Origin of the sequence: Macrococcus lamae (assembly GCF_004359545.1) — a bacterium.
GTDB lineage: Bacteria > Bacillota > Bacilli > Staphylococcales > Staphylococcaceae > Macrococcus > Macrococcus lamae.
The window spans coordinates 1-92903 of record NZ_SCWB01000010.1 but is presented as its reverse complement, the minus strand read 5'-3'; the positions used below and the strand labels follow the sequence as shown (position 1 = coordinate 92903).

Genomic DNA, 92903 nt, shown 5'->3' with positions numbered 1-92903 from the left:
TTGTCTATTGCTTGAACTTACTCATTAAGTTGAGAACGAATAGTAGAAAGAGCATCCTTCAGATTACCAGGTTACTGAAGGCTTCTGTCTGGAATAGAAGCAATCATCTGATTCGAAGAATCCAAGGGACAGTTCCTTGAGATCCATAAAAAATTGACGCACTGAATTCACGAAATCATATAAGTAAAAAAATGGATGATTACTACCTCTGTTTAGGTATTTTCAAATTTTAAATTTTCGAAGAAAAGTAAATATCAGAAATTTCAGTCTTTATTTATGCAACACTAGTGATCATCATTATATATAACTGAATACCGTTGATAGGAGGTTACACATGATCAAGGAAGTGAGTATTAATCATTTTAAAGTTAATGTATCTTAAATGGAGAGTACTGAAACAGCGGAACATTTTTTTCCTTTTGGATTTTTAAGTTTTGAAGTTAAGAATTTTTCTGGTCTTATTCATCAAGCTTCTTTATCAATTGATAACGAAAGCATTAACTTTAACTCTTCGTCATTAACTGAACTCGTTAATGTTATCAACTAATTATAATAGTTGTTATTTTACTATAAGTAGAAAGTTATTAAATTTATGGACTGACAGCAAATAACTCGAGGCAGCCGCCCCGAGTTATTGTTTAGTTGATGTGAATCCGCCCCATTTTTTCACATGGTGTGTGAACGCATCGTCATCCACCATGATCCGGTTGATGAGGTATGGCGAGTTGTCTTTTGTTACAGCGTAGGGTGCGAGAATAAAGGCATTGTCGAAGTCCGCTTCTTCCAGCGTTTTCACTATCTTATCTGTTGCATCCCCGTATGGGTACGCGAATGTGTCAACAGTGACGCCGAGTTCTTTTTTAATGACTTTCCGGCTGTGCTTCAAGTCCGCTTTGAACTCTGACGGTTTCGCTGTGTTCAACACTGAGTGGTTGTTCTTCAGCTCATGCATGTTATATGTATGTGATCCGAAATCGAACACGCCGCTCTTCTTCATCGCCCGTAACTGACTCCATGTCGCTATTCTGATGTTGTTGAAACTTGGATTCCCGACTTGTCCTGCAATGACGAACACTGTCGCCGGTACGTCGTGTTTCTTTAAGATAGGCATCGCGTTTTTATACGTCGTGACGTCGGCATCATCAAACGACAGCCAGACGCATCCTTTCGGAAACTGCTGTTTGTTGTAGTGCTGCAGAAATTCCTTCTGCGTCAGAAAGGTCGCGCCGTGTTCTTTCATCCAGACGATCTGTTTCTCGAAATCTTTTTCAAATACACTGTATTTACGCAGCTCATTGTTATTCGATATGGTCTTCAGTACTCTGTTATACAGCGTTGCTTCTCTCACACGGTGGTAATTGAGCGCAAGGCAGCTGTTCTCGGTTTCGAGTGTATCGTATTTCAGCTTTACTTGATGCGCACGAATGTTGTGGTTGATCCACCACCCCAGCGTGAATGCCATCCCCGCAAGCAGTATAAACGTGAGTACAGTTTTAAGTTTCATGTTTCTCTACTGTTTTATCGACAATCGGATTACGCGCGAATGTGATGGTTTTCGCGTTCTGCAGGTTCTCATAGATGTCTTCACGGATATAGTCGAGCGCCATCAGTTCATCTTTCGTTGTCGGCCCTGGATAGCTCCGGCGGTTCAGCTTACCGTAACGGAGCTTGTTATACAGTCCCCAGAGATAGAGGAGACCGAAGATGAAGATCGTGTAATAAGCAAGTGAAGCACTGAAGTTGATGATATCACCGTTTTTTAAGTTAAGGACGATTCGTAGTATATTGACGACGTCGATCGGCAGGTTGAAGAATGCTGTGATGAAGAACATGAGGGCGTAGAGTACGTACAGCCAGAGTGCTGCTGATAGAATGAACAATACGGTTTCAAGGATAGGGTTCTTCTTCGTTCTGACGATCAGATCGTTTCTTCTCTGTTTCCTCTGTCCGGACTTGACCATACCGCATAACCTCCTTTGATTCTTGATCTGATTGCTTTAGGGAAGGCGACGATAGCAATCACTGCGTTGACAATCCAGTAGACGAACGGATACCAGGCGATCCAGAAGTACATGGCGGTGATGTTGTCATATCGTGCGTCGATGAGCAGAGATACTGTCAGCTGAATGATAGCGACAAGTGTTAACGTGAATGCTGAGAATGTCAGCAGTACGAGCAGATCCTGGAATGACGTGACGCGGAAGATCAAGTAGTACAGTGTCATAAATAGCAGTGAGTAACTCCAGAAGATACTGATCCACTGTTCGAGATAAATCGGCCATAGTCTACGGTATTTCCAGCTTTTTAAGACCCCCCAGTGGCGGAGTATGACTTCCTGGCCTCCCTGTGCCCAGCGTACGCGCTGTTTCCAGTAGCCGCCGAGTTTCTCCGGGACAAGCATCCAGCATAGTGCCTGCGGTTCATAGCGGATATCCCAGAAGCGTTCATGGAATTTCCATGAGACGGAAATGTCTTCAGTAATCATATCGACATCCCACAATCCGACATCAACGAGCGCTTTCTTACGGAAGGCGACAATAACGCCTGAGACCGTCATAATCTTGCCGACGATACGCTGCGTTCGCTTGATGGCACCGATGATCGAGGCATATTCTACGACCTGCAGTTTGCCGAGCAATGTGTCACGGTTACGGATTCTCGGGTTGCCGGTTACTGCAGCGACCCGTTCCCCTTTATGGAAGAAGTGTTTGATCAGATGATACGGGGCATCGTTATCGATGATCGCGTCAGAGTCGACGCAGAGGAGATATTCACCATGTGACGCGAACAGTCCGAGACGGAGCGCATTGGCTTTTCCTTTGTTCTCCTGATTGTCAATCGCACGGACGATATCATATGTCTCAGCAAGTTCCATGATGATGCCTGCGGTGTTGTCCTTCGATCCATCGTTGATCAGAATAATTTCTTTCTTCGGATAATCAAGTCGGATCAAATTCTCGACTGTTTCTCTTACGGTATCCTGCTCGTTATAGCAGGGGACAAGAATGCTGATCAGTGGCCAGTCGATATCAGTCGGGATATCACCTGTGCCTGACCGTTCGCGTCGGATGAAGTAAATAATAGAGCCCGCCAGCCAGACGATTGCCATTAACAGCGGATAAAGAAATACAAAGTTAGACCAGAATTCTATCAATGTCTTAAGCATTGCCCCACTTCCTTTCAGATTAGTTTTCTATGATGTCCAACTGCTTCTTGCTGTTTTTATTGACGTACATCATATCATCAGCATGTTTAAGCAGCTGGGTGAGTTCTGTACCGTCAAGACCGTATTGACTACTGCCATAGCTGATGTGAATAGATAGCTCACGCCCGCATACATCAAATGGCTTGACGAACATAGCGTTTAGCTTTGTCGTATAGAGACAGTACCTTTCGTCAGATTTAATAGATGACACGAGGACAAATTCATCTCCTCCCAGACGAAATAACCGCTCACCAGGCAGCAGCATATATTTTGAACGCTCACCGATAGTGGTCAGTACGTTATCTCCTGTATCATGTCCGTGCGTGTCATTGATTTCTTTGAAGTCATCAATGTCAAATAGACAGATGTAGTGTAGTAACTCATGGTTTGTCTTAATGGCTGTGTCGAAATGCTGAATCAATGCAGCGCGGTTCGGCAGACCAGTCAGTTCGTCTTCATATATATTGGTCTGAAGAACGTCCAGTGTTTCAACCGTTTCATCGCTGAACTTGAGCAGGCTGTCACTTGCTGATTGAATCGTCTCTTTAGAGAATTCACCGCTTCTCACTTCTTCGAGTACATCGTTCAGTTTGTTACTCATATGCCGGTAGATCAGAGCCCACGCGGAGTAGTTGATCATCGTGATGATGAGTGTTGAGACGAGCAGTAATTCCACTGATCTTCTGCCCTGTGCCTGGAATAATGCATTGAATCCTGTATACAATAGGCTGATGAACAGCCCGATAAATGAACAGATCATAATAACTTTTGGATTATAATAAGTTCTTTTCATTATTATCACCCTTTCAATCACACTAAGGTGTTGTCTGTTCTAACTCATGACTGATTGAAAAAGTCAGAAAGACTTAATAATCATCTTTATACATAAAACGAATTAAATCGTATAATTTTGATTATGGAATTTAGTGGATTAAATTGAAAATTAAATAAGTTATTTTATGTTTGTATAAAAAAACTTTCTTAATATTAATATTAAATACCTTATTCCACTAATCTTAAACAATTATATAGAGAAATTATCATTATTTAAAAATAATTATAAAATCAAATAATATACGTTTTGCGATTAATTAAATATGTATATATATTCGATATATTGTATAGGGACATTCAGCCATATTGGTGAAATAATGTATTGCTGAGAAGATAATTCGTAATGATGTATAAAGTAATAAAAATATACTATGGTCATTTAAAGTATGTTCGTATAAAATGAGATGAAAGCGATATCATTTAAGGGGAGAAACTATTTTGACTGACGAAGTAAAGAGAGAGAAACGTAAAATCGGTATTTGGTCTGCATTAATTCCATTGGTCTTTATGATTGTAAGTATGATTATCACAGTTGTAGTGCTGAAACAGGCACCTCATATACCGCTGATGATTGGTACAGCTCTTGCTGCCATCGTTGCTTATGCTCATGGATTTACATGGGAAGAAATTGAAGAAATGATGTACAAAGGGATTAAACTGGCGTTGCCGGCCATTCTTATCATCATACTGGTCGGGCTCGTCATCGGAGCATGGATTGGCGGCGGTATTGTAGCGACAATGATTTACTATGGTCTGAAGCTTATTACACCTTCTATGTTCCTGTTGACCATCTGTCTTATTTGCGGCATTGTGTCACTTGCTATCGGTTCCTCGTGGTCAACGATGGCAACAGTCGGGGTTGCTGGTATGGGTATCGGAATCAGTATGGATATTCCAGCGGGGATGATTGCCGGAGCAGTGATTTCCGGCAGCTATTTCGGTGATAAGATGAGTCCGTTATCCGACACGACTAACCTCGCAGCTGGACTGACAGGAACGGATTTGTTTGATCATATTAAGCACATGTTCTACACAACCATACCAGGGCTGCTGATTGCGCTGACGGCTTATTTCTTCATCGGACGTCAGTTCAAGTCTGGTCATATGGATACGGGAAAGATTGATGCGATCAATCAGGGGATGCAGGATCACTTCACTATATCACCATGGCTTCTGCTCATTCCGGTCATCGTCATCGTTCTTGTAGCGATGAAAGTCCCGGCAGTCCCGGCACTGGTAGTCGGCATTGTGCTCGGTTTCGGGTCGCAGCTGTTAATTCAGGGCGATTCACTACAGGTGGCAGCGAGTACATTGCAGGAAGGCTACGTGCTTAAATCAGATAACAAGCTGATCAATGAGCTGTTCAATAAAGGCGGGCTTGAGTCGATGTTCTTTACAATTTCGATGACCATCGTGGCGATGACATTCGGCGGTATTCTTGAGTACAGTGGCATGCTGAGTGCCATTATCTCACAAATTCTTAAAGTAGCGAAAGGAACAGCAGGATTGATTGCAGCAACGGTAGTCAGCTGCTTTGCGACGAATGCAACTTGTTCAGAGCAATATATCAGTATTGTCGTGCCGAGTCGGATGTACATTAAAGCATATATCGATCAGAACCTCCATCCGAAGAACTTATCGCGTGCGCTGGAAGATGGCGGCACGTTGACGAGTGTCTTCATCCCATGGAATACGTGCGGTGTATTTATTCTTGCGACATTGAATGTCGGTGTCATGGAATATGCTCCGTATGCGATACTGAACTACGTCATTCCATTCATTTCTATTCTCTATGGCATCACTGGCTTTAAGATCGTAAAGATGACCAAGGAAGAACGCGCTTACTACGAGCAGAAGTCCCTTGCGGCGTAAAGATCATCAGTGTGAACGGAAGTCGGACAAGTCAGTACTCTCCATACCGCATTTAAGGCAGATATAGAGCGTTCCTTCAGGTTCGATAGTGACCACTTTGTCATGCGGGCAGTCTGCTTTGTCGTGCGGAAAATCTCCTTCAGTGAGATGTGCGATTTCGTCAGGCGTCAATTTGTCCATGAGGAATGCCTCCTTTTAATGGACTATACCCATTTCGTTTCATAGTGATACGTTTTCATAATTTTTGACCGGTATCACTGACTGCTGTCGATAGTTATGTCGACAGGAGGTGAAATAAATGGCGCTTGCCAGAAGTTTTGAATGTCTGTTTTGCGGCGTGCTGATTGTACTCTTTCTTATCTATATACTTGGTGCTAACTGGTTGTTTGGCAGTCTGTGCTATGCGGTAATATTTTATGCGCTGTTCAGTCTGACGGTGATTCTGTTTGACGTGGATGGTGTGTTCTGGCAGCAGGCAGTGGAAGCTGCCGGTTTATCGCTGTTGATACTGTATTTATTATTTTTTGTCTGCAGCTGATAATCAGTCTGAAGAATGATGCAGCCGGTCAATAAAAAGTGTACAATATTTTTGAGGTGTAACTATGAAGAAAAGAAAAATAGGATGTTTTTTACCGGCTGTACTCTTAAGTTTACTTGTCATCATCGGTATAGCGGGCTACGCAGGCTATGCCTATTTCAAAGTGAAAGGCACAGCAGATGCCATTCATGAACCGATTAAAGGTCGTTCGAAGTCTGATTTGCGGAATGAAGATGTCAGTATTAAACAGCAGGATGCGATTTCTGTCGCACTGTTCGGTGTCGATTCAAACAAGGACCGCCTAGCGACAGGAGATGCGGGACGCAGTGATTCAATCGTGCTGCTCAGCATCAACCCTGATACTAAGAAAGCAGTCATGGTTTCCATCCCGCGGGATACGTACAGCGAAATGGCAGGGAAGGGCACTTATGAGAAAATCGCTCACGCCTATGCGTACGGTGGTCCGGATATGGCAGTGAAGTCGGTTGAGAAGCTGATGAATGTGCCGGTTGATTACTATGCGACGGTCAATATGGACGGGATGCACGAAATGGTCGATGCGGTCGGCGGCATTGATGTTAAAAGTAACGCGACGTTTACCGTCAAAAACTATTCCTTTGTGGAAGGTGAGACCGCTCATCTTGACGGCGATGCGGCACTTGCCTTCATCAGAAGCCGGAAAGAAGACGGTGCGGGCGGTGACTTCGGTCGTCAGCAGCGCCAGCAGCTGGTGATTCAAGGTCTTGCTAAAAAAGTGCTGAGTGTCGGTTCTGTCACAAAGCTTGACAGCATACTCGGTACAGTAAAAGGAAATGTCGTCACTGATATTACCTTTGACGAGCTGACCGGTCTTAGAAACGGCTATGCCGCAACACTCGATCATGTCGATAAGTATCAGCTGCAGGGAAACGGTCAGATTCTGGATGACGGCTTATGGTATTTCATGCCGGATGATGCCTACAAGCAGCAGGTGACAGAACTTTATATGGACAATCTGAAATAACAAAAGCTCCGGCCGGGATGGTCGGAGCTTTTTTGAGGTGTTACATCATTCGTCTGACGGTCAGCTGATAGATGATATTGATCAGAATCGCACTTGCTGCGATGATGCTGAGCGCAAAGTGCTGCGGATGACCTGTCGCATAGCCGTACAATGTGATGAACAGCATAGCGGCCGGCAGAAGGATATTCGTCATTTTAAATGCATTATAAAGACCGGTAAAGATGACGATCATTTCTTCCTTATTAAGCGAGTCAATCAACTTATCATCAAAGTCTGACTCGAAGTTGTTCGGCAGATCACGTTCCGGATATAATTTGTTAATCATACTGTAACCGTAGTATCGGATGACAGCGGCGAAAATCAGCACGATGATACTTGTGATTCCAAGCCACATCGGTGCACGGTTCAACGTGACGAGCAGAATAGAGCCGAGCGCGAAGTAAAAGGCGATGATCAATGCGATATTCATCAGCGAGAATTTCTTGAATGACTGACGGTCCTGTTCCGCATGTTCAAGAGACGGGTCGTTATCTACTTTGTAGGCAATGCGGCTGTAGATGAGTCCGATGATGCCAGCGATAATCGCAGTAGCAATGATAGCGATGATGTAGTTATCTGTTCTGAGCAGATCCGCGACCGGACTTTTCCATAAGTCAATCGTAAACAGCAGAACAGCCATGATGATGACGAGTAAGACGGGGATAACGTATTTATTTAACATAAGACACTCCTTTTTTTTATGTATTATACCCCGAATTTCCGGGTAAAGACATGCTCTATATGAAAAACATGTCATGCGTTACATGAGGATACCAGTTTTTTAAAGGGGTCGACTGCTAAAAAATATAAATATTGTACGATTTAAGGTATAATTGAAGCGAGAATAAAGGAGGAGTTACAAGTGGAATTAGCTAAATATATTGATCATACATTATTGAAGGCGGATGCAACAACAAGTCAGATTGATACGCTGGTCGCTGAAGCGAAGGAACACGGGTTTATGAGCGTATGTGTCAATCCGACACATGTCAAACGCTGCGCGGCGGCACTTGCAGGAACTGATGTGCTCGTATGTACAGTCATCGGGTTTCCGCTCGGCGCAACGACATCAGCAGTTAAAGCGTTCGAGACTAAGGACGCGATTCACAACGGTGCGGGTGAAGTGGACATGGTTATCAATATCGGTGCGCTGAAAGAAGGAAATGACGATTTAGTGCTTGAAGATATTAAAGCAGTCGTCGAGGCAGCAGCAGGTGTGACGACGAAAGTCATCATCGAGACTAGTCTTTTGAACGACGACGAAAAGCGCCGTGCATCAAGTCTTGCGAAGCAGGCAGGTGCAACCTTTGTTAAGACATCAACTGGATTCTCAACAGGAGGTGCGACTGTAGAAGACGTCAAGCTGATGCGCGAGACAGTCGGTCCTGATATGGGCGTCAAAGCGTCAGGCGGCGTGCGCTCGACTGAAGATGTCGATGCGATGATTGCAGCGGGTGCAACGCGTATCGGTGCAAGTGCAGGCGTGCAGATTCTACAAGGAAAGACTACAGACGGCAATTACTAGTAGTCTGATTTTTTTAACTGGAAGTGCGGGTTGTGGCGTGTAAATAAGGTTTACACGCCATAACTTTCACTATTACAAACATTCAAGGGGGTCAAGTCATGAGAATGGTAGATATTATAGCGAAAAAACGTGATGGCGGCGAACTGTCAAAAGAAGAGATTGAGTTCTTCATTACAGGATATACGAATGGAGATATCCCCGATTATCAGGCATCGAGTCTCGCGATGGCGATTTACTTTCAGGATATGAATGATGATGAGCGGGCGAATTTGACGATGGTGATGGTAGAAAGTGGCGATCAGATCGATCTGTCAGCCATTGATGGCATTAAAGTCGATAAGCACTCAACAGGCGGCGTCGGTGATACGACGACGCTCGTGCTTGCACCGCTTGTAGCAGCACTGGATATACCAGTTGCGAAGATGAGTGGCCGAGGCCTCGGTCATACTGGCGGCACGATTGATAAGCTGGAAGCAGTGGACGGGTTCCACGTGGAAATTTCAGAAGAAGAATTTACGCGTCTCGTCAATGAACATAAAATCGCAGTCATCGGGCAGTCAGGCAACTTGACGCCGGCGGACAAGAAATTGTACGCGCTGCGTGACGTGACAGGGACGGTTAACAGTATTCCTCTGATTGCGTCCAGTATTATGAGTAAGAAGATTGCAGCCGGTGCTGATGCTATTGTTCTTGACGTCAAGACAGGTGCCGGTGCATTTATGAAGACAGACGAAGATGCAGAACGTCTGGCACGCGCTATGGTGAAGATCGGCAACAATGTCGGCCGCCGTACGATGGCGATTATTTCTGACATGAGCCAGCCGCTTGGGTTTGCTATCGGTAATGCGCTGGAAGTTCAGGAAGCGATAGAAACGCTACGCGGCGAAGGACCGGAAGACTTGACAGAACTCGTAATGACGCTCGGCAGCCAGATGGTTGTATTAGGCGGGAAGGCGGAAGACCTGGACGACGCACGCCGGAAACTGCAGGAAGTCATCGATAACGGTGCAGCACTTGAGAAGTTCCGGGAGTTTCTAGAAAACCAGGGCGGCGACGGCAGCGTCGTTGATGACGTTACGAAGTTACCGCAGGCAGCATATACGATTGAAGTGCCCGCGAAATCAAGCGGTGTTGTCAGCCGCATGGTCGCTGACGAGATCGGTATCGCGTCTATGCTGCTCGGTGCAGGCCGCGCGACGAAGGAAGACACAATTGATCTTGCGGTCGGGCTGATGCTTAGAAAAAAAGTCGGTGACACGGTCGAAGAAGGCGAGTCACTCGTAACAATTTATGCGAACCGTGAAGATGTGGAAGACGTCAAACAGAAGATTTATGACAACATTGAAATCAGCGCGCAAGCTGATAAACCTGCGTTGATTCATACAATTATTACAGAGTAGGAGCGTGGTCTTGTGACTAAAGCATTTAAAAGAATTCATCTGATCGTCATGGACTCTGTCGGCATCGGTGAGGCACCGGATGCTGCTGACTTCGGCGATACAGGAAGCCATACACTTAAGAATACACTGGAAGGATTCGGTGAAAAACTGCCGAATCTGGAACGTCTCGGACTCGGTAATATCGAAGACTTACCGGGGCTGGAAGCGGTAGCTGAGCCCCAAGCGTTCTATACAAAGCTGAGCGAGGCGTCAGTCGGCAAAGACACGATGACAGGGCACTGGGAGATTATGGGTCTGAATATCGATCAGCCGTTCAATGTTTATCCTGACGGGTTTCCGAATGAACTTGTAGCAGAGATTGAAAAGTTATCAGGTCGTAAAGTCGTTGCGAACAAGCCGGCGTCAGGCACGGAGATTATTGAGGAGTATGGTCGTCATCAGATGGAGACCGGCGACTTGATCGTCTATACGTCTGCTGATCCGGTACTGCAGATTGCAGCACATGAAGATATTATTCCGCTTGATGAACTTTACGACATCTGCGAGAAAGTGCGTGAACTGACGAAAGACCCGAAATATTTGATCGGCCGTATCATTGCGCGCCCTTATGTCGGTGAACCGGGCAGCTTCAAGCGCACGTCGAACCGTCATGACTATGCGTTGAAACCATTTGACCGGACAGTCATGAATGCACTGAAAGACGGCGGATTGGATGTCATCGCAATCGGTAAAATCAATGACATTTATGACGGTGAAGGTGTGACAGAAGCCATCCGCACGAAGGATAATATGGACGGCATGGACAAACTGCTCGAAGTCGTAGGCCGGGATTTTGAAGGTATGAGCTTCCTGAACCTTGTGGACTTTGACGCATTGTATGGACATCGCCGTGATAAAGCGGGTTACGCAAACGCCATCAAAGCATTTGATGACCGGTTAGGCGAACTGATCCTGAAACTGCGTGCCGATGACCTTGTCATTATTACCGCAGACCATGGTAATGACCCGACCGCACCAGGTACGGACCATACGCGTGAATATGTGCCGCTGTTAATGTTCAGCCCAAAAATAACGGATTACCATGCGCTGGATGGACAGAACACTTTTGCGGCAATCGGTGCTACTGTCGCTGACAACTTTGAAGTAGATCTGCCGAAATTCGGGCGCAGCTATTTGAGGAATATGGATGTTTAGACGACTATTATACGGCACAGTGTATACGGTTGCCGGCATTCTGCATTTCACGAACGAGGAAGGATTTCGCAAGATTGTGCCGAAGATGCTGCCGTACCGCAAGCTGATCGTGCAGGTGTCGGGCGTAGTGGAAGTGCTGTTCGGGTTGAGTTTGCTTGTGCGTCAACCGGGTCCCGCGACAAAGCGACTATTGAAGCTGTTTTTAATCGCCGTATTTCCTGCGAATGTCTATATGGCAGTGAACAATATTGAGTTCAAAGGCAGACAGCTGCCGTGGTGGGCGCTGTGGGGCCGGCTGCCGCTGCAATGGCTGTTAGTGAAGGAAATGGATAAATTATAATAGACTGACGAGACTGAATTTTGGTCTCGTTTTTTAATGAAATTATTTTTTTTATCAAAATCTGTATAGGTTACAGGATGTTTTCGTCATGAAAATATGGCAGAATTTCAATTTCTGCAGTGACTGGCGGAAACGCGACTCGGCACATCGTGCTATTATAATGGCGGAGGTGAGCCGTTGTTACTGAAGAGCTATGCGAAACATCAGGAATTTCTCTATCTTGAGGCACTGGACACGCGTGTTGTACTGGATGATGACGACTATAGACAGCTGAAAAAATATCAGAGCGGCTATGACGGCGAATGTCAGTTTTATCAGTTGATTGAAACGCTGGATGCCGTAGTGCTCTGGGATATAATGCTGAAAGACAGTGAATTCGTGCAGTATGATTTTATTGTCATTGCAGGAGGGCAGCTATTCGTCTTTGACATTAAGAATCATCGCGGTGTGTATCAAAATGATGCTGGGAATCTGGTCAGAGGCACGCACTGCATCAAAGACCCGAGATCTCAGCTGAAGCGAGCGATTCATCTGCTGCGCACGACACTTGCTGGAGCAGGTATTGACCGGAAAATTACCGGAAGAATTATTTTTATCAATGACACCTTCAGACTGATCGGCTTTGACGGAGATCCCGACATTGTCTTTGCCGCGCAGCTGAATCATGTCATCAGTCATCTGAAGACGTTGCGACCGACTGAGGCAGATATAGCAGTCGGTCAGATGCTTGTCGGGCAGCACTTCGGAGAATATCCATATAAAAAACGCGAGAAGTTATATGACGCGGAGATTGATGCGCGGTTGAGATGTATGAAGTGCCGCAAACTACTGGATGGAACAAATCACAACAAGAAATATATTATATGCCGATGCGGTCACCTGATGAAGCGGGAGGCAGTGATGCTCGCCAATTTACAGGAGATGATGGCAATTAAGCAGGAAACATTCACTATTCAGGATGCGATGGAATGGACAAGCGCTTCCAGAAGTACAGTGAAGAGGTTTTTAAGGAAATATGCAATTAAAACAGGCAATAATCATTCCACCAAGTACGAATTAAAAGATGAATTTCAAGTGGGAGGGGAAATTTTAAGGTCTGAAGGTCAGAACATGATCAGAATTTGAAAAACTGCAGAAAAGTGGCCTTCAGGAGCCGTCTGAAGGCCAGAACATGATCAGAATTTGAAAAATTGCAGAAACGTGGCCTTCAGGAGCCGTCTGAAGGTCAGAACATGACCAGAATTTGAAAAACTGCAGAAACGTGGCCTTCAGGAGTCTTATATTATCAGATAACAAAAAAACAACCAGCCCCCATCATATCGCGAGGGCTGGCTATCCTTCTATTTGACGCTGGATGGCTCTTAAAGTGTGGAGCCAGTCGACAATGTCATCGAAGTTTTCTTGATGGTTGGTGTAGCAGTAGTCTACGAAACAGATGGCATCAGTCAGACGTGTTTTGTCAGCTGTGTTCATCTCTGCTTGATAACGCTGCAATTCTTCTGAAGTGATCAGAGCAGCTTCTGCTTTGTAGCGGGCAAGGGCGTCTTCCCTGCCATAAGTTTCAATGAGCTGCAGGCGTTCTTCTCTATTGAACATGATATCATCTCCGTAATGACATCATACTAGGAAACGGCTGTACGTGCGATTAATTTTCAGTTAATTAATTGTAAATAATGTTAATGCTAAACATCCAGCTATTTTTTCATCGCTTCTGATTTGATAAAATCACTAAGCGCAGCATAGTCATTCACGTGTTTTGACACAAAGAAATTTTTGCGCTTTTTGACGAGCAGGTTGCGCCGGTTTGTCACTGCTTCGGCTGAAAACTTCAGTCCTCTGAAACCATCACGCTTCACGATAATATCTTTCAGATAGAACACTTCATCAAGTGGCAGGCTGTACAAGGCAGAATGCATGAACTGATAGCGTTCAGCTGCTGATGCATCTGACTGCATGTCGGCACGTGTTCCTTTGTTGTCGCGCATAAAGTCACCGGTAAAAAGCGGCAGCTGAGTATATTTTACTTGCGGACGGGTCATGATGGCTTTATAGAGTGCGTGATCGACAGTGTCAGCGATATATAGTTCTTCCTGCATTTCATTATAGCGGGCGAGCAGTTCAATGACCCAGAAAATCAGTGCGGTCAGAATGCCGATGATGATGAGTGTGATGACCCATGACGGGATGCCGGTCATAAGAGACAGCTGTTCCGTAAAGAAAATATCCAGTGTGAAAGGCAGGACACTATAAATATCTGGAAACAACTGTGCCACAAGCAGCTGGACGAACTGTTCAAAAATCAGTCCGATCAATAAGACGAAAAGCACTAAATATAACCAAGGGCGCCAAGCAGTCTTTGGCGTACGTGAAAAAATCATGAATTACCTCCAGGCGTTGACGTTACAAATTATAGATTACCATGTTTCAAATTTTTTTTGTATTGTTTATGCATTAGAACACTTTAAAAGGGTATAGAAGTAATAATTTTAAAAGTGAAAGGAGTTCAACAATGGGCTGCCCATATCATTACGAGAAACCGATCCGACGTTCCGGCAAAGCTAAAGGTACATTTGGCGTACTGCTTGGAGCACTGGCAATCGGAGCTACAGCATTTGTATTATTGAAAGATAAGAAATCTGATCAGGAGGTTAAAGGGAATCAGAATATGCAGCTGTTCAAAAAACGTGAAACGCCGAACAAGTATATCGGTCAGGAGTTTTACATGCCGCACTTTATGCTGAAGAACTTTCACGTGAACCCTGATGAATCAGGTGTGGCGGTACGTATCGACTATACGATCGACGACGTGCTCTACAATCATTTAATGCATAACACACCGCATTATACTTTCCGTTTCACAATGCCTGAAGAACATCAAGCGTTGTTTGAAGGAGACGGCACAGTGAAAGTCATCGGTGACTTAGTCTATGGCACCGGCGATCAGAAAGACTATGCAGTGACATTTAACTTCAAGAAACAGGATGCGGCAAGCGCAGCAGACATTGCAAAGCTTGACGAAACTACAGGTAAATACAAATTAGACATCGTTGATGAACAGCTGAAAGTACTTAATAATTTTGATGACGTGTACGGTGCAGTAAACATTATTCGATTCTAATAGTAAAGAAGCAGTAGAACTGCTTTTTTATTTAGGGTCAATTTTGCATACAAAAATAGGGGGAAAATGTATGAAACGTTTGTTAGGTCTATTAATGGTATTTGTCTTGATGCTTGCAGGATGCGGTGGATTAGTGCCGAAGAGTGACAATAATGCTAAAGATACAAAGGCAAGTAAGGATGGCAAGACAGAAATCCGATTCTGGACATTCTGGGGTTCTGACCCGCGTAAAGCGACACTGAATAAAATTATTGATGACTACAACAAATCTCAGGACAAAGTCGTAGTGAAACATACATACTTGCCTTGGGGTGACATCTGGACGAAAAACTTAGCGGCGATTGCTGCCGGTAATCCAGCTGATGTCGTGATCAATGATATTAACGCAACAGCACTTCGTGGGATGAAAAATCAGGCAGAAGATCTGACGTCGTTCGTCGAAAAAGACAACTTAGCTGACCAGTTCTCAAAAGAGATGTGGGATGCAACGCAGCATGAAGGTAAAACATATGGTATTCCTTATAACACAGATACACGCGTTTTGTTCTATAACAAAGATGCCTTCAAAGAAGCGGGACTTGATCCTAACAAACCGCCGACAACTTGGGAGGAGTTAGAGAAATATTCAGCTATGCTCGATAAGAAAAATGGTTCGACTTATGAAAAAATCGGCTTCTATCCGTTGTTCGGAGTCGGTCCTGATATTTGGCTGACTAATGCCAACCATAAAAACTACATTGATATGGATGGTAATGTTTCTATCGATACTCAGAAGAACATCGACACGATGAACTGGCTGAAAAAATGGCAGGATAAATACGGCAGCGATACATTACAGAAATTCCAGGCTAAATTCGATAGTCAGCAAGGTAACCCGTTCTTCGCAGGAAATGTCGGCATGATTATTAAAGACCAGAGTTTTGCGACACAGATGGATGATTACGCGAAAGACATCGATTACGGTGTAGCACCACTGCCGGCTCCTAAAGCAGGCGAAGAGCCAACAAGCTGGGGCGGCGGATTCGTCGCTGAAATTCCTAAAGGCTCTAAACATAAAGAAGAAGCTTATGACTTCATCAAATTCCTGACCAACGAGAAAAATCAGCAGTACTGGGCTGAACAAACATTTGACTTAGTGGCAAATGAAAAAGCAGCCGAAGCCGCTGGTAAAAATTTAACAGGTAATAAGAAAGTAGCGTATCAGCAGGCAGTTGATAATATGGAACATACGATTCTCACACCAGTACCAGTATCAGCACCTGATTACTTCAACTTAGTCAATCCGCAGTTTGATAATATTATGCAAGGTAAAAAATCTACTGAAGATGGACTGCAAAAAGCACAAGCTGATGTGGAGAAATTAGTCGAACAGAACAAGAAGTAGGTGTCAGCATGAAAAAAAATAAAGATAATCTGGCCGGTTACTTGTTCATATCGCCATGGATATTTGGGTTCCTAGTGTTTACACTAGGCCCGATTCTTTTTTCACTCTATGCAAGTTTTACGAATTATAATATCACGTCACAGATGGATTTTGTCGGACTGTCCAACTATTCAAGATTATTCAAGGAAGATGAACTGTTTTATACGTCTATGATGAACACGTTATTCTTCGTTATCTTTTCTGTGCCGCTGACAACAGTAGGCGCAATTCTGTTGTCACTCATGATGAATCAGGATGTTCCCGGCATGAGGATTTTCAGAACGATCTATTATTTGCCGGCTGTACTGTCAGGCGTCGGCGTGTATTTATTATGGATGCAGCTGCTTGATCCATCAACCGGACTAGTCAACACGGTGCTCGGCTATATCGGCATCGATGGTCCGAACTGGCTGCTGGATCCTGAATGGACGAAACCATCGCTGATTTTCATGAAGTTGTGGAGTGTCGGTGGCAGTATGCTGCTTTATCTCGCGAGTCTGCAAGGAGTCTCAAAGTCACTTTATGAGGCCGCGGATATGGACGGGGCGAATAGCTTTCAGAAGTTTTTCAATATTACACTGCCGATGATTACACCGATTATCTTCTTTGATATTGTGACGAGTACAATCGGTGCGTTCCAGATATTCCAGGAAGCGTACGTCATGAGTAGCGATGGCGCGGGTTCACCGTCGAACTCACTGCTATTCTACAATCTGTATATGTGGCTGAAGGCGTTCAAGGCGTTTGACATGGGCTACGCGATGGCGATGAGCTGGATTTTATTTGTACTCGTCCTCATTCTGACGGTAGTCAATTTAAAACTCGCGCCGCGCTGGGTGCATTATGAGGGAGGCGAGGATAACTGATGAGAAACCAAGTCAGTCCGTTCTGGCGGTGGTTCAACTTTATTCTTCTAGTAGCCGGGTCTCTCGTCATCTTGAGCCCGATCTGGTGGATGATTGCAACCTCACTCAAAACAATGGAAGAAATTATGGGCGGGACACCGACCTTTATACCGAAAGAATGGCATTTCGAGAATTACATGAACACATGGAAAGCAGCACCGTTTACGACTTATGCGGTGAACTCGGTCGTGATCACATTGATCAGTGTCGTCGCTAATGTCTTTGTGAATGCGTTTATTGCATACGGCTTTGCGAAGCTCGACTTTAAGGGCAAGAAGATATGGTTTTTGATTGTGCTCGGCACGATGATGATACCGGGATTTGTCACACTCATTCCGCAGTATGTACTGTTTGCAAAACTGCATCTGTTGAATACGTACTATCCGCTCATTCTGCCGGCATTTTTCGGCAGTGCGTTCAACATCTTCCTGCTGCGTCAGTTCTTTATGGGCATTCCGAAGTCCTATATTGAAGCCGCGCGTATGGAAGGAGCGAGTCATTTTTACATCTTCAGAAAAATCGGTCTGCCACTTGTGCTGCCGGCGCTTGCAACTGTTGCGATATTTACGTTTAACGGTGTATGGAATGACTTCCTGGGACCACTGCTTTATATTAATGACGAAAATCTTTATACTTTGCAGATCGGTCTGCAAGTCTTCAAAGAACGAAGTACAACGCAATGGAATTATTTGATGGCAGGCTCACTGATGGTCTTGTTGCCGGTCATCGTCCTGTTCTTCATATTCCAGAAATACTTCATTCAAGGCTCCAATATTACAGGACAAAGTTCTGTCGATAAATAAAATCCCGCTGATGCGGGATTTTTTAGTGCTTGTTTGTTTGAAGGCCAGATCATGAGCAGAATTTGAGAAACTGCAGAAACGTGGCCTTCAGGAGCCGTTTGAAGGCCAGAAAAAGAGGCCCGCATAAAAATGCAGACCTCAATCATCATGTTAATCCTGATAAATGACGTTCCATTCATCTTTCTTAGCTAACATGTCACTTGCGAGTGCCTTGGCGCCGTCCAGGCTGTGGCTTGCTGCCCAGCCGCACTGTACTTCGTTGCACGCTGGGACTTCCGTCGCTGCCAGTACGTCGTTCAATGTGTTTTCCAGAATGACTAGGACATCATTATAGTCAGCGTGGTTGATCAGTGACAGATAAAAACCGGTCTGACAGCCCATCGGCGAAATATCGATGACTTTGTCTGTATGGTTACGGATATTTTCTGCCATTAAATGTTCCAGTGAATGGAGCGCAGGCATGTCCATATGTTCTTTGTTCGGCTGTTTGAAACGGATATCATATTTATGAATGACATCGCCGTTCTGACCTTCTTTAACTCCGGCGATACGGACAAATGGTGCTTTAACTTTCGTATGGTCTAGGTTAAAACTTTCTACGTTCATTTTCTGCATCATCAACACTCCTTAATGAATAGCTTCAAAGCCTTGTTTTAAGTCTTCCAGCAGGTCTTCGCTGTCTTCGATACCGACAGAAATTCTGACGAGCCCGTCGGTAATGCCGAGTTCTAGTCGGCGTTCGCGTGGAATAGAGGCATGGGTCATCTGACTAGGCACTGAAATCAGGCTTTCTACTGCGCCCAGTGATTCTGCAAGCGTAAAGTAATGAAGAGATTTAACGAGCAGTTCCGCTTTTTCCTTCGAACCGACGTCAAAGGAAATCATGCCGCCGAATCCTGATGCCTGGCGTTTCTGAACCGCTAATTGCTTGTCACTCAACTGGCTAGGGTGGAAGACCGCTGTCACTTGAGGATTATTGTTCAAATAGTCGACAATCTCAAGCGTCGTTTTTTCTGTCTGTTCCATGCGCAGCGCAAGTGTCTTAATACCGCGGACTAACAAAAAGCTATCCTGTGGTCCGAGTACGCCGCCGACTGAATTCTGGATAAAGCCTAAATCTTCAGCAATCTTTTCATTTTTCGTCACGAGCAGCCCTGCTACAACATCGCTATGTCCGCCGATGTATTTTGTTGCTGAGTGCAGCACGATATCAGCGCCGAGGTCTAGCGGATTCTGGAAATACGGTGTCATAAATGTATTGTCAACGACTGTGATCAGTCCGTGTTCTTTCGCGACCTTCGACATGCGTTCGATATCAGTGACGTTCAGCAGCGGATTAGTCGGTGTTTCTATATATAACATTTTAGTGTCTTCTGTAATAGCAGCTTTGACCGCTTCTTCGTCTGTCGTATCCACGAAAGTCGACTTGACGCCGATGCGGTCGAACACTTTTGTGAAGACGCGGTACGTGCCGCCGTACACATCTGAACCGACGACGATATGGTCGCCGGCATTAAGCAGCATGACAGCCGCTGATACAGCCGCCATGCCTGAAGCGAAAGCGAAACCATCAGTGCCGTGCTCGAGATCTGCAATCAATGACTCAAGTGCTGAACGCGTCGGATTTTTTGTTCTTGAATACTCATAGCCCTGTCTTAAATTACCGATACCGTCCTGTTGATAAGTGCTTGTCTGGTAAATAGGAGTAGATACTGCTCCTGTGAATTCATCTGTTGTCTGACCCCCGTGGATCATCATTGTTTTCTTTTTCATCATTTTTCTCCTCATTCATATATATGCTGTGATAAATAACGGTCGCTTGCATCCGGAAAGATGACGACGACATTTCCTTTGACGTTTTGTGCCTGGTTCAGCGCGGCAGTGAGGGAAGCACCGGACGAGCTGCCGACGAGCAGACCTTCCTGCACTGCCAGCTGTTTTACTGCAGCGAATGCAGCATCGTCGCTAATGGTCTCGACTGCGTCTATTAAGTTATGCTCTAAAAATTCCGGCCATACTTCCACGCCGATACCTTCAGTACGATGTGATCCACTCGCACCGCCGTTTAAGATGGAGCCGACTGGTTCGACGATGACTGTACGTGTACCTGTTGGTTTCAGACGTTCAGCAAGCCCTGTAAATGTTCCGCCGCTGCCTGCACCTGCCACTATCATATCGACTGTGCCGACAGCGTCCGTGATTTCACGTGCAAGTTTATCATAACTTGCCGGATTATCTAACGTTTCAAACTGGTTAGTATAAAATGCACCGGTCGCATCAGCATAGCTTTTTGCCGCTGCTCTCGCACCAAGCATGCCGTCTGCTGTCGCTGTGTGAACAAGCTCGGCACCAAGCGCGCGCATAATATCCTGCTTCTCAACGCTGAATTTCTGAGGAACATAGACGCGAAGTTTGAGTCCATGCGCCTGGCACGCAAGCGCAAGACCGATTCCTGTGTTGCCGGCAGTCGCTTCTACGACTTCTCCTGTCTTGATGTCACCGCGAAATAGCGCCTGTTCTATAATGTTCTGTCCTAGTCGGTCCTTTATTGAGCCGCCAAGATTATACATTTCGAGCTTTGCAAACAACCGGACACCAGCAGGGAGTTTAAATGTCGTCAGTTCGACAAGTGGTGTATCGCCGATTAAATCAGCCGGTCGCTTGAAATTCTTTTTTGTCAGCACTTGCAGATGTGCAAATTTATTCAGCTGAACAGCCTCGTAGTTATAGCCGCTCCGCTCTGCCAGCATATGCATGTGTTGTTTGAGCGGATAATACTCACGGTTCAGATCATCGACCAGATTATGATAGCCGAGGCTGCGATAATAGTCGATAATCTCCTGCTTCTCTTCTATGCTGTTAAATACTGTATCCAGAATGATGATGCGGCCGTCTTCGCTCAACAATGAATGGTAATCTTTAATAGCTGTTTCTTTTTCGCTATCAGTTAGATGATGGAACGCAAACGAACTGATGATTGTATCAGCCGGCTGCTTGTCAAAATGCAGGAAATCTCCGTGCTGAAACACGAGACCTGTCTTATGCTCACCGATTGCTGCCATCTCACGGCTTGGTTCCACTGCGGTTATTTCGAGTCCTTTATTCTGCAGCAGCAGCGTCAAGTTGCCAGTACCTGGTCCGAATTCAATCGTCCGGCCATGCGCGCGTTTCGCCGCTTCTCCGAGCATAAAAGGATAGTTTTCGAAGACATCCTTATACTCAGGATTATGACCCGTTACAGCCTCGTCGTAATTGTCAGCCCATTCTTCAAAAATATCCATAAAAGATAAAGACATTAATACACCTCTTTTTCCTACTGCTTAACTCGGAATTAATAATAACACGTCAAAAAGACATTGGCAACGAAATGATTTGTTTCAAAGAGATGGACGTACTATAATGGCTAAAAGGTTAAGATATCTGATTATTTTGTTAATTGTCCGAAAGAGGTGAGCGTGATGAGGAGAGTCGTCGTACAGCCATATGATAGCATATGGCAGCATCTATATATCGAAGAAGCACGCAAGCTGCGGGAGATCTTCAAAGACCAGTTGATGGCAATTTATCATATTGGATCGACTGCTGTGCCGGGTTTAGCCGCGAAACCGATTATTGATATCATGCCGGTCGTCAAAGATATCGAAGCGATCGACCAATTGACTGAGCGTATGATGGCACTCGGTTACGAGGCAAAAGGTGAAAACGGGATATCAGGACGGCGCTATTTCCAAAAAGGAGGAGACGACCGGACCCACCACGTTCATGTCTATCAGCAGGGGAACCCGGAAGTGACACGGCATCTGGCGTTTAGAGATTACCTTAGGACGTTCCGCGGCGAGATGGAGCGCTATCAGCATCTGAAAGTAGAGCTTGCAAAACTATATCCGTTCGATATTGATTCCTATGTAGAAGGTAAAAATGTCTTTATATTAGTGATGGAGCAAAAAGCACTATCGTGGTATAACAGTTCGCTGAAGCAGACAGATGAGATGATTTCTTCTTAAACTTTCCTTAAAAATCCTCTTACACTATTGAATAAAGAGTTCGTAAATGCTATAAAAAGGCAAAGAGGTGAGATGATGACAAGTGTGCTGATTGTAGAAGATGAGATTGAAATTGCTGAAATGATCCGTTTTATTCTGCTGAAGGAAGGATTCAGTCCCGTTAATATCGCAACATGTTACAGCGATGCTGAAAGTCAGCTTAGGATTCATCACGATACATATATACTCGATATCAACCTGCCGGACGGGTCAGGCTATATGCTGGCAGAGAAAATCAGGACATTCTCGAAGGCACCGATTCTCTATGTTTCAGCGAATGTCACTGATGAAGATAAGTTGAAAGGATTTGCGACGGGTGCAGATGATTATATTACAAAACCTTTCAATCCGCTGATTCTTGCTGCCCGTGTCAAAGCCAATGCTGAGCGCTATGTGCGTGATTACCGCAACGTCGCGTTTTTCTTTGACGAGCAGAAGGCTGAGCTGATTATCAAGGGAGAGACCTATCATCTGTCAGGCAAGCAGTACCTTCTGATGCAGTTTCTCTATGAGAATCAGAACAGAGTGCTGACGAAAGAAGAGATCTACGAAGCGGTATGGGAGAACCGCTTTATCGACGACAACACGGTCATGGTCCATATTAGAAAACTGAGAGAGAAGCTTGAGGACAACCCGAGTGTGCCGAAACGCCTGCTGACTGTGCGCAGCGTCGGCTATATCCTAAAAGTAGGAATAGAAGAATGAGCATCGAACGGAAGTTCACGTGGCGATTCATCAATTACTTTTTGCTGCTCTATGTGCTGATCAATATTGCGATTATCGCATTGTTCATCTATTTGATAATACGGTGGAATGGTACGCTTCTCACCGGCGATCTGTCGACTGAATCGACATCAACAATGCAATCACTGATTAACGTGGAGGATGAAAAAATCTCTATTACGGAGCCGCTCGCCGTGGCACTGAAGAAAAATAAAAGCATGCTCGTCATAAGAGACAGTGACGGCACCATCTTGAAGATTTTTAATCAGAACGGTGAAAAACTGCACGGCCTGTACTGGTACTATATTCAGGACGTGACCTCGTGGTCGCTTACACCTGACCGGCAGGCTGTACTGATCAACCGGAAACCGATTGTCAAGGCCGCCGAAATGTTTGATTTGAGACAGGACGCAGCATTGAAGCGTTATATGGATATGCACGAAATCGGTCTGTTCGTTCAAAGCTCGAGAGCAGCTGAACTGAAGAAAGTTCATGGCAGTTTCTCGACGAATCTTGTAGAGAAAGCATGGTTTCAGGATTTAAACGGTGATAACTTCAATGAATATAACATCCGTGAAACGATGCGGGACGGTAATTATTACTTATTAGTCGAAAAGAATCCGAGAGTACTGGATAAGCAGATTATCTTCGATGACAATGGTGCGTTTAAAGACGAAGCGTTTATTAATGGCTTGAAAAACTTCTTCATCGGCTATTTGTTGTTCTCGGTTGTCATATTTGGTATTATCCTTGCACTTGCGCTGCTGGTCGGACACCGGCTGACCAGACCGCTCGTGCACTTTGTCGACTGGGTGAAAATGCTGCAGAACGGGAATTACGCGGTGCCATATAATGATAAGATTTACCGCCGTGATCGGTTGCGTCGAAAATACCGGGTGTATACTTCTGTTGATGATTCCATCAAGGATCTGACGACAAAGCTTCGGCAGGACGAGCAGTATCAGGAGCGAATCGGTAAGCTGCGTGAAGAATGGATTGCAGGCATCAGTCATGACTTGAAGACGCCGCTTAGTTCCATATATGGCTACAGCAAGCTTTTGACAAGTGATATAGAGATTTCTGCTGAAGAACGGCAGCAGTTTGCACAGATCATAGAAGACAAGGCGCTGTATATCGATACATTGATCAAAGATCTGAATATGACCTATCAGCTGAAAAGTGAAGTGCTGGATTTCAATAAGGAAGAAACACGTATCGTCCCGTACATCAATGATTTTGTTGTCCATTATAACCAGCCAGGTCTCCGCTATGTCAATCAGACGGATGCGGTCGTTCATATTGACCGGGAAAGAATGAAGCGAGTGCTGCTTAATATCATCTCGAATGCCTTTGTGCATAACGATTCTGTTGAAGTCTGGATCAATACAACTGTAGCAGATCATCAGCTCATTATTTCAATCGCAGATAACGGCAGTGGCATTAAGAAAGAAGATCTCCCTTATATATTCGATCACTATTACAGAGGAACGAATACAACGTCCGACCATAACGGCTCGGGTCTCGGTCTTGCCATTGCCCGGCAGATTGTCAAAGGACACGGGGGTCATATAGAAGTGGAAAGTTCAGTGGCAGGGACACGGTTCAGAATCTACCTGCCTGCTATTAAAAAATTCCGGGCATCAGAGTGAAATGAAATGGTTGACGGATCTTCTCAGAAATTATATAGTAATCAATAACAATTAAATCACTTATCAAGACGGATCGAGGGAAAGGCCCTATGACGTCCAGCAACCTGCCCTTTGGTAAGGTGCTAACTCCTACAGCAGTCATGCTGGAAGATAAGAAGAAGAGACATTCCTTATCTTTTAGGAATGTCTCTTTTGCTTTCTTGATAGTAGTGGGACAGGAAGGAAATCACTTATGACAACAAAATATAACATAGCAGCAGAACACACGCAGCAGATTACAGACTTTATTACGGCACATCAGGAGGAAATCATCAATATCAGCCATGCGATTCATGCGCGGCCGGAGCTCGGCAATGAGGAATTCTTCGCGCAGCAGGAATTGTCAGAACTGCTGGAGAAAGGCGGGTTCAATGTCGTGCGCGATATTGCAGGACATCACACAGGATTTATTGCAACTTACGAAGCAGAGAAGGAAGGACCGGTCATCGCATTCCTCGCAGAATATGATGCGCTGCCGGACCTGGGTCACGCATGCGGTCATAATATTATCGGGACGAGCAGCGTGCTGGCAGCGCTGAGCTTGAAGACAGTGATCGATGATATCGGCGGAGTGATCAAAGTGTTCGGCACACCGGCAGAAGAAGGCGGGGTCAACGGCAGTGCGAAGGCAACATACGTCAAAGCAGGGCTGTTTGATGACTGTGACGTCGCACTCATGGTTCACCCGGGACACGAATCATATCGTACTGTACCCACGCTCGCAGTCGACGTATTTGAAGTAGAATTTTTCGGAAAAAGCGCGCATGCTTCTGAGAATGCGTTCAACGGAGTCAATGCGCTCGATATGATGATCAGCTTCTTCAACGGGGTCGCGCAGCTGCGGCAACATATTAAACCAAAAGATAAAGTTCATGGTATTATATTAAATGGTGGCGCAAGTGCCAACATTGTTCCTGATTATACTAAAGCAAGATTTTACACGCGCGCGCTTAGCCGCCGTGATCTGGATGTCCTGACACAGAAAGTGGAGCGCATTGCGGCAGGAGCAGCGGACATGGCAGGTGGACAGTACAGACTGAAGCCGATTCAAAATGGCGTCGACGAGTTTATATTGAATGACCGGCTTGACGACTTATTCGAGCGTCACGCTGCGCTTCACGGAGAAGTGATTCAGCACGATGATTTTGGTTTCGGGTCAACAGATACAGGGAATGTGAGCCATGTCATTCCGACCATTCATCCGCATCTGAAAATCGGTCCGTCAACGCTTATCGGTCACACATATGAATTTGAGCAGGCGGCAGCAAGCGCTGAAGGAGACCGTGCATTGCTGCAGGGTGCACGTATAATGGCGACAATGGCAGTTGAGCTTATCACACAACCAGCTGTACTTGAGGAAATCAAACAGCTGCATCAACGTCTGAAGGGGTAAATTAATGAACAACTTTACGGCTAAACTACCGCTGACACTACACCGATTATATGGTGATCATGTAGTTTTCACATCTCGTCCGTCATTCGGTAAAAATCCATGGCTGACAGCAGAACTTCACCAATCCAACATGCTGACAGCACGTGAACTGCTGATTGCGGATATGCCGGTCATTCTTCACGAGGCGACTGTCGGTGAGAAAACTAATAAGCTGTTTGAAGCTGCGGGACTTGAACTTCCTGAAAATTACCGCGTTTATACAGACGAGCAGTCTTATAACGCAAGGTTAAGAGAAGCAGAGCAGAAGGGTGAGAAAATCTTCTTTCAATATGCTCATGAAACAGAATATGTGAATCCGGAAGCATCTTATCTCGACCGTCAGACATTCATCGCGCTGAACAATAAAATGCGCCTGGAAGAATGGACGAAGGGTAAGTTTCTGCCGAAGCGTGAAATCGTACATGCAGAACAGCTTGCAGAACGGCTTCAAGACTGGCAGTTTCCTTATGTGCTGAAGCCTGCTGATGACCATCCGACAGCAGGAGGATACGGCGTTATGATCTGTTATCACGATGAAGATCTGAAGAATGCATTGAAGCGTATCGGTGCAGTAGAAAGTGCCAGTGACTTTGTCATCGAAGACTTCATCAAGACAGAAGCCAATTACTGCGTGCAGTATGCTTACAGCGATGAATTAGGACTCAGCTATATCGGTGCTTCTATTCAGGAAACGAACGAGTATGGTAAATATAAAGGTAACATCACAGCCGATCACGTACCTGACAGCGTCATTGAAGCAGGAAAAGAAATTATGCAGAACGGCGTTGACGCAGGATACAGAGGAATTGCAGGATTCGATCTGCTGGTGGACGATAAAGGTGACGTCTATGCCATCGACTTGAACTTCCGTCAGAACGGTTCAACGTCACTGCTGCTTATCAATGATCTTCTGGCAGGAGAATATAAGAAATTTCTCGGCTATTATTCTGAGATTGAGAACAGCAGATTTTTTGAACGCGTGCTCGAAGAAGTGCAGGCAGGACAACTGTTCCCGCTCGCTTATTACGATGGTGATTTCTACAAGAAAGATGAAACGCCTTCACGTTTCGTCGGCATATGGCACGGCACTAAAGAAGAAGTTGAAGCGAAAAATAAGGCATTCACCACTTTTAATACAGCTGAATAAAAAAATTAATTCCCGCAGACTTGTGTAGACTGCGGGAATTTTTGTGTTTATAAGCAAAATTGAAAAACGTGGCCTTCAGGAGCTGTTTGAAGGCCAGAACATGATCAGAATTTGAAAAACTGTAAAAATGTGGCCTTCAGGAGCCGTTTGAAGGCCAGAACTTAACCCGAATTTAAGAAACTGCAAAAATGTGGCCTTCAGGAGATAATTATTGCAATAACTAGCATTCATTCATCAATCAGTCACTTCAATTCCAAATAAGGAGATGATATCTGCCGCCTGATAACGATTCACTTTAATGCCGACTAGGTCTCCAGCTTGAATTGTAATGCCTTCTATTTCGGAGGTGCTGAGGTTAAGTCCGCTGAGAGGCGTTTCAATAAATGTCGTACGAGTTAGCCGGCAAGTATGCATTAGCCACTTTTTCGGGTCAACATGATAGAAATAACTTTCTGTCTTATCACAATCAGTGAATTTTACACCATCCAGCTGACTGTCGACAAGGTTTAATAGATTGAGCTTACAGCCTTCAAAACTGACATCTTTCATACGAACGTTATGACAGCTGAAGCCGGTCATCTGACAATGGGCGAAACGAGCGCGGCGGAAGCTGATATTCTCAAAATTCAGATTCATCAGCTGGCATTTCTCAAACACTGTATCCGTCACATGGACCGCCGAGAAATCTCCTTCAAACTGACATGCCGTAAAAATCATTTCATCTAATTCCCGCAAATCCGCATCTATTGTGATGACGCAGTTTTTATAATGACAACGACCGCCGTCATGAGTTAGTACGACATGCTGATTTTCTATCACTTCACTGCTGGACTTGTGGTTCTTTAACTTTCATCCATCAGCCTCATCGTTCCGACGGCCCCTGAGTATTCACCGTTCTCTATGAAGTAGGGCTTGAAGCCGCGCAGTACAGTGTAATCCATGACGACTTCACGGAGCAGTGCATTATTCAGAAATGATGAGCCGATATAGACGACGTGTTCTGTCTTGAACTCGCGCGCCGCATGAATTGAGATGGTCGTCACTGTTTCACCGACGATGCCCATGACGGCTGCCAGTTTATCATCCGCAGTAAATGTCATGTCGTGCATGTTGTGCAGCACGTTGCCGAAGTTCGCTGCAGTCAGGTCTCCTGGTATCGGCGTTTTATCGCCTTTATAAATGTGCTTGACTTTAAGGTCGATCTTATCGCGGTCGCCTGATAATGCCCGTTCTGTCACTTCATTGAAATCAGTCAGTTCTGTCAAAAGATAGCTGAGCCCTTGAATCATCCCGCCGCCTGCGCCTGTTCCACCAGCACGCAGCTGGTTGTCGCCATCTGCAAAGTGGATGGATGTGCCAGTCCCGACGTTCGCGAAGACATAATGATCAAGAGAGATGTTAAGTTGTTCAAGAAAGCTTTGGATGCCTCTGAACGTCGCATCGAACTCGATTGACTGGAATGCATCATGCGGAATCAATGACTGGAGAAAAGTCGCTTTGCCACCGGTCAGTGCAACGCGAGCTTCCGGCAGTGTAGTCAGCCATGCTGCGACTTCTTCTATTTCAGCGGACGGCTGTTTCTTGAAAGTCAGCTGTCCGTCTTCCTCGATAGCAATTTTAATCAATGTACCGCCTGCATCTATCCCTATTTTCATGTCGTTACCTCGCTCAAGTTTTTGTTTTTATTCTACCTCTTATTATATGTTTCTGTACATAAAAAAAGGAACGGGTGCAGTCCCGTTCCTTTTTTGAGTTGCCTAGGTAAATTAATTATAGCAGTAAACTAAAATAATTAGAATGACTTTTCAAATGTTTTTATAATTTTTATGAAATTACTCATTATAATGAAGATATAAGAATTTTCAGATTTCCATTGACTGAATGTTCATTCATTATGTAGAATGGTGACAAAGGGTCAAGGGGGTAGGGAATGGATAAGTTGATTTACTTGAACTGGATCATGTTCTTGGCTGTTACAGGCTATGCAATTTATTTGTTTATTTATTTAGTAAGAACACGTTATGAGTTTATTAAGCTCGGCAGGAAACATGAGTTCAATGCAAGACGTGACAAGCGTATCAATAAAGTACTTGTCAATGTGTTCGGTCAGAAGAAACTGCTGAAGGATAAGAAATCTGGAACGATTCACGTGATATTTTTCTATGGATTTCTACTCGTGCAGTTTGGCGCAATCGATCTGATCATTAAAGGATTATTACCCGGGAAACATCTGCCGTTCGGACCGGTCTATCCGTTCTTCACGTTTTTCCAGGAACTTGTCACACTGATGATTTTAGTGGCTGTTGCCTGGGCATTTTACCGGCGCTACGTCGAAAAACTGCCGCGTCTGAAAAGAGGATGGAAAGCGGGACTTGTGCTGATTTTTATCGGGGGATTAATGATATCAGTGCTGCTTGCTAACGCGATGCAGCTCATCTGGCACGGCGAAACAGCTGTTCACTTTGCGGAACCGATCGCATCAACGATTGCTGCTGCTTTAAGTTTTGTTCCGCAGTCAGCTGCAGCAGCACTGTTTTTTGTGTTCTGGTGGCTGCACTTACTGTTTTTACTGTCATTCCTCGTCTACGTGCCGCAATCAAAGCATGCACATTTAATTGCCGGACCGGCCAATGTCTATTTGAATCGGACACGGCCGACGGGAAAACTTGATAAGCTGGATTTTGACATTGAAGAAGAGACCGCGGATGAGGCAGAAGAACCAGCGTTCGGCGTGTCGAAGATCGATCAGTTCACCGATAAGCAGCTGCTGGATCTCTATGCTTGTGTAGAATGCGGGCGCTGTACCAATATGTGTCCTGCATCAATTACAGGGAAGGCACTGTCGCCGATGCATATCATCACGAAGCTGCGCGATCACCTGACGATGACCGGCGCTGCAGTTACGAGAAAATCTCCATGGGTACCAGCGCCGATGTTTTCAAATACGCTCGGTAACCAGCTGGCAGTAAGTTCAGCGCCGAGCGAGCTGTACAATCCGCAGATGGTCGGAGAAGTGGTCACAGAAGATGAGTTATGGGCGTGCACGACGTGCCGAAACTGTGAGGACCAATGCCCGGTGATGAATGAACATGTCGACAAAATCATCGATATGCGCCGCTATTTAGTGATGACGGAAGGCCGGATGAAGCCGGATGCACAGCGGGCCATGCAGAATATTGAGCGTCAGGGCAATCCGTGGGGGCTGAACAAGAAGGACAAGGAAAAATGGCGCGATGATTATCCTGACATTCATATTCCGACTGTCAAAGAGATGGGCGACACGAGTTTTGAGTATTTGTTCTGGGTGTCATCCATGGGCGCGTTTGATAAACGCTCACAGAAAATCGCGGCAAGTTTCTGTGAGCTGCTGAATAAAGCAGGTGTCACGTTTGCGATACTCGGTAATAAGGAGCGGAACTCAGGAGACACCGTGCGCAGGCTCGGCAATGAGTTCCTGTTCCAGGAGCTCGCGGAGAAGAACGTCAAAGATATTGAGAAAACAGGCGCGACTAAGCTCGTCACCATTGACCCACATGCTTATCATACGTTTAAAAATGAATATCCTGACTTCGGACTGAATATAGAAGTCAGACATCATACCGAGTTGCTTGCGGAGCTGATAGCAGACGGGCGTCTTCAGCCGGGAGAATCGCTTGACGAGACCATCACTTATCACGACTCGTGCTATCTCGGCCGCTACAATGATATTTACAGCGCGCCGCGTCAATTGCTTGAATCCATCGGGGCGAATGTCGTCGAGATTAAGCGTAACCGCCAGGATGCAATGTGCTGCGGTGCGGGCGGCGGTATGATGTGGACAGAAGAAGAAGGGGAACGCGTCAACGTCAACCGTACAGAGCAGGCGCTCAGAACGAATGCGACGACAATCGCCACAGCCTGCCCGTTCTGTCTGACGATGATTTCTGACGGTACGAAAGCATTGGAAGTGAGTGACCATGTTCAGACGAAAGATTTAGCGGAATTACTGAATGAATCCATCAAAAAAGGGGTAGTGTAAAGATGACTGAGGTAGTAATTGTTGCTGGTAAGAGAACACCATTTGGTAAACTGGGCGGCAGTCTGAAGACAAAGTCGGCGAGTGAACTAGGTGGAATTGCGATTCGAGGAGCGCTGGACAGTATTAATCTGGCACCGGACAAAGTCGATGCTGTTATTATGGGTAACGTGCTGCAGGCGGGTCAGGGTCAGCTGCCGTCACGGCAGGCGCAGAGCCACGCAGGTATTCCGTTTAATGTGCATACAGAGACAATCAACAAAGTGTGTGCATCAGGCATGCGGTCTGTCTCTCATGCAATGGATCAGATTAAACTGGGTCATTACGAGACTGTCGTCGCAGGTGGTATGGAGTCGATGTCGAACGCTGTATTTTTCTCAAAGGATATGAGATACGGTAAGATGATGGGCAACGTCGAACTGATTGATGGTTTGATCTATGACGGGCTGACCTGCAGTTTCACGGGCGGACATATGGGCGTATACGGTGACCAGACCGCTGCGAAATTCAACTTGACACGTGAGGCACAGGATCAGTTCAGCTATGATTCTCATCAGAAGGCGATTGCAGCCATTGATGCCGGATTGTTTGACGATGAGATCACGCCCGTTGAAGTAAAAGGGCGGAGGGAAACAGTGATTGTCGATACAGACGAAGCGCCGCGCCGCGATACGACTGTCGATAAGCTCAGTACATTGAAACCTGCATTCGTTAAAGAAGGCGGTACAGTGACAGCCGGTAATGCACCGGGCATTAACGACGGAGCATGTGCCCTTGTTCTGATGTCTAGAGAGCACGCAGAGCAGGAAGGTTATGACGTCCTTGCGACATTGCTTGCCCATAGTGAAATCGGGGTTGCTCCTGAATGTTTCCCGGAAACGCCGGGTCTTGTCATCAATAAGATGCTTGAAGAACAAGGACTGACGTCAGACGACATCGCTCTATTTGAAATGAACGAAGCATTCAGCGCAGTCGCCCTTGCCAGCCAGCAGATTGCACAGCTGCCATCAGAAAAAATAAATAAAAATGGAGGGGCAGTCGCTCTTGGCCATCCGATTGGTGCGAGCGGTGCCCGGATTATTCTGACGCTGATTCACAGCTTAAAACGCGCAGGCGGAGGAAAAGGTATTGCCGCAATATGCAGCGGCGGTGGTCAGGGGGACGCTATTCTCCTGGAGGTATAACAGTGGAATATAAAGGATCTCAGATTGATATCGTACAGTATAACGAGAAGTATAGAGCACAGCTTGAATCATTTGAACTGGAAGAACGTCAGCTCATCTATTCCTCGCTGCCGAAAGAAGTGCTTGACGAAGGATTGATGGACGCGAACAGACGACCATGCATCGTGCTTAACAAAGAAGGCGAAGTCGTAGGATTTTTTGTGCTGCATCAATTTTATCAGCACGAAGGTTACGATACACCGATTAATGCGGTTTATGTCAGAAGTCTGTCTATCAACGCGAAACTGCAGGGGTCAGGCTACGGCACGGAAATCATGATGAATATTCCGACGTTTGTCCAGACTGTGTTTCCTGATTTCGAAAACCTATATTTAGTTGTTGATGCTGAAAACCAGGCAGCGTGGAATTTATACGAACGCGCAGGATTTCTGCATCTCGCGACAAATCCGGAAGGGCCGCTCGGCAAGGAGCGTCTCTATTATCTCGATCTTGAAGGGAAGTATGTATCGAAACTGCGCCTAGTGCAGCAGGGAAATGTCATTATCCTTGAAAAAGACGGCGAGGCAACTGGACATATCAAACTGGAGATTGAAGGAAAGACCGCATATATCACTGCATTTGAAACAGCAGATGCTGCAGTCAGAGAAAGCGCGCTGCGTCAACTCGCGACCTTTGTCCGAAAAACAGCAGCTGAAGTCGAACAGCTTGTCGTCAGGACCGATGAGCCGGAAGACTATTTGAATGCCAATTTTGTCCATATGGATCAGCAGGAACCAGACGTCTTGACTAAACTAATCAGATATTAGCATGTGACACAGCTGAATCATAAAGCGATTTGTGGTTTGGCTGTTTTCATGCAGCAAAGGGGTATGAAGATGGACTTCAAATTAACAGATGAGCAGCAGATGCTGAAGAAAATGGTGCGAGAATTTGCGCTCGAGAGAATCGCACCGAGTGTCAAAGAACGGGACAAAAAAGCCCGATTTGACCGGGAACTGTTCAACCAGATGGGGGAACTAGGACTGACAGGAATCGTCATTCCAGAAGAATACGGCGGCGCGGGGATGGATTACTTGAGCTACTCCATCTGTCTTGAGGAACTGTCACGAGTCGATCCGTCGCTCGGAGTCACGCTATCTGTGCATGTGTCGCTCGGCTGCGTACCTATTTATCGCTTCGGCTCCGAGGCGCAGAAGCAGCAATATTTGACGAAGCTTACGAGCGGGGAATATCTCGCAGCTTATGCACTCAGTGAACCGAACGCAGGAAGTGATGTCAACGCCATGACGCTCGCGGCGCGGCGAGTTGACGATGGATTCGTATTGAACGGAACGAAGATCTGGATTACGTCAGGCGGTTACGCTGATATTTATATTGTATTTGCACGCACAGAGCAGGGGATGACGTGCTTTATGATAGAAAAGGATGCTGCTGGATTCTCGGTTGGTAAGAAAGAAGACAAGATGGGACTCAGGTCTTCTGCGACGACGGAAATTATTTTTGATGACGTTTTTGTGCATCTGGACAATGTTTTAGGGTCAGTTGGGGATGGCTTTAAAATTGCGATGGCGGCTTTAGACGGCGGGCGGATGGGCATTGCCTCGCAGGCAGTTGGAATCGCTCAGAGCGCGCTCGACCACGCGACAGAATACGCTGGTACCCGCGAGACATTCGGCAGGAAGATCATTCAGCATCAAGGGGTCGGATTTATGCTTGCTGATATGGCGACGGAAATAGAAGCGGCGAGACTGCTGACGCGTCAGGCAGCGTGGTATTTATCAGCTGGACGGCCGCATACTATGTTCAGCAGTATGGCGAAACTGTTTGCTGGTGACACCGCGATGAAAGCAGCAGTTGACGCGGTGCAGATATTTGGTGGTTACGGCTACACGACAGATTATCCTGTTGAACGTATTATGCGCGATGCAAAGATTACGCAGATTTATGAAGGGACGCAGCAGATTCAGAGACTGGTGATTTCAAGGCAGCTTGCACAGTAGCAGAATTTACTGGAAAAACAGCTGTGTTCTTGATATGATGAACTGTGAATAAAAATCGACTGAACGAGCTGAAAGGACGAACTTTAATGAAAATCCGTGAATATACTAAAGAAATGATGAACGAAAACTCATTTATTGACCTTGCCTACCTTTATTTAAGTGAGCAGGGCAAAGATACTGGTCTTTATGACATGATCGATGAATTCAAGAAAATCGGTGGCTATAAGGACGAAGAAATCGAAACACGTGTACTGCAATTTTACACGGATTTAAATACAGATGGTCGCTTCCTGTCTACAGGTGAAAACCTGTGGGGACTTCGTGACTGGTACTCTGTCGATGATATCGAAGAGAAAATTGCACCTACTGTTCAGAAGTTTGATGTACTTGATGAAGATGAAGATGATGCGAACATCGTTCTGCTTGGAGAAGAAGAGGTAGAAGATGAGCTTGATGTTGTCGTTCAAGGAGGTTCTGATGAAGAGAACCTTGAAGACCCGGAAGATGAAGAAGTAGAAGACGAAATCGGTACAGCCGGTCTTGTTGTAGAAGAAGACGGATTCGAAGATGAAGACGAAGAAGATTACGAAGATGAAGAAGAAGACTTCGAGAAAGAAGAATAAGTTTTTCCTTGATGTTGACATTCGACCTAAAAGTGATTATTATTTTACTTGGGCTCCTTTAATTAGGACAAACGTATAAACCAATACGCTCCCTTTGCGATTTGCAAAAGGAGCGTTTTTTATTTTTTAATCAGGAGGAAAGCAATGACTAAATTTATATTTGTGACTGGCGGCGTTGTTTCGTCACTAGGTAAAGGGATAACGGCAGCAAGCTTAGGCAGATTATTAAAAGACCGTGGATTGAACGTAACGATTCAGAAGTTTGACCCGTATTTGAACGTTGACCCAGGTACGATGAGTCCGTATCAGCACGGAGAGGTGTTCGTGACAGATGACGGCGCAGAGACAGACTTGGACCTTGGGCACTACGAGCGTTTCATCGATATCAACTTGAATCAGTATTCCAACGTGACAGCGGGGAAAGTATACTCACACGTATTGAAAAAGGAACGCCGAGGTGATTATTTAGGCGGTACAGTGCAGGTCATCCCTCATATCACCAATGAAATCAAATCACGTCTGCTGCTTGCAGGTGAGAGCACGAAAGCGGACGTTGTCATCACTGAAATCGGTGGAACAACAGGGGACATCGAGTCACTGCCGTTTTTAGAATCCATCCGTCAGATCAAGAGCGATCTCGGTCGTGAGAACGTGATGTATATCCACTGTACACTGCTGCCGTATATTAAAGCTGCGGGAGAAATGAAGACGAAACCGACACAGCACAGCGTGAAAGAACTGCGTGGACTGGGCATTCAGCCGGATATGATTGTCGTCCGTACAGAATATGAGATGACTCAGGATTTGCGCGATAAGATTGCATTATTCTGTGACATCGACAAAAAATCTGTGATTGAATGCCGCGATGCGGATACATTATACCAAGTGCCGCTTGCACTAAAAGAACAGAAGATGGATGATATCGTTATCAACCGTCTAGGGCTTGAAGCGACAGAAGAAGCTGAGCTGACTGAGTGGACAAAATTACTTGAGACCGTGCGTAATTTAAACGGAAAAACGCGTATTGCTTTAGTCGGAAAATATGTAGCACTGCAGGATGCTTATTTATCAGTGGCAGAAGCGTTGAAGCATGCAGGCTACGAGTTCGGCAAAGAAGTGGAAATCAAATGGATTCATTCTGAAAGTCTTGATGTAACCAACTTTAAAGAAGAATTAAGTGACGTCGACGGTATTCTAATTCCAGGAGGATTCGGTGAACGCGGTATTGAAGGCAAAATTTTAGCGACCCAGTATGCGCGTGAAAACAATATTCCGTTCCTCGGCATCTGTCTCGGCATGCAGCTCGCGACTGTTGAATTCGCACGTAACGTCGTCGGATTGGAAGGCGCGCATTCAGCAGAACTTGATCCGAATACACCGTATCCAGTCATCGCCTTACTGCCTGATCAGAAAGATGTCGTCGATCTTGGCGGCACACTGCGTCTTGGATTATATCCATGTCAGCTTGTCGAAGGTACGAAAGCACACGAAGCTTACGGCGAAGAATTAGTGCAGGAACGTCATCGTCACCGTTATGAATTTAACAACGAATTCAGAGCACACCTGGAAGAAAAAGGCCTCGTGTTCTCAGGCACTTCTCCCGATGGTCGCCTCGTTGAAATCGTCGAAATCCCGGAACATAAATGGTTCGTCGCATGTCAGTTCCACCCAGAATTCTTGTCACGTCCGACAAGACCGCAGAAATTATTCAGAGGATTCATCGAAGCAACCCTTCAATAGTCAAAAGCCGCTCAAAATTTGAGCGGCTTTTGTTATGGGGTGAGATTGCAGGATTGGAACTCGGCAAAGTGGCGCGTAAATTCCGTTTACACGCCATAACTCGACTGGAATCATCGGAAACATGGCAAAGTGGCGCGCAAACCCCGTTTGCACGCCACAACAACAACATCACCATCAGTCACTGTCTTCTTCCAGCAGTTCTTTCATTCCTGCATAGATAGCATAATATATATAGTTCATTGCCATCATATGCGGCTTGATGATGCGGCTGAAATCTTCCATCGGTACGAGCGCACGCGGGGTCGATAAGTCGATGAAGTTCATGCTCTTGATTCTGTCATCTTTGTTGCATACAAGGACATAATCAATATCGAACTGTTCCAGGTCTTTAATGTATTCAATAACAGCTTCATCATATACGTCTGCCATCAGCAGCACTCTATCTGTCCGGTCAAGGACCGATTCTGTGATCATTTTCTCAGCGCCGAATAGACTTTCGTCGCTGTCGACGATGAAATCTTCAAAATAGCGGAGGTCTCCGAATCCTTTGACGAATATCTTTCCTTCACCAGCAACTGCTTGTGCCAACAGGCGTGCAGCAATATCAAGTTCTGTTTCCTGGGCATCGATTTTCTTGAATATACCGTTCAGCTGGGTGTTGAATATCTTTAACATTTAAATCCTTCTTTCTGTTATTTATAGTACAATTCTATTATAAAAAGGAGGTTGAAGACAATGTTACGCATTTTAGTGATAGATGATGAGGACAATATCAGACTGCTCCTTAAGGAAATATTCACGCTTTACGGCATGACGACTGACGAAGCGGAAAATGGCAGAGTGGCTCTTGATATGATGGCGACAGAACGCTATGACCTTGTCTTCATGGATAAACGGATGCCGGTCATGAGCGGCTGCGAAACACTCGAACAGATTCGCAAGGTCAGCGATGTACCTGTTTATCTCATTTCTGCCTATCAGACGAGCGAAGAGATTGAGAAGATTAAAAAGCTCGGTATAGACGGCATTCTAATGAAGCCGTTTTCAATTGCTGAAGTCGCTGAAATCGCTAAAAAATATAAGGAAAACGGGGTCTAAAGTTATGCAAACAACCATGTTGTCTGCTATACTTATGACATAAATTTGTGCACCAGCACACAAGGAGGATATTTTCATGCCATTAGTTTCTATGAAAGAAATGTTAATTCAGGCTAAAGAAGGCGGTTATGCGGTAGGTCAGTATAACATTAATAATTTAGAGTTCACTCAAGCCATTCTTGGAGCTTCTCAAGAGGAGAACGCACCAGTTATTCTTGGTGTATCTGAAGGCGCTGGAAAATATATGGGCGGTTTCTACACTGTTGTAAAAATGGTTGAAGGTTTGATGAAAGACATGAACATTACAGTTCCTGTAGCGATTCATTTAGACCATGGTTCAAGCTTCGATAAATGTAAAGAAGCGATTGACGCAGGTTTCACATCTGTTATGATCGACGCTTCACACCATTCATTTGAAGAGAACGTTGAAATCACGAAAAAAGTTGTAGATTATGCGCATTCAAAAGGAGTTTCAGTAGAAGCAGAACTTGGTCGTGTCGGTGGTCAGGAAGACGATGTTGTTTCTGACGGTGTGGTCTATGCTGACGCTCGTGAATGTCAGGAACTTGTTGAAAAAACAGGTATCGACTGCTTAGCTCCTGCTCTTGGTTCAGTTCACGGTCCTTATAAAGGTGAACCGAACTTAGGATTCAAGGAAATGGAAGAAATCGGTGCAGCTACTGGTCTGCCGCTCGTATTGCACGGTGGAACAGGTATCCCGACTAAAGACATCACTCGCTCAATTTCTTTAGGAACTGCAAAAATCAATGTTAACACTGAAAATCAGATTGCCTCTGCTAAAGCAGTACGCGACACATTGAACAACGATGCTGACGTATACGACCCACGTAAATATCTTGGACCTGCACGCGAAGCTATCAAAGCAACTGTTCAAGGTAAAATTCGTGAATTCGGTACATCTGGCAAAGCTTAGTCTGACAAGATATCTATAAAGCACATCAGCGCTGCTGATGTGCTTTTTTTCTTGACTTTACGTTCTGAATTGAATATATTTAAGGTCGCAAATTCTATATTCAGCAAGGAATTATTCATATGGTTTACAATGATTAATAATGAGATATATATAACTAGACGATTAAAAAGTATTTTACAGGAATAGAAAAGGAGTACGGACATGTCAGAAGAAGTGATTAAGATAAGAGGTGGAAATCCTCTTCGTGGTAAAGTGCAGATCAGCGGTGCCAAAAACAGTGCAGTCGCATTGATTCCGGCGACGTTAATGGCTGACGGTGCTGTAAAACTGGAAGGACTGCCTGAAATTTCAGATGTCGTCACGTTAATGAGCCTGCTCGAGGACCTGAATATTAAGACGGAACTTGACGGAGACGTACTGAATGTCGACTCAAGTGAAGCAGTCAATCTGCCTTTACCTAACGACAAAGTACAGTCATTACGTGCTTCATATTATATGATGGGTGCGATGCTTGGACGTTTCAAAAAATGTACGATCGGTCTTCCTGGCGGCTGCCCGCTCGGTCCACGACCGATCGATCAGCATATTAAAGGGTTCGAGGCACTCGGTGCCACTGTGACCAATGAAATGGGTGCGATGCATCTAGAGGCCGAGGAACTGATCGGTGCCAAGATCTTCCTCGATGTGGTCAGCGTAGGCGCAACGATTAATATTATGCTCGCAGCAAGTATGGCAAAGGGCAAGACAGTCATCGAAAATGCCGCGAAAGAACCTGAAATTGTTGATGTAGCGACATTGCTTAACAACATGGGTGCTAAAATTCGCGGAGCGGGTACAGATACATTGAAAATCGAAGGTGTGGAAAGTCTGCATGGAACGACGCACACAATTATACCTGACCGTATTGAAGCGGGTACATATATGTGTGCAGCTGCCGCGATGGGCGAAGAAGTAGTGATTGAAAATATTATTCCGCTGCATATGGAACCGCTCACGGCAAAGCTTATTGAAATGGGTGTTGACATCGAAGTCGGTGAAGACAAAGCAATCATACGTAAATCAGAACCGCTTGCACCGCTGACGATTACGACGAACGTCTACCCTGGATTTGCAACTGATCTCCAGCAGCCGTATACACCGCTATTATTTATGGCCGGCGGACAAAGTACAGTGACTGACACGATATATCCCGCGCGTTTCAATCATGTGGCAGAACTTAAAAGAATGTCTGCTGACATCAATGAAAAAGGCGGAACAGCGACGATCAATCCTTCCAGACTGACTGGAGCAGAAGTGGCAGCCAGCGACTTACGTGCAGGCGCGTGTCTAGTCATTGCCGGTCTGACAGCAGAAGGCGTGACAACAGTATATAACGTCAAGCACATCGACCGAGGTTACAGTGGCATTGTTGAAAAACTGAAGGCGCTCGGTGCAGATATCTGGCGTGAGCCAATCGAAGCATAACACAACCTCCTGTTGCAGGAGGTTTCTTCTTTTATATAAAATATATATTTGATATATTTTTTATACCATGATATAATAAGTTAGTGAGGTGATAGTTATGGAAATATGTCCTTATTTAGAAGAAACATTTAAAATTCTTGGACGCAGCTGGAATGGGTTATTGATCAATTATCTGTCGCGCTGTGAAGACCATGCTGCCCATTTTTCAGATATTAAACGCGATCTGAAGTCCATTACACCTAGAGCACTCAGTCTGAAACTTGCTGAACTTGCAGAATGGGACTTAGTAGAAAAGACAGTCGTGACGACTACACCGTTATCAATCAAATACGTTCTGACACCGAAAGGCTATGCTTTAAGTCAGGCGATGATCCCTATAGAACAATGGGCACAGGAAAATCTGGAGCTGACAGAAGAAGCAGGCAGTCATTCATAATGACTGTTTTTTTCTTTATAAATTGAGTTCTTACAGTCTTCTTTACAATCTTTGGATAGGACTCATTCATAAATGTGTTATACTATTTCTGAAAGTTATATTACGTTGGACAAAGGAGAATGACGATGGAACGTAGTTTATCGATGGAGTTAGTGCGTGTGACTGAGGCGGCTGCGCTGCAGAGTGCACGCTGGGTTGGTAAAGGTTTGAAAAATGAGGCGGATGACGCGGCGACGACAGCAATGCGTGAAGTATTCGATACGATTCCGATGGAAGGAATCGTCGTGATCGGTGAAGGTGAGATGGACGAAGCACCGATGCTTTATATCGGTGAGGAACTCGGCACGAATGACGGTCCAAAAATCGATATCGCAGTTGATCCGCTTGAAGGGACGACGCTTGTCGCTGAAGGCAGCTGGAATGCGATGACAGTACTTGCGGTAGGTGACCGCGGAACACTGCTTCACGCACCAGATATGTATATGGATAAGATAGCGGTCGGTCCTGAGTGTGTCGGAGTCGTCGATATTTCTAAAAGCGTCACTGAAAACCTGCAGGCTGTTGCGAAGGCAAAAAACAAAGATATTACGAACGTTACAGCAACACTTCTCAACCGTGAACGACATGCTCATATTATCGAGGAAATACGTGCGGCCGGCGCTCGCATCAAGCTGATTGAACACGGTGACGTGGCAGCAGCAATCAATACAGCGTTTGATTTCACAGGCGTCGATATTCTCTTTGGTTCCGGCGGTGCACCTGAAGGAGTCATCGCAGCAGTCGGCATTAAAGCCCTCGGTGGTGATTTCCAGGGAATTCTTCTGCCGGAAGATAAAGAACAGGAAGAGCGCTGCCGCAATATGGGCATTGAACCTAATACAGTGCTGAAACTGGATGACATGGTCAAAGGTGACGATGCGATTTTCGCAGCAACTGCTGTGACTGACGGCGAACTGCTTAAAGGGGTGCAGTTCAAAGGTGGATTTGCAGAGACGCATTCTCTCGTCATGCGCGCTAAATCAGGCACAGTCCGTTTCATTCAAGGCCGTCACAGCCTTGAGAAAAAACCTGGTCTTACCATATCTGGAAACGATAATATTTAATCATCAGTCAGCATGTATCCGCATGCTGACTTTCACTTTGACATTCCTATAATTCATGATAAACTATGGAAGTTATCCACGCACAACCTCGTCTTACTCTGCCTTTTTCTTTTCTCAACAATATATTATTTAATAGAAGGTGCTATATGATTGAAAAACAACGGACAAGCCCTCAGTATGAATCTTTTGATGCGCTTTACAAGAACAGTACGACAAAAGAATTAACAGCGCGCGCTAAAGAACTGGGCCTTACCAATTACAGCAAACTGAATAAAAAAGAACTGGTGCTGGCCATCATGGAGAAACAGATGGAACAGGACGGTAACTACTATATGGAAGGTATCCTTGATGACATTCAGGCGGATGGGTACGGTTTCCTGCGGACGGTCAACTACTCAAAAGGTGAAAAAGATATCTATATCTCTGCCAGTCAGATCCGCCGCTTTGAGATTAAGCAGGGCGATAAGGTGACCGGTAAAGTCCGCAAGCCGAAAGAGAACGAAAAATATTACGGACTGCTGCAGGTCGACTTCGTCAATGACCAGAATGCGGAAGAAGTAAAGAAACGGCCTCATTTCCAGGCGCTGACACCGCTCTATCCGGACCGTAGAATTAAACTTGAGACATCTAAAAAAGCATACTCCACCCGTATTATGGACCTTGTGACACCGATTGGTTTCGGTCAGCGCGGAATGATAGTCGCGCCGCCGAAAGCAGGTAAGACGTCACTGTTGAAGGAAATCGCCAATGCAATCTGCACGAATCATCCTGAAGCGAAGCTCTTTATTCTGCTTGTCGGAGAGCGTCCGGAAGAAGTGACGGATCTTGAGCGTTCAGTTGCTCAGGCAGAGGTCGTGCACTCAACATTTGACGAGCCGCCGGAACATCACGTCAAAGTAGCAGAACTGCTGCTGGAACGCGCGAAGCGGCTCGTTGAGCTCGGTGAAGACGTCATCATACTGATGGATTCCATCACCCGTCTCGCTCGTGCCTATAATCTGGTCGTGCCACCGAGTGGTCGTACATTGTCAGGTGGTCTCGACCCCGCCAGTCTTCACCGCCCGAAAGCCTTTTTCGGAGCTGCCCGCAACATTGAAGCAGGCGGCAGCCTGACGATTCTCGCGACAGCGCTCGTTGAAACAGGATCCCGCATGGATGACATGATCTATGAGGAATTCAAAGGGACAGGCAACATGGAGCTGACGCTTGACCGTAAGCTCGCTGAGAAACGTGTATATCCGGCGATTGATATACGTCGCAGCTCTACCCGGAAAGAAGAGCTGCTGCTTGAACAGAAGGAACTGGAGATGGTATGGCAGCTCAGAAATTTGTTTACAGAACAGCAGGACTTTACAGAACGCTTCCTGCGCCGTCTGAAACAGAGCGACAGCAATGCGGATTTCTTCAATCAGCTAGGTGACCGTATAGAAATGAGTGCCAAAACCGGCAAGCCGATCATTTAATTAACAGTTGCAATTTGATGTTCAACCCTATATAATATGTAAGTATTGACGTGAAATATCACGAATAACTCTGTGCCAGATGGTTCAGGGCAAAGGAGCTGAAAACAATGAAACAAGGAATTCACCCGGAATACCGTAAAGTAATCTTCTTAGATTCTACGACTGACTACAAATTCTTAAGCGGTTCTACACGTTCTTCAAACGAAACGATGACTTGGGAAGATGGTAACGAATATCCAGTGATCCGTCTGGATATCTCTTCTGATTCTCACCCGTTCTACACAGGTCGTCAGAAATTCGCTTCGGCCGATGGTCGTGTTGAGCGTTTCAACAAAAAATTCGGTCTTAAAAGCAGCAACGAATAATTTAAAGAAAGAAGTTCCACATTCAGCCTTGCTGAGTGATGGGACTTTTTTTGTACATAAGATTGAGCCGAAATTGTGATATAATAAAGCGATTATGTGAAAAAAAGGTGGCCGTAAGTATGTATGAAAGTTATCCCGCAGGTTGGATAGAGTGTATCGCAGGTAGTATGTTCAGTGGTAAAAGTGAAGAGCTCATCAGAAGATTGAGACGCGGACTGTACGCGAAGCAGAAAGTCGTGGTCTTTAAGCCTGAAATAGACAACCGGTACAGCCATGATTCAGTTGTCTCTCATAATGGTTCTACTATAGAAGCTCATAACGTTGCGCAGTCTGAAGATATTTTCAAGTTCGTGACGCATGATGTGGACATTGTGGCAATCGATGAAGTTCAGTTCTTCGATCCTGGTGTCGTGGATGTCGCGACACAGCTTGCTGAAGCAGGTCACCGCGTCATTGTTGCAGGGCTCGACATGGATTTTAAAGGCGTTCCCTTTGAGCCCGTGCCGGAACTGATGGCGATCAGTGAGCACGTGACGAAGCTGCAGGCCGTATGTGCCGTCTGCGGAGCACCATCATCAAGAACGCAGCGGCTGATCAACGGAGAACCCGCGCATATCAACGATCCGATTATTATGATCGGAGCTAAGGAAAGCTATGAACCAAGATGCCGTCTGCATCATATTGTGAAGGAGGATTAATATGTTTGATCAATTAGAAATCGTAGAAGACCGTTATGAACAATTAAACGAACTTCTCAGCGACCCGGATGTCGTGTCAGATACTGATAAGTTACGCCAGTATTCAAAGGAGCAGTCCGATCTGCATAAGACTGTAGAGGTCTATAGAAACTATAAATCTGTGAAAGAACAGCTCGACGAAGCGCTTGAAATGATGGGGGAAACATCTGACCCTGAAGAAGAAGCGATGATCAAAGAAGAAATCAATGAACTGAAGCCGCAGATTCCGGCGCTGGAAGAAGAACTGAAAGTGCTGCTGATTCCTAAAGACCCGAATGATGATAAAAACGTTGTTATGGAAATCCGCGGTGCAGCGGGCGGGGACGAAGCGGCGATATTTGCAGGAGATCTATTCCGCATGTACTCCCGATTCGCTGAAGAGCAGAACTGGAGAATTGAGGTCATGGAAACGAATGAGTCAGATCACGGCGGTTACAAAGAAATCAGTTTCACGATTATTGGTAATGGTGCTTACTCAAAGCTGAAATTTGAGAACGGCGCACACCGCGTTCAGCGTATACCTGCGACAGAAAGCGGCGGCAGAATTCATACATCGACTGCGACAGTCGCGGTCCTTCCTGAAGTAGAAGACGTGGAAGTGGAGATCCGAAATGAAGACCTGCGCATTGAAACGTATCGTTCAAGCGGCTCAGGTGGTCAGCACGTCAACACGACTGACTCTGCTGTACGTATTACCCATATCCCGACCGGCCTTGTCGCGACAAGTTCTGAGAAATCCCAGATCAAAAACCGCGAGAAAGCACTGAAACTTCTGAAAACACGTGTCTACGACAAAATGCTGCAGGAAGAGCAGTCAAAATATGCAGAACAGCGTAAATCCGCTGTTGGGACAGGAGATCGTTCTGAACGTATTCGCACGTATAACTATCCGCAGAACCGTGTGACTGATCATCGGATCGGTCTGACGATTCAGAAGCTCGACCAGATCATGGAGGGCAAAGTGAGTGAAGTGATTGAAGCGCTGACCATTGCAGAGCAGACAAGTAAGCTTGAAGCATTGAATGATGGCGTCCTATAAACCGTCCATACTTGTTGCAGCCGGCAGAGTGGCATTGCAGCAAGAAAACCAGCCTGAAGTCGGCGCAATGTTTCTGATGATGGATCTGTTCGATATATCGCAGCTGGATATCACGCTTGACAACCGTCTGCTGAGTGCTGAAGAAGCGGGACGCTATGAGAAGGGTATCGCGCTGCTATGTGACGATGTGCCGCTTGCTCATATTACAGGATTTCAGGAATTTTACGGGCGTAAGTTCAAGGTGACGCCTGACACGCTCGTGCCGCGCCCAGAAACAGAGGAACTTGTCCATCATGTGCTGTCCACCATCAGGTCAGGCGTTGCAGCAGATATCGGTACAGGAACCGGCTGCATTGCAATTTCACTTGACCTGGAGGCAGATTTTAAAGTGTTCTGCACGGATATCAGTTCAGCCGTGCTGGAAGTCGCTCGTGAAAATGCCGAAGTGCTGGACAGTGATGTTATCTTCCGCCAGGGAGACTTACTGGATCCGCTTGTGACGGAAGGAGTCAAGCTCGATGTACTGGTGTCTAATCCGCCGTATATCGCTGAATCAGAGAGAGCATTAATGTCGCGTTCCGTGCTTGACCATGATCCGCATCTCGCGCTCTTCGCAGACGACGATGGACTGCTGTTATATAAGCGGATGATTGATGATCTGCCGCTCGTCATGAAAGACGACAGCTATGTCTTTTTTGAGATCGGTCACGCACAAGGTGCAGCTCTTACAGACTATATCGTGAAAAAATATGATGTAACAGTTCATATTGAACAAGATATCAACCAGCTCGACCGGATACTATGGTTCCGCTGGTGTGAATAAGTTATACACAATAGTAAAAAGTTATCCACAATTTGTGCATAACTTTTTATTTTGTAATAAAATAGACGTTGAGAGGGGAATTGAAGAGATGGAAACGTATGTTTGGGATGTTCGTAACTATGTGGATGACTTATCCACATATCCACAAATTGATAGTATCAACGCTGCTTTTCACTCAGATGAACTCATAGCCATTCCGACAGAGACCGTCTATGGACTTGCAGCAAATGCGTTCAGTCCGGAAGCAGTGGGAAAAGTCTATACCGCTAAAGGGCGGCCGAGCGATAATCCACTGATTGTCCATATTCATCAGATGGATCAGCTCGAGTTTGCTGATTATATTCATCCGGCAGCGCGTCAGTTGATGGATGTCTTCTGGCCGGGAGCGATTTCTTTTATCCTGCCGGTTAAGCCGGACCGACTTGCACCGCAAGTGACAGCAGGACTGTCATCTGTCGCTGTCAGAATGCCGGAAGATAAAGTCGCGCGTCAGCTGCTCCGGATAGTCGGATTACCGCTCGCTGCACCGAGTGCTAACTTAAGTGGTCGACCTTCACCTACTCAGTTTCAGCATGTGCAGGAAGATCTTGAAGGTAGAATATTTGGTATTATCCAGGGACCTGACAGTGAAATCGGCATAGAGAGTACAGTGCTTGACTGTACGAGCTATCCCTTTAAGATTGCGCGGCCGGGCAGTATAACGGAATCCATGCTTCTGCAGATCGTGCCGGGCTGTCTGACTGAAGCGCATTATGAGCCGGATACACCGATTGCACCGGGCATGAAATACCGGCACTATGCCCCGAACAGTCCGATGACGTTGATAGAAGGCGGGATTCAAGAACCGCTGACAATCGATTCACAGACAGCGGTCATCGCTCCTGAAAGCAGCCGCCACCTTATTGAAGGCGGTCATTTCTACCCGCTTTGTGCTACAGAGACAGCCTACAAGGAAGCAGCCGGCAATCTATATGATGTGCTGAGAATGATCGATCACAATCACGCGGTCAAACGTATCATCTTAAGCGGATTTACACGGACTGAAGAAACACGTGCACTGATGAACCGCATCGATAAAGCGTCAGCTGGCGAGTAGAGGAGGAAGATGATGAAAGTCATTTTTGTATGTACAGGTAATACGTGCCGCAGCCCGCTTGCTGAAAGCATTGCCAAATCCTTGACGGAGAATCATGAATTCACATCGCGCGGTCTGTCGGCATACAGCGGAGCCCCTGTATCGCAGCATTCAGCAGCACTAATCCGTCAGCATCAGCTGCCTGAGCCATCCACCGCTGAGCAGTTTACTGATGAAGATGCCACAGCCGATCTGATTGTCACGATGTCTTCCAGTCATAAGCAATATATAGAAGTAATGTATCCAGGGGCAAACGTCTATAGGCTCAGTGAATACGCGGCGGGGGACATGCAGGATATTAATGATCCATACGGGGGAAATATGACAGCATATGAACGCGCTTACGAACAAATAGAAATGTATGTCAGACAGTTGATAGAAACATTGGACAATACTAAATAAATACTCGAGGAAAAAAATTATATAAGCTATAATAAAGGGGAACTTCTAAAGGAGGTCATTCATATGAAAGTTGCTATTGCGAGCGATCATGGCGGTTTCGAATATAAAGAAGCCATCAAACAGCTGCTTGATGAACTGAATATTGCTTATGAAGATTTCGGAACGCATTCGCCGGATTCTGTTGATTATCCTGATTATGCGCGTCCGGTCGGTGAAGCAGTCACAAGCGGTAAGGCAGACCGCGGCATTCTGGTGTGCGGGACAGGTATTGGTATGAGCATTGCTGCAAATAAAGTGAGAGGTGTACGCTGTGCACTGGTGCATGACGTTTTTACAGCAAAGCTGACGCGTCAGCATAACGATTCAAATGTCATCGCCCTCGGTCAGCGGGTCATCGGAGAAGGACTGGCACTGATGATTGTCGAAACATGGCTGAAAGAATCTTTCGAAGGTGGTCGTCATCAGAAGCGTCTGGACAAACTAAGCGCGCTGGAAGCGGATTATGGCAGACATTAAACAGCTGCTGTCCGACCTGAAGGCAATTAATTTTTTCAAGCAAGGTGAGCTATGCGTGATCGGCTGTTCGACGTCAGAAGTCATCGGTCAGAGAATTGGCACTGATAGTTCTGATGATGTAGCCTGCGAACTGCTGGCTGCTTTTAAGACGATTGAAAGAGAAACAGGGGTCACTTTCTGCTTTCAAGGCTGTGAGCATATTAACCGGGCATTGACGATGGAGCGGGAGACAGCAGCACGCTATCAGCTGACACCTGTCTCTGTCGTGCCGGTAAAAGAAGCGGGCGGCAGCATGAGTGCTGCTGCCTATAGAAGTATGACTAATCCTGTAGTCGTTGAACATGTTCAGGCGGACTGCGGGATTGATATCGGTCAGACTTTGATCGGCATGCACATCAGACATGTGCAGATACCGGTCCGTGTTCCGACGAAGATGGTCGGTGCAGCAGTCGTGACGATCGCTGCGCACCGTCCGAAACTGATCGGCGGACCGCGCGCGAAATATCAATAAGTTTCATAAAACAAAGAAAAGAGGGAATCATATTGTCTACTTTAAAAGCACAGGATCAACAGTTATGGGAAGCGATGGAACAGGAAAAAGCAAGACAGAATAACAATATCGAACTAATTGCATCTGAAAACTTTGTGTCACAGGCAGTGATGGAAGCGCAAGGATCCGTACTCACGAACAAATACGCGGAAGGTTATCCAGGTCGACGCTATTATGGCGGTTGTGAGTTTGTCGATGTCGTTGAAAACCTCGCGCGTGATCGTGCGAAGGAATTGTTCGGTGCTGAGCATGCAAACGTTCAGCCGCATTCTGGATCACAGGCTAATATGGCTGTTTATCGTGTAGCTTTGGAAGCAGGAGATACGGTTCTTGGGATGGACTTGAATCACGGCGGACATTTAACGCATGGTTCAAAGGTCAACTTCAGCGGGATTGACTATAAGTTTGCAGCGTATGAAGTGGATAAAGAAACAGAAACGATCGATTACGCTGAAGTCAGACGTCTTGCAAAAGAACATCAGCCGAAATTAATCATTGCAGGAGCTTCAGCATATGCCCGCCAAATTGATTTTGCTGAATTCAGATCGATCGCTGATGAAGTCGGAGCAAAATTGATGGTCGATATGGCACATATCGCGGGACTTGTTGCAGCAGGACTTCACCCAAGTCCAGTGCCTCATGCAGATTTTGTGACGACAACAACGCACAAAACATTGCGCGGACCACGCGGCGGTATGATTCTCTGTAAAGAACAATACGCGAAAGCAATCGACAAAGCAATCTTCCCAGGTATTCAAGGGGGCCCCTTGATGCATATCATCGCAGCGAAAGCCGTAGCGTTCGGTGAAGCGCAGCAGCCGGAGTTTAAGGAGTACCAGCAGCAGGTCATCAACAACGCTAAAGCATTGAGCGAAAGCTTAAAAGAACGCGGTCTGCGAATCGTTTCTCAGCAGACAGAAAACCATGTCTTCTTAATTGATGTAACGACAGTGAACTTAACTGGTAAAGTCGCAGAGCACGCGCTTGATGCAGTCGGCATTACAACGAACAAAAATACGATTCCGTTCGATCAGCAAAGTCCGTTTGTGACAAGCGGTATCCGTATCGGGACACCTGCTGTAACAACCCGCGGTTTCAAAGAAGAAGAAATGAAAGAAATAGCAGCGATCATTGCGGATGTACTGCAGGATCCGGAAAACACAGAAGTACTGGAACAGGCAGCGACAAGAGTGACAGCGCTGACTGACCGTTTCCCGCTGTACAGCAACTGATAGATAAAAAATTAAGACATAAGAGATAACAAGAATCGAGGTAGATTATGGGGAAAGTACATGTTTTTGATCATCCGCTGATTCAGCATAAATTGAGCTATATTCGTGACGTCAACACTGGCACAAAGGAATTCCGGGAGCTGGTAGATGAAGTGGGGATGCTGATGGCCTATGAAGTGTCACGCGACCTTGAACTGCAGGATGTAACGATCGATACACCGGTCACGACGATGACAGCGAAGCGTCTGTCAGGGAAAAAAGTAGCAGTAGTACCGATTTTACGTGCGGGTCTTGGTATGACTGACAGCGTACTGAAGTTAATTCCAGCAGCACGTGTCGGTCACATCGGACTGTACCGTGATCCAGAGACGCTGCAGCCGGTCGAATACTTCGCCAAACTTCCGCAGGATATCGAAGAGCGCGACTTTATCGTTGTAGATCCGATGCTTGCGACAGGCGGTTCTGCTATCGAAGCTATCCATTCACTGAAAAAGCGCGGTGCAACTAAAATCCGTTTCATGTGTCTGATAGCTGCACCAGAAGGCGTTAAGTTGCTTGAAGAAGCTCATCCGGACGTCGATATCTACATCGCTGCACTGGACGAGAAGTTAAATGATCACGGTTATATTGTTCCTGGTCTTGGAGATGCAGGCGACAGATTGTTCGGCACGAAATAATTTTTAGGAGTTTAGACGATGAAAAAGATTATGACGATTTTCGGCACGAGACCGGAAGCGATTAAAATGGCACCGCTTGTCCTTCAACTACAGCAGGATCCTGATCTTGAACCTATTGTCGTAGTAACAGCCCAGCACCGCGAAATGCTGGACCAGGTCCTTGAGATCTTCAATATCACACCTGACTATGACCTTGATATCATGAAAGCGGGACAGACATTGACAGAAGTGACTGCCCGAGTGCTGACCGGTCTCGAGTCGGTCATTAAAGAAGCGCAGCCTGATATGATTTTAGTTCACGGTGACACAACCACAACATTCGCTGGCAGTCTCGCTGCCCTGTACAATGAAGTTGCTATCGGTCACGTGGAAGCCGGACTCAGAACATGGCAGAAGTATTCACCGTTCCCTGAAGAGATGAATCGCCAGATGACCGGCGTGTTAGCTGATCTGCACTTTGCACCGACGACTGACGCGGCAGCTAACTTGCTCCGTGAGAACAAGCCTGAAGAGCGAGTCGTTATTACTGGCAACACAGCGATTGATGCACTGAAAACAACAGTTCAGGATGATTACGAGAGTGACATTATTGGAAATACTGATAAGAAGATAATTCTGCTTACGGCTCATAGAAGAGAAAACATCGGTCAGCCGATGCACAATATCTTTAAAGCAGTTCGTCGTATTGTCGATGAGCATGAAGACGTCAAAGTTGTCTACCCGATGCACAAAAACCCGAAAGTCCGTGAAATTGCGGGACAGTATTTGACTGGACACGCGCGCATCGAGCTGATTGAACCGCTTGATGTCATTGATTTTCATAACTTTGCGGCAAGAAGTCACTTTATTCTGACGGATTCAGGCGGCGTGCAGGAAGAAGCACCGTCACTCGGTAAACCGGTCATTGTTCTTCGTGATACGACGGAACGTCCAGAAGGGGTACAGGCGGGCACATTGAAACTAGCAGGTACCGAAGAAGAAGATATTTACCGTCTGACAAAAGAACTGCTGACAGATGAAGAAATCTTCAATGCCATGAGTCAGGCAAGCAATCCTTACGGTGATGGCCGAACTTCAGAACGTATTTGCGGACATATAAAGTATTATTTTAACTTGACAGATAAAAAACCAGAACCATTCAAGGTCGAGCACAAATAAATTTTACTGTTTTAAAAAACACTTTACTCTCATCATTATATGTGGCAGAAATGTGAACAATTTGTAAAAGATTATTTTTGTGAGTTTTTCACATACCATTGACACATATTTTGCCCTATATTATTATAAACTTTGGAATGAAACGGTTTTCATCTCCATGAAAGCTATTTCTAAGGAGACATAATTCTATGTCCGAATTCAAAATCTTTTTCAAGCTTTATCTGCAATATTTTCTCTATTTAATCCTCGCTCTTCTTGTCATTTATTTGATAACAAGAAGCAGCTTTGCATTGGGATTAATCATCGGTACGATAGCATCTGCTATCAGTGCTTTTGTGTGGCACTATCACCTTAATCGAGCGATTAACAGTGATTCGCTGCACATCTCAAGTGGCTCAGGTCTCCGCTTTTTAACAGCAGTGATGGCCTGTCTCTTCTGGGTGAGATTTCCTGATGCCATCAGCATCTATGGAATCGCACTTGGCCTCGCTTTAACGTATGTGATGATCCTCATACATACATTTATCAGTTTGAAACACTAATACATAATAGGAAGAGGTGAAGAAATGGAACACGGATCACCGCTTTATACCTGGCATTTCATGGGTCAGAACATCGTTTTCAATTTAAGTTCTATCTTAATGGTCATCATCACTGCGCTTATTGTCCTGTTGATTGCGATATTCTGTACAAGACGCCTGAGTGTCAGACCGACAGGAGCCCAGAATTTCATAGAATGGGTATTTGATTTTACTCGCGGGATTATCAACAGTAATATGGACTGGGGCAGAGGCGCACGTTTCCACTTTTTAGCTGTCACATTACTTCTGTTCATCTTTGTAGCTAATATGCTTGGATTACCGTTCTCAATCGTCTCGGGTCATAACCTGTGGTGGAAATCACCAACAGCGGATGCAACAGTAACGTTGACATTGTCTACGTTAATCATCTTATTGACACATTATTACGGTATTAAGATGCGCGGTGCAGGCAATTACTTCAAGAGTTTTGCTCAGCCGGTCTGGTTTATGGTGCCATTCAAGATTATTGAAGAATTCTCTTCAACGTTGACACTTGGTCTCCGACTTTACGGTAACATCTTTGCAGGTGAGGTTTTACTTGGTTTATTATCAGGTATCGCAGCAGGTGGTGTACTCGGATTCTTCGGGGCAGCTATCCCAATGATCATCTGGCAAGGTTTCTCAATTTTCGTCGGCTCTATTCAGGCCTACATTTTCGTTATGTTATCAATGGTATATATGTCACACAAAGTGTCGGAAGACCATTAATATAAAATAAAAAAAACTATTTATTTTCTTAGGAGGAAATTATTAATGAATTTATTAGCAGCAGCAATCGCAATCGGTTTAGCAGCACTTGGCGCAGGTATTGGTAACGGTCTGATCGTATCACGTACAGTTGAAGGTGTAGCACGTCAACCTGAAGCACGTGGTCCATTAATGACAATCATGTTCATCGGTGTCGGTTTAGTTGAGGCCCTTCCAATCATCGCGGTAGTAGTAGCGTTCATGGTAATGAACGGCGCATCTAACTAATATATAGAATCGTTACGGCGAAGTCTTCAATAGATTTCGCCATTCATTTATGAACATAACTGCGGTGAAAGGAGCGTTAAGAAGTGAATTACTTTATTTTAGGTCATGCTGCACCAGCAGCACCAACAGGCGTTCAATGGGGAACAATCGTTGTTACTTTACTGACATTTTTAATCTTACTGGCATTGCTTCGTAAATTTGCATGGGGTCCTCTGAAAAAAATTATGGACGACCGTCAACATGCGATCAACTCAGACATCGACAATGCAGCAGCGCAGAACAAAGAAGCGAAGCGCTATGCAGAAGAAAATAAAGCGTTATTACAGCGCACACAGACAGAAGTACAGACAATCCTTGAAAATTCTAAAACACAGGCAAAACGTGAACACGAAGAAATTCTTCATGCGGCAAACAGCAGAGCGAATAAGCTTGTTGAAGATGCCCAAGTTGAAATCGAAAACGAAAAACAGCGCGCAATTGCTGATATTAATGACCGTGTAGCAGAGCTTTCTGTATTGATTGCTTCTAAAGTCATCAATAAGGAAATCAATGAAGCTGACCAGCAGAACCTTGTTCGCCAGTTCATTCAAGAGGCAGGCGATAAATAATGGCACATGTTGCTAAAAAATACGCTGAAAGCTTATTTGAAGTCAGCCGCGAGAATGGCGTACAGGAAAATGTCCACGCTGATCTGCAGGAAATAAACACGGCAGTCGCTGATAGCAAAGCTTTTCAGCTCTTTGCAGAAGACCCTAAAGTTTCAGAAGACACGCGTATCAGTTTCGTCAAAAAAACATTCGGTGGTGCAGAACAGCCGCTTTTAAACTTGCTGCAGATCCTTGCAGAACGTAAACAACTGAACCTGCTGCCGGAAATCGCAAGAAACTTTGAATTTTATTACAATGAATACAATGAACAACAATATATGAAGGTTGAATCTGTCTATGCGCTCTCAAGTGATGAACTTGACGCTATCGGTCAATCTTTCATTAACCGTACCGGCTACAAAAAATTAATACTGGATAATGTCATCAATCCGGAATTGATCGGCGGCATCCGTGCAACTATCGGTACGACTGTCTATGACGGTTCAATCAAAAACGATCTGTTACAGTTAGAAAAATCTTTTCACCAACAATAATTATTTAAGGAGTGACATCAATGGCCATCAAAGCTGAAGAAATCAGTGCGTTACTTAAATCCCAGATCGCAAACTATGAGTCTGGCATGACTGTAACGGATGTAGGTACTGTAATCCAGGTCGGTGACGGTATCGCGTTAGTCCATGGTCTGGACAACGTTATGGCAGGAGAACTTATTGAATTCCATAACGGTGTGTTAGGTCTTGCGCAGAATCTAGAAGAAAACAACGTAGGTGTCGTTATTTTAGGCCCTTACACTGAAATCAAAGAAGGCGACGAAGTTAGACGTACAGGACGTATCATGGAAGTTCCTGTCGGTGAAGAACTGATTGGTCGTGTCGTTAACCCACTTGGACAACCTATTGATGGTAAAGGTCCATTAAACACAACTAAAACCCGTCCGATTGAATCACCAGCAACAGGCGTCATGGACCGTAAATCGGTTGATGAACCGCTGCAGACAGGTATTAAAGCTATCGATGCGTTAGTACCGATCGGTCGTGGTCAGCGTGAGTTGATCATCGGTGACCGTCAGACAGGTAAAACAACAGTTGCCATCGACACAATCCTTAACCAGAAGGATGAAGACATGATCTGTGTCTATGTCGCTATCGGTCAAAAAGAATCTACTGTACGTACAGCAGTTGAAACATTGCGCCAGCACGGTGCACTTGACTACACAATCGTTGTCTCAGCATCAGCTGCACAGCCGGCACCTCTATTATTCCTTGCACCGTATTCAGGTGTTGCGATGGCTGAGGAGTTCATGTTCAACGGCAAGCACGTATTAATCGTCTATGATGATTTAACGAAGCAGGCAGCTGCTTACCGTGAGCTTTCATTACTATTACGTCGTCCGCCAGGTCGTGAAGCATATCCAGGGGATGTCTTCTACTTGCACAGCCGTCTGTTAGAGCGTGCTGCAAAGTTAAATGATACGTTAGGCGGCGGTTCTATTACAGCACTACCGTTCGTTGAAACGCAGGCCGGAGATATCTCAGCATACGTTCCGACTAACGTTATCTCAATTACTGACGGGCAGATCTTCTTACAGTCTGACCTTTTCTTCTCAGGTGTACGTCCAGCGATTAACGCCGGACTATCAGTGTCTCGTGTCGGTGGTTCCGCACAGATCAAAGCGATGAAAAAAGTAGCAGGGACACTTCGTCTTGACTTAGCATCATACCGTGAGCTTGAGTCATTCGCTCAGTTCGGATCTGACTTAGACCCGGCAACTAAAGCGAAGCTTGAGCGTGGTAAGCGTACAGTTGAAGTACTGAAGCAAGATCAGAACAAACCATTAACAGTAGATAAGCAGGTTGTTATCCTTTATGCATTGACTAAAGGCCACCTTGATGATATTCCAGTTGAAGATATCACTCGTTTTGAAGATGAGTTCCTAGGATGGGTAGGCAACAATGCGCCTCATCTTTACCAGGAAATCCGTGAGACTAAAGGTCTGCCGGCAGATGAAAAATTCATTGAAGCGATCAATGCCTTCAAGAAAGTCTTCAAAAAATCTGTTTAATACTAGCGATATATCATGTAAATAAGGTGGTGACACAATGAGTTCACTTAGAGAGATTAAGACGCGTATTACTTCGACTAAAAAGACAAGTCAGATCACTAAAGCGATGCACATGGTATCTAACTCAAAGCTGCGCCGTGCAGAAGAAAACGCGAAGAGCTTCTATCCTTACATGGATAAAATGCAGGACACGATTGCGAGCATCGGCAGCGGTAATGACAGTTCTCACCCGATGTTGACAAAACGTCCGGTGAAGAAAACAGGATACCTTGTCGTCACAAGTGATAAAGGACTTGCAGGTCCGTATAATGCGAACGTCCTTAAAAGTGTAACGCAGCAGATTAAAGAGCGTCACAATGATAATCAGGAGGCTTATGCCATCTTAGTTATTGGTCGTGTCGGTCGTGATTTCCTTAAATCACGTGGCTATAATGTTATCGGTGAAGTCACTGGACTGCCTGAACAGCCGTCGTTCAAAAACATCAAGGAAATAGCTTACAACGCAGTCAACCGTTTTGAAATTGGTGAATTCGATGAGCTGTATGTTCATTTCAGTCATTTCATCACTGTGCTTGAGCAGGTTGTTCAGGAGCGCCGCGTCTTACCAGTCAGCCAGGATAATTTGTCTGGCAGCGGTGCTACTGCAAGCTATGAGTTTGAGCCCGATAAAGAGGCTATCCTTGAAGTCATCCTGCCGCAATATGCTGAAAGCTTGATTTACGGGGCTCTGCTCGATGCGAAAGCCAGTGAACATGCTTCTCGTATGACAGCGATGAAGAACGCGACAGACAATGCAAAAGAATTAATCGATGACTTATCATTACAATATAACCGTGCACGTCAGGCGGCAATCACTCAGCAGATCACTGAGATTGTCGGCGGGGCAGCCGCACTGGAATAATCTTTAGGAGGAAATCATAATGGCACTAGGTCACGTAATTCAAGTTATGGGTCCAGTCATTGACGTTAAATTCGAAAATGGCCAGTTACCAGCGTTAAACAACGCCTTAACTTTAGAGATAGCGCGTGAAGACGGCACAACTAAACTCGCTTTAGAAGTTGCCCTTCATTTAGGTGATGATGCAGTACGTACAATCGCGATGAGTTCTACTGATGGCGTTCAACGTGGTGCAGTTGTCACTGATACAGGAGCACCGATTTCAGTACCAGTTGGAGATGTGACTTTAGGTCGCGTGTTCAATGTACTTGGAGAAAAAATCGACTTGGAAGAGGAACTCGGCCCTGAAGTACGCCGTGATCCGATTCACCGTTCAGCACCAAAGTTTGAAGAACTATCAACTAAAGTTGAAATTCTTGAGACAGGTATTAAAGTAGTAGACTTACTTGCACCGTATATCAAAGGTGGTAAAATCGGTCTATTCGGTGGTGCGGGTGTCGGTAAAACAGTTCTTATCCAGGAACTGATCAACAATATCGCACAGGAACATGGTGGTATTTCTGTATTCGCGGGTGTCGGTGAACGTACACGTGAAGGGAATGACTTATTCCATGAGATGAGCGATTCAGGTGTTATCAAGAAAACTGCCATGGTATTCGGACAGATGAACGAGCCGCCAGGTGCGCGTATGCGTGTAGCATTATCAGGACTGACAATGGCGGAATACTTCCGTGATGAACAAGGTCAGGACGTACTGTTATTCATCGATAATATCTTCCGTTTCACTCAAGCAGGTTCTGAAGTATCAGCACTGCTTGGTCGTATGCCATCTGCCGTAGGTTACCAGCCAACACTGGCAACAGAGATGGGGCAGTTACAGGAACGTATTACATCAACTAATGTCGGATCTGTTACATCTATCCAGGCTGTTTTCGTACCAGCCGATGACTATACTGACCCGGCTCCGGCGACAGCGTTCGCTCACTTAGATGCGACGACTAACTTAGAGCGTAAATTAACTGAGATGGGTATTTATCCAGCAGTTGATCCACTGGCTTCTACTTCTCGTGCATTGACGCCGGCTGTTGTTGGTGAAGAGCACTATGCAGTAGCACGTGGTGTACAGGAAACACTTCAGAAATACCGTGAGCTGCAGGATATCATTGCTATTTTAGGTATGGATGAATTATCTGATGAAGATAAAAAGACTGTTAACCGTGCACGTCGTATTCAGTTCTTCTTATCTCAGAACTTCCACGTTGCTGAGCAGTTTACCGGACAGAAAGGTTCTTATGTACCAGTTGCACAAACTGTACAGGACTTCAAAGCTATTCTTGAAGGTAAATATGACCACATCCCTGAAGATGCATTCCGTCTAGTCGGCGGCATTGAAGCAGTGCTTGAGCAGGCTAAAGGAATGGGCGTTCAAGTTTAAACTACTTAGGAGGAACAAATGATGAACACACTTGCATTAAATATAGTCACTCCTAATGGCTCAGTTTATACGACTGATCAGGCTGAACTGATCGTACTGCAAACTGAAACAGGTGAAATGGGTGTCATGGCCGGACATATTCCAACTGTTGCACCACTTAAAATCGGAGCAGTACGCGCGACGGTTTCAGGCAAACAGCACTATGTTGCGGTGTCTGAAGGATTCGCTGAAATCAGACCGACAGGTGTATCAGTGCTTGTGCAGTCTGCTGAGCAATCCGACGAAATTGATATCGAACGTGCGAAAGCATCGCTCAGCCGTGCAGAAGAGCGTATGTCTGCCGATAAGCAGGAAAACGTTGACTACCATCGTGCTGAAAAAGCATTGCACCGTGCTATGAATCGAATTGATGTGGCAAAGTTCCGCTAAAGTGATAAGGATAGGACATGACGTCTTATCCTTTTTTTTATTGAACAAAGGAGGGATAACCATGCAGGATGTCGGAATTTATGCTTTAATTCATATCATTGTTCATGTCATTTGCGTGTGCATCAGTTTCTGGGCGCTGAAATCGCTTAGAACGGATCAGTGGTTCAAAGGAAATCATACACAGCAAATACAAGTGCTGCTTATTTTTATGAGCTTAGCGCTCGGTAGTCTGGTCAGCAACTTCATTATGGACATCATCTATTTCTCGCAGCAGCTGACATGGATGTAAAATTATTTGTGCGAATTGAGAGTTTTTTACTGACGGCAGCATACCTTCTGTTATAGTATATTATGTATATATAGGTTTTGGAGGATGCTTTAGATGGATACAATATTAATAAAAGGTGGACGCCGCTTGACTGGCACTGTCACTGTTGACGGCGCTAAAAATGCGGTGCTGCCTATTTTAACAGCCTCGATACTTGGCTCAGAAGGTGTCAGTGTATTTCGTAATGTCCCGGCTTTATCAGATGTAGAAACTATCAGCCACGTGCTTGCAGGATTGAATGTTCAAGTAGCGGCACAAGGTGATCATACATATGTAGTCAATGCAGCAGATGAACTGAATCATATCGCAAGCTATGAATATGTCAGTAAAATGCGTGCCAGTATTTTAGTGATGGGACCGCTTCTTGCGCGTCTTGGCCATGCGAGAGTAGCAATGCCAGGCGGCTGTGCAATCGGCTCACGCCCGATAGAGCAGCATTTAAAAGGATTGACGGCACTTGGAGCAGAGATCATTCAGGAGAATGGCTATTTAGTAGGAACGGTGAACGGTAGATTAAAAGGGGCTCATATTTATCTTGATTTCCCGAGCGTTGGAGCTACACAGAACATATTGATGGCGGCAGTGCTCGCTGATGGTACAACAGTACTTGATAACGTGGCGAAAGAACCTGAAATTGTCGACCTTGCGGATTACTTGAACGCGATGGGTGCGAATGTGACAGGTGCCGGAACTGACCGTATTACAGTGAGAGGTGTCGAATCTCTCCATGGAGCAGAGCATACGATTATTGCGGACCGCATTGAAGCGGGGACGTTCATGGTGGCAGCAGCAATTACTCGCGGAGATGTCTTTATAGAAGGCGCGCGTGCTGATCATATGTCATCTTTGATTTCCAAGCTTGAAGAAATGGGAGTTCATGTGACGGTTAAAGATAACGGCATTCAAGTAACAGCGCCTTCTTCTTTAGCTGGAGTGGAAGTAAAGACAATGCCACATCCTGGATTTCCGACAGATATGCAGGCGCAGATGATGGCTTTGATGCTGACAGCTGATACAGCAAGCAGTATGACAGAGACTGTATTTGAGAATCGATTCATGCATGTAGATGAGTTTATTAAGATGAACGGTAATATTAAAGTCAATAACCGTACAGCTCTTATTCAGAAGCAGCAGCTTCACGGTGCTGCTGTCCAGTCCACTGATCTACGTGCATCAGCTGCATTGATTCTTGCAGGACTGGTCGCTGAAGGCTATACAAGAGTGACACAGTTATCGCATCTGGACCGTGGGTATGTGAATTTCCATGGTAAGCTGCAACAAATAGGTGCTGATATCAAACGGACAGGAGACCGCAAAGTATTAGCAGAAATGAGGTAATACCTATGCAGGTAGAAGGGACAGAAATCGTCCGTAGAAAAATACCGATGATGATGATAGTAGTCGTTGTAGCGCTATTATCGTTATTGTTGTTTATTGCAGGGCTGATGCTAGGTTACGGCATATTGCATTCACCGCTGGAAGTATTCAACCCAAAAACATGGACTCATATTTTAAAATTGACTGGAGCTGCTTAAATGGAGACAATTATGACATTTGATGAAATTAAAAAGGTGATTCCGCATCGTTATCCGTTCCTGCTGATTGACCGAATTGTAGAGCTGGAAGACGGCAAACGCTGTGTCGGTATGAAGCAGGTCAGTGGAAATGAGCCTTTTTTCCAGGGACATTTTCCTGAATATGCAGTCATGCCTGGTGTATTAATTGTTGAAGCACTCGCTCAAGTGGGAGCAGTCGCTATGCTTCGAATGGAAGACAATCAAGGAAAACTTGCATTGTTCGCGGGAATTGACAAATGCCGCTTTAAGAAACAAGTCACTCCTGGCGATACATTGATGCTTGAAGTTGAAATCGTCAAGATCAAAGGACCGATCGGCAAAGGTACAGCAAAAGCAACAGTGAACGGTGAAGTAGCTTGCAGCTGTGAAATCACATTCGCTATTTCCGATAATAAGTAATAATGATGAACAGTCGTGATCGGCTGTTTTTTTGTTGAAAAAATCAAAACATGGCCTTCAAGCTGCTCCTGAGGGCCAGAACTCACGGAAATTTGCAGATATCGCCAAAACCTGGCCTTCAAGCTGCTCCTGAAGGCCAGGACGTAGCAGCTGTTCCAATATAATATAATTAAAGAGATTATTCTCTTTCTTTTAATTTTGGTTTAGAGACCATCATCCGATTGAACACGGTGATGAGTTCACTGCCACTTAAGCCGTCTTCGACTAATTGTTCAAGCAGTTGTTCTGCATAGGCTTGACGTGGTGTATAGATATGACATTCGAAAATGACGGAAATCTTATCCTGCAGCTGCTGGATATCGCGGATCGTTGCTTCAAATAAGGCAGGGTCATTAGATGTTCTTGTGATGACCACCCGTGTGTCAAGCAATGTAGCAGCCTTTTGGTAATCTTCCATCTTCTCACGGTGGATATCGTCAATCAGTATTTCAAGCAGCCAGCCTGTACCGCTGTTTTCTTTGTTGATGATAATACCGTCGTGTAATGTATATTCATTAGTCGCCCCGTCTTCTACTATCTGGAAGCGCACTGCTTTAAATGTTTTCATTCCCATCCCTCCATCTTCTTTATAATTTACACCTATAATGTTTCAAATTTATCATAACATGCGTTTTTTCTGAAATTATACTTATTTCCTGCAGAATTTGAAGAAAACTTATTTTTTTATCAATTTCTACATGAGTTCTGATCATTTTCATCATTTTCAGTGATTTTTCAAATGATTGACTCCCTATTATATTGGTGGTAGAAGGGAGGTGACTTATGATTAACAAAGTAGTGCTGGTAGGCCGGCTTGCTAATATGCCGAAGTCCAATCAATCGAATCAGAAGACGAGCAATATTTGTGTAACGTTTCCACTTGCGATTGAGCGAGGATACAAACCGAAAGACGAAAATGCTCAGACTGTCGATTTTCTTCATTGTAAGGCATTCAATAAAACAGCCTCAAATATTCTTCAGTACTGTAAAAAAGGTTCAACGGTCTGTATCACCGGTCAGATCCACAGTAATCGTTATCAGAAGCAAGGCGAGGAGAAAGCACAGTATTTTACGGAGATTGTCGTTGAGAATATCAAATTTCTGCCGAATTTCGGTGTCATCAAAACTGGCGATGTTCTCCCGCAGACACCAGATGAAATCTGGAATGAGCTATCTGATGCTGAAAAAACACATGCTATTATGATTGCAAAAGAAACAGCAGTGAAACAGTTTATCAGTGAACATACCGATTCACCGCTCAATACAGAACCTGTTAAATCTGTTGACCATCCGGTGGTCAGTGAAGAAGAAAGCAGGAAATTTATCGAACAGCTCGACAGTATTAAAGAAGACAACGAAGTAGAAGAAACATCCCCGGAAGAACCAGTCACGGCTTAAATGCACACCTTCATTACTCACACCCACATATACCTCTTCAGTCGTGCTGTCTGGAGAGGTATTTATATTGATATCATTCTGTAATATTCACGTAATTTAAATCTATTACTTAACATATTGCTGTAACCATAGCCTTTCTGTTCCGTGGTAAAGTATTCTTAACATGAGAAACAAAGGCGGAGGAACATCATGAGAAAGTTAGCGTTAGTTATAAGTGCAGTTGTATTCTCAAGCGTTATTGCAGTGACACAGGCAGAAGCTGAAATAAAGAGCAATGCACAAAGTGAATCATTATGGGTCATTGCAGAGAAGTATGAGACGACTATCACTAACATGAATGCAGTAAAATCTGAAGTGATTCATCACGATAAAAAAATGGATCAGCTTTTAGTGGAAGCTCGTGCTTTCAAAAAGGTTGATGAATAGCGCATACATACACGTAGTCAAGTAATCATCAACGTATAAATTGGTATTATTTTCTAATCACATTACAGAATGATAACGCTATTTAATTCATATCGATTGTCTAAAAAGCAGACTAAACGTTGACATACAGCATATCAATTAACTTTTTTATAGGAATAGGTTAAATATACCAATTGTAATAAGGCTGTAATAAAAGCCTATATCTTTTATTTTGTCTGTAACCTATGAAATATTTTTATCTGTTATATTATTAGCAGAGTTATAAAAGCCTAGGAGGAAAACTAAACTATGAAAAAATTATTAGCCGTTACAACAGCAGTAGCTGTTTCAGGAACTTTCGCTGCAACTGCAGATGCAGCTGAACACACAGTACAATCTGGTGATACTTTATGGGGCATTTCTAAAAACTATGGTACATCAGTAGAAGCAATTAAAGCTGAAAATGGTTTGAAATCAAACCTGATCGTTCCTAATCAAGTATTAAAAGTTAATGAAGAAACTAAATCAGAAGCTACAAAAACATATAAAATCGTTTACGGTGATACTTTAGGTAAAATCGCTGCTAAATTCAATGTATCAGTTGCACAATTAAAAGCGTGGAATAACTTGTCATCTGACTTGATTATTGCAGGCAAAACATTAAACGTAACAGGTTCAGTACAACAAGCTGCACCAGCTGTTCAATCAGCTCCAGCAACAGTAGCAGCACCTAAAAAAGTTTACACTGCACCAAAAGCAGTTGAAACAACTGAATATAAAGCACCAGTACAACAAACAACTTATCAAGCACCAAAACAGCAAGTAACTTACCAAGCACCAGTACAACAACAAACTTATCAGGCGCCAAAACAACAAGTGACTTACCAGGCACCTAAAGCAGTTCAAACGCAACCAGCAGCGACAACACAAACATCTACAGCAGGCAGCGGTTTAAACTGGGCAGCTATGGCAGCTTGTGAATCAGGTGGTAATCCATCTACAAACACAGGTAATGGTTTCTATGGTCTATATCAATTTGATGTACAAACTTGGCAATCAGTAGGTGGTTCAGGACTTCCATCAAATGCTTCAGCAGCTGAACAAACTAAACGTGCTCAAATTCTTTACAGCCAACGTGGTTCTCAACCTTGGCCAGTATGTGGCGCTCGCTTATAATAACACTTTAAAGTCATCCTTAATGGATGACTTTTTTCATTTGCAATTTAACCCGCCGTTCGTTATCCTAAAACTAACAAAATAACCTATTGACTGCTAGGGGTGCCATTATGGCTGAGATGACTTCGTCAAACCCTTTTACCTGATCTAGATAATACTAGCGTAGGAAAGCGTCCTTCTTTTTAAGGCCTTTTTCTGCGGAAATAGGTTTTTTTAATTTTAAGGAGGAATTTCAATGTTTACAGATGAACTGAAACAACAGGCAGGTCCAATCATCGAATCCATTTATCACGATGATTTTATTCAAGGAATCATACGAGGCGATATTGATAAAGAGGCGATACGTCATTATTTGAAGGCCGACCATCTATATTTAAATGAATTTGCTAAAATCTACAGTTTGCTGATTGCGAAGCTGGATGACCGCGATGGAATCAATTTTCTGCTCGGTCAGATTGATTTTGTGTTGAACGGCGAAATTGAAGCGCACCAGACGATGGCTGCTTATGTCGGTGAAGACTATGAGAAGATTATTAGAGACGGCGAGTGGTACCCATCAAGTGATCATTACATCAAGCACATGTATTATAATGCTCTCCGTTATGATGATGCGAGTTTTACTATTTGTGCCATGGCACCCTGTCCTTATGTATATCAGCAGCTAGCGCTTAAAATAACAGAACGTCATGACCTGACTGGAAATCCACTTAAGCCGTGGGTCGATTTCTATACCGTCAACATGGACGAACTGATGGTTCACCTGGACGGCTGGGTAAATTCATTTGCAGAACAGGCGACTGAGTCAGAACTGGATATATTGCGTCGAAATTTCCTGGAGAGCTGTGTTCATGAAAGACGTTTCTTCAATATGGCAGTAAGGCAGGAGGTATGGGAATTCCATGTTAAAGACAGCATTATCAATAGCCGGAACTGATCCGACAGGAGGAGCAGGTACAACTGTCGACCTTAAAGTATTTCAATCACGCGGTGTTTACGGAATGAGTGTTGTGACAAGTATTGTCGCGCAGAACACAACAGGTGTACAGCAAGTCTTCGACCAGCCGGCACATATTATTGAAGCCCAGCTCAGCAGTGTCTATAGCGATATTGTGCCTGATGCGGTAAAGACTGGCATGCTTGCTTCGAGCAGTGTCATGGATGTCGTCAGACCTTATATTCAGAAATATGATATTCCATACGTCATCGACCCGGTGATGGTCGCAAAAAGCGGTGATGACCTGCTTGATGAAGCCGGTAAGTCAGCTGTACGCTATAAGCTGCTCGATCTCGCAACTGTTGCGACCCCGAATCTCCCGGAGCTTGAACGCATTCTGCAGATGACCATTGAGACGAAAGAAGATATCTTTAAGGCAGGGAAGATCTTTATCAATGAAATCGGTGCACAGTCTGTTGTCATAAAAGGTGGTCATATGAAAGGTGATGCGACTGATTACTTGTTTACGAAGGACGGCTCTATAGAACTCACAGCAGAACGGGTATCAACGCATCATACGCACGGTACAGGCTGCACGTTTGGTGCAGTCATCACAGCGGAACTCGGGAAAGGACGATCGATTGAGTACAGCGTCCGTACAGCAAAAGAATATATAACTCGTGCGATTAAACATTCGCCGGGTCTCGGGATTGGTAACGGTCCGGTCAATCATTTCAGCTATCCATTGGAGGGATTATAAATGAGAATCAATGAAGTAAGAAGATCGAATCCCCTTGTGCTTTGTATTACGAATGATGTCGTAAAAAATTTCACAGCGAATGGTCTGCTGGCCCTGGGTGCAAGTCCGATTATGGCAATCGACGAGGCAGAGCTTGAAGATTTGATTCAGCACTGCGGGGCAGTGCTGATCAATATCGGTACATTATCAGAAGACATCATGCCTGCCATTGAAACGGCTATTCAGGCTGCCAACAAATACGCTGTTCCTGTTGTACTCGATCCTGTCGCATGCGGTGCGACAAATTTTAGAAAGACGTTCTGTCTGAAACTGCTCGAGCATTATCATATCAGTGTCATCCGGGGTAACGCGTCAGAAATCAGCAGCTTGTCGGCCGAATCGTCGATGAAAGGAACAGATAGCGATACGTCGCTTGATACAGTGGCTGTTGCCCGTGCGGCAGGAGATCGTTTTAATACGGCAGTCGTTGTAACAGGAGCGATTGATGCGGTCTATGTCGACGGTAAAGTGATGAAACTCCAAAATGGAACACCTATGCTCACGAAAGTAACAGGAGGCGGCTGCTTATTAGGGGCAATTGTCAGCGCTTTTATATATAATGAAGTCAAACCGACATTGTCTATGCTGACAGAAGCAGTGAGCTGGTATAACATCGCGGCTGAGCGTGCAGAACAGCGTGATAATGGTACTCTGCCCGGACATTTTCAAATTAATCTGCTGGATATGCTGCAGGAGACAGTTGAAAATGACATAGCAGAGAATATGCGAGCGGAAGAAGTGAAATAAAATGTTTGATCGACGGATGCTTCAACTTTATTTTATTTGCGGGACGACCGACGTTCCAGAAGGAAATCTGGAACAAGTGCTGAAGTCAGCCCTTGATGCAGGGATTACAATGTTTCAGTTCAGAGAAAAAGGTAATGGTGCATTGACCGGGGAAGCTAAAAAAGAATTAGCACTTAAGCTGAAAGAACTGTGTATGTATTACCAGGTGCCGTTCATCATTAATGATGACTGGGAGCTTGCGGTGCAGATTGATGCGGACGGTGTACATCTTGGACAGGATGATCAGGATATTAAGGAAATCATCAATTATTTTCCGAATAAAATCATTGGGTTGTCAGTGAGCAACTTCCAGGAATATGATTTCTCTGATCTTACTTATGTCGACTATATCGGCGTCGGACCTGTGTATGAAACCAGTTCAAAGAGCGATGCGAAAAAGCCGGGCGGTATTGAACTGATCCGTAAGATGAGATTGTACGACGAAGAGATACCGATAGTCGCGATTGGTGGTATTACGAACAAGAACTGCGAACCGATATTAAAAGCAGGTGCAGACGGCGTTTCTACGATTTCATCGATTGCCCGCAGCCGAAATATTGAACAAGATGTGAAGGCGTACTTGAATTATTACCAGAAAAACTGATAAACGTAGAAGGAATAGTGTTATAGATTATTGAAATATGGTAAAATAACCTCTATGTGAAAGAATACTATGAGGTGAAGAAATGAAGAAAAAGGCACTATTGCCATTATTGTTCGGTATTATGATTTTTCTTGCGGGGTGTGACTACTCGAAGGAATCAAACCGAAACGGCTTTTTTTATGATACATTCGTATTACCACTTGACCATCTGATTCACTGGTTAGGTGCCAGCATGGGACATAACTACGGACTTGCAATCATCGCTATTACGTTGATCGTACGTCTTGCATTGTTCCCATTCATGATGAGAACTTATAAGAATCAAAGTGTCATGAAAGAGAAAATGAACTTGATTCAACCTCAGATGAAGGCCATTCAGGAAAAAGTAAAACGTGCACGTACGCAGGAAGAAAAAATGGCAGCGAACCAGGAAATGATGGCGCTCTATAAAGAAAATAACATCAATCCACTCAATATGGGTTGTCTGCCGTTATTAATTCAGCTGCCGATCGTTACAGGACTATTCTATGTGCTGAAATATCCATCAACTGGTGGTATTACTGAATATCCGCACTTCTTATGGTTTGATCTGACTAAGACTGACATCGCCATGACTGTCATTGCAGGTCTTGTCTATGCACTTCAGGCTTATGTATCAATGCAGAATATCCCTGATGAGCAGAAAGCACAGATGCGTATGATGATGTTCATTTCACCGATTATGATCGTGTGGATGTCATTTATCTCACCAGCAGCATTACCACTCTACTGGGCTGTCGGCGGATTATTCCTTGTCTTCCAGACATGGCTCGGCAACAAGTTCTATAAAAATAAAGTTCATGAAGAAATGAAACCGCTTGTGGAAGCTCATGAACAGAATCAGGCAAAAGCACAGGCACAGGCTGTAAAAAATACGACAGTTGCGCCGAAGAAAAAGAAAAGAAAATAATTGAAATAAGTTTAAATACCGGATGTCCTTTTATGGCATTCGGTATTTTTTTACCCATCTGCTTTACCGTTTTAAATTATAAAAATTTTTGGTTTAATTATCTGATTATTATGTTAATATTATAAAGGTGATGAAAGGGGTTACAGTGATGGAAATCATTTTTACTAATGAAAATACTATTTCATGTATCTTTGATGATGTGATCAGCGAAACTGTCAATAGTCAGGTCATTCGGCTGAAACAAGCTCTTGAAGAACTTGATTTACCTGAAGTGAACGAAGTAGTCGTCTCTTATAATACAGTGACGATTTATTTCGATGATTACAAGACAACGCATGCTGAATTGAAGGACAAGCTCACTCGTCTGTCAGTGCAGTCGTCAACAGCACAGAAACGCCGTATATTCGTCGTTCCAGTGTGCTACGACAAAGACTATGCATTAGACCTGGAAGAGCTGGCGATGCAGACACATTTATCTGAAGAAGAAGTAGTGAAGCGCCATACAGGCAGACCGTATTTAGTATATATGCTTGGTTTCATGCCAGGCTTTCCCTTCCTCGGCGGTCTGGACAAATCAATTGCAATGCCGAGAAGAAAGCAGCCGAGAAAACGTATACCAGCAGGATCTGTCGGTATTGCCGGTGAGCAGACCGGAATGTATCCGCTCGAATCTCCCGGCGGCTGGAATATTATTGGCAGAACTCCTGTAAAGCTGTTTGAGGCTGACCGGCAGCCTGAAGTTTACTATGAAGCAGGCGACTATATACAGTTCAAGGCAATTACTGAACAAGAATTTCTGGCGATTGAAGAAGACGCGGCATATCAGCTGGAAGTACGGGAGGCGGAGTAATGAGCATCAAAGTGATCAAACCTGGATTGCTGACTACCGTCCAGGACGTCGGACGCTTCGGTCTGCAGCATATCGGCTTGAGTCCAGGTGGAGCGATGGACTACGACAGTCTGATGATGGGTAATCAGCTGCTTGAAAATGTTGAGCCGATGAGTCTTGAGATGACGATGCAGGGCGGTGTATTTCAGTTTACAACAGCTGCAGCCTTTGTAGTGACCGGTGCTGATATGCAGGCACAGTTAAATAATGAAGAAATTACAAACAACACCATCTATAATGCCCGGACGAATGATGTGCTGTCGTTTAAAGGGGCGATCGATGGTATGAGAACTTACCTGTCCGTCAAAGGCGGATTTGACATTCCGACAGTCAACGGCAGTGTGTCGACTCAGACAAAAGTAGGCATCGGCGGAATCGACGGGCGCCCACTCAAATCAGGTGATGTACTGCATTTTAAAGCTCCGGCTGTCATGCCTGTAAAAAAAGTGATGAAGCAGCACGCATGTGACAATGTCATCAGATTTATTCCTGGCAGGCAGTACGAGCGGTTTGAGCTGCTGCCGGACATTTATATTGTATCTACAGTTTCTGACCGGATGGGTATAAGGCTTGAAGGAGATGTTATCAAGGCATCCTCATATGACATCATCTCAGAGCCGGTCCAGCTTGGCTCAGTGCAAGTGACCTCAGAAGGGCTGCCGATTATTCTGCTCAACGACCGCCAGACAGTTGGCGGCTATGCCAAGCTCGGCACAGTGTACTTCGTGGATCTCCCGAAACTTGTGCAGTTAAAAGCGGGAGCAGAACTTAAGCTCGTCCCAGGGACGCTTGAAGAAGCGGTAGAAGAGAAGAAAAAGATGCTTGAGCGCCTTGAGAAAGTAAGCATGCAGGCGTTCAGTGAAAGAACCGTCAGTACAAGTGTCCAACAATTAATAAAAAGGGTGAAACGATAAATGAATACATCAAACTTGGAAACATTGATCAAACTTATGAACGATAACCAGCTTCAAGTCCTTTCAATCAAAGATGTCGGCACTGAATATCATATTGAAAAAGCAGCAGGTAAGTTAGAGCCAGCACTAATACCGTCACCAGTTCAAGCACAACAGATGTCGGACACTGAGACTGAGACAGGTCACATTCAGAAATCACAGCTTGTCGGGACGTTTTATGCAACTGACAGTGAAGATAGTACTGAACCGCTTGTTAAACAAGGAGATACCGTACAAAAAGGAGACCGAATCGGTATCATTGAAGCGATGAAAGTAATGAATGATATTCAGGCTGAAGTGTCTGGTGTCATTGAAGAGTTGTTTGTGGAAAACGGTACAGCGGTTGACTACGATGCACCGCTTGTCAGAATTCGTGAGAACAAGTAAAGGAGTCCGTTATGAAGAAAATATTGATTGCCAACAGAGGAGAGATTGCAGTCCGTATTATTCGTACGTGTAGAAAGCTTGGTATAAAAACAGTTGCGGTCTATTCAACGACTGACAAGGAAGCGCTCCACGTCTCACTTGCTGACGAATCGGTATGTATCGGACCGTCACAGGCAGCCAAGAGTTATCTGAATATGAACCAGATAATAGCAGCCGCTGAAATCACCGGCGCAGATGCGATACATCCCGGATACGGATTTTTAGCAGAGAACGCAGCATTTGCATCATTGTGTCAACAGCACGATATCATCTTTATCGGTCCAACGCCTGACACCATTACTAAGATGGGAGATAAAGCAGAAGCACGTAAAACAATGATTGCAGCAGGAGTGCCTGTTATTCCAGGATCGAAAGATGTCATTCCGACAGTAGAAGATGCAGTGGCCATGGCTGAATCAATCGGAGTGCCGCTTGTCATTAAAGCAGTAGCCGGTGGTGGCGGTAAGGGAATGCGTATTGTCAGTGATCTGGATGACGTGGCGGCACTGTATCGCTCTGCACGTAATGAAGCGGCTAAAGCATTTGGTGATGACAGAGTATACATAGAGAAATTCATCAAGACTGCCCGTCATATTGAAGTGCAGGTGATCGGTGATGGCAAAGGAGAAGCAGTCCACCTTTATGACCGCGATTGTTCGATTCAGCGTAATAACCAGAAGCTGATTGAAGAAGCACCAGCCGTCATTGTGCCGCAAAGTGTCAGAGATCAAATGACTGGCAGTGCTGTCGCTGCTGCCAGAGATATTCATTATAAAGGGGCAGGGACGCTTGAATTCCTGTTCGTTGAAGAGACAGGCGACTATTACTTCCTTGAGATGAATACACGTATTCAAGTGGAGCATACAGTGACAGAACTTGTCACCGGAATAGATATTGTTGAAGCGCAGCTTGATATCGCACTGTTTGATAACTTCAAGCTCAAGCAGGAAGAGATTAAAATTCAAGGTTTCGCTCTTGAGTGTCGTATCAATGCTGAAGACCCGGCTCATCAGTTCAGACCAAGTCCCGGCAAACTGGACGCGCTTCATCTTGCGGGCGGTCCAGGTGTCAGACACGATACATTTCTTTATGAGAACTGTACCGTGTCACCTTACTATGACTCGATGATTGCAAAGATCATTACTTACGACAGCACACGTGAACGCGCCATCAGAAGAATGCAGGCAGTCCTTGCTGAGACGGTGATCTCTGGATTTAAGACGAATTTAGATTACCAGTTCAGAATCATTCAGCATCCAAACTATATTTCAAATCTTGTAGACATTAAGTTCCTCGAAAAAAATCAGCTGCTGGAGGAGATACGATGAAAATCGATTTAAATGCCGATTTAGGAGAGAGTTTTGGTAACTACACAATAGGCAGTGACTCAGAAATCATTCCGCTCATTACATCAGCAAATATCGCCTGCGGTATGCATTCCGGCGATTTTATGGTGATGGAAGAGACAGTGAAATTATGCAAGGAACATGGAACAGGTATCGGTGCGCATCCGGGGTACCCGGATTTAATGGGATTCGGCCGCCGCAAGCTGGACATGTCTCCTCGTGAAGTCGAACTGCTGGTGACGTATCAGATTGGTGCGCTGCAGGCGTTCTGCGACCGTCATGATGTCAGGATTAACCATGTGAAACCGCATGGTGCTCTCTACAATGCGACGTTTAATGACAGAGAACTGGCAGATGCTATTGTGAGTGGTATCTATCGTGTCAATCCGGCACTTAAAGTCATGGGAATTGCCGGCGGTCACTTAGTCGCCGCAGCAAAAGCGAAAGGTATGACCGGGATTCACGAAGTGTTTGCAGACCGCAATTATGAACAAGACGGTACACTTGTTTCGCGCCGTGATTCGGATGCGCTGATCCATGACCCGAAAATAGCTGTTGAAAATATTTTGCGTATGCTCGTCGATCAGCAGTTAAAGACAAAAGACGGCACACTTATTCCGATTCAGGCGGATTCTATATGTGTCCACGGGGATGGTAAGGAAGCGCTGGATTTTGTAAAATCAATCAGACATGAACTGCAGCAGCAGGGCATTTCACTGGAAACGATATAATAAGGGAGGATTTACAATGGAATATCCAACAAAAGTAAAAATGACCGGCGGACAGAAACGTCTCTTGTTCGGTGCTATCTTCCTGATGGCGACATCAGCGATTGGGCCTGCTTTTCTGACTCAGACAACTGTATTTACAGAGCAGTTTCTATCAAGTTTTGCGTTCGCGATTTTAGTCAGCATTATTATTGATATCGGTGCACAGCTGAATATATGGCGTATCCTGACCGTTACAGGTAAGCGGGGTCAGGATGTTGCCAATGAAGTATTCAAAGGACTAGGTACAGTGATCGCCGTATTGATCGTCCTCGGTGGTCTTGCTTTCAATATCGGTAACGTTGCCGGTGCAGGACTTGGCTTGAACGCTATGTTCGGACTCGATGTTAAAATTGGTGCAGTCATTACTGGTCTTGCCGCGATTCTAATTTTCAGTTCGAAAAAAGGCGCGAAAGTCATGGACGTCATCACTCAGATTCTTGGTGCACTGATGCTCATAACTGTAGCGGTCGTCATGATTAAAGTCAATCCGCCATATGGTGAAGCTGCCTACCGTATGTTTGCACCTAAAGATGCAGCAGCACTCGTATTACCGATCATTACAATTGTCGGCGGAACAGTAGGGGGTTATATTACTTTTGCCGGCGCTCACCGTCTGATTGAAGATGGAATGACAGGTAAAGAGAACTTGCCGTTTGTCACACGTGCCGCGAATATGGGAATTTTGACGACTGGATTTATGCGTCTGTTCTTATTCCTTGCAGTGCTGGGTGTTGTAGCGACGGGCGTCAAGTTAAATCCGGACAATCCACTCGCATCAGCATTCCAGTTCGCATTAGGAGATATCGGACCTAAAATCTTCGGACTTGTATTGCTTGCAGCAGCACTAACATCAGTGATCGGTGCCGCTTATACGAGTGCTTCATTCTTGAGAAGTTTTCATCCGTTTTTTGAGAAGTACAATAATATTGTCATTATTATTTTCATTGTATTTTCAACATTAGTGTTTGTATCTATCGGAAAACCTGTTAAACTGCTGATTTTAGCAGGCGCATTTAACGGATTGATTCTGCCGATTACATTGTCGGCGATCTTAATTGCTTCACAGAAAAAATCCATCGTCGGTGATTACAAACATCCCAAATGGATGCTGGGCTTCGGGATACTGGCAGTCATTGTCACTATCTTTGCAGGTTACATGTCACTGCAGGGATTAGGACAACTGTGGAATTCATAAGAAGTTAGCAAGTTTTAATGAATAGTATAAAACATGGCCTTCAGAAAGAGTCTGAAGGCCATATTTTTATGCGTACATCGATTAAAAGTTATTTTCCATGCCATTCATGCTTGAAGCGGGCGACAAATTCTTTCATATATTGTGTGCGCTCTTCTGCGAGACGTCTGCCTGTTTTAGTATTCATCAAGTCCTCAAGCTTAAAGAGTTTCTCATCGAAATGATTGATGGCAGTAGATTTGTCACGGTAGTTCGTTTCAGCAAGATTTCTTGGCTCGATGTCAGGGTCATACATGACATCACCGAATGCTCCTGCGTACATAAATGTCCGTGCAATCCCGATGGCACCGAGTGCATCAAGTCTGTCTGCATCCTGCACGACTCTACCTTCAAGCGACTTTAGTTTACCTTTGTTCGCACCGCCTTTGAAACTAATATATTTCAATATGTGCTTAACAGTTTCTCTCTGTTCTGCGCCTAACTGAACAGAATCAAAGAAGTTCTCAAGGTTCTGCCACGCTGATGCCGTGTCGACGAGTTTCTCATCGACTGTATCATGGAGGAGGGCAGCCATTTCAACAATAAACAAGTCTGCCTGTTCTTCTTTTGCGATAGTGATCGCCATAGCTCTTACGCGTTCAATATGGCTGAAATCATGTCCGGATGAATCTTGAGAGTGAATATTTTTTACGTACATTTCTGTCGCCTGGATGATGCGTTCCATAAATATAAATTTCCCTTCGAAAATAGTTTACTTTATTGGTTTAACGGAATATAATATGAATACAATAAGTATCTGAATATTCTAACAATTAGGAGTGGTTCACATGGAAACAGCTTATACTTACCAATTGTCGCATCAGCAGAAACTTGCAGCATTCGGATTTCTTGCCGTGCATACCTTGTTCTTTCTGAACATTGCCTGTGATTTCATGTTCTTCCACATTTAAAGAATCGGAGAAATGAGACGGGCAAATGCTTCCTTGATTTTGATCCACAATGTGCGCTGGCTGTAAATTTCTTCAGTCAGCTCACTTGATACTTTTACATCTTCCTCGAATGTCTTTCTGACGCTTACTGCGAGTTCATCGTCATAAATAAATGCATTGACTTCAAAGTTCAAGTCAAAGCTTCTGACATCCATGTTGGCTGTCCCTACACTTGCTACTTCATCATCTATCACTACTGTCTTTGCATGAAGAAATCCATTTTCGTAGATGAATACTTTCGCACCTGTCTTTAACAGTTCTCCTACATTTGAATAAGTCGCCCAGTAGACGAATGGATGATCCGGTTTGTTCGGGATCATGACATTGACGTCAACACCAGATAGTGCAGCGACTTTCAGCGAATCGAGAAACGAAGCGTCAGGTATAAAATAAGGTGTCTGTATGTAGATTGATTTTTTAGCATCGCCAATCATCTTCAAATAGCCGTATTTAATCTGCTGCCATCTATCATCTGGTCCGCTCGATGCAATCTGGACACCGACTTTGCCGCCACTTCTGACATCCGGGAAGTATTGCGGTTCGTATGCCATATGATTACGGTTGGACTGAGAATTCCAGTCGAGCATGAATCTTAGCTGCAGTGCATTGACCGCGTCACCTTCAATGCGGAGATGTGTATCGCGCCAGTAACCAAATCGCTTGTTCAGACCAAGATACTCATCACCGACGTTAAAACCACCGACATAACCAATTCGTCCGTCAATGACAACAATTTTTCTGTGGTTACGGTTGTTCAGCCGGAAGTTGATTAAAGGAAGGACAGAGGGGAAGAATGCTTCGACCCGCCCGCCAAGCTTTTTGAACTCTTTAAATTTTGATAGTGTCAATGTTCTTGATCCCATATCATCATAGAGCATCTTGACTTCAATGCCTTCTTCAAGTTTGCGTTCGAGGGCGTCGATGATTTCCTTGCCGATGCCATCTCTTTTGAATACATAGTACTGAATATGTACATGATCCTCAGCAGCGAGTATGTCAGCGATGAGACGGTCAAACTTCTTACGTCCATCAGTGAACACTTCAACTTTGTTATCTGTCGTCAAAAATGCCGGCTGATTGATGAGCATCATACGGATCATATCCTTATGTTTCTCAATTTCAGCAGAAGGTTCATCCAATAGATTTTTATCGAGCGCGTTCAACTGCTCATTGATGATAGTCTCGAGACCGACTTTATCTTCTTCATCCAGTTTGAACAACGTCTGCCGCTGTATTTGACGCCCGAATAATAAATACAGTATAAATCCAAGTATCGGCAGGAAGAAGAGAACAAGCAACCAGGCCCACGTCGAGCTTGCTGCGCGTCTTTCGAGAAAAATCAGGATGAAAGCCAGGAATATATTGAAGATAAATGCGATGAAGAATAAAGTGGAAAGTATCTGAGGGAACTCCCTTGATAGAAAATCAAACATATTCACTTCCTCCTTTTTTGTTAGTGCCATTATACAGTACAATCTGTTTGAATGTGGGAAAGACCATCCATTGCTGACAATTAATATCATCAATAAATATTTTCAAAAAATTTACACAAATAGTTCTTTAGTCCTATGGATAATCATTAATAAATTGGGTAGAATATAATTATTAAAGAGACAGGAGAGATTGTTATGCCGAACACACAGGACAAAATGAAGAACGTTGTTAATCTCTTATCCGCACTCGGAGTCAATATTTCTAAAACTAAGTCGAGACTAGAAGTTATGCGTACTTTACCCCATGTTGCACCTGCTAAACTGAAATAACGATGTATGAAATATAACAAATGATAAAGACCGATGAACTGAACAGTTCATCGGTCTTTATCATTGTCAGCGTTTCGCCACTGGATTGTGATAGAAGATACTGAGTGCAATGCCGATACCGCTCATTGCTGCCCATAATGCGCTGCCGCCGTAGCTGATGAACGGCAGCGGAATACCGGTGATAGGTACAAGCTGAATAGTCATACCGACATTCTGAAAGACATGAAACACCAGCATGCTGAGGAAACCGACAAGGAAAATCGAACTGAACGGATGATCAGCGTGCTGAGCTAGTCTGATAAGATGTGTGAATAACGCAAGGAACAGGACAAGTACAACGATTGCCCCGATAAATCCGAATTCCTCACCAATGACAGAGAAAATAAAATCAGTATGGTTTTCAGGGATATATACTTCTCCGTGCTTGAATCCCTTACCGAATAATCCGCCGGAACCGATGGCTTTCAATGATTCCATCAAGTGAAAACCATCACCTTCACTGTATGACCCCGGATCCAGCCAGGAATTGATACGGCCAAGCTGGTAGGTCTGGATGCCAAGTAATTTTTCTATCCAAGCTGGGCGGAAGATAATACCGAGAATCAATGTCGCTCCAATCGCAGCCATTCCGACAAGAAAGGGTGCGAGAATACGCCAGCTGACGCCAGATACGATTACCGATCCGAGAATGATCGCGAGTAGTACAAGTGTCGTCCCTAAGTCATTCTGCAGCAGAATAAGTCCCATTGGAAGCAGTGCTGTGACAAATATTTTAATAAGCAGCAGCACATCCGACTGTATCGATTTGCTGAATGTAAAGCGGTTGTGTCTGTAAATGATGTTCGCAAGAGCAAGCATGAGAATAATCTTCATGAACTCAGACGGCTGCAGACTGATAGGACCGATTCTGTACCAGCTCTTTGCACCATTAATAATAGGTGTAAATGATGACTCAGGTAGAATGTATAGACCGAACAAAGCCAGATTGCCGATAAAATAAATGGGCCAGACGAATTTGCGTAATATGCCTGGTGCGATGAACATTAAAGTCAAGGCGATGATGAATCCAAGAATATAATAGAGTCCTTGTCGTTCTGCGAAATTTGTCTGATACTGCTGACCAGCCATCGCTGACATAATGACCGTGATACTGACAGCGCAAAACAGCATGAGCAGAATTAACAGCCACCAGTCAATTTTTTCGAGCCAGTTACGTTTACGTGATGAGACCATAGATAGCTCCTTACTGTAGATAATGGTTATATTATAACTTATGCAACCTGAAGTTTGAATGGCTCTTATGATAAAATAATGCAACGCAGGTTTTATCGTGATAATATTACTATATTAACATGTTGGAGGAAGATTATGTCTAAAGAAAATATTTGTATTGTTTATGGCGGTAAAAGTGCCGAGCATGATGTTTCTATATTAACAGCGCAGTCCGTGATCAATGCGATGGATAAAGATATATACAATATCGACATTATTTATATTACTAACGACGGTGAATGGATTAAGGGCCAGCCGATTACAGAGCCGATTGAAGATGCTGAAGTGCTGCGTCTTGCTAAACGCGATGAGACGCCCATCACTCATTTATTGCGTCAGTCGACGAACGGCGGCACATATGACACTATATTTCCGCTCCTTCATGGCCCGAACGGAGAAGATGGCACGATACAAGGATTATTTGAAGTGCTGGACCTGCCTTATGTAGGAAACGGCGTTCTTTCAGCCTCAAGCTCCATGGATAAACTTGTGATGAAGCAGTTATTTGCAAACCGCGGACTGCCTCAGCTGCCATATGTCAGCTTCCTGCGCAGTGAATTTGAAAAATATCGCAGCAATATTATTGAACTCGTAAATACAAAGCTTGAATATCCCGTATTCGTCAAACCAGCGAATCTAGGATCTTCCGTCGGTATTTCCAGATGCACTAACAAAGAAGAATTGATCAAAGGGATCGAAGAAGCACTGCAGTTCGACCGGAAATTAGTTGTGGAACAAGGCGTCGAAGCACGCGAAATTGAAGTCGCTGTTCTCGGCAATGATTATCCTGAGACGACTCTGCCTGGTGAAGTCGTGAAAGATGTCAGCTTTTATGACTATAAAGCGAAGTATAAAGATGGTAACGTCAAGCTGCAGATTCCTGCGGACCTTCCTGAAGACGTCGCTGAAACTTTAAGAAATATGGCGGTGGAAGCCTTTAAGGCGACAGACTGTTCAGGGCTCGTCCGTGCAGACTTCTTCGTGACGGAAGACCACACAATCTACATCAATGAGACAAATGCGATGCCTGGATTTACAAAATTCAGCATGTATCCGCTCCTCTGGAAAAACATGGATATGTCTTACAGCGAACTCATTACCCGGCTTATTGAATTGGCGAAAGAACGCTATGCTGACAAGAAAAAAATAAAATATAAAATGGACTGAACGATATGATAAAACGCACATTACATGAAATTGCACAGATGGCTGGCGGGACGCTTAACGAGAATTATGGTGCTGTCGAAGTCGCAGGTGTTGCTATTGATTCGAGAAAGATAGAGAACAGTGTATTGTTCATTCCATTTAAAGGAGAACATACAGATGGCCATCGTTTTGTGAAGCAGGCGATAAGTGACGGCGCCGCAGCAAGTTTCTGGCAGAATGATGTTCCAGATGCTCCTGCCGACATCCCGCTCATTATCGTCGATGACTGTCTGACGGCACTGCAGCATTTGAGTAAATCCTACCTTAAAGAGGTGAAACCGAAAGTCATTGGTATCACAGGATCGAATGGTAAGACGACAGCAAAAGATATGGTCAGCGCCGTGCTATCTCCAAAGTTCAAAGTCAAAAAAACAATCGGCAACTATAATAACGAAATCGGTCTGCCGCTGACCATCTGCCAATTGGATGAAGATACAGAAATTTCTATATTGGAAATGGGGATGTCCGGCTTCGGCGAGATCGCTTTTTTGTCGAAGCTTGCAGAACCTGATATTGCAGTTATCACGAACATCGGCGAGAGCCATATGCGGGATCTTGGTTCAAAAGAAGGTATCGCAAAAGCGAAGTTTGAAATAACAGAGGGACTTAAAGATCTCTTCATCTATGATGGCGATGAATCATTGCTGAAACCGCTGGCCGAAGCGTTCGATGGAAATAAAGCAGCGCTCGGCCTAAATGAGGATAATCAGCACCGAGTGACTCATATCGAGACAACAGACGGTCAGATACATTTTACAGTGACTCCCGGCAGTACAGTATTCACTGTGCCGATGCTCGGCATTCATAATGCGCGTAACGCGGCGATTGCGATATTGATTGGTCGTTATTTTGGTCTGACTGATGAGGTGATTAATCATCATCTTCAACAGCTTGAAATGACAGGGATGCGAATGGAGCAGGTTGACGGACCGAACGGTAGTCTGCTAATCAACGATGCTTATAATGCGAGTCCGACCAGTATGAAAGCAGCGATTGATACAGTAGAGAGTATGTCCGGGGAGAAATATATCGTTTTAGGCGACGTTCTGGAGTTGGGAAATGACGAAGAGCACTATCACCGCGAAGTCGGAAAATACTTTGCTGGGAAGAAGATGACGGTGCTGACGACTGGAAATGCCGCTAAGTATATCCGCGACGAAGCAGCAGTTTTTACTGATGCCCATCATTTTGAAGAAAAGGAAGCAGTGGCTGAATTTCTTAAACCGCAACTGAATAAAGACACAGTCGTGTTGTTTAAAGCAAGCCGTGGAATAGCTCTTGAAACAGTCATAGAAAATATTTTGCAATAATTTTGAAAGCGTATACGAAGTAAAGCTGTTCATCATTAGAGCAGCTTTTTTCACTGTTTAAACCCATGGAATGGCAACTGCGTTATTTGCTATTACCGTTCTCAGATGGTAGTATAGAGAAGTTAACGCGGGAGCATAGTGAAAAATCACACAAATGTTTAGTAACAAGCGAATATAAAGGAGAAAATAATTTTGCAAAAATTTAGAGAATTAGGTATCAGCGAACCTACAATCAATGCGCTGGAAAAACTAGGATTTACTGATCCTACGCCTATCCAGATGGATAGTATTCCTCACACAATGGCGGGTAGAGACGTGCTTGGACAAGCACAGACAGGTACTGGTAAAACGGGAGCGTTCGGTATTCCGTTAATTGAGAAAGTCAAAAATAATGAAGGCATCCAAAGTTTGATTCTTGCGCCGACTCGTGAACTGGCGGTTCAGGTCGCTGATCAATTGAAAGCATTTGGTCGTGGACAAGGGGTCCAAGTTACGACTGTCTTCGGTGGTATGCCGATTGACCGCCAGATTAGAGAACTGAAGAAAAAACCTCAAATTGTTGTCGGTACACCAGGGCGTGTCATCGACCATTTAAACCGTCGCACATTAAAAACAGATCAGATTAATACATTGATTCTTGATGAAGCAGACGAAATGATGAACATGGGTTTCATCGATGATATGCGTTTCATCATGGATAAATTACCGAAAGAAAACCGTCAGACATTGTTATTCTCAGCGACGATGCCAAAAGCCATTCAGGAACTTGTTCAGAAGTTCATGAAAGACCCGATTGTTGTTAAAACAATGACAAATGTCGATTCTAATCCTGATATTGATGAATATTACACAATCGTCAAAGAACTTGAGAAGTTCGATACTTTCACAAGTTTCCTTGATGTTCACAGCCCGGAACTTGCTATCGTCTTCGGCCGTACGAAACGCCGTGTTGACGAACTGACAAGCGCGTTAATTTCTAAAGGCTACCGTGCAGAAGGACTTCACGGTGATATCACTCAGGCTAAGCGTCTTGAAGTACTTAAAAAGTTCAAGAATGATGCCATTGATATTCTAGTAGCAACAGACGTTGCTGCGCGTGGACTTGATATTTCAGGCGTGTCTCACGTCTATAACTTTGACATCCCTCAGGATGTAGAAAGTTATACTCACCGTATCGGTCGTACTGGCCGTGCCGGTAAACATGGTATGGCGATTTCATTCGTCAACCCGATTGAAATGGATTATATCCGTCAGATCGAAAAAGAGAAAAACCGTACGATGAAAGCTCTTCGTCCACCGACTCCAGGTGAAGTGATGAAAGCACGTGAAAGCGAAGTGAAGAAGAAAGTTGCTGAATGGGTAGCTAAACCTTCTGAAGAGCGTGTAGAATCAATTGCTGCGAGCTTGCTTGAAGAATATGGTGACGTGAAATTGGTCACTGCGTTACTGCAGGAACTGATCCAGTCAAATAGTGAAGTCGATGTTCAATTGACATTTGAAAAACCACTTGGCCGTAAAGGTGGAAAATCATCATATGGCCGACGTGGCGGCAATTCAGGCGGCAGCCGCAATTTCAAACCGGGTCAAGGCGGGAAACGTCGCGACAGCAAAGACGGTCGTCGTAAATCTTATGACCGTGGCGCCGGTGCATCAAAACCTAAAACATTCAAAGGCCGTACATTTGCGGACCATAAAAAATAGTACGACAAAAAAGTTAAATTCCTTATAGAGGAGTTTAACTTTTTTATTTTTGTTATAATTTAGGATGAGGAGGGGTGAGATGCTGTCAATTCAACAGATGCTTAAAGAACCTGAACGTGTCATCGAGCTTAAACGTTACCACTATTTATGTTATACGCTCTTATGTTATATACCCGTCCTGCTGCTTCATTATTTCATTATCCGTTTCAACTGGTCAGAATGGCTGCTACTGTTTTACATACTGCCGGTTATAAGCGCCCTCTTTATGTTGTTTGCGCCTGAAATCCGCTACCGGCATACTGCCTTCTATATTCATCCGGTCATGATAGAGACGATGCGGGGACTGTACAACCATAAGCGGACAGTCACACCGATTGACCGAATTCAAGATGTCATAATCAGTCAGGGTCCTATTGCGTCAAAACTAGGTCTTGCAAAAGTTACAGTGAAATCGAGCGGGGATGAGATCGCACTTCCCTATGTTACTGCTGAAGAAGCGGAACGGCTGGCAAGACTCATCATTGAACGCGTGAAAGAGGTGACTCATTATGTCTGAACCACAGAAACTTCATCCGGTTACTTATCTCTCTCAAATATTTAAAGCAATCAAAGATAATTTATTTACGATAGGTATTGCGTTATTCCTGGCGTTTAAAGATGGAATTGATTTCTCAAACTGGGGCGAGTTAATTGTTCCAGGTGTGCTGTTGCTGTTTACTGTAATCTCAATTATTACGGCTGTCGTTGATGCTCTGAAGACGACTTACTGGATTGAGGATGATAAGCTGATCATGAAAAGCGGTGTCTTTACGACAACGGTAAAAGAACTCTATATTTCACGCATTCAGTCGATTGAGGTGACAAAAAATGTCGTCAATCAGATCATCGGCGGAGTAGTACTGGACGTTAAGACACCTGGAGAAGGCGTTAAACTTGATAGTATTGCTGAGTCATCTGCACAAGAACTAACGCACTATCTTGAAACACGTAAAAAGCTGCTGCTGAATGAAGATAGTAGTGAAGATGACACAATTGAAAATAATGCTGAGCAGTTCAATGAAGTCTATAGCTTAAAGGCGAAGGATATTTTGCTGATGAGTGTAACGAGTGGCGCGATGGGAACGGTTCTTGCTGTGACAGCAGGACTTTATACGCAGTTGGATGAAGTTTTTGATTTGAGTGGCAAAATAGCACCGATTGAAAAACTTGTAGCTGACAGTATAATATTCCTGGTCGGTACAGTCGTTGCTGTGCTGCTTCTCAGTTATATCATCGGTATCTTAATCACTGCTCTGAAATATCATCATTATCAGCTGACGTATGACGGCGAGCGCTTGAAAATTACGCACGGATTATTCGAACGTAAAGAGAAGATAATTATAGTAGACCAGATTCAGGCAGTGACCGAGGAAAAATCGTTTTTAAGACAATTGATTGGTTTTACGTCATTTAAGGCGACTATTACCAGCGATGCCGAAGAGCTTGAGGAATTGCTTGGGACTGTTGAAGTTCTGCCGTTCATTAAACGTCAGGAAGGTATCGATGTCATGAGACAATTAGTTCCAGAATATCATTACGACGATGTCGACCGGATCATTCCAAGACGTTCATTGCGGCGTTACTTTCAGGTGTCATGGCTATTAATTATTATCTTAACCAGTATCGTCCAATATTACTTATTTGATAAGGCATGGATCATCGGGCTTGTACTACTTGGCATCACCGGGCTGTCTGCCTGGATGCGCTATAAGTTCTCAGGCTACAGAATAACAGATGATCAGATTACTATTCGCAGTGTCGGGCTGTTGACAAGCAGGACCGCGATGATTAAAGAAGACAAGATGATCGCTGTTAAGATTCAAGACAACTTCTTTATGAAAAGAGTGCGACTCGCCAATGTTGAAGTGAAAAATTCAGCAGGTTCTATCCATGCTTCAAGCGAGTTGAAAATGACTGACATCTCAGATGCAGAGCGTATTTATGCCTGGTTTATGCATAAGGAGGATAAAGCGTATGAAATCTATTGATCCTGCGGCGGTTAAAGTATGGCGGATTGCAGCTGGTATTTTCACTGCTATCATCCTATTGATTACTTTAAGTATATGGCTGCTCAAGACGCTTTATTTTGACTGGATTCCATACTGGGTGATCGGGGTACTGCTGGCAGTGCTTGTGCTGCAGTTTACCTGGTTTGTACTTATTGAACCGGTTATTGGTTACAAAACCTATCAGTATAAGATAGATAGTGACGAACTTATCATATTCGAGGGTATTTATATTAAGAAGAGACATCTGATTCCTTTTGCCCGTATTCAAAATGTTGAAACGACTGTCGGTCCGATTATGAAGCGATTTGGACTGAAAACAGTCGAGATTACTACAGCGGGTGGCGGTGCGGCGATACATCTTATCGAAGATGGTGAAGCAGAAAAGATAAAACAAGAGATTTCTGAGGTCATTAAGAGGCTCGAGAGGAGAAGATGGCAATGATTGCAGGTATCGGAACAGATGTCATTGAAATAGAGCGTATCGCAGGATTGATGAGTGAGAAGTTTATTAAACGCATTCTGCATCCTGCTGAAATAGAACTGCTCAGAGTTATGTCACATGATGACCGCAGAATTAGTTTCACGGCCGGACGCTTTGCAGTTAAAGAAGCTTATTCAAAAGCCTATGGTACAGGTATAGGCAGCAAGTTCAGATTTAATGAAATCTGCTGTCTTAACGACGACAAGGGGAAACCTTATATACATGACAGTAACTACAAAGTTCATGTAACCATCGCTCATTCAAACACCGTAGCCACGGCTTTCGTCGTACTGGAACAATAACTGGTTCACGAATCATCATCTATGTTAAAATCGATGTAATTAAATCTGAGGTGAAGAAATGACGACGAAATATTACCGACCCAGTTATATCAATGTTGATTTAGACGCCATCAGCCAGAACTATCAATCAGTCTCACGTCTGCATCCTAATAAAACGGTGATGGCTGTTGTAAAGGCTAACGCATATGGAATGGGTGCTGTGCAGGTTGCGACTCATCTAGTAGATAATGGTGCTGAGTTTTTTGCAGTGGCAACACTGGATGAGGCGATAGAGCTGAGGATGCATGGCATTAAAGCTAAAATTCTGATCATGGGTATTATAGAACCGAAAGATATCAACAAAGCGGTACGACATCGCGTTGCTCTGACGGTACCTGACAGTGCCTGGCTGCGTAACGCCTTATCTTACATGAAAGAAGATAACGATAAGCCAATCTGGCTGCATATAAAACTAGATACAGGTATGAATAGAATCGGTATTCATGATGTGACCGAGTACATGGAAACGATTGACATCATCAATCAGCATGAACGCCTCGTTTTTGAAGGTGTATTTACACATTTCAGTTCTGCTGACGAAGATAATGATTTAACAGCGGAAGCATACAGCCGTTTCATGGAAATTGTCAATGAATCGGACAAGCCGGAGTATATCCACTGTCAGAATTCAGCGGCTGCACTGCGCTATGATATGTCTGACTGTACCGCAGTCCGTTTCGGTATTGGTCTCTATGGTTACTATCCTTCTATATTCATCGCAGAACACACGCCAGTAAAACTGCAGCCTGCGATGCAGCTGATCAGTACAGTCAATTTCGTCAAACAGCTATCAGCCGGTGCTAGTGTTAGTTACGGAGCCGTTTATACAGCATCTGCAGATATGAGAATTGCTACGCTGCCCATTGGATATGGTGATGGTTTATTGCGAAACATGGAAGGATATGCTGTCAATATTAATGGTGTTAACTGTGAAATTGTCGGACGCATTTGCATGGACCAGCTGATGGTTGCTGTGCCGGACGATGTCCATATCGGTGACAAAGCGATTCTTATCCACAACAATAGTCGGTCGATGCAGTCGCTGGAGCGTGCTGCATTTCAGCAGCAGTCCATTAGTTACGAAGTGCTTTGCAATTTAAGCAGAAGGCTGCCGAGAATTTACCATACGGGTGAAGAGCAGAGCGTCTATAACGAATTGCTTAAATAAATATAGTTTTTCTTATATGCATTTGGTATGATTATCTTAATTCATTGCTTGAATGGAGGAAGATCATGAAGAAGTCTGAACAATTACTAGCTGAAGGATATCAATCAATGGCTGAACTGAACCTGATGATTTCCTACGAGCAATTTGAACTCGAATGTGAAGCATGCGAGAAGAGTGACCGCTTCTTTACATCCGAAGATGGTGAATAAATGAAGCGCGGAGATGTTTATTTAGCGGATTTATCGCCTGTAAAGGGCTCCGAGCAAGGTGGTAAGAGACCTGTAGTCATCATCCAGAATGATGTAGGAAATAAATTCAGTCCGACAGTAATCGTAGCGGCAATCACTGCAAAGATCAATAAAGCACGAATTCCGACACATGTCGAAATCGGCTGGACTAATCATCAGCTGGATAAAGATTCAGTAATTCTGCTTGAGCAGATCCGAACTATCGATAAGAACCGATTGATAGATAAGCTGACTGTGTTATCTCCTGAAAAGATGTATGAAGTCGATCAGGCACTAGAAATCAGTCTTGGTCTTGATGAACAGTCTCAAGAATAATATTGTAACATTGAATGTCTGAGACTTTAGGAGACTAAAGTCTTTTTCGTTGGAACGAGGAGGGTATTAAATGAATCTTATAGATACGCTCGTAGAGAAATACAATATCATTTTTGATAAGTATGTGGCATCTAAGAAGGAAGAAGATCTTGATGGTCTTCAGGCACTCAGTTTTGAAGCTATAGAGAATGACATTTCTCCGGAAGAGATTGTGTCGCTGCACAAGGATTTAATGCTGGAGAAGGAACTGACTGCTGAAGAAGCCAAGTATTCTATGGATGTGCTGCTCGAAATGATCATTGGTTTCGGCTTTTCTTATCGAGACTATAAGGCGCTTGTGCGCAAAATGGAAGCTCATGATAAAGAAATGGATGTTGCGGTCAGCCTGCAGTCAATGATGCTGAAAACATCTATTCCTAAGCTGAATAGTATTGAAATTGGAGCCATCAGTGTGCCTGCACAGCGGGTAAATGGTGATTACTTCAACTTGATCGATCATCGAGACGGTACGATGAGTTTTGCAGTAGCTGACGTCATCGGTAAAGGGATACCCGCTGCTCTAGCGATGAGTATGATTAAGTTCGGCATGGATTCATATGGTCACTCACAGCTGCCGAGCGATGGGTTGAAGCGGCTGAACCGTGTTGTGGAGAAAAATGTCAATCAGAATATGTTTGTGACGATGTTCTATGGACTTTATGAAGAAGTGAACAGTAAATTCTATTATAGTTCTGCTGGTCATGAACCAGGCTATATCTACAGAGAAAACACTGATTCTTTCCAGGAGTTAAATGCCCGAGGTATCGTTCTCGGAATTAATCCTTCCACCCGTTACGACCAGGAAGAACATCAGCTTGAGATCGGTGATATGATCATCGTCTTCACAGATGGATTCTCTGAAATTCGCCGCCTCAATGGCGAGTTTGTCAGTACTGAGGAACTGCTGGAAATTATTAGAGAGTATAAACACCTGCATCCGCAGGACATTGTGCAGGTGGTCTACGAGGAACTGCTGAAACAGCAGGATCCGAAGAAACGTGACGATTTAACGATACTTATCATTAAGAAAATACAATAACTGTTATAAGTTTATAACCAAAACGGCAGGGTATAACAAATAGATTATCCAAACTGCCATAGTTAATTAGGAGTGTATCAGATGAACTTGAATATTGAGACAACAGAACTTGAAACTTACTATGATATTAAAGTAGCAGGAGAACTGGATGTATACACGGCTCCAGAACTGCTTGAAGTATTACAGCCTCTTCGCCAGAAAGGAACTCACGATATCCGCCTGAATATCGAAGATGTTAGTTATATGGATTCCACTGGTCTGGGGTTATTTGTAGGCACATTAAAAGAGTTGAATAAGCATGGTCATGAACTTTATGTCCTGGGCGCAAACAGCCGTATTGAACGTCTATTTGATATTACTGGCCTGAAAGATTTAATGCACGTTAATGAGGGGACGGGGATTGAGTAATGTCAAACTATGACTATGTTGAAATGCGTTTCCCGGCATCTGCTGAATATGTTGGACTAGTCCGTCTGACTTTATCCGGCATTTTAAATAGAATTGGTGCATCATATGATGACATCGAAGACTCAAAAATTGCTGTATCTGAAGCTGTGACTAATGCTGTTAAACATGCATACCAGGACAAAGTGAAAGGTGATGTTCTGGTCGGTTACGTGATATTTGAAGATAAAGTAGAAGTTATTGTTTCGGATTCTGGTCAGAGCTTTGATTATGAGAAAGCTAAAGCAGAACTTGGTCCATACGAAGAAGATGAAAATGTAGACTTTATCCGCGAAGGTGGGTTGGGCTTATTCCTGATAGAATCTTTAATGGATGAAGTGAATATCAAAAAAGATGCAGGTGTAACAATCAGTATGACGAAGTACATCGCAGGGGAGCAGGTGCAACCTGATGGCGAAAGACTCAATAGGCTATAATGATGTAACACCAGAAGAAATCAATGCATGGATCAAATTATACCAGGAGACGCAGGATGAAATGGCTCAGACTACATTGGTCGAGCACTATCAGAAACTCGTCGAATCTCTTGCTTACCGCTATTCTAAAGGTCAGAGTCATCACGAAGACCTGGTTCAAGTAGGAATGGTAGGATTGCTTGGAGCTATCAACCGATTTGATGTCTCGTTCGAACGTAAGTTTGAAGCGTTTCTTGTACCGACTGTCATCGGTGAAATTAAGCGGTATTTACGTGATAAAACATGGAGTGTGCATGTACCGCGGCGTATTAAAGAAATTGGTCCTAAAATCAAAAAGGCGACAGATGAGCTGACTAATAAGTTGGGACGTTCACCGAAAATCTCTGAAATTGCAGAATTTCTGGAAGTCACTGACGAAGAAGTGCTGGAAGCGATGGAGATGGGTCAGAGCTATAATGCACTTAGCGTAGACCACTCTATAGAAGCAGATAAAGACGGTTCTACTGTGACACTTCTTGACGTGATGGGCAAAGAGGAAGATGGTTACGAGCTTACTGAAAAACGAATGATTCTTGAGAAGATTATTCCTATTCTTTCAGAGCGAGAACGTGAGATCATCCAGTGTACTTTTATCGAAGGGCTGAGCCAGAAAGAAACAGGAGAAAAAGTAGGCTTGAGTCAAATGCACGTATCAAGATTACAGCGTACAGCAATCGAGAAATTAAGAGATGCGGTACAAAATAGCGATTAAACTTTTCAGCATGTGCCTAATCAGCGCATGCTTTTTTGTGTTACACTCATTATGAATTAAGGAGGTTTTTATGGAACAGCATATTATCAAACTTATTATCGACAAACTTCCGTTCAAGGAAGGGCAAGTAAAGGCGGTTCTTAAACTGCTTGAAGAAAAGAATACCGTGCCATTTATTGCACGCTACCGTAAAGAAGTGACAGGCGGTCTTGATGAAGTTGAGATTAAGGACATCGAGACTGGATACAGTTACATGGCTGCTCTACAGAAGAGAAAAGATGAAGTCATACGTGCGATTGAATCGCAGGGACTGCTGACAGCAGAACTGAAAAAAGATATTATGCAACAGGTGAAGCTTCAGCGTGTCGAGGATTTATATCGTCCGTTTAAACAGAAGAAGAAGACTCGGGCAACAGAAGCGAAGCGCAGAAACTTAGGACCGCTTGCTGATGAACTGCTTGAATTTAAAGAGATGGACATCGATGCCACAGCCACGATGTTTCTGTCGGAAGAAGTGGCGACAGTTGACGATGCAATAAATGGTGCGAAAGATATTATCGCCGAGCAGATTGCAGATGAGCCTAAATATAGAAGTTACATCTTAAAATTTGTTCAGGATAACGGTCGCATCGTTTCTGTCAAAAAACGTGGTGCCGAGGACGACAAAGGAATATTTGAGATGTACTACAGTTATGAAGAGCCGGTCAGATCAATTGTACCGCATAGAATACTTGCATTGAACAGAGGAGAAGATGCAGGTGTGCTCAAAGTGTCATTTGATGTCGATATGGACAGACTTGCGCTTTACTTGCGTAATCAAGTTGTTAAATGTCGGACAAATACAATTGAAATTTTCGAGGCAGCGATTATGGACAGTCTGAAGCGATTGATCCTCCCTTCAATTGAACGGGAAGTAAGAAACGAATTGACAGCGAAGGCAGAAGCACAGGCCATCGATATTTTTGCTGTCAACTTGAAGAACCTGCTGCTGCAGGCACCGCTTAAAGGAAAAGTCATTCTGGGTGTCGATCCCGCATACAGAACAGGATGCAAACTTGCGGTCATCAACGAGTACGGGACATTTGTTGCCAAATCTGTCATGTATCCTCACCCGCCAGTCAATAAAAAGACGGATGCTGAGAAGATTTTTATCGATATGATCAGGCAGTTTAATGTTGAACTGATCGCCATCGGTAACGGAACTGCCAGTCGCGAGACAGAGCAGTTTACGGCTGAAATGATTAAAAAACATCAACTTGATGTATCGTTCATTATTGTCAACGAAGCGGGAGCATCAGTTTATTCTGCAAGTGAACTTGCACGCCTTGAATTTCCGGACTTTAAAGTTGAGGAGCGGAGTGCAGTGTCAATCGGTCGGCGCGTACAGGACCCGCTCAGTGAATTAGTGAAAATCGATCCAAAATCCATCGGTGTCGGGCAGTATCAGCATGATGTCAATCAGAAAGCGCTGAACGATTCTTTGTCATTTGTAGTTGAAACTGCCGTCAATCAAGTAGGTGTTGATGTAAATACAGCATCTGCTCCCTTGCTGCAATATGTCTCCGGACTGTCGAGCAGTGTAGCAATGAACATCATTAAATACCGGGAAGAAGAAGGACCGATTAAGCACAATAAGGAAATTGCAAAGATTCCACGCCTCGGCAAAAAGACGTTCGAGCAGAGCATTGGTTTCCTGCGTATTCTTGATGGGACGGAACCACTCGATAGAACAGCTATCCACCCGGAAAGCTATGAAGCAGCTTATCGACTGCTTAAAGACATCGGTGCATCCATCGATGAACTGGGCAGTGACACATTAAAGGACCGATTGAATCAATTGGACAAAGAAGCGGTCTGCACGCGTCTGGCAATCGGCATGCCGACACTTGAAGATATTATCTCAGCATTAATTGCGCCAGGACGTGATCCACGAGAATCATACAATGTCCCCCTGCTGAAATCAGATGTGCTGTCACTTAAAGATTTGAGAAAAGGAATGAAACTGTCAGGAACAGTGCGGAATGTTGTTGATTTCGGAGCATTTGTAGACATCGGTGTCAAACAGGATGGTCTTGTTCATATCTCCAAATTATCGAATAAATTTATAAAACATCCGACAGATATTGTGAGCGTCGGAGATATTGTTGATGTCTGGATAGATAATGTAGATCTTAACAAAGGTAAAGTCGCATTGACGATGAAGGAACCAAAGTGACAAACGAAGAACTGCAGCAGTTAGTCGAACAGATCTCACTTAAATTCTTTGACAAGCCCTTCTGTCATACTGCTGTGTTTAACAAAAGATTAAGAACAACAGGTGGTCGTTACCTTCTGAAGTCACATCACCTGGAATTCAATTATAGACAGTATGAGGTATACGGCATTGAGGCGCTTGTAAATATTATTAAGCATGAACTCTGTCATTATCATCTTCATATAGAAGGAATAGGATATAAACATCGAGATAAGGATTTTAAAGAGTTGAGCCGGAAAGTTGGAGCACCGAGATATTGTGATATCCTGCCGGAACACAACCACTTTAAATATGAATACTGCTGCGCAAACTGCGGGAAGATTTACTTAAGACAAAGAAGAATAGACACTTTTAAATATGGCTGCGGGAAATGCCGCGGGAAGTTACAGCTGACACGTAAAGTATAATTTTACGTGTCAGCCTTTTTTATGTTGACTTCAGAACGTATTCATCATATGATTATATTCGTTGTTGAATAACGGCCCCTTGGTCAAGCGGTTAAGACACCGCCCTTTCACGGCGGTAACACGGGTTCGAATCCCGTAGGGGTCACTTTTAAAAAGAATCATAAAAAGTTAATTAAAAGTGTTGACTTCGCAACGGATACGTAATATAATAAATCTTGTCGCTAAAACAGACAAACGAAGTAAATGCCGACTAACGCGCGGTCGTGGCGGAATGGCAGACGCGCTAGGTTGAGGGCCTAGTGGGAGTTAATCCCGTGGAGGTTCAAGTCCTCTCGGCCGCACTAATATTTTAATAAGCGGGTGTAGTTTAGTGGTAAAACCTCAGCCTTCCAAGCTGATGTTGTCGGTTCGATTCCGATCACCCGCTCCATATAAACTATGAATTTTGAACATTGAAAACTGAATCGCAATATGTCAACGTTAATTCCAAAGCATGACAGCAATCTCTGATTGCTAGTCAGACTTGCGAAGCTGCTTTTGCAGCTTTGTACAGTCAAACGAGTGATTGCCATAAGCAATCAACGAGCTTTTATCAGACAAACTATTATGGAGAGTTTGATCCTGGCTCAGGATGAACGCTGGCGGCGTGCCTAATACATGCAAGTCGAGCGGACAGACGGGAGTGCTTGCACTCCTTGATGTCAGCGGCGGACGGGTGAGTAACACGTGGGTAACCTACCTGTAAGACTGGGATAACTTCGGGAAACCGGAGCTAATACCGGATGATATGTTCCACCTCATGGTGG

103 protein-coding genes, 3 tRNA genes, 1 rRNA gene and 2 riboswitches are annotated in these 92903 nt (G+C 44.5%); of the genes, 89 read left to right on the top strand and 18 right to left on the bottom strand.

All coding sequences use genetic code 11. The features are described 5' to 3' along the window. Window positions 1-631 precede the first annotated feature (631 nt). The 4 genes from icaB to ERX29_RS06905 are packed head-to-tail and all read right to left on the bottom strand — an operon-like array spanning window position 632 to window position 3998. Window positions 632-1504 (bottom strand): intercellular adhesin biosynthesis polysaccharide N-deacetylase, encoded by an 873-nt coding sequence (gene icaB / locus ERX29_RS06920; protein ID WP_133443971.1) that lies wholly within the window; start codon window positions 1502-1504, stop codon window positions 632-634. Further along, on the bottom strand, window positions 1494-1961 hold the full coding sequence (locus ERX29_RS06915; RefSeq protein WP_133443970.1) for a hypothetical protein: 468 nt from the start codon (window positions 1959-1961) through the stop codon (window positions 1494-1496). The genes icaB and ERX29_RS06915 overlap by 11 nt, the downstream gene beginning before the upstream one ends. Next, window positions 1919-3166 carry a poly-beta-1,6-N-acetyl-D-glucosamine synthase gene (gene pgaC, locus ERX29_RS06910; RefSeq protein WP_133443969.1) on the bottom strand — a complete coding sequence of 416 codons (1248 nt, stop codon included), beginning with the start codon at window positions 3164-3166 and terminating at the stop codon, window positions 1919-1921. Before pgaC ends, ERX29_RS06915 begins: the two co-directional genes overlap by 43 nt. Window positions 3167-3185: 19 nt before the next feature. Next, the gene (locus ERX29_RS06905; protein ID WP_133443968.1) at window positions 3186-3998 is read right to left on the bottom strand and encodes a GGDEF domain-containing protein; all 813 of its coding nucleotides are present in this window, start codon (window positions 3996-3998) and stop codon (window positions 3186-3188) included. 479 nt (window positions 3999-4477) lie between these two features. Between ERX29_RS06905 and nhaC the strand changes: the two genes are divergently transcribed. After that, window positions 4478-5911 (top strand): Na+/H+ antiporter NhaC, encoded by a 1434-nt coding sequence (gene nhaC, locus ERX29_RS06900; protein WP_279433914.1) that lies wholly within the window; start codon window positions 4478-4480, stop codon window positions 5909-5911. A 6-nt stretch (window positions 5912-5917) separates the two neighbouring features. On the opposite strand, the gene ERX29_RS10980 is transcribed toward nhaC, so the two are convergent. Next, complete coding sequence (locus ERX29_RS10980) at window positions 5918-6091, bottom strand: hypothetical protein (RefSeq protein WP_165981091.1); 174 nt, start codon at window positions 6089-6091, stop codon at window positions 5918-5920. A gap of 118 nt (window positions 6092-6209) precedes the next feature. Between ERX29_RS10980 and ERX29_RS06895 the strand changes: the two genes are divergently transcribed. Further along, window positions 6210-6449, top strand: a complete 240-nt coding sequence (locus ERX29_RS06895) for a hypothetical protein (protein WP_133443967.1) — start codon at window positions 6210-6212, stop codon at window positions 6447-6449. Between the two features lie 64 nt (window positions 6450-6513). Beyond that, on the top strand, window positions 6514-7452 hold the full coding sequence (locus ERX29_RS06890; RefSeq protein WP_133443966.1) for an LCP family glycopolymer transferase: 939 nt from the start codon (window positions 6514-6516) through the stop codon (window positions 7450-7452). Between the two features lie 40 nt (window positions 7453-7492). Here the strand turns inward: ERX29_RS06890 and ERX29_RS06885 are convergent, their stop codons facing one another. Next, entirely contained in the window at window positions 7493-8173 is a 681-nt protein-coding gene (locus ERX29_RS06885) for a hypothetical protein (protein WP_133443965.1), read from the bottom strand. A 180-nt stretch (window positions 8174-8353) separates the two neighbouring features. Between ERX29_RS06885 and deoC the strand changes: the two genes are divergently transcribed. From deoC to ERX29_RS06860, 5 genes are all read left to right on the top strand, one after another. Next, window positions 8354-9016 (top strand): deoxyribose-phosphate aldolase, encoded by a 663-nt coding sequence (gene deoC, locus ERX29_RS06880; RefSeq protein WP_133443964.1) that lies wholly within the window; start codon window positions 8354-8356, stop codon window positions 9014-9016. A 98-nt stretch (window positions 9017-9114) separates the two neighbouring features. Further along, complete coding sequence (locus ERX29_RS06875) at window positions 9115-10416, top strand: pyrimidine-nucleoside phosphorylase (protein ID WP_133443963.1); 1302 nt, start codon at window positions 9115-9117, stop codon at window positions 10414-10416. A gap of 12 nt (window positions 10417-10428) precedes the next feature. Then, window positions 10429-11610 carry a phosphopentomutase gene (gene deoB / locus ERX29_RS06870; protein ID WP_133443962.1) on the top strand — a complete coding sequence of 394 codons (1182 nt, stop codon included), beginning with the start codon at window positions 10429-10431 and terminating at the stop codon, window positions 11608-11610. Next, window positions 11603-11950 (top strand): DoxX family protein, encoded by a 348-nt coding sequence (locus ERX29_RS06865; RefSeq protein WP_133443961.1) that lies wholly within the window; start codon window positions 11603-11605, stop codon window positions 11948-11950. The genes deoB and ERX29_RS06865 overlap by 8 nt, the downstream gene beginning before the upstream one ends. A 177-nt stretch (window positions 11951-12127) precedes the next feature. Beyond that, entirely contained in the window at window positions 12128-13075 is a 948-nt protein-coding gene (locus tag ERX29_RS06860) for a nuclease-related domain-containing protein (RefSeq protein ID WP_165981090.1), read from the top strand. Window positions 13076-13282: 207 nt separating this feature from the next. On the opposite strand, the gene ERX29_RS06855 is transcribed toward ERX29_RS06860, so the two are convergent. Beyond that, window positions 13283-13546 (bottom strand): hypothetical protein, encoded by a 264-nt coding sequence (locus tag ERX29_RS06855; protein WP_133443959.1) that lies wholly within the window; start codon window positions 13544-13546, stop codon window positions 13283-13285. 98 nt (window positions 13547-13644) lie between these two features. Further along, window positions 13645-14328 carry a hypothetical protein gene (locus tag ERX29_RS06850; RefSeq protein ID WP_133443958.1) on the bottom strand — a complete coding sequence of 228 codons (684 nt, stop codon included), beginning with the start codon at window positions 14326-14328 and terminating at the stop codon, window positions 13645-13647. Window positions 14329-14459: 131 nt separating this feature from the next. Between ERX29_RS06850 and ERX29_RS06845 the strand changes: the two genes are divergently transcribed. From ERX29_RS06845 to ERX29_RS06830, 4 genes are all read left to right on the top strand, one after another. After that, window positions 14460-15068, top strand: a complete 609-nt coding sequence (locus tag ERX29_RS06845; RefSeq protein WP_133443957.1) for a hypothetical protein — start codon at window positions 14460-14462, stop codon at window positions 15066-15068. Between the two features lie 70 nt (window positions 15069-15138). Then, the gene (locus ERX29_RS06840) at window positions 15139-16452 is read left to right on the top strand and encodes an ABC transporter substrate-binding protein (protein ID WP_133443956.1); all 1314 of its coding nucleotides are present in this window, start codon (window positions 15139-15141) and stop codon (window positions 16450-16452) included. 8 nt (window positions 16453-16460) lie between these two features. After that, window positions 16461-17357 carry a carbohydrate ABC transporter permease gene (locus ERX29_RS06835; RefSeq protein WP_133443955.1) on the top strand — a complete coding sequence of 299 codons (897 nt, stop codon included), beginning with the start codon at window positions 16461-16463 and terminating at the stop codon, window positions 17355-17357. Continuing rightward, complete coding sequence (locus tag ERX29_RS06830; protein ID WP_133443954.1) at window positions 17357-18199, top strand: carbohydrate ABC transporter permease; 843 nt, start codon at window positions 17357-17359, stop codon at window positions 18197-18199. Before ERX29_RS06835 ends, ERX29_RS06830 begins: the two co-directional genes overlap by 1 nt. Before the next feature lie 150 nt (window positions 18200-18349). On the opposite strand, the gene ERX29_RS06825 is transcribed toward ERX29_RS06830, so the two are convergent. From ERX29_RS06825 to ERX29_RS11145, 3 genes are read right to left on the bottom strand one after another with little or no spacing between them, the layout of a single operon-like run. Further along, a complete protein-coding gene (locus ERX29_RS06825) occupies window positions 18350-18814 on the bottom strand; it encodes an S-ribosylhomocysteine lyase (RefSeq protein WP_133443953.1) in 465 nt (154 codons plus the stop codon). A 12-nt stretch (window positions 18815-18826) separates the two neighbouring features. After that, complete coding sequence (locus ERX29_RS06820; protein ID WP_133443952.1) at window positions 18827-19972, bottom strand: bifunctional cystathionine gamma-lyase/homocysteine desulfhydrase; 1146 nt, start codon at window positions 19970-19972, stop codon at window positions 18827-18829. Window positions 19973-19983: 11 nt separating this feature from the next. After that, a complete protein-coding gene (locus ERX29_RS11145) occupies window positions 19984-21495 on the bottom strand; it encodes a pyridoxal-phosphate dependent enzyme (protein ID WP_133443951.1) in 1512 nt (503 codons plus the stop codon). A 162-nt stretch (window positions 21496-21657) separates the two neighbouring features. Here ERX29_RS11145 and ERX29_RS06810 point away from each other — a divergent pair, with 162 nt between their 5' ends. From ERX29_RS06810 to ldmS, 5 genes are all read left to right on the top strand, one after another. Further along, complete coding sequence (locus tag ERX29_RS06810) at window positions 21658-22203, top strand: GrpB family protein (RefSeq protein ID WP_133443950.1); 546 nt, start codon at window positions 21658-21660, stop codon at window positions 22201-22203. A gap of 75 nt (window positions 22204-22278) precedes the next feature. After that, a complete protein-coding gene (locus ERX29_RS06805) occupies window positions 22279-22947 on the top strand; it encodes a response regulator transcription factor (RefSeq protein ID WP_243720001.1) in 669 nt (222 codons plus the stop codon). After that, window positions 22944-24614, top strand: coding sequence for a sensor histidine kinase (locus tag ERX29_RS06800; protein ID WP_133443948.1), 1671 nt, complete (start codon window positions 22944-22946; stop codon window positions 24612-24614). The genes ERX29_RS06805 and ERX29_RS06800 overlap by 4 nt, the downstream gene beginning before the upstream one ends. A gap of 57 nt (window positions 24615-24671) precedes the next feature. Then, window positions 24672-24771, top strand: a riboswitch (SAM riboswitch). A gap of 75 nt (window positions 24772-24846) precedes the next feature. Beyond that, window positions 24847-26046 carry a M20 family metallopeptidase gene (locus ERX29_RS06795; RefSeq protein ID WP_133443947.1) on the top strand — a complete coding sequence of 400 codons (1200 nt, stop codon included), beginning with the start codon at window positions 24847-24849 and terminating at the stop codon, window positions 26044-26046. Between the two features lie 4 nt (window positions 26047-26050). Further along, complete coding sequence (gene ldmS / locus ERX29_RS06790; protein WP_133443946.1) at window positions 26051-27232, top strand: L-aspartate--L-methionine ligase LdmS; 1182 nt, start codon at window positions 26051-26053, stop codon at window positions 27230-27232. A 234-nt stretch (window positions 27233-27466) separates the two neighbouring features. Here the strand turns inward: ldmS and ERX29_RS06785 are convergent, their stop codons facing one another. Both ERX29_RS06785 and coaW read right to left on the bottom strand, forming a co-directional pair. Beyond that, a complete protein-coding gene (locus tag ERX29_RS06785; RefSeq protein WP_133443945.1) occupies window positions 27467-28051 on the bottom strand; it encodes a pentapeptide repeat-containing protein in 585 nt (194 codons plus the stop codon). Between the two features lie 23 nt (window positions 28052-28074). Next, window positions 28075-28887 carry a type II pantothenate kinase gene (coaW, locus tag ERX29_RS06780; RefSeq protein ID WP_133443944.1) on the bottom strand — a complete coding sequence of 271 codons (813 nt, stop codon included), beginning with the start codon at window positions 28885-28887 and terminating at the stop codon, window positions 28075-28077. A 275-nt stretch (window positions 28888-29162) separates the two neighbouring features. On the opposite strand from coaW, the gene ERX29_RS06775 reads away from it, so the two are divergent. From ERX29_RS06775 to ERX29_RS06750, 6 genes are all read left to right on the top strand, one after another. Beyond that, the gene (locus ERX29_RS06775) at window positions 29163-31250 is read left to right on the top strand and encodes a (Fe-S)-binding protein (RefSeq protein ID WP_133443943.1); all 2088 of its coding nucleotides are present in this window, start codon (window positions 29163-29165) and stop codon (window positions 31248-31250) included. A 2-nt stretch (window positions 31251-31252) separates the two neighbouring features. Beyond that, window positions 31253-32431 carry an acetyl-CoA C-acetyltransferase gene (locus ERX29_RS06770; RefSeq protein ID WP_133443942.1) on the top strand — a complete coding sequence of 393 codons (1179 nt, stop codon included), beginning with the start codon at window positions 31253-31255 and terminating at the stop codon, window positions 32429-32431. After that, window positions 32428-33237 carry a GNAT family N-acetyltransferase gene (locus ERX29_RS06765; RefSeq protein ID WP_424960630.1) on the top strand — a complete coding sequence of 270 codons (810 nt, stop codon included), beginning with the start codon at window positions 32428-32430 and terminating at the stop codon, window positions 33235-33237. The genes ERX29_RS06770 and ERX29_RS06765 overlap by 4 nt, the downstream gene beginning before the upstream one ends. A 69-nt stretch (window positions 33238-33306) precedes the next feature. Continuing rightward, window positions 33307-34431, top strand: a complete 1125-nt coding sequence (locus ERX29_RS06760) for an acyl-CoA dehydrogenase (RefSeq protein ID WP_133443940.1) — start codon at window positions 33307-33309, stop codon at window positions 34429-34431. Between the two features lie 86 nt (window positions 34432-34517). Beyond that, entirely contained in the window at window positions 34518-35054 is a 537-nt protein-coding gene (gene rpoE / locus ERX29_RS06755; RefSeq protein WP_133443976.1) for a DNA-directed RNA polymerase subunit delta, read from the top strand. Between the two features lie 144 nt (window positions 35055-35198). Next, window positions 35199-36794: a CTP synthase gene (locus ERX29_RS06750; protein WP_133443939.1), complete on the top strand. Its 1596-nt coding sequence runs from the start codon at window positions 35199-35201 to the stop codon at window positions 36792-36794. Between the two features lie 174 nt (window positions 36795-36968). Here ERX29_RS06750 and ERX29_RS06745 read toward each other — a convergent pair whose 3' ends face one another. Beyond that, on the bottom strand, window positions 36969-37469 hold the full coding sequence (locus ERX29_RS06745) for a DUF2529 family protein (RefSeq protein WP_133443938.1): 501 nt from the start codon (window positions 37467-37469) through the stop codon (window positions 36969-36971). A gap of 60 nt (window positions 37470-37529) precedes the next feature. Between ERX29_RS06745 and ERX29_RS06740 the strand changes: the two genes are divergently transcribed. From ERX29_RS06740 to fabZ, 30 genes are all read left to right on the top strand, one after another. Continuing rightward, window positions 37530-37892, top strand: a complete 363-nt coding sequence (locus ERX29_RS06740) for a response regulator (protein ID WP_133443937.1) — start codon at window positions 37530-37532, stop codon at window positions 37890-37892. A 76-nt stretch (window positions 37893-37968) separates the two neighbouring features. Beyond that, window positions 37969-38826 (top strand): class IIb fructose-bisphosphate aldolase FdaB, encoded by an 858-nt coding sequence (fdaB, locus tag ERX29_RS06735; RefSeq protein WP_133443936.1) that lies wholly within the window; start codon window positions 37969-37971, stop codon window positions 38824-38826. A 201-nt stretch (window positions 38827-39027) separates the two neighbouring features. Next, complete coding sequence (locus tag ERX29_RS06730; RefSeq protein WP_133443935.1) at window positions 39028-40290, top strand: UDP-N-acetylglucosamine 1-carboxyvinyltransferase; 1263 nt, start codon at window positions 39028-39030, stop codon at window positions 40288-40290. 97 nt (window positions 40291-40387) lie between these two features. Beyond that, window positions 40388-40726 (top strand): winged helix-turn-helix transcriptional regulator, encoded by a 339-nt coding sequence (locus ERX29_RS06725; protein ID WP_133443934.1) that lies wholly within the window; start codon window positions 40388-40390, stop codon window positions 40724-40726. A 125-nt stretch (window positions 40727-40851) separates the two neighbouring features. Then, the gene (gene glpX / locus ERX29_RS06720; RefSeq protein ID WP_133443933.1) at window positions 40852-41829 is read left to right on the top strand and encodes a class II fructose-bisphosphatase; all 978 of its coding nucleotides are present in this window, start codon (window positions 40852-40854) and stop codon (window positions 41827-41829) included. Window positions 41830-41975: 146 nt separating this feature from the next. Next, window positions 41976-43292 (top strand): transcription termination factor Rho, encoded by a 1317-nt coding sequence (gene rho / locus ERX29_RS06715; RefSeq protein WP_133443932.1) that lies wholly within the window; start codon window positions 41976-41978, stop codon window positions 43290-43292. A gap of 107 nt (window positions 43293-43399) precedes the next feature. Next, on the top strand, window positions 43400-43657 hold the full coding sequence (locus ERX29_RS06710; RefSeq protein ID WP_133443931.1) for a type B 50S ribosomal protein L31: 258 nt from the start codon (window positions 43400-43402) through the stop codon (window positions 43655-43657). A gap of 119 nt (window positions 43658-43776) precedes the next feature. Next, window positions 43777-44355 (top strand): thymidine kinase, encoded by a 579-nt coding sequence (locus ERX29_RS06705; RefSeq protein WP_133443930.1) that lies wholly within the window; start codon window positions 43777-43779, stop codon window positions 44353-44355. A 1-nt stretch (window position 44356) separates the two neighbouring features. Then, window positions 44357-45433 (top strand): peptide chain release factor 1, encoded by a 1077-nt coding sequence (gene prfA, locus ERX29_RS06700; RefSeq protein WP_133443929.1) that lies wholly within the window; start codon window positions 44357-44359, stop codon window positions 45431-45433. Beyond that, complete coding sequence (gene prmC / locus ERX29_RS06695; protein ID WP_133443928.1) at window positions 45417-46256, top strand: peptide chain release factor N(5)-glutamine methyltransferase; 840 nt, start codon at window positions 45417-45419, stop codon at window positions 46254-46256. Before prfA ends, prmC begins: the two co-directional genes overlap by 17 nt. Before the next feature lie 88 nt (window positions 46257-46344). Then, on the top strand, window positions 46345-47352 hold the full coding sequence (locus ERX29_RS06690; RefSeq protein WP_133443927.1) for an L-threonylcarbamoyladenylate synthase: 1008 nt from the start codon (window positions 46345-46347) through the stop codon (window positions 47350-47352). Window positions 47353-47364: 12 nt separating this feature from the next. Next, complete coding sequence (locus tag ERX29_RS06685) at window positions 47365-47793, top strand: low molecular weight protein arginine phosphatase (protein WP_133443926.1); 429 nt, start codon at window positions 47365-47367, stop codon at window positions 47791-47793. 63 nt (window positions 47794-47856) lie between these two features. Beyond that, window positions 47857-48309 (top strand): ribose 5-phosphate isomerase B, encoded by a 453-nt coding sequence (gene rpiB / locus ERX29_RS06680; protein ID WP_133443925.1) that lies wholly within the window; start codon window positions 47857-47859, stop codon window positions 48307-48309. Beyond that, window positions 48296-48820, top strand: a complete 525-nt coding sequence (locus ERX29_RS06675) for a TIGR01440 family protein (RefSeq protein WP_133443924.1) — start codon at window positions 48296-48298, stop codon at window positions 48818-48820. Before rpiB ends, ERX29_RS06675 begins: the two co-directional genes overlap by 14 nt. 32 nt (window positions 48821-48852) lie before the next feature. Then, on the top strand, window positions 48853-50091 hold the full coding sequence (gene glyA, locus ERX29_RS06670) for a serine hydroxymethyltransferase (protein ID WP_133443923.1): 1239 nt from the start codon (window positions 48853-48855) through the stop codon (window positions 50089-50091). Window positions 50092-50138: 47 nt separating this feature from the next. Then, complete coding sequence (gene upp, locus ERX29_RS06665; RefSeq protein WP_133443922.1) at window positions 50139-50768, top strand: uracil phosphoribosyltransferase; 630 nt, start codon at window positions 50139-50141, stop codon at window positions 50766-50768. Between the two features lie 18 nt (window positions 50769-50786). Beyond that, window positions 50787-51926 carry a non-hydrolyzing UDP-N-acetylglucosamine 2-epimerase gene (gene wecB, locus ERX29_RS06660; protein ID WP_133443921.1) on the top strand — a complete coding sequence of 380 codons (1140 nt, stop codon included), beginning with the start codon at window positions 50787-50789 and terminating at the stop codon, window positions 51924-51926. A 188-nt stretch (window positions 51927-52114) separates the two neighbouring features. Continuing rightward, entirely contained in the window at window positions 52115-52468 is a 354-nt protein-coding gene (locus tag ERX29_RS06655) for an ATP synthase subunit I (RefSeq protein ID WP_133443920.1), read from the top strand. Between the two features lie 24 nt (window positions 52469-52492). Then, complete coding sequence (gene atpB, locus ERX29_RS06650; protein ID WP_133443919.1) at window positions 52493-53215, top strand: F0F1 ATP synthase subunit A; 723 nt, start codon at window positions 52493-52495, stop codon at window positions 53213-53215. Between the two features lie 45 nt (window positions 53216-53260). Further along, on the top strand, window positions 53261-53482 hold the full coding sequence (gene atpE, locus ERX29_RS06645; protein ID WP_133443918.1) for a F0F1 ATP synthase subunit C: 222 nt from the start codon (window positions 53261-53263) through the stop codon (window positions 53480-53482). Window positions 53483-53565: 83 nt separating this feature from the next. After that, on the top strand, window positions 53566-54090 hold the full coding sequence (locus tag ERX29_RS06640; protein WP_243719998.1) for a F0F1 ATP synthase subunit B: 525 nt from the start codon (window positions 53566-53568) through the stop codon (window positions 54088-54090). Beyond that, window positions 54090-54623 (top strand): F0F1 ATP synthase subunit delta, encoded by a 534-nt coding sequence (locus ERX29_RS06635; protein WP_133443917.1) that lies wholly within the window; start codon window positions 54090-54092, stop codon window positions 54621-54623. Before ERX29_RS06640 ends, ERX29_RS06635 begins: the two co-directional genes overlap by 1 nt. Window positions 54624-54643: 20 nt before the next feature. Further along, the gene (atpA, locus tag ERX29_RS06630; RefSeq protein WP_133443916.1) at window positions 54644-56152 is read left to right on the top strand and encodes a F0F1 ATP synthase subunit alpha; all 1509 of its coding nucleotides are present in this window, start codon (window positions 54644-54646) and stop codon (window positions 56150-56152) included. A gap of 37 nt (window positions 56153-56189) precedes the next feature. Next, window positions 56190-57053 carry an ATP synthase F1 subunit gamma gene (atpG, locus tag ERX29_RS06625; RefSeq protein ID WP_133443915.1) on the top strand — a complete coding sequence of 288 codons (864 nt, stop codon included), beginning with the start codon at window positions 56190-56192 and terminating at the stop codon, window positions 57051-57053. Window positions 57054-57072: 19 nt separating this feature from the next. Then, a complete protein-coding gene (gene atpD, locus ERX29_RS06620) occupies window positions 57073-58485 on the top strand; it encodes a F0F1 ATP synthase subunit beta (RefSeq protein ID WP_133443914.1) in 1413 nt (470 codons plus the stop codon). Window positions 58486-58506: 21 nt separating this feature from the next. Beyond that, on the top strand, window positions 58507-58914 hold the full coding sequence (locus ERX29_RS06615) for a F0F1 ATP synthase subunit epsilon (protein ID WP_133443974.1): 408 nt from the start codon (window positions 58507-58509) through the stop codon (window positions 58912-58914). A gap of 61 nt (window positions 58915-58975) precedes the next feature. Continuing rightward, window positions 58976-59203 (top strand): DUF1146 family protein, encoded by a 228-nt coding sequence (locus tag ERX29_RS06610; protein WP_133443913.1) that lies wholly within the window; start codon window positions 58976-58978, stop codon window positions 59201-59203. A gap of 93 nt (window positions 59204-59296) precedes the next feature. Beyond that, the gene (murA, locus tag ERX29_RS06605) at window positions 59297-60580 is read left to right on the top strand and encodes a UDP-N-acetylglucosamine 1-carboxyvinyltransferase (RefSeq protein WP_133443912.1); all 1284 of its coding nucleotides are present in this window, start codon (window positions 59297-59299) and stop codon (window positions 60578-60580) included. A gap of 5 nt (window positions 60581-60585) precedes the next feature. Continuing rightward, window positions 60586-60777, top strand: coding sequence for a DNA-directed RNA polymerase subunit beta (locus tag ERX29_RS06600; RefSeq protein ID WP_207999173.1), 192 nt, complete (start codon window positions 60586-60588; stop codon window positions 60775-60777). Next, window positions 60778-61218, top strand: a complete 441-nt coding sequence (fabZ, locus tag ERX29_RS06595) for a 3-hydroxyacyl-ACP dehydratase FabZ (RefSeq protein WP_133443911.1) — start codon at window positions 60778-60780, stop codon at window positions 61216-61218. A gap of 178 nt (window positions 61219-61396) precedes the next feature. On the opposite strand, the gene ERX29_RS06590 is transcribed toward fabZ, so the two are convergent. Next, entirely contained in the window at window positions 61397-61825 is a 429-nt protein-coding gene (locus ERX29_RS06590; RefSeq protein ID WP_133443910.1) for a YwpF-like family protein, read from the bottom strand. Window positions 61826-62040: 215 nt separating this feature from the next. Between ERX29_RS06590 and ERX29_RS06585 the strand changes: the two genes are divergently transcribed. From ERX29_RS06585 to ERX29_RS06520, 14 genes are all read left to right on the top strand, one after another. Beyond that, on the top strand, window positions 62041-62655 hold the full coding sequence (locus ERX29_RS06585; RefSeq protein WP_133443909.1) for a single-stranded DNA-binding protein: 615 nt from the start codon (window positions 62041-62043) through the stop codon (window positions 62653-62655). 189 nt (window positions 62656-62844) lie between these two features. Beyond that, window positions 62845-63081 carry a hypothetical protein gene (locus ERX29_RS06580; protein ID WP_133443908.1) on the top strand — a complete coding sequence of 79 codons (237 nt, stop codon included), beginning with the start codon at window positions 62845-62847 and terminating at the stop codon, window positions 63079-63081. Window positions 63082-63369: 288 nt separating this feature from the next. Beyond that, window positions 63370-64236: a transglycosylase family protein gene (locus tag ERX29_RS06575; protein ID WP_133443907.1), complete on the top strand. Its 867-nt coding sequence runs from the start codon at window positions 63370-63372 to the stop codon at window positions 64234-64236. 88 nt (window positions 64237-64324) lie between these two features. After that, window positions 64325-64422, top strand: a riboswitch (TPP riboswitch). Window positions 64423-64471: 49 nt separating this feature from the next. Continuing rightward, window positions 64472-65170, top strand: coding sequence for a thiaminase II (gene tenA, locus ERX29_RS06570; RefSeq protein ID WP_133443906.1), 699 nt, complete (start codon window positions 64472-64474; stop codon window positions 65168-65170). Continuing rightward, window positions 65136-65930 (top strand): bifunctional hydroxymethylpyrimidine kinase/phosphomethylpyrimidine kinase, encoded by a 795-nt coding sequence (gene thiD, locus ERX29_RS06565; RefSeq protein ID WP_133443905.1) that lies wholly within the window; start codon window positions 65136-65138, stop codon window positions 65928-65930. The genes tenA and thiD overlap by 35 nt, the downstream gene beginning before the upstream one ends. Next, window positions 65931-66716 carry a hydroxyethylthiazole kinase gene (thiM, locus tag ERX29_RS06560; RefSeq protein ID WP_133443904.1) on the top strand — a complete coding sequence of 262 codons (786 nt, stop codon included), beginning with the start codon at window positions 65931-65933 and terminating at the stop codon, window positions 66714-66716. Window position 66717: 1 nt separating this feature from the next. Beyond that, a complete protein-coding gene (thiE, locus tag ERX29_RS06555; RefSeq protein WP_133443903.1) occupies window positions 66718-67359 on the top strand; it encodes a thiamine phosphate synthase in 642 nt (213 codons plus the stop codon). A gap of 82 nt (window positions 67360-67441) precedes the next feature. Further along, a complete protein-coding gene (gene yidC, locus ERX29_RS06550) occupies window positions 67442-68308 on the top strand; it encodes a membrane protein insertase YidC (RefSeq protein WP_133443902.1) in 867 nt (288 codons plus the stop codon). A gap of 148 nt (window positions 68309-68456) precedes the next feature. Further along, entirely contained in the window at window positions 68457-69158 is a 702-nt protein-coding gene (pxpB, locus tag ERX29_RS06545) for a 5-oxoprolinase subunit PxpB (protein WP_133443901.1), read from the top strand. After that, window positions 69158-70111: a 5-oxoprolinase subunit C family protein gene (locus tag ERX29_RS06540; RefSeq protein WP_133443900.1), complete on the top strand. Its 954-nt coding sequence runs from the start codon at window positions 69158-69160 to the stop codon at window positions 70109-70111. The genes pxpB and ERX29_RS06540 overlap by 1 nt, the downstream gene beginning before the upstream one ends. Beyond that, window positions 70112-70537 (top strand): acetyl-CoA carboxylase biotin carboxyl carrier protein, encoded by a 426-nt coding sequence (locus tag ERX29_RS06535; protein WP_133443899.1) that lies wholly within the window; start codon window positions 70112-70114, stop codon window positions 70535-70537. It begins immediately after the preceding gene. Between the two features lie 11 nt (window positions 70538-70548). Further along, window positions 70549-71904: an acetyl-CoA carboxylase biotin carboxylase subunit gene (gene accC, locus ERX29_RS06530; RefSeq protein ID WP_133443898.1), complete on the top strand. Its 1356-nt coding sequence runs from the start codon at window positions 70549-70551 to the stop codon at window positions 71902-71904. Next, complete coding sequence (locus ERX29_RS06525; protein WP_133443897.1) at window positions 71901-72653, top strand: LamB/YcsF family protein; 753 nt, start codon at window positions 71901-71903, stop codon at window positions 72651-72653. The genes accC and ERX29_RS06525 overlap by 4 nt, the downstream gene beginning before the upstream one ends. A gap of 16 nt (window positions 72654-72669) precedes the next feature. Continuing rightward, a complete protein-coding gene (locus ERX29_RS06520; protein WP_133443896.1) occupies window positions 72670-73887 on the top strand; it encodes an NRAMP family divalent metal transporter in 1218 nt (405 codons plus the stop codon). An 88-nt stretch (window positions 73888-73975) separates the two neighbouring features. Here ERX29_RS06520 and ERX29_RS06515 read toward each other — a convergent pair whose 3' ends face one another. Then, a complete protein-coding gene (locus ERX29_RS06515) occupies window positions 73976-74608 on the bottom strand; it encodes an HD domain-containing protein (protein ID WP_133443895.1) in 633 nt (210 codons plus the stop codon). A 103-nt stretch (window positions 74609-74711) separates the two neighbouring features. Here ERX29_RS06515 and ERX29_RS11115 point away from each other — a divergent pair, with 103 nt between their 5' ends. After that, the gene (locus ERX29_RS11115) at window positions 74712-74834 is read left to right on the top strand and encodes a hypothetical protein (protein WP_279433913.1); all 123 of its coding nucleotides are present in this window, start codon (window positions 74712-74714) and stop codon (window positions 74832-74834) included. Here ERX29_RS11115 and cls read toward each other — a convergent pair. Continuing rightward, window positions 74831-76306: a cardiolipin synthase gene (gene cls, locus ERX29_RS06510; RefSeq protein ID WP_133443894.1), complete on the bottom strand. Its 1476-nt coding sequence runs from the start codon at window positions 76304-76306 to the stop codon at window positions 74831-74833. The two genes, ERX29_RS11115 and cls, sit on opposite strands and share 4 nt — an antisense overlap. Window positions 76307-76501: 195 nt before the next feature. Between cls and ERX29_RS11110 the strand changes: the two genes are divergently transcribed. Next, on the top strand, window positions 76502-76636 hold the full coding sequence (locus ERX29_RS11110) for an Lmo0850 family protein (protein WP_279433912.1): 135 nt from the start codon (window positions 76502-76504) through the stop codon (window positions 76634-76636). 66 nt (window positions 76637-76702) lie between these two features. Here ERX29_RS11110 and ERX29_RS06505 read toward each other — a convergent pair whose 3' ends face one another. Further along, window positions 76703-77869, bottom strand: coding sequence for an FtsW/RodA/SpoVE family cell cycle protein (locus tag ERX29_RS06505; RefSeq protein ID WP_133443893.1), 1167 nt, complete (start codon window positions 77867-77869; stop codon window positions 76703-76705). 135 nt (window positions 77870-78004) lie between these two features. On the opposite strand from ERX29_RS06505, the gene ERX29_RS06500 reads away from it, so the two are divergent. From ERX29_RS06500 to ERX29_RS06405, 20 genes are all read left to right on the top strand, one after another. Then, entirely contained in the window at window positions 78005-79075 is a 1071-nt protein-coding gene (locus tag ERX29_RS06500) for a D-alanine--D-alanine ligase (protein ID WP_133443892.1), read from the top strand. Window positions 79076-79080: 5 nt separating this feature from the next. After that, the gene (locus tag ERX29_RS06495) at window positions 79081-80424 is read left to right on the top strand and encodes a UDP-N-acetylmuramoyl-tripeptide--D-alanyl-D-alanine ligase (RefSeq protein ID WP_133443891.1); all 1344 of its coding nucleotides are present in this window, start codon (window positions 79081-79083) and stop codon (window positions 80422-80424) included. 192 nt (window positions 80425-80616) lie between these two features. Then, window positions 80617-82125 (top strand): degradosome RNA helicase CshA, encoded by a 1509-nt coding sequence (cshA, locus tag ERX29_RS06490; protein ID WP_133443890.1) that lies wholly within the window; start codon window positions 80617-80619, stop codon window positions 82123-82125. Between the two features lie 79 nt (window positions 82126-82204). Next, entirely contained in the window at window positions 82205-82681 is a 477-nt protein-coding gene (locus tag ERX29_RS06485) for a PH domain-containing protein (protein ID WP_165981089.1), read from the top strand. Beyond that, window positions 82674-84152, top strand: a complete 1479-nt coding sequence (locus ERX29_RS06480) for a PH domain-containing protein (protein WP_133443888.1) — start codon at window positions 82674-82676, stop codon at window positions 84150-84152. Before ERX29_RS06485 ends, ERX29_RS06480 begins: the two co-directional genes overlap by 8 nt. After that, window positions 84139-84615: a PH domain-containing protein gene (locus tag ERX29_RS06475; RefSeq protein WP_165981088.1), complete on the top strand. Its 477-nt coding sequence runs from the start codon at window positions 84139-84141 to the stop codon at window positions 84613-84615. The genes ERX29_RS06480 and ERX29_RS06475 overlap by 14 nt, the downstream gene beginning before the upstream one ends. Continuing rightward, window positions 84606-84956 (top strand): holo-ACP synthase, encoded by a 351-nt coding sequence (gene acpS / locus ERX29_RS06470; RefSeq protein ID WP_243719997.1) that lies wholly within the window; start codon window positions 84606-84608, stop codon window positions 84954-84956. Before ERX29_RS06475 ends, acpS begins: the two co-directional genes overlap by 10 nt. Window positions 84957-85014: 58 nt before the next feature. Next, window positions 85015-86163: an alanine racemase gene (gene alr, locus ERX29_RS06465; RefSeq protein WP_133443886.1), complete on the top strand. Its 1149-nt coding sequence runs from the start codon at window positions 85015-85017 to the stop codon at window positions 86161-86163. A gap of 65 nt (window positions 86164-86228) precedes the next feature. Then, window positions 86229-86372, top strand: coding sequence for an antitoxin MazE (locus tag ERX29_RS06460; RefSeq protein WP_133443885.1), 144 nt, complete (start codon window positions 86229-86231; stop codon window positions 86370-86372). After that, window positions 86373-86726 carry a type II toxin-antitoxin system PemK/MazF family toxin gene (locus tag ERX29_RS06455; RefSeq protein ID WP_133443884.1) on the top strand — a complete coding sequence of 118 codons (354 nt, stop codon included), beginning with the start codon at window positions 86373-86375 and terminating at the stop codon, window positions 86724-86726. It begins immediately after the preceding gene. Between the two features lie 79 nt (window positions 86727-86805). Beyond that, window positions 86806-87804: a SpoIIE family protein phosphatase gene (locus tag ERX29_RS06450; RefSeq protein WP_424960629.1), complete on the top strand. Its 999-nt coding sequence runs from the start codon at window positions 86806-86808 to the stop codon at window positions 87802-87804. An 81-nt stretch (window positions 87805-87885) separates the two neighbouring features. Further along, the gene (locus ERX29_RS06445) at window positions 87886-88212 is read left to right on the top strand and encodes an anti-sigma factor antagonist (RefSeq protein WP_133443882.1); all 327 of its coding nucleotides are present in this window, start codon (window positions 87886-87888) and stop codon (window positions 88210-88212) included. Further along, window positions 88212-88685, top strand: a complete 474-nt coding sequence (gene rsbW, locus ERX29_RS06440) for an anti-sigma B factor RsbW (protein WP_133443881.1) — start codon at window positions 88212-88214, stop codon at window positions 88683-88685. Before ERX29_RS06445 ends, rsbW begins: the two co-directional genes overlap by 1 nt. Next, window positions 88660-89436, top strand: a complete 777-nt coding sequence (gene sigB, locus ERX29_RS06435) for an RNA polymerase sigma factor SigB (protein WP_133443880.1) — start codon at window positions 88660-88662, stop codon at window positions 89434-89436. Before rsbW ends, sigB begins: the two co-directional genes overlap by 26 nt. A gap of 70 nt (window positions 89437-89506) precedes the next feature. Then, window positions 89507-91651: a Tex family protein gene (locus ERX29_RS06430; RefSeq protein ID WP_133443879.1), complete on the top strand. Its 2145-nt coding sequence runs from the start codon at window positions 89507-89509 to the stop codon at window positions 91649-91651. After that, window positions 91648-92097, top strand: a complete 450-nt coding sequence (locus ERX29_RS06425; RefSeq protein ID WP_133443878.1) for a SprT family protein — start codon at window positions 91648-91650, stop codon at window positions 92095-92097. Before ERX29_RS06430 ends, ERX29_RS06425 begins: the two co-directional genes overlap by 4 nt. A gap of 73 nt (window positions 92098-92170) precedes the next feature. Next, window positions 92171-92242, top strand: a tRNA-Glu gene (locus tag ERX29_RS06420). A 112-nt stretch (window positions 92243-92354) separates the two neighbouring features. Beyond that, window positions 92355-92438, top strand: a tRNA-Leu gene (locus ERX29_RS06415). Window positions 92439-92453: 15 nt separating this feature from the next. After that, a tRNA-Gly gene (locus tag ERX29_RS06410) sits at window positions 92454-92527 on the top strand. A 173-nt stretch (window positions 92528-92700) separates the two neighbouring features. Then, window positions 92701-92903 (top strand): 16S ribosomal RNA (locus ERX29_RS06405); the annotation flags it as partial.

What these genes read in the sequence shown, in the direction of transcription:
- atpA (WP_133443916.1), top strand. Translation starts at nt 54,644, where the DNA reads ATGGCCATCAAAGCTGAAGAAATCAGTGCGTTACTTAAATCCCAGATC.
- rho (WP_133443932.1), top strand. Translation starts at nt 41,976, where the DNA reads ATGATTGAAAAACAACGGACAAGCCCTCAGTATGAATCTTTTGATGCG.
- ERX29_RS06710 (WP_133443931.1), top strand. Translation starts at nt 43,400, where the DNA reads ATGAAACAAGGAATTCACCCGGAATACCGTAAAGTAATCTTCTTAGAT.
- pgaC (WP_133443969.1), bottom strand. Translation starts at nt 3,166, where the DNA reads ATGCTTAAGACATTGATAGAATTCTGGTCTAACTTTGTATTTCTTTAT.
- ERX29_RS06810 (WP_133443950.1), top strand. Translation starts at nt 21,658, where the DNA reads ATGAGGAGAGTCGTCGTACAGCCATATGATAGCATATGGCAGCATCTA.
- atpG (WP_133443915.1), top strand. Translation starts at nt 56,190, where the DNA reads ATGAGTTCACTTAGAGAGATTAAGACGCGTATTACTTCGACTAAAAAG.
- yidC (WP_133443902.1), top strand. Translation starts at nt 67,442, where the DNA reads ATGAAGAAAAAGGCACTATTGCCATTATTGTTCGGTATTATGATTTTT.
- coaW (WP_133443944.1), bottom strand. Translation starts at nt 28,887, where the DNA reads ATGAAAATAGGGATAGATGCAGGCGGTACATTGATTAAAATTGCTATC.
- accC (WP_133443898.1), top strand. Translation starts at nt 70,549, where the DNA reads ATGAAGAAAATATTGATTGCCAACAGAGGAGAGATTGCAGTCCGTATT.
- ERX29_RS06730 (WP_133443935.1), top strand. Translation starts at nt 39,028, where the DNA reads ATGTCAGAAGAAGTGATTAAGATAAGAGGTGGAAATCCTCTTCGTGGT.
- ERX29_RS06840 (WP_133443956.1), top strand. Translation starts at nt 15,139, where the DNA reads ATGAAACGTTTGTTAGGTCTATTAATGGTATTTGTCTTGATGCTTGCA.
- rpiB (WP_133443925.1), top strand. Translation starts at nt 47,857, where the DNA reads ATGAAAGTTGCTATTGCGAGCGATCATGGCGGTTTCGAATATAAAGAA.
- ERX29_RS06835 (WP_133443955.1), top strand. Translation starts at nt 16,461, where the DNA reads ATGAAAAAAAATAAAGATAATCTGGCCGGTTACTTGTTCATATCGCCA.
- ERX29_RS06775 (WP_133443943.1), top strand. Translation starts at nt 29,163, where the DNA reads ATGGATAAGTTGATTTACTTGAACTGGATCATGTTCTTGGCTGTTACA.
- ERX29_RS06610 (WP_133443913.1), top strand. Translation starts at nt 58,976, where the DNA reads ATGCAGGATGTCGGAATTTATGCTTTAATTCATATCATTGTTCATGTC.
- ERX29_RS06685 (WP_133443926.1), top strand. Translation starts at nt 47,365, where the DNA reads ATGAAAGTCATTTTTGTATGTACAGGTAATACGTGCCGCAGCCCGCTT.
- ERX29_RS06915 (WP_133443970.1), bottom strand. Translation starts at nt 1,961, where the DNA reads ATGGTCAAGTCCGGACAGAGGAAACAGAGAAGAAACGATCTGATCGTC.
- ERX29_RS06500 (WP_133443892.1), top strand. Translation starts at nt 78,005, where the DNA reads ATGTCTAAAGAAAATATTTGTATTGTTTATGGCGGTAAAAGTGCCGAG.
- fabZ (WP_133443911.1), top strand. Translation starts at nt 60,778, where the DNA reads ATGGAGACAATTATGACATTTGATGAAATTAAAAAGGTGATTCCGCAT.
- thiM (WP_133443904.1), top strand. Translation starts at nt 65,931, where the DNA reads ATGAGAATCAATGAAGTAAGAAGATCGAATCCCCTTGTGCTTTGTATT.
- ERX29_RS11115 (WP_279433913.1), top strand. Translation starts at nt 74,712, where the DNA reads ATGGAAACAGCTTATACTTACCAATTGTCGCATCAGCAGAAACTTGCA.
- ERX29_RS06590 (WP_133443910.1), bottom strand. Translation starts at nt 61,825, where the DNA reads ATGAAAACATTTAAAGCAGTGCGCTTCCAGATAGTAGAAGACGGGGCG.
- atpD (WP_133443914.1), top strand. Translation starts at nt 57,073, where the DNA reads ATGGCACTAGGTCACGTAATTCAAGTTATGGGTCCAGTCATTGACGTT.
- ERX29_RS06585 (WP_133443909.1), top strand. Translation starts at nt 62,041, where the DNA reads ATGATTAACAAAGTAGTGCTGGTAGGCCGGCTTGCTAATATGCCGAAG.
- ldmS (WP_133443946.1), top strand. Translation starts at nt 26,051, where the DNA reads ATGAACAACTTTACGGCTAAACTACCGCTGACACTACACCGATTATAT.
- ERX29_RS06865 (WP_133443961.1), top strand. Translation starts at nt 11,603, where the DNA reads ATGTTTAGACGACTATTATACGGCACAGTGTATACGGTTGCCGGCATT.
- ERX29_RS06895 (WP_133443967.1), top strand. Translation starts at nt 6,210, where the DNA reads ATGGCGCTTGCCAGAAGTTTTGAATGTCTGTTTTGCGGCGTGCTGATT.
- atpE (WP_133443918.1), top strand. Translation starts at nt 53,261, where the DNA reads ATGAATTTATTAGCAGCAGCAATCGCAATCGGTTTAGCAGCACTTGGC.
- rpoE (WP_133443976.1), top strand. Translation starts at nt 34,518, where the DNA reads ATGAAAATCCGTGAATATACTAAAGAAATGATGAACGAAAACTCATTT.
- ERX29_RS06635 (WP_133443917.1), top strand. Translation starts at nt 54,090, where the DNA reads ATGGCACATGTTGCTAAAAAATACGCTGAAAGCTTATTTGAAGTCAGC.
- ERX29_RS06655 (WP_133443920.1), top strand. Translation starts at nt 52,115, where the DNA reads ATGTCCGAATTCAAAATCTTTTTCAAGCTTTATCTGCAATATTTTCTC.
- ERX29_RS06430 (WP_133443879.1), top strand. Translation starts at nt 89,507, where the DNA reads ATGGAACAGCATATTATCAAACTTATTATCGACAAACTTCCGTTCAAG.
- ERX29_RS06520 (WP_133443896.1), top strand. Translation starts at nt 72,670, where the DNA reads ATGGAATATCCAACAAAAGTAAAAATGACCGGCGGACAGAAACGTCTC.
- ERX29_RS06740 (WP_133443937.1), top strand. Translation starts at nt 37,530, where the DNA reads ATGTTACGCATTTTAGTGATAGATGATGAGGACAATATCAGACTGCTC.
- murA (WP_133443912.1), top strand. Translation starts at nt 59,297, where the DNA reads ATGGATACAATATTAATAAAAGGTGGACGCCGCTTGACTGGCACTGTC.
- ERX29_RS06855 (WP_133443959.1), bottom strand. Translation starts at nt 13,546, where the DNA reads ATGTTCAATAGAGAAGAACGCCTGCAGCTCATTGAAACTTATGGCAGG.
- atpB (WP_133443919.1), top strand. Translation starts at nt 52,493, where the DNA reads ATGGAACACGGATCACCGCTTTATACCTGGCATTTCATGGGTCAGAAC.
- ERX29_RS06875 (WP_133443963.1), top strand. Translation starts at nt 9,115, where the DNA reads ATGAGAATGGTAGATATTATAGCGAAAAAACGTGATGGCGGCGAACTG.
- ERX29_RS06890 (WP_133443966.1), top strand. Translation starts at nt 6,514, where the DNA reads ATGAAGAAAAGAAAAATAGGATGTTTTTTACCGGCTGTACTCTTAAGT.
- ERX29_RS06800 (WP_133443948.1), top strand. Translation starts at nt 22,944, where the DNA reads ATGAGCATCGAACGGAAGTTCACGTGGCGATTCATCAATTACTTTTTG.
- ERX29_RS06820 (WP_133443952.1), bottom strand. Translation starts at nt 19,972, where the DNA reads ATGAAAAAGAAAACAATGATGATCCACGGGGGTCAGACAACAGATGAA.
- ERX29_RS06825 (WP_133443953.1), bottom strand. Translation starts at nt 18,814, where the DNA reads ATGCAGAAAATGAACGTAGAAAGTTTTAACCTAGACCATACGAAAGTT.
- ERX29_RS06615 (WP_133443974.1), top strand. Translation starts at nt 58,507, where the DNA reads ATGAACACACTTGCATTAAATATAGTCACTCCTAATGGCTCAGTTTAT.
- ERX29_RS06525 (WP_133443897.1), top strand. Translation starts at nt 71,901, where the DNA reads ATGAAAATCGATTTAAATGCCGATTTAGGAGAGAGTTTTGGTAACTAC.
- wecB (WP_133443921.1), top strand. Translation starts at nt 50,787, where the DNA reads ATGAAAAAGATTATGACGATTTTCGGCACGAGACCGGAAGCGATTAAA.
- ERX29_RS06725 (WP_133443934.1), top strand. Translation starts at nt 40,388, where the DNA reads ATGGAAATATGTCCTTATTTAGAAGAAACATTTAAAATTCTTGGACGC.
- ERX29_RS06770 (WP_133443942.1), top strand. Translation starts at nt 31,253, where the DNA reads ATGACTGAGGTAGTAATTGTTGCTGGTAAGAGAACACCATTTGGTAAA.
- thiD (WP_133443905.1), top strand. Translation starts at nt 65,136, where the DNA reads ATGTTAAAGACAGCATTATCAATAGCCGGAACTGATCCGACAGGAGGA.
- ERX29_RS06495 (WP_133443891.1), top strand. Translation starts at nt 79,081, where the DNA reads ATGATAAAACGCACATTACATGAAATTGCACAGATGGCTGGCGGGACG.
- glpX (WP_133443933.1), top strand. Translation starts at nt 40,852, where the DNA reads ATGGAACGTAGTTTATCGATGGAGTTAGTGCGTGTGACTGAGGCGGCT.
- ERX29_RS06830 (WP_133443954.1), top strand. Translation starts at nt 17,357, where the DNA reads ATGAGAAACCAAGTCAGTCCGTTCTGGCGGTGGTTCAACTTTATTCTT.
- upp (WP_133443922.1), top strand. Translation starts at nt 50,139, where the DNA reads ATGGGGAAAGTACATGTTTTTGATCATCCGCTGATTCAGCATAAATTG.
- ERX29_RS06540 (WP_133443900.1), top strand. Translation starts at nt 69,158, where the DNA reads ATGAGCATCAAAGTGATCAAACCTGGATTGCTGACTACCGTCCAGGAC.
- ERX29_RS06515 (WP_133443895.1), bottom strand. Translation starts at nt 74,608, where the DNA reads ATGGAACGCATCATCCAGGCGACAGAAATGTACGTAAAAAATATTCAC.
- ERX29_RS06480 (WP_133443888.1), top strand. Translation starts at nt 82,674, where the DNA reads ATGTCTGAACCACAGAAACTTCATCCGGTTACTTATCTCTCTCAAATA.
- ERX29_RS06690 (WP_133443927.1), top strand. Translation starts at nt 46,345, where the DNA reads ATGGAAACGTATGTTTGGGATGTTCGTAACTATGTGGATGACTTATCC.
- ERX29_RS06505 (WP_133443893.1), bottom strand. Translation starts at nt 77,869, where the DNA reads ATGGTCTCATCACGTAAACGTAACTGGCTCGAAAAAATTGACTGGTGG.
- ERX29_RS06885 (WP_133443965.1), bottom strand. Translation starts at nt 8,173, where the DNA reads ATGTTAAATAAATACGTTATCCCCGTCTTACTCGTCATCATCATGGCT.
- ERX29_RS06805 (WP_243720001.1), top strand. Translation starts at nt 22,279, where the DNA reads ATGACAAGTGTGCTGATTGTAGAAGATGAGATTGAAATTGCTGAAATG.
- sigB (WP_133443880.1), top strand. Translation starts at nt 88,660, where the DNA reads ATGGCGAAAGACTCAATAGGCTATAATGATGTAACACCAGAAGAAATC.
- rsbW (WP_133443881.1), top strand. Translation starts at nt 88,212, where the DNA reads ATGTCAAACTATGACTATGTTGAAATGCGTTTCCCGGCATCTGCTGAA.
- ERX29_RS06705 (WP_133443930.1), top strand. Translation starts at nt 43,777, where the DNA reads ATGTATGAAAGTTATCCCGCAGGTTGGATAGAGTGTATCGCAGGTAGT.
- ERX29_RS10980 (WP_165981091.1), bottom strand. Translation starts at nt 6,091, where the DNA reads ATGGACAAATTGACGCCTGACGAAATCGCACATCTCACTGAAGGAGAT.
- icaB (WP_133443971.1), bottom strand. Translation starts at nt 1,504, where the DNA reads ATGAAACTTAAAACTGTACTCACGTTTATACTGCTTGCGGGGATGGCA.
- pxpB (WP_133443901.1), top strand. Translation starts at nt 68,457, where the DNA reads ATGGAAATCATTTTTACTAATGAAAATACTATTTCATGTATCTTTGAT.
- alr (WP_133443886.1), top strand. Translation starts at nt 85,015, where the DNA reads ATGACGACGAAATATTACCGACCCAGTTATATCAATGTTGATTTAGAC.
- prmC (WP_133443928.1), top strand. Translation starts at nt 45,417, where the DNA reads ATGATGGCGTCCTATAAACCGTCCATACTTGTTGCAGCCGGCAGAGTG.
- ERX29_RS06600 (WP_207999173.1), top strand. Translation starts at nt 60,586, where the DNA reads ATGCAGGTAGAAGGGACAGAAATCGTCCGTAGAAAAATACCGATGATG.
- ERX29_RS06850 (WP_133443958.1), bottom strand. Translation starts at nt 14,328, where the DNA reads ATGATTTTTTCACGTACGCCAAAGACTGCTTGGCGCCCTTGGTTATAT.
- ERX29_RS06760 (WP_133443940.1), top strand. Translation starts at nt 33,307, where the DNA reads ATGGACTTCAAATTAACAGATGAGCAGCAGATGCTGAAGAAAATGGTG.
- acpS (WP_243719997.1), top strand. Translation starts at nt 84,606, where the DNA reads ATGGCAATGATTGCAGGTATCGGAACAGATGTCATTGAAATAGAGCGT.
- ERX29_RS06675 (WP_133443924.1), top strand. Translation starts at nt 48,296, where the DNA reads ATGGCAGACATTAAACAGCTGCTGTCCGACCTGAAGGCAATTAATTTT.
- ERX29_RS06750 (WP_133443939.1), top strand. Translation starts at nt 35,199, where the DNA reads ATGACTAAATTTATATTTGTGACTGGCGGCGTTGTTTCGTCACTAGGT.
- ERX29_RS06460 (WP_133443885.1), top strand. Translation starts at nt 86,229, where the DNA reads ATGAAGAAGTCTGAACAATTACTAGCTGAAGGATATCAATCAATGGCT.
- ERX29_RS06455 (WP_133443884.1), top strand. Translation starts at nt 86,373, where the DNA reads ATGAAGCGCGGAGATGTTTATTTAGCGGATTTATCGCCTGTAAAGGGC.
- ERX29_RS06475 (WP_165981088.1), top strand. Translation starts at nt 84,139, where the DNA reads ATGAAATCTATTGATCCTGCGGCGGTTAAAGTATGGCGGATTGCAGCT.
- ERX29_RS06485 (WP_165981089.1), top strand. Translation starts at nt 82,205, where the DNA reads ATGCTGTCAATTCAACAGATGCTTAAAGAACCTGAACGTGTCATCGAG.
- ERX29_RS06905 (WP_133443968.1), bottom strand. Translation starts at nt 3,998, where the DNA reads ATGAAAAGAACTTATTATAATCCAAAAGTTATTATGATCTGTTCATTT.
- ERX29_RS06445 (WP_133443882.1), top strand. Translation starts at nt 87,886, where the DNA reads ATGAACTTGAATATTGAGACAACAGAACTTGAAACTTACTATGATATT.
- ERX29_RS11110 (WP_279433912.1), top strand. Translation starts at nt 76,502, where the DNA reads ATGCCGAACACACAGGACAAAATGAAGAACGTTGTTAATCTCTTATCC.
- prfA (WP_133443929.1), top strand. Translation starts at nt 44,357, where the DNA reads ATGTTTGATCAATTAGAAATCGTAGAAGACCGTTATGAACAATTAAAC.
- ERX29_RS06535 (WP_133443899.1), top strand. Translation starts at nt 70,112, where the DNA reads ATGAATACATCAAACTTGGAAACATTGATCAAACTTATGAACGATAAC.
- cls (WP_133443894.1), bottom strand. Translation starts at nt 76,306, where the DNA reads ATGTTTGATTTTCTATCAAGGGAGTTCCCTCAGATACTTTCCACTTTA.
- ERX29_RS06580 (WP_133443908.1), top strand. Translation starts at nt 62,845, where the DNA reads ATGAGAAAGTTAGCGTTAGTTATAAGTGCAGTTGTATTCTCAAGCGTT.
- ERX29_RS06745 (WP_133443938.1), bottom strand. Translation starts at nt 37,469, where the DNA reads ATGTTAAAGATATTCAACACCCAGCTGAACGGTATATTCAAGAAAATC.
- tenA (WP_133443906.1), top strand. Translation starts at nt 64,472, where the DNA reads ATGTTTACAGATGAACTGAAACAACAGGCAGGTCCAATCATCGAATCC.
- fdaB (WP_133443936.1), top strand. Translation starts at nt 37,969, where the DNA reads ATGCCATTAGTTTCTATGAAAGAAATGTTAATTCAGGCTAAAGAAGGC.
- ERX29_RS06845 (WP_133443957.1), top strand. Translation starts at nt 14,460, where the DNA reads ATGGGCTGCCCATATCATTACGAGAAACCGATCCGACGTTCCGGCAAA.
- ERX29_RS06795 (WP_133443947.1), top strand. Translation starts at nt 24,847, where the DNA reads ATGACAACAAAATATAACATAGCAGCAGAACACACGCAGCAGATTACA.
- ERX29_RS06575 (WP_133443907.1), top strand. Translation starts at nt 63,370, where the DNA reads ATGAAAAAATTATTAGCCGTTACAACAGCAGTAGCTGTTTCAGGAACT.
- ERX29_RS11145 (WP_133443951.1), bottom strand. Translation starts at nt 21,495, where the DNA reads ATGTCTTTATCTTTTATGGATATTTTTGAAGAATGGGCTGACAATTAC.
- thiE (WP_133443903.1), top strand. Translation starts at nt 66,718, where the DNA reads ATGTTTGATCGACGGATGCTTCAACTTTATTTTATTTGCGGGACGACC.